Origin of the sequence: Lentzea sp. NPDC005914 (assembly GCF_040629405.1) — a bacterium.
In the GTDB taxonomy this organism is placed as follows: Bacteria; Actinomycetota; Actinomycetes; order Mycobacteriales; family Pseudonocardiaceae; genus Lentzea.
In genome coordinates this window covers 1-94,690 of the sequence record NZ_JBEXVQ010000037.1, presented here as the reverse complement: position 1 = coordinate 94,690, position 94,690 = coordinate 1, and the positions used below count along the sequence as shown (strand labels likewise).

72 protein-coding genes and 3 pseudogenes are annotated in these 94,690 nt (G+C 69.2%); 32 read left to right on the top strand and 43 right to left on the bottom strand.

Features of this window, described 5'->3' with window-relative positions; translation table 11 throughout:
• Window positions 1-291 precede the first annotated feature (291 nt).
• Window positions 292-780 carry a hypothetical protein gene (locus tag ABZ345_RS37875; protein ID WP_359859606.1) on the bottom strand — a complete coding sequence of 163 codons (489 nt, stop codon included), beginning with the start codon at window positions 778-780 and terminating at the stop codon, window positions 292-294.
• Between the two features lie 190 nt (window positions 781-970).
• Between ABZ345_RS37875 and add the strand changes: the two genes are divergently transcribed.
• Window positions 971-1,975 (top strand): adenosine deaminase, encoded by a 1,005-nt coding sequence (gene add, locus ABZ345_RS37870; protein WP_359859604.1) that lies wholly within the window; start codon window positions 971-973, stop codon window positions 1,973-1,975.
• A gap of 35 nt (window positions 1,976-2,010) precedes the next feature.
• Here add and ABZ345_RS37865 read toward each other — a convergent pair whose 3' ends face one another.
• Complete coding sequence (locus ABZ345_RS37865; RefSeq protein WP_359859602.1) at window positions 2,011-2,538, bottom strand: isochorismatase family cysteine hydrolase; 528 nt, start codon at window positions 2,536-2,538, stop codon at window positions 2,011-2,013.
• Between the two features lie 92 nt (window positions 2,539-2,630).
• Here ABZ345_RS37865 and ABZ345_RS37860 point away from each other — a divergent pair, with 92 nt between their 5' ends.
• The 8 genes from ABZ345_RS37860 (at window position 2,631) to ABZ345_RS37825 (ending at window position 11,444) form a co-directional block, all read left to right on the top strand.
• Window positions 2,631-3,500: an SGNH/GDSL hydrolase family protein gene (locus ABZ345_RS37860; RefSeq protein WP_359859600.1), complete on the top strand. Its 870-nt coding sequence runs from the start codon at window positions 2,631-2,633 to the stop codon at window positions 3,498-3,500.
• A gap of 169 nt (window positions 3,501-3,669) precedes the next feature.
• Window positions 3,670-4,575: a helix-turn-helix transcriptional regulator gene (locus tag ABZ345_RS37855; RefSeq protein ID WP_359859598.1), complete on the top strand. Its 906-nt coding sequence runs from the start codon at window positions 3,670-3,672 to the stop codon at window positions 4,573-4,575.
• A 97-nt stretch (window positions 4,576-4,672) separates the two neighbouring features.
• On the top strand, window positions 4,673-5,041 hold the full coding sequence (locus ABZ345_RS37850; RefSeq protein ID WP_359859596.1) for an STAS domain-containing protein: 369 nt from the start codon (window positions 4,673-4,675) through the stop codon (window positions 5,039-5,041).
• An 11-nt stretch (window positions 5,042-5,052) separates the two neighbouring features.
• Window positions 5,053-6,321: a tannase/feruloyl esterase family alpha/beta hydrolase gene (locus tag ABZ345_RS37845; RefSeq protein WP_359859594.1), complete on the top strand. Its 1,269-nt coding sequence runs from the start codon at window positions 5,053-5,055 to the stop codon at window positions 6,319-6,321.
• Window positions 6,322-6,325: 4 nt separating this feature from the next.
• Window positions 6,326-6,829, top strand: coding sequence for an O-acetyl-ADP-ribose deacetylase (locus ABZ345_RS37840; protein ID WP_359859612.1), 504 nt, complete (start codon window positions 6,326-6,328; stop codon window positions 6,827-6,829).
• Between the two features lie 140 nt (window positions 6,830-6,969).
• On the top strand, window positions 6,970-7,569 hold the full coding sequence (locus tag ABZ345_RS37835) for a hypothetical protein (RefSeq protein WP_359859592.1): 600 nt from the start codon (window positions 6,970-6,972) through the stop codon (window positions 7,567-7,569).
• 124 nt (window positions 7,570-7,693) lie between these two features.
• Window positions 7,694-9,298, top strand: a complete 1,605-nt coding sequence (locus ABZ345_RS37830) for a hypothetical protein (RefSeq protein WP_359859590.1) — start codon at window positions 7,694-7,696, stop codon at window positions 9,296-9,298.
• Between the two features lie 37 nt (window positions 9,299-9,335).
• Window positions 9,336-11,444: a hypothetical protein gene (locus tag ABZ345_RS37825; protein ID WP_359859588.1), complete on the top strand. Its 2,109-nt coding sequence runs from the start codon at window positions 9,336-9,338 to the stop codon at window positions 11,442-11,444.
• 5 nt (window positions 11,445-11,449) lie between these two features.
• On the opposite strand, the gene ABZ345_RS37820 is transcribed toward ABZ345_RS37825, so the two are convergent.
• Both ABZ345_RS37820 and ABZ345_RS37815 read right to left on the bottom strand, forming a co-directional pair.
• Complete coding sequence (locus tag ABZ345_RS37820; protein ID WP_359859587.1) at window positions 11,450-13,738, bottom strand: tetratricopeptide repeat protein; 2,289 nt, start codon at window positions 13,736-13,738, stop codon at window positions 11,450-11,452.
• A gap of 146 nt (window positions 13,739-13,884) precedes the next feature.
• Window positions 13,885-15,621 (bottom strand): hypothetical protein, encoded by a 1,737-nt coding sequence (locus ABZ345_RS37815; RefSeq protein ID WP_359859585.1) that lies wholly within the window; start codon window positions 15,619-15,621, stop codon window positions 13,885-13,887.
• A gap of 318 nt (window positions 15,622-15,939) precedes the next feature.
• On the opposite strand from ABZ345_RS37815, the gene ABZ345_RS37810 reads away from it, so the two are divergent.
• From ABZ345_RS37810 to ABZ345_RS37795, 4 genes are all read left to right on the top strand, one after another.
• Complete coding sequence (locus ABZ345_RS37810) at window positions 15,940-18,624, top strand: BTAD domain-containing putative transcriptional regulator (protein WP_359859583.1); 2,685 nt, start codon at window positions 15,940-15,942, stop codon at window positions 18,622-18,624.
• Between the two features lie 141 nt (window positions 18,625-18,765).
• Window positions 18,766-27,561, top strand: a complete 8,796-nt coding sequence (locus tag ABZ345_RS37805) for a DNRLRE domain-containing protein (protein ID WP_359859610.1) — start codon at window positions 18,766-18,768, stop codon at window positions 27,559-27,561.
• Complete coding sequence (locus ABZ345_RS37800) at window positions 27,539-28,045, top strand: hypothetical protein (protein ID WP_359859581.1); 507 nt, start codon at window positions 27,539-27,541, stop codon at window positions 28,043-28,045. The genes ABZ345_RS37805 and ABZ345_RS37800 overlap by 23 nt, the downstream gene beginning before the upstream one ends.
• A 15-nt stretch (window positions 28,046-28,060) precedes the next feature.
• Window positions 28,061-32,422, top strand: coding sequence for a ricin-type beta-trefoil lectin domain protein (locus tag ABZ345_RS37795; protein WP_359859579.1), 4,362 nt, complete (start codon window positions 28,061-28,063; stop codon window positions 32,420-32,422).
• A gap of 284 nt (window positions 32,423-32,706) precedes the next feature.
• Here ABZ345_RS37795 and ABZ345_RS37790 read toward each other — a convergent pair whose 3' ends face one another.
• The 4 genes from ABZ345_RS37790 to ABZ345_RS37775 all read right to left on the bottom strand — a co-directional run bounded on the left by ABZ345_RS37790 (window position 32,707) and on the right by ABZ345_RS37775 (window position 38,367).
• Window positions 32,707-33,162, bottom strand: coding sequence for a hypothetical protein (locus tag ABZ345_RS37790; RefSeq protein WP_359859577.1), 456 nt, complete (start codon window positions 33,160-33,162; stop codon window positions 32,707-32,709).
• A gap of 5 nt (window positions 33,163-33,167) precedes the next feature.
• Complete coding sequence (locus tag ABZ345_RS37785; RefSeq protein ID WP_359859575.1) at window positions 33,168-35,516, bottom strand: hypothetical protein; 2,349 nt, start codon at window positions 35,514-35,516, stop codon at window positions 33,168-33,170.
• A gap of 296 nt (window positions 35,517-35,812) precedes the next feature.
• Window positions 35,813-37,033, bottom strand: a complete 1,221-nt coding sequence (locus ABZ345_RS37780; RefSeq protein ID WP_359859573.1) for an NAD(P)/FAD-dependent oxidoreductase — start codon at window positions 37,031-37,033, stop codon at window positions 35,813-35,815.
• Window positions 37,034-37,398: 365 nt separating this feature from the next.
• Window positions 37,399-38,367 carry an SDR family oxidoreductase gene (locus tag ABZ345_RS37775; RefSeq protein WP_359859571.1) on the bottom strand — a complete coding sequence of 323 codons (969 nt, stop codon included), beginning with the start codon at window positions 38,365-38,367 and terminating at the stop codon, window positions 37,399-37,401.
• Between the two features lie 172 nt (window positions 38,368-38,539).
• On the opposite strand from ABZ345_RS37775, the gene ABZ345_RS37770 reads away from it, so the two are divergent.
• Window positions 38,540-39,076, top strand: coding sequence for a TetR family transcriptional regulator (locus tag ABZ345_RS37770; RefSeq protein ID WP_359859569.1), 537 nt, complete (start codon window positions 38,540-38,542; stop codon window positions 39,074-39,076).
• A 154-nt stretch (window positions 39,077-39,230) separates the two neighbouring features.
• On the opposite strand, the gene ABZ345_RS37765 is transcribed toward ABZ345_RS37770, so the two are convergent.
• From ABZ345_RS37765 to ABZ345_RS37755, 3 genes are read right to left on the bottom strand one after another with little or no spacing between them, the layout of a single operon-like run.
• Window positions 39,231-40,007: an ABC transporter permease gene (locus tag ABZ345_RS37765; RefSeq protein ID WP_359859567.1), complete on the bottom strand. Its 777-nt coding sequence runs from the start codon at window positions 40,005-40,007 to the stop codon at window positions 39,231-39,233.
• Entirely contained in the window at window positions 40,004-41,488 is a 1,485-nt protein-coding gene (locus ABZ345_RS37760; protein WP_359859565.1) for a hypothetical protein, read from the bottom strand. The genes ABZ345_RS37765 and ABZ345_RS37760 overlap by 4 nt, the downstream gene beginning before the upstream one ends.
• Complete coding sequence (locus ABZ345_RS37755) at window positions 41,485-42,420, bottom strand: ATP-binding cassette domain-containing protein (RefSeq protein WP_359859563.1); 936 nt, start codon at window positions 42,418-42,420, stop codon at window positions 41,485-41,487. Before ABZ345_RS37755 ends, ABZ345_RS37760 begins: the two co-directional genes overlap by 4 nt.
• Window positions 42,421-42,539: 119 nt before the next feature.
• Between ABZ345_RS37755 and ABZ345_RS37750 the strand changes: the two genes are divergently transcribed.
• The 3 genes from ABZ345_RS37750 (at window position 42,540) to ABZ345_RS37740 (ending at window position 45,399) form a co-directional block, all read left to right on the top strand.
• Window positions 42,540-43,202 (top strand): response regulator transcription factor, encoded by a 663-nt coding sequence (locus ABZ345_RS37750; RefSeq protein WP_359859561.1) that lies wholly within the window; start codon window positions 42,540-42,542, stop codon window positions 43,200-43,202.
• Between the two features lie 83 nt (window positions 43,203-43,285).
• The gene (locus ABZ345_RS37745; RefSeq protein ID WP_359859559.1) at window positions 43,286-44,419 is read left to right on the top strand and encodes a HAMP domain-containing sensor histidine kinase; all 1,134 of its coding nucleotides are present in this window, start codon (window positions 43,286-43,288) and stop codon (window positions 44,417-44,419) included.
• Between the two features lie 233 nt (window positions 44,420-44,652).
• On the top strand, window positions 44,653-45,399 hold the full coding sequence (locus ABZ345_RS37740; RefSeq protein ID WP_359859557.1) for a methyltransferase domain-containing protein: 747 nt from the start codon (window positions 44,653-44,655) through the stop codon (window positions 45,397-45,399).
• Between the two features lie 205 nt (window positions 45,400-45,604).
• Here ABZ345_RS37740 and ABZ345_RS37735 read toward each other — a convergent pair whose 3' ends face one another.
• The 4 genes and pseudogenes from ABZ345_RS37735 to ABZ345_RS37720 all read right to left on the bottom strand — a co-directional run bounded on the left by ABZ345_RS37735 (window position 45,605) and on the right by ABZ345_RS37720 (window position 48,348).
• A complete protein-coding gene (locus ABZ345_RS37735) occupies window positions 45,605-46,390 on the bottom strand; it encodes a spherulation-specific family 4 protein (protein ID WP_359859555.1) in 786 nt (261 codons plus the stop codon).
• Between the two features lie 70 nt (window positions 46,391-46,460).
• A pseudogene (locus ABZ345_RS37730) lies at window positions 46,461-46,559 on the bottom strand (IS5/IS1182 family transposase); the annotation flags it as partial.
• Window positions 46,560-46,771: 212 nt separating this feature from the next.
• Complete coding sequence (locus ABZ345_RS37725; RefSeq protein ID WP_359859553.1) at window positions 46,772-47,752, bottom strand: NADPH:quinone reductase; 981 nt, start codon at window positions 47,750-47,752, stop codon at window positions 46,772-46,774.
• A gap of 23 nt (window positions 47,753-47,775) precedes the next feature.
• Window positions 47,776-48,348 carry a PadR family transcriptional regulator gene (locus ABZ345_RS37720; RefSeq protein WP_359859551.1) on the bottom strand — a complete coding sequence of 191 codons (573 nt, stop codon included), beginning with the start codon at window positions 48,346-48,348 and terminating at the stop codon, window positions 47,776-47,778.
• Between ABZ345_RS37720 and ABZ345_RS37715 the strand changes: the two genes are divergently transcribed.
• The 3 genes and pseudogenes from ABZ345_RS37715 (at window position 48,341) to ABZ345_RS37705 (ending at window position 49,331) form a co-directional block, all read left to right on the top strand.
• Entirely contained in the window at window positions 48,341-48,868 is a 528-nt protein-coding gene (locus tag ABZ345_RS37715; protein ID WP_359859549.1) for an ester cyclase, read from the top strand. The two genes, ABZ345_RS37720 and ABZ345_RS37715, sit on opposite strands and share 8 nt — an antisense overlap.
• 72 nt (window positions 48,869-48,940) lie before the next feature.
• Window positions 48,941-49,105, top strand: a pseudogene (locus ABZ345_RS37710) (cytochrome P450); the annotation flags it as partial.
• Window positions 49,106-49,172: 67 nt separating this feature from the next.
• Entirely contained in the window at window positions 49,173-49,331 is a 159-nt protein-coding gene (locus ABZ345_RS37705) for a cytochrome P450 (RefSeq protein ID WP_359859547.1), read from the top strand.
• Window positions 49,332-49,702: 371 nt separating this feature from the next.
• Here the strand turns inward: ABZ345_RS37705 and ABZ345_RS37700 are convergent, their stop codons facing one another.
• From ABZ345_RS37700 to ABZ345_RS37675, 6 genes are all read right to left on the bottom strand, one after another.
• The gene (locus ABZ345_RS37700; RefSeq protein WP_359859608.1) at window positions 49,703-50,038 is read right to left on the bottom strand and encodes a TetR/AcrR family transcriptional regulator C-terminal domain-containing protein; all 336 of its coding nucleotides are present in this window, start codon (window positions 50,036-50,038) and stop codon (window positions 49,703-49,705) included.
• Window positions 50,039-50,294: 256 nt separating this feature from the next.
• On the bottom strand, window positions 50,295-50,621 hold the full coding sequence (locus ABZ345_RS37695; RefSeq protein WP_359859545.1) for a hypothetical protein: 327 nt from the start codon (window positions 50,619-50,621) through the stop codon (window positions 50,295-50,297).
• Window positions 50,622-50,909: 288 nt separating this feature from the next.
• Window positions 50,910-53,630 (bottom strand): hypothetical protein, encoded by a 2,721-nt coding sequence (locus tag ABZ345_RS37690; protein WP_359859543.1) that lies wholly within the window; start codon window positions 53,628-53,630, stop codon window positions 50,910-50,912.
• Between the two features lie 389 nt (window positions 53,631-54,019).
• Window positions 54,020-54,949 (bottom strand): hypothetical protein, encoded by a 930-nt coding sequence (locus ABZ345_RS37685; RefSeq protein ID WP_359859541.1) that lies wholly within the window; start codon window positions 54,947-54,949, stop codon window positions 54,020-54,022.
• A 23-nt stretch (window positions 54,950-54,972) separates the two neighbouring features.
• Window positions 54,973-55,359, bottom strand: a complete 387-nt coding sequence (locus tag ABZ345_RS37680) for a peptidoglycan-binding domain-containing protein (RefSeq protein ID WP_359859539.1) — start codon at window positions 55,357-55,359, stop codon at window positions 54,973-54,975.
• A 63-nt stretch (window positions 55,360-55,422) separates the two neighbouring features.
• A complete protein-coding gene (locus tag ABZ345_RS37675) occupies window positions 55,423-55,755 on the bottom strand; it encodes a hypothetical protein (protein WP_359859537.1) in 333 nt (110 codons plus the stop codon).
• A 192-nt stretch (window positions 55,756-55,947) separates the two neighbouring features.
• Here ABZ345_RS37675 and ABZ345_RS37670 point away from each other — a divergent pair, with 192 nt between their 5' ends.
• The 3 genes and pseudogenes from ABZ345_RS37670 to ABZ345_RS37660 form a co-directional block, all read left to right on the top strand.
• A complete protein-coding gene (locus ABZ345_RS37670; RefSeq protein WP_359859535.1) occupies window positions 55,948-57,027 on the top strand; it encodes a histidine kinase in 1,080 nt (359 codons plus the stop codon).
• A complete protein-coding gene (locus ABZ345_RS37665; protein WP_359859533.1) occupies window positions 57,024-57,692 on the top strand; it encodes a response regulator transcription factor in 669 nt (222 codons plus the stop codon). The genes ABZ345_RS37670 and ABZ345_RS37665 overlap by 4 nt, the downstream gene beginning before the upstream one ends.
• A 273-nt stretch (window positions 57,693-57,965) precedes the next feature.
• A pseudogene (locus ABZ345_RS37660) lies at window positions 57,966-58,266 on the top strand (DNA-binding response regulator); the annotation flags it as partial.
• Between the two features lie 106 nt (window positions 58,267-58,372).
• On the opposite strand, the gene ABZ345_RS37655 reads toward ABZ345_RS37660, so the two are convergent.
• Genes ABZ345_RS37655 through ABZ345_RS37615 form a run of 9 tightly spaced genes read right to left on the bottom strand, consistent with a single transcriptional unit; the run spans window position 58,373 to window position 67,384 of the window.
• Entirely contained in the window at window positions 58,373-59,557 is a 1,185-nt protein-coding gene (locus ABZ345_RS37655) for a hypothetical protein (protein ID WP_359859531.1), read from the bottom strand.
• Window positions 59,554-60,921, bottom strand: coding sequence for an AMP-binding protein (locus tag ABZ345_RS37650; protein ID WP_359859529.1), 1,368 nt, complete (start codon window positions 60,919-60,921; stop codon window positions 59,554-59,556). Before ABZ345_RS37650 ends, ABZ345_RS37655 begins: the two co-directional genes overlap by 4 nt.
• Window positions 60,918-61,421, bottom strand: coding sequence for a 4'-phosphopantetheinyl transferase superfamily protein (locus ABZ345_RS37645; RefSeq protein WP_359859527.1), 504 nt, complete (start codon window positions 61,419-61,421; stop codon window positions 60,918-60,920). The genes ABZ345_RS37650 and ABZ345_RS37645 overlap by 4 nt, the downstream gene beginning before the upstream one ends.
• On the bottom strand, window positions 61,418-62,440 hold the full coding sequence (locus ABZ345_RS37640; protein ID WP_359859525.1) for an acyl-CoA dehydrogenase family protein: 1,023 nt from the start codon (window positions 62,438-62,440) through the stop codon (window positions 61,418-61,420). The genes ABZ345_RS37645 and ABZ345_RS37640 overlap by 4 nt, the downstream gene beginning before the upstream one ends.
• Window positions 62,433-63,590, bottom strand: a complete 1,158-nt coding sequence (locus tag ABZ345_RS37635) for an acyl-CoA dehydrogenase family protein (RefSeq protein WP_359859523.1) — start codon at window positions 63,588-63,590, stop codon at window positions 62,433-62,435. The genes ABZ345_RS37640 and ABZ345_RS37635 overlap by 8 nt, the downstream gene beginning before the upstream one ends.
• On the bottom strand, window positions 63,587-64,834 hold the full coding sequence (locus ABZ345_RS37630) for a type III PLP-dependent enzyme (RefSeq protein ID WP_359859521.1): 1,248 nt from the start codon (window positions 64,832-64,834) through the stop codon (window positions 63,587-63,589). Before ABZ345_RS37630 ends, ABZ345_RS37635 begins: the two co-directional genes overlap by 4 nt.
• Complete coding sequence (locus tag ABZ345_RS37625) at window positions 64,827-66,296, bottom strand: AMP-binding protein (RefSeq protein WP_359859519.1); 1,470 nt, start codon at window positions 66,294-66,296, stop codon at window positions 64,827-64,829. The genes ABZ345_RS37630 and ABZ345_RS37625 overlap by 8 nt, the downstream gene beginning before the upstream one ends.
• 3 nt (window positions 66,297-66,299) lie before the next feature.
• Complete coding sequence (locus ABZ345_RS37620) at window positions 66,300-66,557, bottom strand: acyl carrier protein (RefSeq protein WP_359859517.1); 258 nt, start codon at window positions 66,555-66,557, stop codon at window positions 66,300-66,302.
• Window positions 66,527-67,384, bottom strand: a complete 858-nt coding sequence (locus ABZ345_RS37615; protein ID WP_359859515.1) for an acyl carrier protein — start codon at window positions 67,382-67,384, stop codon at window positions 66,527-66,529. The genes ABZ345_RS37620 and ABZ345_RS37615 overlap by 31 nt, the downstream gene beginning before the upstream one ends.
• 187 nt (window positions 67,385-67,571) lie before the next feature.
• On the opposite strand from ABZ345_RS37615, the gene ABZ345_RS37610 reads away from it, so the two are divergent.
• From ABZ345_RS37610 to ABZ345_RS37600, 3 genes are all read left to right on the top strand, one after another.
• The gene (locus tag ABZ345_RS37610) at window positions 67,572-68,051 is read left to right on the top strand and encodes a flavin reductase family protein (protein WP_359859513.1); all 480 of its coding nucleotides are present in this window, start codon (window positions 67,572-67,574) and stop codon (window positions 68,049-68,051) included.
• Between the two features lie 73 nt (window positions 68,052-68,124).
• Window positions 68,125-69,078, top strand: a complete 954-nt coding sequence (locus ABZ345_RS37605) for a LuxR C-terminal-related transcriptional regulator (RefSeq protein ID WP_359859511.1) — start codon at window positions 68,125-68,127, stop codon at window positions 69,076-69,078.
• Window positions 69,075-70,424: an MFS transporter gene (locus ABZ345_RS37600; protein ID WP_359859509.1), complete on the top strand. Its 1,350-nt coding sequence runs from the start codon at window positions 69,075-69,077 to the stop codon at window positions 70,422-70,424. Before ABZ345_RS37605 ends, ABZ345_RS37600 begins: the two co-directional genes overlap by 4 nt.
• On the opposite strand, the gene ABZ345_RS37595 is transcribed toward ABZ345_RS37600, so the two are convergent.
• Genes ABZ345_RS37595 through ABZ345_RS37585 form a run of 3 tightly spaced genes read right to left on the bottom strand, consistent with a single transcriptional unit; the run spans window position 70,387 to window position 74,062 of the window.
• On the bottom strand, window positions 70,387-71,763 hold the full coding sequence (locus ABZ345_RS37595; RefSeq protein WP_359859507.1) for a serine hydrolase domain-containing protein: 1,377 nt from the start codon (window positions 71,761-71,763) through the stop codon (window positions 70,387-70,389). The two genes, ABZ345_RS37600 and ABZ345_RS37595, sit on opposite strands and share 38 nt — an antisense overlap.
• Window positions 71,760-73,058 (bottom strand): DegT/DnrJ/EryC1/StrS family aminotransferase, encoded by a 1,299-nt coding sequence (locus tag ABZ345_RS37590; RefSeq protein ID WP_359859505.1) that lies wholly within the window; start codon window positions 73,056-73,058, stop codon window positions 71,760-71,762. The genes ABZ345_RS37595 and ABZ345_RS37590 overlap by 4 nt, the downstream gene beginning before the upstream one ends.
• Entirely contained in the window at window positions 73,052-74,062 is a 1,011-nt protein-coding gene (locus tag ABZ345_RS37585) for an NAD-dependent epimerase/dehydratase family protein (protein WP_359859503.1), read from the bottom strand. Before ABZ345_RS37585 ends, ABZ345_RS37590 begins: the two co-directional genes overlap by 7 nt.
• Window positions 74,063-74,242: 180 nt before the next feature.
• Here ABZ345_RS37585 and ABZ345_RS37580 point away from each other — a divergent pair, with 180 nt between their 5' ends.
• Entirely contained in the window at window positions 74,243-74,503 is a 261-nt protein-coding gene (locus tag ABZ345_RS37580; protein ID WP_359859501.1) for a phosphopantetheine-binding protein, read from the top strand.
• Between the two features lie 47 nt (window positions 74,504-74,550).
• Window positions 74,551-75,729 carry an MFS transporter gene (locus tag ABZ345_RS37575; protein WP_359859499.1) on the top strand — a complete coding sequence of 393 codons (1,179 nt, stop codon included), beginning with the start codon at window positions 74,551-74,553 and terminating at the stop codon, window positions 75,727-75,729.
• Window positions 75,730-75,801: 72 nt separating this feature from the next.
• Here the strand turns inward: ABZ345_RS37575 and ABZ345_RS37570 are convergent, their stop codons facing one another.
• From ABZ345_RS37570 to ABZ345_RS37550, 5 genes are all read right to left on the bottom strand, one after another.
• Window positions 75,802-76,224: a spore-associated protein A gene (locus ABZ345_RS37570; RefSeq protein ID WP_359859497.1), complete on the bottom strand. Its 423-nt coding sequence runs from the start codon at window positions 76,222-76,224 to the stop codon at window positions 75,802-75,804.
• Between the two features lie 36 nt (window positions 76,225-76,260).
• A complete protein-coding gene (locus ABZ345_RS37565; protein ID WP_359859495.1) occupies window positions 76,261-79,686 on the bottom strand; it encodes a S8 family serine peptidase in 3,426 nt (1,141 codons plus the stop codon).
• 159 nt (window positions 79,687-79,845) lie between these two features.
• The gene (locus tag ABZ345_RS37560) at window positions 79,846-80,721 is read right to left on the bottom strand and encodes a hypothetical protein (RefSeq protein ID WP_359859493.1); all 876 of its coding nucleotides are present in this window, start codon (window positions 80,719-80,721) and stop codon (window positions 79,846-79,848) included.
• A 66-nt stretch (window positions 80,722-80,787) separates the two neighbouring features.
• Complete coding sequence (locus ABZ345_RS37555; protein ID WP_359859491.1) at window positions 80,788-81,093, bottom strand: helix-turn-helix transcriptional regulator; 306 nt, start codon at window positions 81,091-81,093, stop codon at window positions 80,788-80,790.
• Window positions 81,094-81,258: 165 nt separating this feature from the next.
• Window positions 81,259-81,930, bottom strand: coding sequence for a TetR/AcrR family transcriptional regulator C-terminal domain-containing protein (locus tag ABZ345_RS37550; RefSeq protein ID WP_359859489.1), 672 nt, complete (start codon window positions 81,928-81,930; stop codon window positions 81,259-81,261).
• Window positions 81,931-81,996: 66 nt separating this feature from the next.
• On the opposite strand from ABZ345_RS37550, the gene ABZ345_RS37545 reads away from it, so the two are divergent.
• Both ABZ345_RS37545 and ABZ345_RS37540 read left to right on the top strand, forming a co-directional pair.
• A complete protein-coding gene (locus tag ABZ345_RS37545; RefSeq protein WP_359859487.1) occupies window positions 81,997-82,812 on the top strand; it encodes an alpha/beta hydrolase in 816 nt (271 codons plus the stop codon).
• A gap of 230 nt (window positions 82,813-83,042) precedes the next feature.
• Complete coding sequence (locus ABZ345_RS37540) at window positions 83,043-83,687, top strand: hypothetical protein (protein WP_359859485.1); 645 nt, start codon at window positions 83,043-83,045, stop codon at window positions 83,685-83,687.
• Between the two features lie 169 nt (window positions 83,688-83,856).
• Here ABZ345_RS37540 and ABZ345_RS37535 read toward each other — a convergent pair whose 3' ends face one another.
• From ABZ345_RS37535 to ABZ345_RS37515, 5 genes are all read right to left on the bottom strand, one after another.
• Entirely contained in the window at window positions 83,857-87,105 is a 3,249-nt protein-coding gene (locus ABZ345_RS37535) for a CHAT domain-containing protein (protein WP_359859483.1), read from the bottom strand.
• Between the two features lie 7 nt (window positions 87,106-87,112).
• The gene (locus tag ABZ345_RS37530) at window positions 87,113-88,882 is read right to left on the bottom strand and encodes a hypothetical protein (protein WP_359859481.1); all 1,770 of its coding nucleotides are present in this window, start codon (window positions 88,880-88,882) and stop codon (window positions 87,113-87,115) included.
• A 4-nt stretch (window positions 88,883-88,886) separates the two neighbouring features.
• The gene (locus tag ABZ345_RS37525) at window positions 88,887-89,414 is read right to left on the bottom strand and encodes a hypothetical protein (protein WP_359859479.1); all 528 of its coding nucleotides are present in this window, start codon (window positions 89,412-89,414) and stop codon (window positions 88,887-88,889) included.
• A complete protein-coding gene (locus tag ABZ345_RS37520; protein WP_359859477.1) occupies window positions 89,414-89,770 on the bottom strand; it encodes a hypothetical protein in 357 nt (118 codons plus the stop codon). The genes ABZ345_RS37525 and ABZ345_RS37520 overlap by 1 nt, the downstream gene beginning before the upstream one ends.
• A 205-nt stretch (window positions 89,771-89,975) precedes the next feature.
• Window positions 89,976-91,742 carry a DUF6880 family protein gene (locus tag ABZ345_RS37515; protein ID WP_359859475.1) on the bottom strand — a complete coding sequence of 589 codons (1,767 nt, stop codon included), beginning with the start codon at window positions 91,740-91,742 and terminating at the stop codon, window positions 89,976-89,978.
• A 27-nt stretch (window positions 91,743-91,769) separates the two neighbouring features.
• Between ABZ345_RS37515 and ABZ345_RS37510 the strand changes: the two genes are divergently transcribed.
• Together ABZ345_RS37510 and ABZ345_RS37505 are read left to right on the top strand one after the other, a co-directional pair.
• The gene (locus tag ABZ345_RS37510) at window positions 91,770-93,335 is read left to right on the top strand and encodes an HD domain-containing phosphohydrolase (protein ID WP_359859473.1); all 1,566 of its coding nucleotides are present in this window, start codon (window positions 91,770-91,772) and stop codon (window positions 93,333-93,335) included.
• A 95-nt stretch (window positions 93,336-93,430) separates the two neighbouring features.
• Window positions 93,431-94,276 carry an alpha/beta hydrolase gene (locus ABZ345_RS37505; RefSeq protein WP_359859471.1) on the top strand — a complete coding sequence of 282 codons (846 nt, stop codon included), beginning with the start codon at window positions 93,431-93,433 and terminating at the stop codon, window positions 94,274-94,276.
• Window positions 94,277-94,690 lie beyond the last annotated feature (414 nt).

Sequence of the window (94,690 nt, the reverse complement as noted above, 5' to 3'; positions counted from 1 at the left end):
GGCAGAACGGCGCTTCGACAACGTCCGATCTACCAGGAGTTCCCCTGTCCGTGCACCAAAGAGCTCTCACCCGCTCAAGCTCGGAAACAAGCACTAAGCCGCCGAGAACTAAGGAAAGAACTGAATCGCGTTCCGTTCCGGAAAGGTCAAAACTGGTTCGCATCCAACCGCTTGCGACGAACTGGCCGCGTGAGCTGGGGAAACTGGCTTGACAAGAGAATGACTTGTTCTGTCATCGAGAATGCTCGACGCAAAATATTGCCCTTTTTGCCGCCTGTCTCCATCGGAATTTCAAATAGGTCTTTGGGGCGAACGGGCTAGCGCCCGCAGTTGCGCCAGGTCGTGCAGGTCGCGCTCGCGTGGGTCGTAACCCTGGTGGAAGTAGATCTGTTGCTCGGCGGACAGGCACGGCACGGTCGTGCCGAGGATCGTGCCGGTGACGAAGCACGACGCCGGGTAGCGGAACGGCTCGTCCGGCGTCAGCGACGACTGCTCGGCGCTGCCGTCCGGAGCGAACCGGAGCGGGTGCAGGTCGATCTCGCGGCCGGTGGGGTCGGTGAGCACGAACCGCACCGGCCGCCACGAGAGCGTCTCGGTGAACCCCAGCACGGCCAGAGCGGCGAGCACCGCGGGCTCCTGTTCCTCGCGGTGCATGAGGTCCAGGTCGTCGTGAGGCCGGGTCTGCCCGCCCACCAACGCGTCGATGCCCCAGCCGCCGCCGATCCAGACGTCGTTGCCGTCCAGCGCGGCCAGGATCTCCAGCACGTCCTCAGCGATCACCGGACCAGACGATCACCGGAACCGGAACGGGTCCAGCACATTCGGGCGCCGCGCGTGCTTCTGCTACGTTCGAGTTCGTGCCGGACTTCAAGCTGCCGCTCTACGGCGCTGACACCGAACGCGGTGACCTCGCTCCCTGAGTCGCCCGCTCTTCCCGACACCCTTCACCTTTCTCCCAGGGAGCTTTGCCATGCGCTCGTTCATCCACGCCCTGCCCAAAGTCGAGCTGCACCTCCACCTCGTCGGCTCAGCCGGCATCGACACCGTGCTGGAACTGGCCCGCCGCCACCCCGAGGCCGGCGTGCCCACCGACCGCGCCGAACTGGAGCGCTTCTACACGTTCCGGGACTTCGACCACTTCCTGAAGGTCTACTGGGCCGTCCAGTCGATGCTGAAGAGCCGCGACGACAGCCACACGCTCGTCACCGGCCTCGCCAGCGATCTGGTGGCGCAGAACGTCCGGTACGCCGAGGTCACGGTGACGCCGTACAACCACGTGCTCGACGGCATGTCCGGCGACGAGGTGCTCGCCGGCCTCGCTTCGGGCCGTGCGGTGGCGGCGGAGATGGGCGTGGAGTTGGCCTGGTGCTTCGACATCCCGGGTGAGAAGGGGCTGGCAGGCGCGCGGGAGACGCTGGCGTTCGCGCTGACCGAACGCCCGGAAGGCCTGGTCTCCTTCGGGCTCGCCGGACCCGAGGCCGGCGTTGGCCGCGCCCAGTTCGCGCCCTTCTTCGACGCGGCAAGGGATGCGGGCCTGCACAGCGTTCCACACGCGGGGGAGACCACCGGCCCGGAGACGATCTGGTCGGCGTTGCGCGATCTGAAAGCCGAGCGGATCGGGCACGGCACGAGCTGCGTTCTCGATCCCGCCCTCGTGGAGCACCTTGCGCTGAAAGGGATTCCGCTGGAGGTGTGCCCGACCTCGAACGTCCGCACCCGGCAGGTGCCTTCGATCGCGGAGCACCCGGTGCGGCAGATGCTGGACGCCGGAATCGTGGTCACGCTGAACACCGACGACCCGCCGTTCTTCGGTGCGACGCTGGAAGGCGAGTACCTGGCGGTGGCCTCAGCGCTGGATCTGAGCCACGCGGAAGTCGCGCGGCTGGCCGAAAACGCGGTGCTCGCCTCGTTCCTGCCCAACGTGCGCAAGGCCTCGCTACTGGAGGAGATCGCTTCGGTTCTGGCCGCGGTGTGAGCGCGGTGGCCCGCCGGTGCTCGCCGGCGGGTCACTCAGATGAAGATCTTGTCGGCTGGGCGTACTTTCACGGTTCCGCCCGGATGGATAGCGTTGCTGAGGATCCGGTTGTGCCGCGCGATGATCTGCCCGGCGGTGAGCCCGGCCTGCGGATCCGCGACGGTGGAGTGGCCGTCCTCGACGAGGATCACGTCGAACCCGCGGCTCACGGCCGACCGCGCGGTCGCGTCGACGCAGTAGTCGGTGCCCACTCCGGTCAGGACGATCGTATCCGCGCCCGTGTCGCGCAGGGCCTCTTCGAGGGTGCTGCCGTAGAAGCCGTCGGTCGCGGTCTTCTGGATCACCGTGTCCGCGGGCCGCAGCCTGAGGCGGTGGGCGAGCGCGGTACCTGGCGCGCCCGGCTCGAACATCGGCCCGCCGACCTGTTGCAACGCGATGACTTTCACGCCTTTCGCGCGCGCCCGGTCAGCGAGGTCCGCGATCCGGCCGGCCAGCTCGGGCCCCTCCCACACGACCGGGATCAGCACCTCCTGCATGTCGACGATCACCAGCGCCGTCTTCATGGACTGCACGCTAGCGCTTTCGCCGTTCCGCGGCGCTCCCGGTTCCGTTTGGTGCAGGATGGCTTCGGAACAACATCGACATTGGGGGTTCGATGAAGAGAACTGTTGTTGTCCTCACGGCTGTTCTGGCCGCTCTGGGCATCGCTCCGGCCGCTCAGGCCGCCCGTCCGGCTTCCCTCGTGCTGCTGGGCGACTCGTACGCGTCCGGCACCGGCGCGGGTGACTACCAGGACGGCACCGCCGGCAACTGCTGGCGCAGCAACAACTCCTACGGCGAACAGGTGGCCGCCCGCCTGCGCGCCCAGGGCAGGCTCGCGTCGTCGGCGAACGTCACCTGCAGCGGCGCCGCCACCGCCGACCTGTCCCGCCCGTTCAAGGACCGCCCGGCCCAGCTGGACGCGCTTCGCCGCGACACCACCCTGGTGCTCCTCACCATCGGCACCAACGACATCGACTACGCGGCCTACGGCGGAACGTGCATCCAGGCCGACTGCACCGGTGCGCCGACCGAGGAGATCCTGGCCAAGCTGCCCGCCATGGGCCGCAACGTCACCGCCACGCTGACCGAGATCCACAAGCGCAGCCCGTACGCCCGCACCATCCTCGTGGGCTACGGCCGTCAGGTGTCCACTTCGGACAATCCTCCCGGCGCCACGCTCGACCCGATCTGCGGCGACGGCATCCTCACCACCGAGGAACGCCGTGACGGCAACAAGGTGGCAGACGGCCTCGACGCCACGCTGAGGTCGGCGGCTCGGACGGCCTCGCTCAAGGGCGCCAACGTGACGTTCGCCAGCCCGTTCGCCCACCCGGAGAGGTTCGACGGCCACGCGCTCTGCGAGGCGGGCACGCCGTTCCTGCGCGGGTTCGACGCGCTGGCGCCCGGCCAGGAGGGGCCGGAAGCGGTGTTCCACCCGAACCAGCAGGGTCAGGCCGCGCTGGCCACGCTCGTGCGGGTCTGAGGTCGCTCGGCGGAACGCTCTACAAAGGATCGAGTAGGGCGTTCCGCCCTGGTGGCGTGCGGTCCAGCGCAACGCGGCCTCGTCGCCGCCGAGCGACGCGGTGGCCACATCGCCGCGGCCCTCGGTCTGGAGATGGACACGGCGGGAAAGGACGAGGATCGTTCAGCAGGTGGAGCAGGTCGTCGAGTTGACCGATCTGGACGCGGCGCAGGAGGTCCTCAGCGCGGCCTACGGCGCGATGCGCATCGACGGCGGCCGCGAACGGTCGTGGATGCGGATGGCGTCGCAGGTGCTGGGCCCGATCCGGTTCGACGAGGTGATCGGCCGCATCGGGCTGGCGGTGACCAGCGAGCCGCAGCTCAGCTACATCTTCGGGCACCTGGACGGCGGCAGAGTCCACTATCGCGCGAACGGCGACGAACACCTGGTTTCGCCAGGAGAGGTCTTCCTCACCGCGAAGCCAGGTCTGCCGTACTCGGCGGCGATCGACGATCCGTGCGCGATGCTCGTCGTGCTGGATCAGCCGGCGATCGACGCGGTGGTGGGCCGCGTGCACTTCTCCGGTTGTGGCGCTGTCTCGCACCTCGCCGCCGCTTCCTGGCGGTCGACGTGCGTCCACCTGCGCGACCACGTCCTTCCCGTGTTCGAGGACGAGCCGTTGGTCGTGGCCAACGCGACGCGTCTGCTCGTGGCCACCACTCTCGCCACTTTCCCGCACAGCGCACCGGAGGAGAAGGCCTCGGACCGGCGTGATGCGCACCCTCTGACCGTGCGGCGCGCAATCGCGTTCATCGAGAACAACGCTGCTGACGACATCACGGCCGCAGACATCGCGCACGCCGCACGCGTGTCCATCCGCGCGATACAGCTGGCGTTCCGCCGCCACCTCGACACGACGCCGATGGCGTACCTCCGACGCGTGCGCCTGTCCTGCGCAGACGCTGATCTACGCGCCGCGAACGGCTCCGTCACGGCGATCGCCGCCCGGTGGGGTTACGCCCGTCCGAGTGTCTTCGCCGCTCACTACCGCGCCGCCTACGGTGTCTCGCCGTCGAAGATCCTGCGGTCAGACTGAGTGCACTTCGCTTTCCGCGCTGTGCCTTCGCTTCCGCTGCTATCGCCCGCTGACGAGGTGCGGTGAGGTGAAGTCCCGTTCTGCGAGGTGAGGTCCGATGACCGTCTGTGAATCCAGCCCGTTCGGCGTGCGGACGCAGCGCACGGGCACCCGGTTCGTGGCGACCTGCCGCGGCGAGATGGACGTGACGACCTGCGACCTGTTCTTCGCCGCCGTCCTGCCCGGCATCACCGACACCGCCACCGACCGGGTGTCGATCGACCTGGCCGAGGTGACCTTCCTGTCCGCGAGCGGCCTGCGCAGCCTCCTGCTCCTGCTGTGCGCCGCGCACTACAACGGCAAGTCGTTCGACCTCCACCGAACCCAGCCGCAGGTCCGTCGCGTGCTGGACCTGTTCGGCTTCACCACCTTCAAAGCGGGCCTTGTGTGGGACGCGACCATGTCGCCGAGAGGCCGCCGTCACTAGCTTGACCAGCTATGTTGCTTCCGCTGGTACTCGTACTCGCGCTGACCCCGCCCACGGCCGCGGTGCACGTTCCGGGCGCCGAACATCAGCAACTGGCCCGCCTCTCCGACCTCACGACGACGGGCCTGGTGGCGACCGGTCACACCGACCCGGCCGACTGGGCGGGCCTCACGAGCGCCGCCCTGCCGGTGCCCGCCGCCGTGCCCGGCATCCAGATCGACGGCTACTTCCCCGACACGTCGTCCACCAACACCAACAACGGCTGGGAACACGACTCGCAGTTCGTCCTGCGGCTGCCCGACCGCTGGAACGGCGGCCTCGTCGTCACCGGCGCACCCGGCGTGCGCGAGCAGTACGCCAACGACCGCGCCATCTCCGACTGGGTCCTCTCCCGCGGCTACGCCTTCGCTTCCACCGACAAGGGCAACACCGGCGCCCAGTTCTACCGCGACGGCCACGCGATGGAGGAGTGGAACCGCCGCTTCACCGAACTGACCATCGCGGCTCGTTCGGCTGTTTCACGTCGCTACGGCCACGCCCCACGCCGGACCATCGCCACCGGCATCTCCAACGGCGGCTACCTCGTGCGCTGGCAACTGGAGAACCGCCCGTACCTGTACGACGGCGGCGTCGACTGGGAAGGGACACTGTGGACGGTCAACGGCCCGAACCCGCTGACGTTCCTGCCTCCCGTGCTGCGTTCGTATCCTGCCTATGCCGCAGGTAGTTCCGAGGCGCATGAGGCGATCGTCGCGGCAGGTTTTCCCGCTGGCACGGAATTCCTGTGGGACTACCACTACCGCTACTACTGGGACCTGACCCAGCGCATCTACCGCGAGGAGTTCGACCCTGGGTTCGACGGCACCTTGGAAGCCGGCGTCCCGTTCTGCTCCTCGGGAACACCATTGTGCGACGCGGACTACTCCTACGCCGCGCGGCGTCGCATCGCCGGCCCCGCTGTTGCGCCGATCGCGTTGACGGGCAAGCTGAAGCGCCCGCTGCTGACCGTGCACGGCACCTACGACGTACTCCTGCCGATCAGCCAGGACTCGGACGTCTACGCGGCCATGACCCCCGACCGTCTGCACCGCTACTACCGCGTCGAGCAGGGCACCCACGTGGACGGCCTGGTGGACGCCTACCCGGACCGCCTGCGCCCACTGGCCCCGTGCCACCGCGAGGCGTTCCTCGCTCTCGAACGCTGGCTCGACGGCGTGCCCCCGCCTCCGTCCGCCACCCTGCCCCGGCCCGACGACGTGGCCACGTGCCCGCTGTCGTGATCCAATCCTGGACGTGGCCACCATCGAGTACGTCCTGGGCGACATCACCGAGCAGCACGTCGACGTGATCGTCAACGCCGCCAACTCCTCACTGCTGGGCGGCGGTGGCGTGGACGGCGCGATCCACCGCAAGGGCGGCCCGGAAATCCTCGCCGAGTGCCGCGAACTCCGCGCGGGCCACTACGGCGGCGGCCTCAAGACGGGCCAGGCCGTCGCCACCACCGCCGGCCGCCTGCCCGCGCGGTGGGTCGTGCACACCGTCGGCCCGGTGTGGTCGGCCTCGGAAGACCGCTCGGCCCTGCTGGCCGACTGCCACCGCAACTCGCTGCGGGTGGCGGCCGAACTGGGGGCCGCCTCGGTGGCGTTTCCGGCTATTTCGACGGGCATCTACCGGTGGCCGGTGGAGTCGGCCGCGCGGATCGCCCGGGCCGCGGTGGCGGACGCGCCGGTCGAGCTCGTCAGGTTCGTGCTCTTCGACCAGGCCACTTACGCGGCATACGTCGGCTAGCTGGGTTGCCCCCGTTCGGGCGATCATTGGGCGTTCGTGCGCCATGTGATCAGTTTTCGTGAAGTAGTGATTCGGTTGAACGCGGTGGATGTCGAGGTGCTGCCGGAAACGCGTGGAACACAACCGTGCTGGGAGGCGCTTTGTCCGACGACCTGGGTGTGCTGACCGCGATCTACCAGTCCGATCGCGCCGACCGTTCGACGACGCTGACCGTCAGCCTTGCCACGATGGGCGTGGCCGTCACGTATGTCGTCGGCACGATCGCCTTTTACGACAAGCTGGATCTTCTCGGCTGGGCGATCTGCCTGCTCCCGTTTCCGCTCATCTGCGTCGCCGCCTACCAAGCCTTGCTCCTGAACCTCGCCGCTGTCCGCGCCCGGTCGATGCTCACACTCGAACGAGCACTCTTCGATCAGCTGTCCGGGCCTGACGCCTCGTCGCTCGACCGCGGTGAGATCGGAGTGACCGCGAGCGAGAGGGCGGCCAACCTGCACACCGCTCACCCGAGCCAGCGGGCGGCGATACTCATCGCCTATGGCGGAGTCGGGGTCATCGACGTCGGGTACATCGGCCTGATGCTCGTCAAGGCGGCAGCGCACCTGTCCGGATGGATCGCGGTTCCGGTCGGCGCCTACGCGGCGCTGTTGGTGCCGGTCGCACTCGCCTGGCGGCACAGCACGGCGAATTTCGACTTCGGGCACCCTCGGCGTCCCGGTGCCGGCGACGCACCGACGCGCTGACCGGCAGATCCACAATTCGCACGAGAACAAGCCGCCTGGAATCTTTCACGCATTCGGGTGGTGCGATAGCGGTTTCGCATCAGCGCTTCGGCTGCGTGCACTTGTATGGTGACGGGGGGTTGCTGTGAACGCACTGAATCGAATCCTCACCACGCGGGAGCCATTCGGGCCGGCGGACAGCGAGAGCGTGTTCGAGGCCGGACTCGCCGGTGTGGACCAGTTGTTCGACCGTTCCAACCTGATCTACGCGCAGGCCATCAGCGCGAGCCGTCCGACCTACATCATCGGTCGCAAGGGCGCGGGCAAGACCGCGTTCCTCTTCGGTTCCACGATGAGCAACAGCGTGCGGGCGTTGCGCACCGCGACCGTCTACCAGTGGATGGCGAGCGTGATCCGCCGCTGGACCGAGGTGCGCGGGCCGCTCTTCGTCGACCAGGCCGCCGACATCTGGGAGGCCGTGTTCGAGCAGGTCGCTCTGTTCCACGTGCACGACACCGCGCAGGAGAACGACCCGGTCAACGAGCTGCAGGACGTCTGGGACCACCTGGACCGCACGGAGCACACCGACGCGACCAAGATCACCGAGCGGTTCCTGGCCGAGTTGCAGCGCCGGATCGCCGACCGCGACCTCATCGGCCTGAACGAGATCATCGGCGACGTCTCGCACGGAGGCGTCACGTTCGATCAGGCGCGCCGTGCGATGCGCGTCATCCTGCGGAAGCGGCAGCAGCCGCTGGTGATCGTGATGGACAACCTCGAGGACCTGCACGCGAGGCTCCCCGAGCTGCGTGACGTGCTGTCCGGCATGTTTCGCTGTGTCGGCAGGGTGATCCTCGGCAACGACGCGTTCGGCGTGCAGATCTGCCTGCCCAGCGAGCTCTTCGACCAGATCCACGAGATCTCCACCGCGCCGGAGAAGGACTTCCGGGGCAGCTATCTCACGATCTACTGGACCGCCAAGGAACTCCTCAGGCTCGCGGACAACCGGTTGGGCCTCTACCTGCGCTCGCACCACCCGGAAGAGTACGAGGGGCTGCTCAAGAAAGCGGCGGCCAGGGAAGAGCCACAACTGCTGCGGGCCGCGCTGCCACCACGCATGATCAGCGGACTCGGAGCCGAGGAGGACCCGCTCGCCTACCTGCTCCGGCACACCCAGCTGCTGCCGCGGCACCTGATCGAGATCCTCAACAGCGTGTTCACGGCGCCGGTGGACGGTTCGGTGCCGTGGGCGGTGACCGAGGAGGCGATCCGCCGCGGTACCCGGCGAGCGGAACGCATGGTGGTCAACGGGATCTTCGCCGCGCACCAGGCGTCGTTCCCGCTGGCGCGCGAGGCGCTGGTCCGGCTGTCGGACCGGCTGGGGATCTGCTTCGCCGCCAAAGACCTGCATCGGGTGTTCAACCGCGAGGGCATCCGCAAGGCCACCGGAATGGAGTTCGGCGAGTTCCTGCCGATGCTGTTCACACTGGGAGCGCTCGGAGTGCGGTTCGACGAGACAGCCCGCTACAACAAGGCGCACTTCCAGTACACGTTCGACTCCAACCTCACGACGGAGGAGGACACCGACTTCCTGTGCTTCCACCCGCTGTTCACCCGCTACCTGCACGAGCGGTCGCTGCCGAGGCTGCGCGGCAAGAACGCGAAAGCCACCTACCCGCACGGCTGCGACCCCGCCGACGAGGACTACCGGGTGTCGCTCGGGTACACGGCGATGGCGATGCGAGGCTGACATGGCGCTGGGGCACAGCGGTCGCAGCCTGCCGAACGTGGGGTCCGAGTACGTCGAGGACCCGCCGGAAGGGATGCGGATCGGGATCGCGCTGTCCGGTGGGGGAATCCGCTCCGCGGCGTTCAACCTCGGTGCGATGCAGGCGTTGCAGCGCCAGCACGTCCTGGAGCGCGCCGACTACCTGACCGGTGTGTCGGGCGGCAACTACATCGCCAGCGCGCTGACGATCACCGGCGCCTACAGCGACCCGGACACGGACAACGGGAAACCGCACTGGAGCAACGGTTCCGTCGAGGAACGTTACCTGCGCCAGCACACGAACTACCTGGCGCCCGGGCGGATCGGCAGGCTGTGGCTCGCGCTGAGCATGGTCTACGGCTTCATCCTCAACTACCTGCCGTTCGTGCTCTGCGCGTTCATCGGCGGGCGGCTCACGGGGTGGGCGCTGCACCTGCTCGGTCAGCCGCTGGAACGGTTGCGGCTCAACGGTCTCGAGCTGCCCACGTCGCCGACGCTGACGGTGCTGCTGATCGCCGCCGCCGTGCTCCTGACCACGGCTGTGCTGCTGGTGGCCTACCGCAGGTTCAACGACATCCGCCGGTCTCCCCGCAACTACGGGGAGACGCGTTCCGAGGGCGTGGCCGCGAACCTGGTGACGCTGGTCGGTGTGATCTCGGTGCTGCTGGTGCTGCCGCCGCTCGCCTCGTTGTACGGCACCGTCTCCACGGCGATGATCTCGTGGCTCTTCCGCGAGTCGCCGGAGGCCTTCGACACCACGCAGGGCCGGTTCGCGATCGACGCGGTGTGGCTGCTGCTGTCGCTGGTGCTGGCCGTCGCCGCGCTCGCGCTGAGCCGCCGGTTCCGGGCTCTGCGGCTCATGCTGGTGCTTTCCGGGCTCGGCAGCGCCGGGCTGCTGCTCGTGCCCCTGTTGTCGTCGCTGGAGTTCGCCGCGCGGATCGGCATCCGGGGTGCCGGCGACCTGCTCGGTGTGCTTGTCGCGATCGCCGTGGTCGGCCTGATGGCGATCAAGGTGCACAACCGCCGCTACTCGATGCACCTGTTCTACCGCGAGCGGCTCAACAGCGTGTTCGCGTTGCGGCGCAAGGTGGACGAGGACGGCAACGTCGTGTGCGAGCCGATCGGGTACGACGAGCGGCTCTACTTCTCCAAGGTCGGCTGCAAGCTCGGCGCGAGCGGACGCAAGATGCCCAAGCTGATCGTGTGTTGCGCGGTCAACCTCACCAGCGACGAGGTGCCGGTCGGCCGGTTCGCGGAGTCGTTCACCTTCGAGCACGACCAGAGCGGCGGTGGTCTGTTCGGCCGCCGCGGCACCGACTGGTACGAGGAGCAGACCGGCCTGCCGGGCACGCAGCTCACCCTGCCGTCGATCATGGCCGTGTCCGGCGCCGCCCTGTCGCCGCTGATGGGCAGGTTCACCTACCCGCCGCTGCGCTTCCTGATGGCCCTGACGAACGTGCGCCTCGGCGTCTGGATCAAGAACCCGCTGCACCCGCGCTGGGAGCGCAAGCCCGAGCCGCCTCGTGGCTGGGCCGGTCGGCTGCGAGCCTCCGTGCGAGACGGCTGGCACGAGCCGGGAGCCCTGTACGTGCTGCGCGAGGCGTTGGGCGCCACCAAGTCCACCCACCGCTTCATCTACCTGACCGACGGCGGGCACTGGGAGAACATGGGTCTGGTGGAGCTGCTGCGCAGGCGGTGCACCCACGTCCTGTGCTTCGACGCGAGCAACGATCCCACCGGCGCCGGCCTGGACATCGGCCGCGCCATCGCGTTGGCGCGCAGCGAGCTCGGCGCGGACGTCGAGCTCGACCCGCGTCCGACGATGCCGGGACCCGACGGCATGAGCGAGGCCATGGCCGTGCGGGGCCAGGTGAGGTACCCGGACCAGGACGGCGAGGCCAAGCTGATCTACGGCAAGGCGGTGCTCACCCGGTCGGCCAGCTGGGACCTGCACGCGTTCAAGGCGCGTGAAGGCCGGTTTCCCCATCACTCGACCAGTCGGCAGATGTTCACCGACGAACAGTTCGAAGCCTATCGGCGTCTCGGCTACGAGGCGGGGACGGAAGCACTGGCGCTGCTGAACATCCCGGAAGCGCTCCTGCGTCCGGTGCACATCGTGCTCAGCTGAGGGATTCATCCGCCTTGGCGGTGAGCAGCGGCGTCGATGCCCTCGCGGGCACGGGCGATCTCGAACGGGTTGGCCATGTTCTCGGCGAGCGTCAGCGCTTGCCGATGCGCCGTGACCGCATCCGGATCACCCATGTGGCGCAACGTTTCGCCGAGTTCGTTCAACGTCTCGCACTCGCCCATGCGGTCGTTCACGCTGCGCAGCAACGTGAGCGCCCGCTGGTGCCGGGCCAGCGCCTCGCTGAACCGGCCGGCGGCCCGCAGCGCGATCGCCAGGCTGCCCACGATGTGGCCCTCGATGTCGTCCGAGCCCCACTCCCGGTTCAGTTCCAGCGCATGCAGGCAGTTCGCCTCCGCCTCGGCGATCCGGCCCTGGCGCACGAGCACCTGCGCCATGTTCGCGAGCGCTCCGGCCCGTGCCTCCGGCAGGTAGTCCGCGCAGTGAAGTGCCCGCTCGTAGTAAGCGATCGACTCGGTGTCCTTGCCGAGCCGGGCGTGCGCGGCGCCGAGGTTGTTCAGCGTTCCGCTCATCGACCGCTCGTCGCCCAGCGCGGCGTACAGGTCCAGCGCTTCCTCGAAGCACCGCACGGCCTCTTCGATCCGCATGTTCCAGTACAGCGCCACACCGAGGTTCTTCACCGTGGTGGCCACGCCCCGCACGTCCCCGGTCTGCCGCGCGGCGGCCAGCGCGCGTTCCATGTTCGGCACCCAGTTCGTGCTGTAGCCGCGGACGTACCGGAAGTACCAGATCACGTTCGCGAGCCGCCACGCGTGCTCGTGCCAGCCGTGCGTGGCGGCGAAGTCCCCGGCGGCCACGATGTTGTCGACCTCGTCGTCGAGCTGGTCTGACCGCAGGTAGAAGTCGAGCAGCCGCCTGGTCCCCGCTGGATCGGGCCGGGCGTCGCGCGCGTACTTCAGAACGAGGTCGTGCATGCGGTAGCGGCCCGGCTGGTGCTGCTCCACCAGATGAGCGCTCTCCAGTTCGGTGAGCGCGCCGGGGTCCTCGCAGAGAGCAGCCGCCGCCGCGTGGCTGATGTCCGGTCCGATCATCTGGCCGAGCAACCGGAACGCCTTGGCCGCGCGCGGCGAAAGAGCCCGGCAGGACGACGCGAGCACAGCGCTCAGGCTGGCGCTGGGATCATCGCCGTCGAGCACCTCGAGACCGTCCGTGAGCTCCGAGGACAACGCCGCCAGCGGGAACTCCGGGTGGTGCGCCGCGCGCGTGGCGACGATGCTGAGTGCCAGCGGCAGTCCGGCGCAGTACCGCAGGAGCTTCGAGGCCTCCTCGGGCTCGTCCTCAAGCCGTTGTGCGCCAACGTGGTGAGCCAGCAGCCGGCGGGACTCGTCCTCGCTGAGGCAGTCGACGAACAGGCGCTCGCCGGTCACGTCGCCGAGATCGTTGCGGCTCGTGATCAGGACACCGCAGCCGCCGCCGGGCAGCAGGTCCGCGACCTGCGCCGCGTCCCGCGCGTTGTCCAGGACCACGAGGATCTTCCGGCTGGCCACCAGCGTCCGGAACAACGCCGCGCGTGCGTCCTCGTCTCGTGGAATGTCCTGCGGTGGCACACCAAGTGCGTGCAGGAACGACCGCAGCACAGCCTCTGCCGCCACCGGTTCGCCGGTCGGGTCGAAGCCGCGCAGGTTCGCGTAGAGCTGGCCGTCCGGAAAGCTCGCCACGTTGTCGTGCGCCCACCGCAACGCGAGCCAGGTCTTGCCGACCCCGCCGGTCCCCGCGATCGCCGAGATCGCCATCGTGCCGCCGCCCAGGACCGCGTCCAGCCGCTTCAGGTCGTCACGTCGCCCGACGAACGACAGCGGGGCAGCGGGAAGCTGCCGCGGTACGACCAGATCCTGCTGCGTGGCAAGGCGTTCCGCGTTCAGTTGCGCCCTCAGCGCATTCGCCCACGGCGTGTGCACGCCGGTCAGCGCCTCACCCGACCACAGCGCGAGCGCCTCGGACCCGCGTCCCGCGCCCCGCAACCGCCGGAATCGGTGCAGGTCCACGGACTCGGGATCAGCCCGGAGCAGATAGCCGCCGGACAGCCAGACGATCGTGCGTTCACCGTCGCCGAGCAGCGCCCGCAGCCGGGCGACGTGGTTGCGCAACGACGCGCGAGGATTGTGCGGAAGGTCGTCGCCCCACACCCGATCTACCAGCGTGTCGCAGGAGAGCACGGTGTTCACGTCGACCAGCAGCGCGGCCAGCAGCCCACGCAGGCGGGGCTGCGTGATGGCGGCGACGCCGTCCCCCGCGTGGATCGCGACCTCGCCGAGCAGCACGAATTCTCTGGCCATCACCCACTGTGTACCACGGTTCTCGGCAGAGGGGCCGGAGGAGTCCTTTGTGGATGGAACCTGAGGTCGAAACCAAGATTCTCGCTCGACCAGGTTCTCGTGTCGCTGCTTCCGGATCCGTGGACCCGGAAGCAGGTGCTCCACGTCTACCGGCGGGCCGGACGTGTGCGCAGCACCATGCCGGCGCCCGTGATCAGGCTCAGCAGGCCACCGAGGGCCAGCCATGTCACGTTGGCCCCGGTCGCCGCGAGTTCCGGCTCCTCGGCGACCGGCGGTGGGGGAGCCGAGCCGCCGCCCGGTGGAGGCGAGGGGGGATCCGGATCAGGCTGGTACGGGCCGGGCACGACGAAGACTTCGTGGTGGGAGGAGCCGTTTTCGCCGGCCGACACGAGGAGCGGTGCGCCGTAGCCGACCTGCCACGGACCGACCACACCGACGTGGTAGAGGCCCGGCCGCACGTTGTAGAACGTGAATTCGCCGTTGGCGTTCGTGATGTCACGAGCGACGATCGTGCCGTCGAACTGGTCGCGCAGGTAGATCTTGACGCCCGGCAACCGGACACCGGAGGGCGGTCCTAGGGGTGGCTGGTACTTCTGGACCGAGAGCGCGCCGGCCACTCGGGGCGCGACAGGAGCGAGAACGCGGGCCAGAGCGTCGCCCTGCCAGCCACCGTTGGAGTAGATCGGCGCGCCGACCAGGCAATACAGGCGCACGTAGCCGTACCACCATTCCCATCTGCTGATCGGTGCCTTCGTGATGGTGAAGGCGCGGGTTTCACCAGGGCGCAATGCGACACCCGTGCCGTTGGGCGTCAGTTCTCCCACGTCCGCGTCGCCGCAGTCGGCGGTCAGATCGGTGAGCAGCACGGTGCCCGTGTTGTGCAGCGTGAGAACCGCGCGGGGGACGTCGCCGCTCTGATACTCGGTCTGGGTGAGCGTCACGGACGCCGTGAGCCTGTCCGTGAGCTCCGGTATCGCCCGCAGGACGACGTCGGGGTCGTCCACGCCGTCCACCACTCCGTGCCAGGTGGGCACGTACCAGCCGGAGCGGAACCAGATCACGATGTTGATGTAGGGGCCGGCGGGCAGGTTGCGGAACTCGGCCACGCCGTCCTCGCCGGTCGTCGTGGTGCGATAGGTCTGCGGGAAACCGCCCTGGAAGTGGAGGGTGACACCGGAGAGCGCCTCGCCGGGATCCATCACGTGATCGCCGTCGCGGTCCCCGTAGATGGTGGCGCGGAAGCTGCCACGCGGAATGACGACCGGTACCGACACGGTCACCGTGTTGTCTTCGGGATGGGCATCGGCTTCGCCGTCGTACTGGCGGACGGTCACGACCAGCCGCACTGCCTCCTCGTCCTTCGACAGTCTGCCGTCGGACGTGGTTCCTTCGACGGTGTGCCCCGGCTCGATGGGCACTCCGTAGAGGTGAAATGGACGCCACCAGCTGATGTCGAGGTTTCCGGTCCAGCTCAGCACGACCTTGTTCGCGGTCGTGGTGCCCGTGTTCGTGACTGCGGCGTGGACGAGGATGTCCTCGTCGGCTCGGTAGGAAGGCTTCTCGAACCAGACCCGGAGTCGCAGATCCGCCAGTTCCTGCACGACCATTTCGGACGACGGGGCCGGCGTGGTCGTGGCGGGTTCGGAGGAACTGGGCGCGGCGGGCTCTGGCTCAACGGGCGCTGGCGCGGCGGGTTCGGTGACGACCGGCGTCGGCGCCGGCGGCGTGTCCGGAACCGGGGAGGTCTCCGGCAGTGCGGGCGCCACCGTGGACGTGGGATCGGCCGGTTGCTGGTCATCGGCCAGAGCCGGGCCCGCTGACACGCCGAGACACAGCACGATCGTCAGGAATCCTGCCGCTGCCGATCTGGATAATCGTCTCATCGCCATCCCTACACCGTTGGGCAAGGCTCGTCGCGCTCGATCGAACGCGTGATCCGCGAATTCTTCGCCTGATCGCGGCGCTGCACCAGTTCCCGCACGGGTGCTCCTGGGGTTCCTCGGCCCGGTGTCCGGCCAGAACCGTCATGGCGATCACGTGGGTCACGGCCGGCCGGAGAAGCACGATTCCGCGTGGTCACGATCTTCTGCAGCCGGTCAGGCAGAGCCCGCGCCGTGCTCGACGTCGGCTGACCTCTACGTCCTGTTCGTCTCGGTTTGACCGTCCACAATGGAACTCGCCGAACATGCCATGATGCCTTCGTGGGGGTTGAGTTCGAGGTCCTGGGCGAGATCAGGGCGCGCGTCGACGGTGTGGTGGCGGATCTGGGAGCGGCGCGGCAACGTGCGGTGCTGGCGGCGCTGGTGCTGGAGCCCGGACGGCCGGTGACGGTGGACCAGCTGGTCGACCGGGTCTGGGGTGACCACGCGCCGGGGACCGTGCTGACGAGCGTGCGCAGTTACGTGTCGAAACTCCGGACGATCCTGCGCGGCGTGGACATCGTCGGGCGGGCCGGCGCGTACGTGGTGGACTGCGAGCCGCAGGCCCTGGACGCGCACCGCTTCACCGCGCTGCTGGCACAGGCGAGGCAGGCGGCGGACGACGTGGCGGCGGCGCAGGCGTACCGGGCGGCTCTGGAGCTGTGGCGCGGTGAGCCGTTCGCGGGGCTGGAGACGCCGTGGTTCGCCGGGCGGCGGGACTCGCTGGTCGTCGCGCGGTACACGGCGGTGCTCGACCACATCGACATCCAGCTGAGGCGGGGTGCGCACGCCGACGTGCTGCCCGAACTGGTCGAGCTCGCGCGTCAGCACCCGCACGACGAACGGGTCGCCGCGCAGCTGATGCTCGCGCTCTACCACAGCGGACGGCAGGCCGAGGCGCTCGACCAGTTCGACCGCACCCGCCGGCGTCTCGCCGACGAGCTGGGCACCGACCCCGGTCCGGAGCTCGCGAGGCTGCACGAACGGATTCTGCGGGCCGAGCTGCCCATGGCGGTGTCGTCCGTACCGCGGCAGCTGCCCGCACGGCCGCAGGTGTTCGCGGGACGGTTGCGCGAGCTGGACGCGCTGGCCGCCCACCTCGACGGCCGCTCGACGGTGGTCATCTCCGCGATCGGCGGGGTCGGTGGCGTCGGCAAGACGTGGCTCGCGCTGCACTGGGCCCACCAGCGGCTCGACGCGTTCCCCGACGGCCAGCTCTACGCGAACCTGCGCGGGTTCGACCCGCGCACCGAGCCGGTGCGGCCGGAGGTGGTGCTGCGGGCGTTCCTCGAGGCGCTCGGCCTCGAGCCGGACGCGATCCCGGTGGACGCCGACGCACAGGCCTCGTTGTTCCGCAGCGAGCTCGCGCGCCGCCGGATGCTGATCGTGCTCGACAACGCCCGTGACGCCGGGCAGATCGTGCCGCTGCTGCCCGGTGCGGGCCCCAGCCGGGTCGTGGTGACGAGCCGCAACCGCTTGGCAGCGCTGGTGTCCGGGCACGGCGCCTACCCGCTGACGCTGGACGTGCTCGACCGGGCGGACGCGCGCGCCGTGCTCGTCGGGCACCTCGGTGAACGCCGGGTCGCCGCCGAACCGGACGCCGTCGCCGCCGTGCTCGACTACTGCGCCGGTCTGCCTCTGGCGCTCGGAGTGGTGGCCGCACGGGCGCTGGTGCAGTCCGAACTCTCGCTGAGCGCGCTGGCCGACGAGCTGCGCGACGAGCAGGCCAGGCTGGACGCGGTCGACACCGGCGACACCGACGTGAACCTGCGTGCGGTGCTGTCGTGGTCGGTGCGCGCGTTGTCGCCCAACGCCCAGAAGCTGTTCGCACTGCTCGGTCAGGTGCCGGGGGCGGACATCGCCAAGCCTGCCGCGGACTCGTTGTTCGGCGCACCCGCCCAGGAGATGCTCGACGAGCTGGAACAAACCCATCTGGTCACGCAGCACCTGCCCGGTCGCTACCGGATGCACGACCTGGTGAAGCTCTACGCCGCCGAGCACCCTGTCGCGGCGGAGCAGGCGTTGGACCGGCTCGTCGACCACTACGTGCACACGGCTTATGCGGGCGAACGCGCGTTGTTCCCGGAACGCAGGGACATCGAGCTGACGGCAGCCGCACCGGGCACCGTCGTCGAGCACCTCCCGGACACCGCGACGATCATGGCGTGGTTCGGCGCCGAGGAGGCGAACCTGCTGGCGATCGCCCCGGTGGCGGGCAGCCGCGTGTGGCCGCTCGCCTTCTGCACCACGACGTACCACACGCGCACCAGCAAGTACGGGGACCGTCTGGAACTCTGGCTGGCCGCCCTCCCGTACGCCGAGGACATGGACCTGCGCACCCTCACCCTCTCGCACCGCTCGGTCGCCGACGCCTACGCCCACCTCGGCCGGCACGACGAGGCGATGCACCACCTCCACCGCGCACTGGCCGCCGCCGAGACGTCCGACGAGCCCGTCCTGGAGGGCCACGTCCACTACGGCATCGCCGCCGCCTATGAACAACGCGGCAACTACGAGTCCGCGGTCAAGCACTCGACCGAGGCGCTCCGGCTGTACCTCAAGAGCGCCAACCAGCTGGGGATCGGGCAGGCGCACGCGGCGGTCGGCTGGCACAGCGCGTTGGCGGAGCGCTACGACGACGCCCGTGAGCACACCGAGCGGGCCATCGAGATGTTCACCGAGCTCAACGCGATGCAGAGCCTGGGGTGCGCGGTCGACACGCTCGGACTGGTGGCCAACAAGACCGGTGACCACGCCAGGGCGGTGGAGCTCGGCCGGGCGGCCCTGCGGATCCTCGCCGAAGCGGGTGACACCGCACGGGTCGCCGACGTGACGCTGAACCTCGGTGAGGCGCTCATCGCCTCGGGCGACGTCGAAGCCGGTCGTGCCGCACTCGTGCAAGCACACGACATGCTGGTCAACCAGGGTCGCAAGACCGAGGCGGAGCGCGTGGCCAAGCTGCTCTGACCTGCGAACCAATCTTTCGCCAATCTCCTGAGCCCAAGATCTCCCCGGACCCACCGTCTGGGGCGGTGGGTCGCGTGACGCGACCTTCCGTCTGGGGGACAAGGGATGAGAACGCGTGGGCTTTGCGCTGCCTTCTTGGCGGTGCTGCTGGTGCTCGGCCTGGCCTCGTCCGCGGTGCCCGTGCTGCCGCCGCTGCCGCTCGGCGCCACCGCGTCGGCGCCGCGGCAGAGCAGCGGGTCGGCCGACGGACTCGATCCGCGGAGCAGGACCGGTGACACGGCGACGGCGCTGCAGGCGCCGGCGCACGACCAGGCGCGGCCGCCCGGCGCGGTGCCCGACACCGCGGAGAGACCTCCCGCCGGGCCGCAGCCGGACGTCACCGCGCAGCAACACGAGAAGCCCGTCGTGGCTCAGAAGTCGGACAAGCCTTCGATCGACGACAAGGCGAAGGAACGGCCGCAGGACCGCACCGAGAACACCGAGACGTTCGACAACCGCGACGGCTCACGGACGTTGCGCGTCCACTCAGGACAGTCGAACGTCCGGCAGCCGGACGGTTCGTGGGCGCCGATCGACCTCGCGCTCGGCGAGCGGAACAACCGGTGGCAGCCGAAGAACTCCCCGCGTGCCACCAGTTTCGGCCGCACCGCCCGTGACGCCGAGCTCGCCACCGTCGCGTTCGAGAAGGGCGCGATCTCCTACCGCCTCGACGACGCCGCCGACTCCCGCGGCACCGCCGACCAGCACACGATCACCTATCCCGCCGTGTTCCCCGGCGTCGACCTCAAGCTCACCGCGACCGACGGCGGGGCCAAGGAGGACCTGGTCCTCGCCTCGGCCCAGGCCAGGTCCACCTTCGGCTTCACCGTGCAGGCGCGTGACCTCACCCCGCGCCTGGCGGGCGGCGCCGTCGAGCTCGTCAACGGCGACAAGGTGATCGCCGTCATCCCGCGCGGGTTCGCGCTGGACGCCAAGCAGCAGCGCGTCGACACGAACTACGAGCTCGCCAAGAACGCCGACGGCACCTGGGCGCTGAAGATCGTGCTCGACCCGCAGTGGCTGGGCGATCCCGCCCGCTCGTTCCCCGTCGTGATCGACCCGACCGTCACCCAGCACAACGCCGACGACAGCGTCTACGTCACGCCGAGCAGCAGCGTCGACAATGCGCGCGAACTGCGCACCGGTTACGTCGACGGCCAGCTCTCCCGTTCGTACCTGCACTTCGGCACCAACGCTCTCAACGCCGTGCGCAACCAGTTCGTGCTCAGCGCCGCGCTGGTGGTAGAGGCCGCGTACACCACCACCTGCGCGCCCAGGTCCGTCTCCGTGTACGAGGTCACGCAGCCGTGGGACGCCACGACCACGCGGTGGCCCGGCGCGGCGGTCGGGAAGTCGTTGTCCAGCAAGGCCTTCGCTCACGGCGCCCCGTCGTGCCCCGCCGGGGCGTGGGAGACGTTGCCGCTCGACTACGACACGATGACCCGCTGGACGCACGGTCAGGCCCTCCAGCACGGCCTCGCGTTGCGCGCCTCGGACGAGACCGACCGCAACGGCATGCGGTTCGGGTCGGCCGGCTCGGCGGCCAAGCCGTACCTGGAGATCAGCTACGTCCCCGAGGGCGTCTCGTTCGAGCTGACCGACGTGACGCTCCCGTCGGCCAGCCGCGCCGGGAACATGAAGGTCAAGGTCACGAACTTCGGCTCCACCACGTGGACCAGCGGAGGTGGCTGGAAGTTCAGCTACATCATCAACCAGGGCAGCACCAGGATCCGCACCGCCTGCTGCTGGACGCAGAACGTGGCACCGGGCGCCACGGCGACGTTCGACGTGCCGATCGACCCGATCAACCCCGGTGACTACTCGGTCTTCCTGACCATGTTCAACCCGCAGAACAACGACTTCTTCGTCGCCTACGGGGTTCCCTACGGCCGCTTCGAGATCACCGTCCGCAACACCCCGCCGACGTCGAACCTGCAGCAACCCGGCGGAGGCGCGATCGTCCCGACGACCACCCCGACGCTCTACGCGGAAGGCGTGGACGACGACAGGTACCCCGGGAAGGGCCTGACCTACAAGTTCATCGTCTGCACCAACGCCGACCTCAGCGAGGGCTGCCAGGAATCCGCGTGGGGCGGGCAGTCGTGGGCGCCGTCCGGACTGTTCTGGAACCGCACGTACTTCTGGGGTGTCAAGGTCTACGACACCGTCGACGCCACGCCGTTCTGGGTCAGCGCCAAGGACAACGCGCGGTTGATGTTCACGCCGCGCATCCAGCAGCCGGAGATCACCTCGCACCTCGCGGGCAGCCCCAGCACGACGATCGGGCCCGGCCTCGACCCGCAGATCGGCAACTACTCCGCCGTCATGACCGACGCCGACGTCGACACCGTCGGCCCGGACCTCACCATCGGCCGCACCTACAACAGCCTGGACTCCCGCCGCGACACCGCGTTCGGCGTCGGCTGGTCGTCCAGAGTGGACATGCGGCTCGCGAAGGACCAGGACGGCAGCGAGAACGTCGTCATCACCTATCCGACCGGGCGGCAGGGGCGGTTCGGGCGCAACCCCGACGGCAGCTTCGCGCCACCGTCCGGCCAGAACTCCGACCTGGTCCTCAACACGGCCACCGGGCAGTACGTGCTGCGCGACGCCACCGGGAGCAGGTGGACGTTCGACATCCTCGGCAGGCTCGTCACGATCACGGACCCCGCCGGGCTCAGCGAGACGCTGACCTACGACACCAACGACCACGTCACCACGATCGCCAACGACACCAGCGGCCGCAGCCTCGCGCTGACCTGGCAGGGCAAGCACGTCTCGTCGGTGTCGGCCGCGGCACCCGAGACCGGCGGCCAGCCGCTGACCTGGACCTACACCTACGACGGCGACAAGCTCACGCAGTCCTGCGCTCCCGGCCAGGCGTGCACGACGCTGAAGTACCGCGCCGGATCGCACTACCGCAGCTCCGTGCTCGACGACAGCCCGTACGGCTACTGGCGGCTCGGCGAGACCAGCGGTGACACGTTCGCGAACGCGGCGGCCCGCCGGCCCGGTTCGGACGCGGGCCAGCAGCACGGCGTGCTGTTCGGAGGCGACGGCGCACTGGCGGGAAGCACCGACAGGTCCGGCACGTTCGACGGCACCGTCAGCTACGTGACGCTGCCGGACAACATCACCAACCAGACGATGTCGCTCGCAGCCGAGCTGTGGTTCAAGACCACCGCCCAGGGCACGTTGCTGAGCTACGCGGACCAGAGCTTCCCCACGGCGGCGGGCAACTCGACGCCGATCCTCTACGTCGGCACGGACGGCCTGCTCTACGGCGGGTTCGCGCGCCAGAACGCCTCCGGGCCGAGGCAGATCGTCACGACCGCGAAGGTCGACGACGGTCAGTGGCACCACGTCGTGCTGTCGGCGGCGATCGACACCCAGACGCTGTACCTCGACGGCACGGCGGCGGGCACCCTCTCCGGGTTCATCGACCACGGCAAGCAGGGCAGGCTGACGCTCGGCGGCGGCAGCGGCAAGGACTGGCCGGCCAGCAACAACGCGGACTTCTACTTCAGCGGTGCCGTCGACGAGGTCGCCGTATACCAGCACACGCTGGGCCCTCTCGCCGTCAGCCAGCACTTCCAGGCGGCGAAGTCGGCCGACGAGCTGACCGAACACCTGCTGCCACAGGACAACCGCAAGTACGTCACCCTCACCTACGACGACGTCAACGACCGCGTTCGCACCCTCACCGACCACGAGGGCCGCGCCTGGCGGCTGGACACGCCCGCACGGCAGGACGGCGTTCGCACAGCGGTGTTGCACGGACCGACGGGTTACGGCGACTGGACGTACACGTTCGACGCCGACAACGGTGGCCGGCTCGTCAACCGCACGCACGACAACGTCACGGCGAAGATCGAGTACAACACCGCGGGCTTCCCGTCCGCGACCGTCGACGAGAACAACCACCGCACCGAGCTCACGACCGACGAGCGCGGCAACGTCCTGAGCACCAAGAGGTGCCGCACCGCCGGATCGTGCAACACCAGCTACGCCACCTACCTCAAGCCCGCCGGCCCGCTCGACCCGCGTGCCGACCGGCTCGAGTCCACTTCGGACGCTCGCTCGTCCGGGCCGGCCGACACGCGCTTCCGCACCACCTACAGCTACGACGCGCTCGGCCGACCGGCCGGCGTGACGTACCCGACGCCGGACGGGCTCACGGCGGCGCCGACCGAGAGCACGGTCTACTCGACCGGCGCGGAAGACGCCGTGGGCGGCGGAAAGGTGCCCGCGGGCCTGCTGATCCGCAACACCGGCAAGCGCAACCAGGTCACCTCGCGGCGCTACACCGCCAAGGGCGACCTCGTCGAGCTCACCGACCCGGCCGGCCTGACGCTGCGCTACACCTACGACCTGCTGGGCAGGCAGAAGACCATCAGCCAGGTCAACTCCGGCGGTGCGACGCTGGGCACGACGACCTACGAGTACACGCCTCGCGGCCTGGTCTCGAAGGTCACCTCACCGAAGGTCGTCAACGCGGTCACCGGCGCGAGCCACACGTTGGTCGCCACCCACCAGTACGACGCCAACGGCAACACGACCGAGACGACTCTCGCGGACACCACACCCGGTGAGACCGCCCGCACCACGAAGTTCGGCTACGACGCCGGCGACCGGCTGGTGCGCACCGAGTACGCGGACCAGGGCGTGGAAACCCGTTCCTACACCGACAACGGGCTCACCGAGTCGGTCACCGACGTCCGCGGCACCACGTGGACCACGCGGTTCAACGAGTTCAGCAAGCCGCTCAACCGCGTCGCGAGCGGTGCGGGGGTGAACCCGGAGAACCCGGCCGCCACCTCGATGACGCTGGAGTCGCGGTCCTACGACCCGGCCGGGCGGCTCGCGTTCGTCACCGACGCCATGGGCAGGCTGACGAAGTACGGCTACTACGACGACGATCTGCCGGCGACGACCCAGGTCGCGAACGTGGTGGTGGACCAGCGTTCGTACGACCCGGCCGGCAACCTGACCGAGCAGATCGCGGCGGGTGGCGCGAAGACGACCTCCGCCTACGACCCGGCGGGCAACGTCGTCACGACCACGTTCGACCCGTCCGGGCTGAAGCGGTCGGTGTCGGCGAGCTACGACGCCGACGGCAACGCGCTGACGGTCGAACGCCGTGGTGCCGCCGACCCGAACCGCGTCGAGAAGACCGCCTACACCTACGACCTCTCGAACCGCCAGACGCGGGTGGACACCTACGTCGATGCCACCACCGTGCTGTCGACGTCGGCCACCTACGACGAACGCGGGCTTCTGGTCGAGAGCAACGACCGTCGCGGACTCAAGTCCACCTTCGAGTACGACCCGTCGGGCGCGCTGTACCGCTCCACCTCGCCGGGCACGGACGCGTGGGTCGGCGGAGTGCGCACGGCAGGGTTCAAGCGCACGGAAACCATGGGCTACAACGCGTTCGGCGAGGTCACGCACTCCCGTGACGCGACGGGCAACGTCACCACCACCGAACACGACGTCCTCGGGCGTGCCACGGCGGGCGTGCTGCCCGACTACACGCCGCCCGGTGGCACGACGATCAAGGGCGCCGCGACCCGCACCGAGTACGACCGCGCGGGCAACCCGGTGAAGTCGACCGACCCGTTGCAGCGCGTCCTGCAACGAACGTACGACCCGTACGGACGCGTGCTGACCGTGACGCTGCCGCAGGTCGGCGACAGCCCGAGCGTCGTCACGATGCACTACGACAAGGCCGGCGAGCTCGTCGCGCAGACGCGCCCAGGTGGTCCGGAGACCAGGTACACCTACGACGACCTCGGCCGCCAGGTGACCAGCACGCAGATCGACCGTTCATCGGGCAGGACCGCGTTCTTCACCACGACGACCGGGTACGACGACGCGAGCAACCCGCTCACCGTCACCAGCCCGCTCGACCACGTCACGTCGTCGACGTTCAACGCGGCGGGCGAGGTACTGTCCACAAAGGACGCAACCAACCGCGAGACCAAGTACGGGTACGACATCGCGGGACGCCAGGCTTCGGTGACCGACCCGTCGGGCATCACCGCGGCCACGACCTACGACCTCGCCGGACGTCCCGTGCGCGCGGCGACGGTGGTCGGCGGGCAGGAGAAGCGCGCGTCGAGCACGGTGTTCGACCCGGCGGGCAACGTCGTGCAGACGACCAGTGCGCAGGGCCGGGTCGTGACCTACGGCTACGACGAGCTGAGCCGGGTGGTGCAGCAGATCGAGAAGGTCGACGCGAACCACTCGATCACCACCTCGACCGGCTACGACAAGCTCGGCAACCGCAGCCGGTTCGTCGACGGCAACGGCCACGTCACGACGTTCACCTACACGCCGTGGGGACTGCCGGAGTCGGTGATCGACCCGCTCGACACGACGTTCACCACCTCCTACGACGCGGCCGGTCAGGCGGTCGCGACCAGCAAACCCGGCGGCGTCACGACCGCGAACACCTTCGACGCGCAGGGAAGGCTGACCCTCCAGACCGGTGCGGGCGCGACGGCGGCCACCTACGACCGCACCTTCGGCTACGACGCGGCAGGACGGCTGAACAAGGCCGGCGGCCCGAACGGTGACAGCACCTACCGCTACGACGACCGCGGCAACCTGCTGGAGACCCACGGCGCGGGCGGCGAGGCGGCGTTCTCCTACGACGCCGACGGCATGATGATCGGCCGCGTCGACGTCACCGGCACCGCGACGTTCGCCTACGACGCCGCCGGCCGGCTCGCCATGGTGCAGGACCCGCTGACCGGCCGGACCGCCGACTACGGCTACGACCTCGGCGGCAGGCTGTCCTCCGTCGCCGACCGCGTGGTGGCGGCCAAGACGTCCCGCGTCATCACCTACGACGAGCTGGGCCGCACGGCGAAGGACCGGGTCGTGCAGTCGATCGACGTCGGTGTGCCGCCACGCACGCTGATCGGCACCGACTACGGCTACGACCTCGACAACAAGATCACGTCCAAGAACGGCAACACCTACTCCTACGACGGTGCCGGCCGGCTCACGTCGTGGAGCAACGGAACCGCCACGACCGCCTACGGCTGGGACGACGCCGGCAACCGCACTTCGGCGGGGGACAAGACGTTCGTCTACGACGAGCGCAACCGCCTGAAGTCCGGTGACGGCGCGACCTACGGCTACTCGGCCCGCGGCACGCTGCAGACGACGACCCGTGGCGGCACCACGACGACGACGCAGCACGACGCGTTCGACCGGATGACCGCTGTGGGCGGGGTTTCCTACACCTACGACAGCCTCGACCGGGTCAGCGACCGCAACGGCACGAAGTTCCAGTACGCGGGCACGTCGAACGAGGCGGTGACCGACGGCAGCCGTTCCATCAGCCGGCTACCGGACGGAAGTGTGTTCTCGGACAAGGGTTCCGGCGTCGCGCGGATGCTCTACGCCGACCAGCACGGTGACGTGACGGGCCGGTACCTGAGCAACACCGTCGACGGGACGCGCACTTTCGACCCGTTCGGCACGGTGACGGCGTCGTCGGGTGACACGGCTTCCGTTGGCTACCAAGGGGACTGGACCGACTCGGAGTCGGGCGCGGTCAACATGTCCGCGCGCTGGTACCAGCCGGGGACGGGCGGGTTCGCCAGCCGTGACGACCTGACCGCGGACCCGTCGCCGTCCGGCGCCGCGAACCGGTACGCCTACGGCGCGGGCGATCCCGTGGCCAACAGCGACCCCGACGGGCACGACTGGATCAACGACGTCTGCGACCTCGGCATGAAGCGCACGGGGAAGGCCGTCGGGAAGTGGGCGAAGAGGGCCGTCAAGGCCGGTGGTGTCATCTCCACCTTCCTCGACCAGATGATCTGCAACGCCCCGTCGGTCGCCGGGGAGTGCAGCTCCACCATCTACGACTCGCGGCACCGCGTCTGTCCCGGCAAGGAGTGGATGGTCCCGCACTACTGGAAGGGCGGCAACGAGGAGCCCATCCGGGTCGGTGACTGCCGGTACTTCGTGCACGGCTGCCAGTCCAGCACCCCGACGCCGAAGACCGGTCCCAGCGGTCCGAGTGGTCCCGGCAACCGCAGCAAGGGCCACAAGGTCGTTCCGCCACGCGCCAAGCCGAAGCCCCCGCCGCCACCGCCGTGGGTCGTCATCATCGACCACCCGCTGCCGCGCCCACCGGTCGGCGTAGGTCTGGTGCCGGTACCCACGACCTTCGACCCGACTGGTCCGCTGACCAGGATCATCGACCTGACTGGGAAGTTCCTCCAGGACGCCACCCAGGTCACCGGGGTACTCGTGGGGATCGCCCACGAGATCATCTCGACGATCCAGGACTTCTCGGACCTGCTGCCCGATCCCGGCGACGCGAAGGGCGTGGTCGCCGAAGACCTGACCGAGGACGAGCAGGACTGCTTCGGGTCCACACAGGACACCGTCGAGAACGACGCAGCCCAGCAGATCGACTTCCAGGGGCCCGGCGCGTACCCCGGCAAGCGGCGTGGCTGGCCAGCGATGAGGGCTACCGGCGGAACCGCGTGCATCGGTTCTCTCAACGGTGTCAAGCGGAAGAAGCAGCAGACCCCGGTCGGCTACATCTCAGGACAGCACGACCGCAGTCACCTGATCGGGCACCAGTTCGGCGGCAGCAACAAGCGGATCAACATGGTGCCGCTCGACAAGGAGGTGAACGAGGTGGACATGCTCGGCGTCGAGAACGAGGTCGCGAAGGCGATCCAGGACGGCAACCGCGTGTACTACCGGGTGGTCGCGAACTACGCCAAACCGAACGACGCGGTGCCCATATCGATCACCATCCACGCCCGCGGCAGCAGGAACTTCCGGTGCGACGTGACGATCGAGAACCCGTATCCGTCGAACGGCTATCCAGGAGGAAAGCTCAATGGCACCCGCCCGGCCTGTTGACGAGCTCGCGGAACTGACGGGGTGGACCGGTCGTGCCGAGGCCGGATCTGCCTGGGACGTGGTGGAATCCGCACTGGGGCTGAGGCTCCCGGCGGACGTGAAGGAGCTTTCGGAGCGGTTTCCCACCGGCTCGTTCTGCTCCTTCGTGGAGATCTACGCACCGCCGGAAGCGTTCCTCGCGGAGCTGCGGGACGCCCTGGAGTTGCTGGAGGAGCAGGACGACCTGCCGTATCCGGTGCATCCCGCGCCCGGCGGGTTGCTGCCGTGGGCCGGGACGACGGAGGGCCACACGCTGTGCTGGCTCACCGCGCATCCCGACCCCGATCGCTGGCCGATCGTCTTCTGCGACGACGGGTTCGAGCACTGGGGTGAGTACTCCGGTGGTGCGGTCGCCTTCCTGCGCGACCTGATGTCGGGGCGGTTCCGCCACGACCTGTTCGACGAGCACCTCGAGGGGTGCGAACCCGTGTTCGATCCGATCTAGGAAATGGACCCGATGATGAGAACACTGCGACGTGCGGTCGTTGTGACCGTTGGGGTCGCGCTTGCGGTGTCCGGTGCTGTCGCGCCGGTGAACGCGGCGCCCAGACCTGTGCTGCCCGTGCACCAGGGGGAGAAGGTCGCGAAGGACAAGCGCGGCCGCGTTCTGCTGGAGGTGCGGGGAAGCCGGCTCAAGGAGGCGGCGGCCGTGCTCGGCGGCGAGGTGACCGTGCAGCACGACGACCGCGCGCAGATCGCCGTTCCCGAGAACCGCGTGGCCGATCTGGTGAAGAACAAGTCCGTTGTGGACGTTCGCAGGCCGCAACGCGCGGTGCCCATGGCGTTGTCCGAGGGCTTCGACGTCTCCGGTGCCCGGCAGTGGGTCACGGCGGGCAAGACCGGTCAGAACGTGAAGGTCGGCGTCATCGACGTCGGGTTCTCGAGCCTGGACGAGGCCAAGGGCGAGGGTGACGTCCCGGCCGACGTGCAGGTGAACAACAGCGGTTGCCGTGACGCCACGAAGAACGAGGAGCACGGCACGGCGGTCGCCGAGGTCGTGCACGACATGGCGCCCGGCGCGAAGCTGTTCCTCGCGTGCGTCGACGGCCCGCTGGACTTCGGGCCTGCCACGGACTGGTTGCGGCAGCAGGGCGTTCAGGTGATCACCGCCGCGATCGGGTTCCTGACCTCCGGCCGCGGCGACGGCACCGGTGAGCCCGGCAGCCCCGCCGACGTCGTGCGGCAGGCGCGTCAGGCCGGTGTGCTGTGGTCGGTCGCGGCGGGCAACCTCGGCCTGAACCACTTCAGCGGCAACGCCACCGACGCCAACGGTGACGGGTTCGTCGAGTTCAGCGGCACCGGGCAGAACAACGGGTTCACCCTCGGCTCTGGCAGGACCACCACGGTCGGCCTGCGCTGGGACGCGTGGCCGAAGACCGCGGAGGACCTCGACCTCTACGTCATGAAGGGTTCCCAGGCGCCGACCGGGCCTTCCGATCCGCAGATCATCGCCTCGTCGCTGAACAACCAGCGCGACGTCGTGGGCGGTGCCCGGCCGACCGAGGAGGTGACCTTCAAGAACCCGACGGGCAGCACCCAGCCGTACTGGATCTACGTCAAGAACAACACGGCGAAGTTCACCACCCGCTTCGACCTCTTCGCCGCCGTCCCCGACGAGAACCCCTTGCAGTTCAACACCCCCGCCGGCAGCGTCACCGAGCCCGCGACCTCGCCGTACGTGATCGCGGTCGGCGGCACCAATCCCGGCAGCGGCGTCGTGCCGTCCTACTCGGGCCGCGGCCCGACGATCGACGGCAGGACGAAGCCGGACATCACCGGGTTCGACAAGGTCACCACCACGACGTACGGCCAGGAGAACTTCGGCGGCACGTCCGCGGCGGCGGCCCACGTGGCCGGTGCGGCGGCGTTGTTCAAGGGCGCCTTCCCGGCGCTCGACGCCTCGCAGATCCAGACCGAGCTGCAGGCGCGGACCAGCCCGCACAAGAACGACAACACCTGGGGCAGCGGTGTGCTGGCGATGGGGTCGCCGAACAACGCCCCGGTCATCACCGGCTCCGCCTACAACCCGTTGCCGACGCCGGTGCAGATCCAGGGCAGGACGTACGCGGCCAACGAGGTCTTCACGCTCCCGGTGCCGAACATCACCAGCGACGCCACCGCCGTGGTGTTCAACCTCGCGGCGAAGACCGACGGGTTGTCCGAGATCGAGAGCGGCGTCGACGTCTTCCCCACGGACCCGGCGTCCTCCACGTCGAAGGCGACGACGGTCCGCGTGCGGCCCGATGACGACTACGTGTCCACCCTGGTCGTGGCGAAGATCGGCCCCGACCGCGCCATCCGGTTGCGTGCCGGAGCGGGACCGGTGGACGTCCAGCTCGACATGCTCGGCTACTTCAGCCCCACGGCGGCCTCGACGTACGTGGCGAGCCCGCAGCCGGTCCGCGTGCTCGACACCCGCGGCTACAACGGCAGCCCGCGCAACACCCCGCTCGCTTCCGGCGAGGTCCAGCTCATCAAGGCCCGCGGTGCCAACGGCATCCCGGACAACGCCACCGCGGTCGTGGTCAACCTGACCGGCACCGAGTCGACGACCGGCACAGGGTTCGGGCTCTACGCCCAGGACAGCGCGGGCACGTCGCTGAACGTCGGCCGCAACGAACGCCGCTCGAACACCTCGATCGTCACGATCGGCGCGGACGGCAACTTCCGGCTGCGCAACGGCAGCGGCCAGGTGCACGCGATGGTCGACGTCCTCGGCTGGTTCGTCGCCGGCGGTGGGGGAGCGCGGTACGTGCCGCTGACCGAGGCGACCCGGATCGCCGACACCACAACGGGAACCGGCGGCCGGACCACCCCGCTGGGCCAGGGCGAGACCACGACGTTCCAGGTGACCGGAGCCGCGGGTGTCCCGGTGAACGCCACCTCGGCCGTGCTCATGCCGTCGGTGCAGGACGACCTTCGCGGCACCGAACTGTCGCTGGCACCGGCGGAGATCGGCAGCTCGCCGGCCACCGCGATCACGACCACGCAGCGCCAACGCCTGTCCACCACCACGTTCACGCCACTGGGCGCGAGCGGCAAGGTGGCCGTGCGCAACGAGCGGGGCAACTCGTTCTTGGCGCTCGACGCCCAGGGCTACTTCGTCGGTGGTGCGCAGGTCGGCAACGGCGACTGCGCCGCACCGGTCAACGAGCAGGGCTTCACCAGCGCGTTCGACGGCAGGCTCGAGTCGAACCTGTCGGCGTGGCGGACGGCCGGCACCACCCCGGTGCAGGCGAGCGGGTGTGAGATCACCACGACCTCGACCCGTGATGTCACGTGGTACGCCGCCCGCACGATGGGCATGGACTACACGGTGAAGCTGGACTGGCTGGCCACCGGTGCGTCGTCGGACTCCGGTGTGTTCGTGCTGTTCGACGATCCGGGCTCGGTGGCGACCGCGCCGGCGGACCGGGGCGTGAAGGTGCCGATCTCGCCGTTGTCGACGGGCGCGGTCGAACCAGGCAAGAAGCAGGACATCGATGCCGCCAAGCCGGTCGGGCAGTGGAACACCTACGAGATCACCGTTGCGTTCAACATGGTAACCGTGGTGCTCAACGGCCAGCAGGTCAACCGTTACGTCGTCACCGACCCGAACCGCGTGCACAACGACGGCTACATCGGACTTCAGAACAGCGGCACCTCCGCGCCGGTGAAGTTCCGCAACGTCAGGGTCAAACGCAACACCGCCGTGCGCAACGGTGCGATGGTCGGCGTCAACAACCGATGCCTGGACCTTCCGAGCTACGACCCGGCCGCCGTGCGGATGCATATGTGGGACTGCAACAACTTGCCGAACCAGCGCTGGACGTTCCTCGGCGACGGCCGTATCGACAACCTGGGTCAGTGCCTGGGCCTGGAGAACGGCGGCACGGCGGCGGGCACCCTGGTGACGTTGCAGAGTTGCACCACGGAGAACCCGCAGCAGTGGGTCGTCCGCCCGGACGGCGCGATCATCAGCGTCCGCTCCGGCAGGTGCCTCGCGCCCGCGAGCACGGACCTCGGCGCGCTGCTGACGATCCAGGACTGCACCGGTGCCGCGACCCAGGTGTGGCGGATTCCCGACCAGCACGGCCAATGGGGCGCGTTCTCCAACCCTTCCGGCAAGTGCCTGGACGTCCACAACAACGACGCGAACAACAAGAAGGTCCAGCCGTGGGGCTGCCACGGCGGGGCCGCGCAGTGGTGGAGCATCGTGGGCGACGGCCGGATCGCGTCGTCGGGCCGGTGCCTGGACGCCACGAACGGCAGCGTGACCCTGCAGGACTGCAACGGCACCCGCAACCAGAACTGGACCGCTCAGGCCGACGGCACCGTGCTGAACGAGGCGACAAACCGCTGTCTCACCGCCGCCTCCGCCACCAACGGCGCCGCGTACACCGTGCAGGACTGCACGCGCGCTCCGTTGCAGCTGTGGAGGTTCGGCGCGACGACCCTGTGGAGCGGATTCCTGGTGGGGATCGGGGGCAAGTGCGCCGACGTCGCGGGCGAGGATCCGGCCAACGTCACCGTCTGGCTCTGGGAGTGTTACGGCCCGGTCGGTGAGACCTACGTGGGTCTGGACGACGGCACCGTCCGCGCCATCGGCGTGTGCACCGACGTCGGTGCCCTCGGCAACGGCACCGGGGTCGGCGTCGTCAACTGCCACGGCGGCCTGAGCCAGCAGTGGTCGATCCGCCCGGACGGCACATTGGTCAACATCGAGTCCAACCGGTGCATGGACGTGGAGGCGGGCAACACGGCCAACGGCACCAAGATCCAGCTGTGGGACTGCGTCGGCACCCCGCAGCAACGGTGGTCGGTTCCGCTGAGCGCGAGCTGACCACCGGCGTGGGAGGCGGGGCCCAACCCCAAGCCCGCCTCCCACGTGGGATCGTCGTTGCCGCCAGGCGATCCCGGCACGCTGTCGCGGTGCGCGGTCACCATGACAACGCCGTTGTCCCGCCACGGAAAGGTGCCCGATCGTTCCGCGCGCATGCGGTAACTCGATCAGCGGCATGAGCGGATGTTCGTGGAATCAGAGCAGGTGGCTGATCCAGGTTGCGAGATGTAGTTGGTGTTGCCTGGTCAGAGCACATGGTGGTCTGTGGGTGGGCGTTGTGTTCGTCACCGTTCAGACAAGGCGGACCGTACCCGGTCACGGAGGTCGAGCCAGGCGCTGATGAACCGGTTGGCGTCGACCTCGACGGTGCGCCCGGCCAGGGGTGCGAACTGTGCGGGGGCCGTGTGGCCAGGCTGGAAGCTGACCGTCACGGCCTCGCCGGTGCGCGACAGCGCGAGTCGCAGGCTCGTGCCCTGGGCGGCGAAGATCAGTTCGCTTGCCCCGCCCTGGGTCTCCAATGTGCTCACCAGTTCGTCGACGTCGTCATAGACATGACGAAGGTCGTCGAGGTCCAACTCGATCGCGAGGTCGCCGAAGTGGAGGGTCAGTGGGCCATCGAACTCGGCCACGAACCGGAAAAGTGCCCGCATCTCCGCGCTCCACAGTGCGACGCCGGCCTCGTCGAAATGGCGTGGCGGCCGTCGCGGCTCCCAGCTGGTGGTGATCGAGAAGGGCACCATCCGGGTCACTGTATCGGGTAACTGGTAGCGAGAGTGCCGTCGGCGCGGCGCCACACGAACACGCGCTGCACATCGCTGATGACGCTTCCGTCGGGTTGGAAGACCCGGCCCACGGGACGGCCCATGTGGACGACGTGCTCGCCCGGTATCGCCGGCGCCCGTCGTTCCGCCTCGACGATCAGCGCGTTGTCATAGAACTGGCTGTCGGGCTCGTGCCGGCCGCCCCTGCGGGTGCTCATCGCCCGTTCCCGGAAGTCGTTGCTGTTGAGATGGGCGCCGTGCTCGCTGTGGGAGTGCCCGTAGGACGGTGACGCCGGGTCCCCCCAGCGGCCGGGCAGGCCGTGCCCCGGCTGATCGGCCGGCGTGACCAGTTCCCGCGGCGCCGCCGACCGCCCGGCCGCGGCGTCGCGAATCAGCTTGCGCAGGTGGTTGGCGCTCGCCGCACCCTCCACCTGAGCAATCGCCGCGTCAAGGTTGGCCCGGCCGGCGTGGAAATGCTCCTTCAACAACAACTCGTCGGTGTAGTTGAGGTTGCGCAACCGTCCGAGCACGCCGTGGATCCGCGCTACCTCGGTCGCCGTGGCGGTTTCGGGGATACAGGGGCTGGCGCACCGGGTGAGCAGGTTGCGCACCCTGGGATCCATCTCCCGGTAGAAGCGGCGCAGGTTCGGCCTTTCCCGGAGCAGCGCCTGGGTCTCCTCGTTGAGGGACCGTTCCCACGGGCTCAGCGTCGCCTCGAGCGCGGCCCGCTCGGCGGCCGGTGCCTCGCGCATGGCCCGCCGCATCGCCTGTTCCTCGCTCAGCGCCGGGTTCGCGGCCCGGATGCGCTGGCTGCGGGCATGCAACACGGAGACCCCGCGCGCCACGCCGGCCGTAACGAGCGTGGTGAGGATCTGGATGCCGCCGCCGGTGAGCACCCTGGCCATCCGACCGGCAGCGTGCTGCATGGCGACGGCGGACCGGGCGGCGACCGCATCCCGGAACGCCAGACCCAGCTCGGCGATCTGACTCAGCACGTCCGCGCCGAGCTTGGCGATCAGGTAGATGTCGACCGCCACGTCAACGAACGGGATCAGCTGCAGCATCAGGATGACGCCGAGCTCGGCGAGGATTGCCGGGCCATTGGCGATCAACCCGTCGAGTACCTCCCCAGCCGCGGAACTAACGTAGCCGGCGGCCGACATCCAGCGGAACGCCATCGCGATCCGATCGCCGTCGCTCGCCGCGCCGATCTGACCGTCGGCGGCGCGCAGCGCGCCGTCGAACAGCTCCGATCCCTGGGACCAGCCGCTGAGGATGCCGAGCAGGCCGATCAGCGCGCCGCCCATGCCGGCCACGAGCGCGGTGTCGGCGAGCCCGACCGAATCCGCCTGAATGGACTGCAGCTCCGCGTCCGACTTCGCCATGCGCTCCCTGGCCCTGGCCGGCAGCTCACGCAGAATTCGCTGTTTGTTCTGGATGAAGTCCTGGTAGTCGTGAAACCTTGGGACATGGGTGCCGTCCGCGACCGCCTCGGCCACCTGGTTCGCGATCCTCTCCCAGGTGAGCGCGAAGTTCCCGTAGAACCGCAGCTGAGCCCAGCGGGCCGTGGCGCGGGCGAAGTCACCAACGGCGTCCCCGGCCGGCAGGTCCGTATGGGCAAGGCGCAGCGTGACGCGGCTGAGCTCAGGCAGCTCCGCCAAGGGCACCGGGAGTCCCTTGTCCACCAGGCGCGGCGGCAGCCCTTTCGCCTGCGTGTTCAGCGCCTCGAACGCCGGGCGCAGTTCCCCCATGACCGCGACGGGATCGATGCCCAGAGTCAGCGCCGCGTGAACGCGACCGGACCAGGTGAGCGGGAAACCTTTGGGGGTCGTTGCCAACGCCAACTCCGCGCCGGCCGGGCTGAACTCGGAGAGGGTGCCCAATTCTGTTCTGGCCTGCTGCCGCATGCGTGCGATGAACTCGTTGACCTGAGCTTGTGTTTCGAATCGCGGGTGCGGACGAGTTCGCAGCAGCAGGTCGACCCGACTGGCATAGGCGCGCAGACCCAGGTCGCCATCCTGCGCAGCGTCCTGCTGCACTGATTCGATCTCGCGGTCGAACCGCGCGACAAGCTCCGGATCCCCCTCCTCGTTTCGCTGGACCTGTGGTGCGGCGCCGTCCTGCTCCTGATCGTCCGCCTGGCAGGCCGAACAATCGGTGCACCCCGGCCCGCAGGTCCGCTGCACGAGCAATCGAGTCACGGCCGCATTCCCCGCGGCCCGCTGCAGCCCGATCAACGCGGCCGGGCCCCTTGCCGCCTGGGCTGGCTTGCCCGCCGGACCCTTCCGGTCAGACCCGACCGTCAATGCGGGCGAGTGCAGCCGGCCGTACACCGGCACTCACCTTCGTCGACCATCACACCAGCCTCGCACGCCGTCATAGCCCGCGATACTCCCTTGCGGGCAAGCCGGAAGACACAAACGGATGCCCACACGGGCACCCAGTGGCCCCTGCGTCCGGAGTCGGTCACGCGAGTGCCATGGATCAATGACGGATCCGGTAGGCACGCGCTCATCGGCAGAAGTGGATGTCCGGCGTCGTACCCGATCAGCGGCATGTGCGGATGTTTGGCGGCTGTCGGCAGTTGGTGCTGTGGCGCCAATTGCCGACAGCACGGCGTCAGCACCCGTTAGTCAGGCAGGGCGTTCTGGGCCATGCGCTGCTGGCCGATCCGGGCTGCCTGCCGCACGACGGAGAACCCGTAGGCGGTCATCTCACGCTCGTAGCCCGCCAAAGCCTCGGCCAAGGGCAGATGGCCATGAACGACGTCCTTGAGCGCGCGACCGAGTAGGGCGCCATCCCGCATCGCGACGTTGGCCCCTCGCCCCAAAGTGGGGGTCATCGCGTGGATCGCGTCACCGAGCAGGGTGACGCGGGCAGGCGCGTCCAGCGTGGCCGGCACACAGGTGTACATCTCGACGAGGAAGAACGAGGCCGCGTCCGCGTTACCGACGACCTCAGCGGCACCGCCGGGCCAGTCCTGCAGGAGCCCAGCGGCGATCCCGCGCAGTTGCTCCGCCGGAAGCGCGCGCATCGCCGCGGCGGTGGCCGGAAAGAACTCGTGGCGGCCGCCGACGATGCTCACCACGTAGTCGTCCTGATCGGACATGCTCGTCCCCAGGGCGAACTGCTGTGCGGCCTGGGCGGGAGAGGTCGGGAAGCGCACCGAACCGAGCCCGAGGAAGACCTTCCGTTCGTCCGAGGCGATCGTGAAGATGTCAGTGAGGGTCTCGACCGGTACCAGTGGTTCGGCGACGGCCATCGGCAGGCGTCCGTAGATCGCGGTGATGCCCGCGTCGACGGTCTCGCATCGCGGGGCCCTGTGCCGGCGGACGGTCGAACGGACACCGTCCGCGCCGACCAGGACGTCACCGTGCGCCGTGGAGCCGTCGGTGAAGTACGCGGTCACCCCGTAGGCGGTGTTCTCGTAGCGCTGCACCGTTTTGCCGAAGTGCACCGCGTCCTCCAGGCCGGCGAGCAGGATCTGGCGCAGCGTCGCCCGGTCGACGTTCGCGTGGATGGCGGGGCCGTCGTGTGCGGGCCAGACCTGGCCGTGGTCATCCCGCGCCGGCAGGCGTTTGAGGACCGACAGGTCGGTGCCCAGGATCGTGGTGAACGGCTCGGTGTACTGGGCCGTCGCCTCGAACACGGCGTACAGCTGGGCTGGGAGCACCTCTCGCGCGGCGTTGATCGCGTCGGCGTCCAGGTGCAGGCGGTAGCCCTGCGGCCGGTCCCACGGGCCCGCGTCGCGTTCGAAGACCGCGACGTCGATTCCGTGTCCCCGCAGCGACTGGGCAAGGGTGAGGCCGCCGAGACCGGCGCCAACGACAAGAACCTTCAGCTCAGGCATGATCCGTCCCTTGTGCGTGATCGACAAAGGACGCACAGGTGGCCCATGACCAGGCACGTGCACGAACACCGGAGCGTCACCCGGACTACCTACCGGGCAGTGGCTTTCGTACGTCGTGACGGACCGTAACGCCCGGTGGCGCGCTCGACAAGCCGGGGCCGACCGTGGCGTGTCGGTGCCACCAACCCGCCCGAACTGGGTGAGATTGCTGGAAACGAGTCTCCGCTGACGACGACCGCACGAGCGAGCATCACTGAGAACCACCGCTCGTTGGCATGAGCGCATCCGAGCAACGCGATCAGCGGCATGAAAGGACGTTGCACGACTCGATGGCAGTGGATCTTCACAGGCCGGAGCTTTGCGGGTCAGTTCTGGTTGTGCTCGTGCGGGTCGTGACGGGGCAGCCAGATCTCCTCGGCGCGGATGCTGGCTTGCGGGGTGAAGTAGTCGCCGGTCTTGAGGTCCTCCAGCAACGTCGCGTGCTGCGGCGCCCAGCCCAGCAGCGCCTGGGTGTGCTCGCTGGAGACGGGCACGTCGAGGGAGAAGAACCTGGCCAGGAAAGGGTTTCCGAGATGTTCGGCGGCCCGTTCGAGGGTCAGCGAGGCGGTGGGGATGTCGAGCATCTCTGCGACCTGCTCCGCGATGCTCTTGATCGTGACGGCGCTTTCGCCGACGCCGTGCAGCACGCTGCCGGCGGGAGCTTTCTCCAATGCCAATCGGAAGAGGCGTGCGGCGTCGGCGCGGTGGATGGCGGGCCAACGATTGACGCCGTCACCGATGTAAGCCGAGACGCCTGACCTGCGCGCGGCCGCGATGAGCGCTGGAATGAACCCGTAGTCGCCCAGGCCGTGCACGGTCGGCGCGAGGCGCACGACGCTGGCTCGGACCCCTAGATCGGCGAAGCCCAGACAAGCCTGCTCGCCCGGGATGCGAAAGGCGGCGACCGAATCGGGATCCGGCGCGTCCTGCTCGGTGCTGATCCGGCCGGCCTTCGTCACCAACGTGCCCGAGGTGCTGACGAAGGGCCTGCCGGATCCGGCCAGTGCCTGCCCGAGCGCCTCGATCGCGGCGCGGTCGCGGCGGATGAGGTCGTCCGGATCGGCGTAGTCGCCGCCGTATGCCATGTGCAGGACGCCGTCGGCGGCGTCGGCGCCGCGGCGCAGGCTGTCGAGGTCTTCCAGGCTGCCGCGGTGGGGTGTGGCGCCCAGCGACTCCAGTCGAGCGGTGGCGGCGTCCGAGCGGGCTAGACCGGTGACGGTGTGACCGGCCGCGACGAGCTCGGCGACGACGGTGGGGCCGGTCTGGCCGGTTCCACCGGTGACGAAGACACGCATGAAGACCCTCCCATGTAGCGCCAGCGACTGGCGATAAGTAGTGTCAGTGACTGACTCTACGGGTTGCGCCAGTCACTGGCGCAACGTGGTGTCAGTCACTGACGCAACGCGGTAGGCTCGGTTGGTGCCACGAAGCGGAGCAGAAGCACGTCGCCGCCTTCAGCAGGCGGCCTTGGAGCTGTATCAGGAACGGGGGTTCGACCAGACCACCGCGGCGGAGATCGCCGCGCGGGCCGGGGTCAACGAGCGCACGTTCTTCCGGCACTTCCCGGACAAGCGCGAGGTGCTCTTCGACGGCGAAGCCGACCTGCGCGCCGCGCTGATGCAGTCGGTGGCCGAAGCGCCCGATGGGCTGGAGCCGTTCGAGGCACTGCTGTACGCCTTCCGGAAATCCGCGCGGAATCTGGAGAACAACCGCCCGTTCTCCGAACCACGGTGGAAAGTCGTCGCGGTCACCCCGGCGCTCCGCGAGCGCGAGCTGGCCAAGCATGCGTGGCTCACGGACGCCGCAGCGGAGGCGCTGCGGCAGCGCGGTGTCGGTGACGGGCTGGCCGCCCTGGCTGCCCGGACTGGCTGGGCCGCCTTCCAGCACGCGGTCCAAGCCTGGATCGACAACCCCGCGCAGAGTTTGGACACACATCTGCTGCGAGCCTTCGACGACCTGCACGCCCTCTCCACGACCATCCGATCAGGACAGACACAGGCCTAGAACCGATACCGCCCACCCGCGGCCACCGAACATCGCGACCGGACCCCGTCACGAGTGCAAGGCCGCCGGAGCCTGAGTACGAACATCCGCTCGTCGGCATGAGTGCGCTTGACCAACGCTCTCGCAAACCGTGACACGACAGTGCGGTCGTGCATCAGGCGTCACGCAGGCGCAGCAGCAATGTGCCGGCCAGAAGTGCGGCGGTGGCCCAGGCGGTGAGGACGCCGAGGCCTGCCCATGGAGTGATGGGCAGGTTGTGGAGATCGGTGGTGGCTTGGATGGTGAGTCCGGCGCTCATCGGTCCGATCTGCTGGAGCAGGCGTTGCCAGTGCGGATCGCCGATCACCGGGGCGAGGACGGGGACGAGGTAGAGCAGGCCGAGGATGACCCCGATGCTGGTTGCCGAATCGCGCACGATGGTGGCGACACCGAGGCTGAGCAGGGCGATCAGGGCCAGGTAGAGGATCGACCCGACGGTCGCGCGCAGTGTCGGCCCGTCGGCCAGGGACAGGGGCGGATAGCCGTGGGCGGGTGTGAAGCCGTGGCTGGGCAGGATGAGCCGCCCGGCCAGGAGCGACCCGAGAACCGCGATGGTTCCGGCCCCGGCCACGACGCCGGTGATGGTGATGGCTTTGGCCGTGAGGACGATGGCCCGGCGCGGCACTGCCGTCAGGCTGATGCCGATCATGCCTGTGCTGTACTCGCCGCTGATGACCAGTACGGCAAGGATGACGACCAGCGCCTGCCCCAGCTGAACGCCGGTGAGGCTGAGCTTGGTCGTGTCGTGGCCGCAACCGGCGGCGGCGCAGGTCATGACCGAGGTGACCGCGACGCTCAGTGCCACGGTCGCGGCGATGGCGGCGAGCAGCAGCCACCGCGGGCCGGTGAGGGTGCGGATCTTCGTCCACTCCGAGCGCAGGGCCAGTCTCATGCGTCCCTCCTGTGGAGCACGACGGCTGCCGCGGCCAGGCTCACCAGCGCGTAGCCGGCCAGTACGGCGAGTCCGGCCCACGGTGCGAGCGGGTAGTAGCCGTTGTACGGCGTGTAGACGCTGGCTACCTGGTGATACGGCACGACTGTCTGCTGGACGGCGAAGGCCGCGGCTGGTGTCAGCCGGGTCAGCCAGTCCGTCACGCCGGCGGGGATGAACGGGATCTGGGCCACCATGAGGTAGGGCAGCACGATGACCGTCGTGACGGCGGTGACCGCCCCGGCACTGCGCCGGAACAGGGTGCCGGCGGCAAGCGCCAGGATTGAGGCGGTCGCGAGCAGGGCGGCGGTCCCGAGCACGATCCGGAGCTGGGTCGAGGACGTTGCCGGGAACAGGTACACGCCGTTGACCCGAGCGAGGTGTCCGCCCAAGGGAATCGCGATGGCGGCGCCGGCCAGCCCTGCGGTGAAGGTGACGGTGCCCAGGACGGTCGCCTTGGCCGCCAGCACCCGGCTCCGTCTCGGGCCGGCGGCCAGGGTCACGTGGATCAGATCCCGGTATTCCGTGGTGATGAACAGCGTCCCGACGACGATGACCGCGATCAGCGCGGGGAACGTACCGGTGAGAATGTCCGCGATGGTGCCGGCGGTTCCCAGCGACGCGCGGACGGCGGGCGCGATGTCGCCGGTTCCGGTCACGGTGATGCTGCCGCCGGACTCCGTGACCGAACCCGACGGGTTCGGCGGGGAGCCGGCGAAGCTGGGGGATTCGGGTCCGACCTGGTCACCAGTCCAGTGGTCACCGAGCCGGCCACCCTGGACACGGAGGTCCGCGAAGACGGCCGTGGCCACGGTGGGGACGGTGCCTGGTCCCTGCACGGCATCCGGGGAGGCGACGAACAGCCCGGCTTGCACGGTTGATCCGAGCTCTTCCAGACGAACGGCGCCGACTGTTGTCCAGTGCGTGCCGTCGGTGGAGTTGTAGCCGGTGATCGCGTCGCCGGAGCGGTCCAGCCGCAGCCAGCGAACAGATGTGGCGGAGACGGGGCCGGGGAGACCGGGCGTGTCGTTGACGTAGTTGTCCTGCATCCGCACGCCCTGGCTGCCGGTGACCATGATCGCGGCGTAGGGCGATCCCTGGCGGGTGCCGTCCTTGATGATGAGCCCTGCCTTGGCCCACGGCACGGTGCCGGGCCGCAGGTCCGCGGGACCTGAGGCGATGCTGCTCGTGAGCGAGGACACGGAGATCGTGATGCTGCCGTTTCCGGTCAGCGGCTGGTGCACGAAGTAGAAGCTGTCGTTGACCGGCTCGCCGCCGGGGCCGATCGGAACAGGCGGTGCGCCGTGCTGATCGCTGCTGACTCCGGCGAGCAGAGCGACCAGCACCACCATCAGCGCCGTGGCGATCATGCCGGCGACCCAGCCCCGGATGGTGCGGAATTTGGTCCACTCCGCGTGCAGCAACTGGGGAAAGGGAGTCATCGCGACACCTCCGCGGGCGTCGCCGCGCGGAACTCGGCCGCGTCGTGCGTGAGTTCCAGGTAGGCGTCCTCGAGCGTGGCGCGGTGCGCTGATATCTCGGAGAACGGAACCCTGTTCTCGTTGAGCAGCCTCACGACGCGGTCTGGCGACAGGCCGGCGACGGTGGCGGTGTCCTGGCCTGTTGCCGTCACGGTGGCGCCGGCATGCGCGAGCAGCCGCGTCGCGTCGGGCAGGGTCGTGGTGCGCAGGGCCACCCGGTTCCTGGACGCGGCCGCGATCAGGTCGGCCACGCTGGCGTCGGCGATGGCCTTGCCGCGCCCGGCCACGACCAGATGATCAGCCGCGCCCTGCAGTTCGCTCATGAGATGGCTGGACACCAGGACGGCGCGACCCTGGCCGGCCAGCGACCGCAGGAAGCCACGCATCCAGATGATGCCTTCCGGGTCCATGCCGTTGAACGGCTCGTCGAGCATGATGATCGGCGGGTCACCCAGCAGGGCCGCTGCGATCCCGAGCCGCTGCAGCATGCCCAGCGAGTAGCCGCCGGCCTTGCGCCGGGCCGCCGGGGTCAGGCCGACCTGCTCGATCACCTGGTCCACCCGGTGCGCGGCCAGGCCCTGGGAATGAGCCAGCCAGAGCAGGTGGTTGCGCCCGCTGCGGGATGGGTGCGGCGCCGCCGCGTCCAGCAATGAGCCGACGTGGCGCAGTGGATGCCGGAGACGGTGGTACGGCTCACCTTCGACCAGGGCGGTGCCCTCCTCGACCGCGGCCAGGCCGAGGACCACCCGCATCGTGGTGGACTTCCCTGCCCCGTTCGGCCCCACGAAGCCGGTCACCAGTCCCGGACGGACGGTGAAGGACATGCCGTCGAGAGCCTGGGTCGCCCCGTATCGCTTGCGCAGTCCCGCGACGACAATTCCGGCGGCGCTCATCGCCGTGCCCAGGTGGTTCGAAATGGACTCATGCCGCAGGTTGTACGCAGCATCCGGTCGCAGCCCGGTCTCAGCCGCTGCGACCTGGCTGGAACCTCGCCTCTGGCATCGTTGGGCACATGAGAGTCCTGGTGGTCGAGGATTTCGAGGTGTTGGCCCGTTCCATCGGCACCGGGCTGCGCCGCGAAGGCATGGCCGTCGACGTAGCCCTGGACGGAACCGCCGCCTACGACCGCCTGGCCGTCACCCGCTACGACGTGGTGATCCTCGACCGGGACCTGCCCGGTGTCCACGGGGACGAGATCTGCCGGCAGCTCGCCGACAACCGCTGTGCGAGCCGCGTGCTGATGCTCACTGCTTCGGACACGATCGAGGATCGCGTGCACGGGCTCGGCCTCGGCGCCGACGACTACCTGCCGAAGCCGTTCGCCTTCGCCGAGTTGGTCGCTCGCGTCCGTGCCCTCGCTCGCCGCGCCGTGCCGCCACTGCCGCCCACTCTCGTGTGCGGGGACATCACCCTCGACCCGGCCCGCCGCCTGGTGTTCCGCGCCGGTCGGCGCCTGGAGCTCAGTCCCAAGGAGTTCGCCCTCCTCGAATGCCTTCTGGCCGCGCCCGGCCTGGTCATCTCCGCCGAGGAACTGCTCGAACGAGTCTGGGACGAAGCAGCCGACCCCTTCACGTCCGCGGTCAAGCACACCGTGCACCGGCTGCGCGCGAAGCTCGGCGACCCGTCCGTGATCGAGACCGTCCGCGAAGGCGGCTATCGGATCGGCTCACCATGACGGGCCCCAGGCCGTTGCCCGGGCGGTCCTTGCAAGCCAGGCTCACGGTCTTCTACGCCACCGGCATCTTCCTCGCCGGGATCGTGGTCCTCGCCATCGTCACCATCCCCCTCGCCGGCATCCAGTCGACCATTCCCGCCCACAGCCCGGCCCCGGCCGCGATCACCGGAACCGGGGACGGGATCGGCCCGCACCAGCTCCTCGTCGGCTCCGCGGTAGCGCTCGTGGTCCTCATCCCCATCGCTGTCGGCGGCGGCTGGTTCGTCGCAGGGCGTTTCCTCAGGCCCCTGCGGGCCATCACCGCCACCGCCAAGGCCATCTCCGCGGGCAACCTCGACCAGCGCCTCGACCTCGGCGAGCCCGTGGACGAGCTGACCGAGCTGGGTCACATCCTCGACGATCTCTTCGCCCGCCTCGAAGCCTCCTTCAACGCTCAACGACACTTCGTCGCCAACGCCTCCCACGAATTACGCACCCCCCTGGCCGGACTGCGGACCCTTCTCGAAGTCACCCTCGCCGATCCCGACGCCGACACCGGCACTCTCCGCTCAGCCTGCGAGGAAGCCCTCACCCTGGGAGAACACCAGGAACGGCTCGTCCAAGCACTGCTCGCCCTGGCCACCAGCGAGCGTGGCGTCACCCGCTGGGACACCCTCGACCTCGCCCAGGTCGTCACCGGGGTACTCGTCTCCCGTCGCGACCCAGCCACGCAGAAAGGCATCAACCTCGCCGAGCACCTCACACCTGCGGTGACAGCGGGGGACCCGAGACTGATCGAAAGCCTTGTCGCCAACCTCATCGACAACGCCATCCGCCACAACCATCCGGACGGGCACATCCACGTCACCACGCAGACCTCCGGCGCGCACGTCGTCCTGACGGTCACCAACAGCGGACCTGTTGTCCCGGAAGACCAGCTCCAGCGACTTTTCCAGCCCTTCCAGCGACTCTCGCCCGGCCGCAACAACCACGCCGGTCACGGTCTCGGCCTCGCCATCGTCAACGCTGTGACCCAAGCTCACCACGCCACCCTCACCACCACCGCACGCTCCCAAGGCGGCCTGACGGTCACCGTTCGGTTCGCGCCCAGGCTTCCCCCGTACCGTAGAGACGTCACGCAAGGGATGCGGCGATCCATTGCGCCGCACCAGAACCAACAGGTGAAGACGCACGCCGACGGCCATCGACCAACGCCCCATCAGGCGCAAACGGAGTAACGCCGACAGCTGATCCAACGGCTCGATGCAACGGCTCTGCGGCTACGAGAGCGCGTCGGGGTCGGCGCGATAACCGGTGGACCGGCACGTGCGAGCCACCTAGCCTTCCGCTGATCCGCATGACCTTCCGTCCGAAGAGGTGCATTTGATGACTGTCCGGGTAGCCCGGCCGTTCACGGCCGACACCGCGCTGACCGCAGTGAACTACCCTTTGGACGTGAGGATTCCTCGAAGTGGATCTACCCCGTAGCTTCACCATCCGCGAGAGCGGCCACCGCATCCACAACCCGCTCACCAGCCAGAAACTGGCAACCCTGGGCGAGGCGCTGAACCCGTCACCCGGCACTCGGATGCTCGACCTGGCCTGCGGCTCGGGCGAGCTGCTGTGCACCTGGGCCCGCGATCACGGCATCACCGGAACCGGCGTCGACATCAGCACCGTGTTCCTGGCCGAGGCCCAGGCACGAGCGCTTGAACTGGACGTCGCCGACCAGGTCACTTTCATCCACGGTGACGCGTCGAACCACGTTGCCGACGACCCGGTCGACATCGGGTCGTGTGTCGGTGCGACTTGGATCGGAGGCGGTGTCGCCGGCACTGTGGACCTGCTCCGACGCAGCCTGCGCCCCGGCGGCACGATGCTGATCGGCGAACCGTACTGGCGCGGGCAACCCCCGGACCAGGCCACCGTCGAAGGCTGTCACGCCACCAGCGAGGACGACTTCCTCGCCCTCCCGGAACTGCTGGAACAGTTCGGGGAGCTGGATTGTGACGTGGTGGAGATGGTCCTGGCCGACCAGGACAGCTGGGACCGCTACGTCGCGGCTCAGTGGCTCAACATCCGCCGCTGGCTGGACGCGCATCCCGACGACGAGCTGGCCGAGCAGATGCGCGCGGAACTCACCACCGCTCCGGCACGCCACGCCCGCTACCAACGCGAGTACCTCGGCTGGGGCGTCTTCGCTCTGATGAACCGCTGACACCAGCGGCCGAGTGAGTCCCGGTGACCCGTCACCGGGACTCACTCACATCGGCAGAAGCGGATGTTCGCCGTCGCACCCGATCATCGGCAGGACGGTGCGTCAGGTGTCAGGTTGCGGATGGCCATGTACGCCGCCAAGACGTAGTTCGGGTGTCGATCAAGGTTCTTGCGGGCGCGGTCGTAGGGTCCCGCTGCCGGGCCGGTCATCGACCGACCGCCACCGCCCCTCGTTCCGCGCGCCAGTAGGTGGGCAGGGCTTCCCATGGGTTGGGCATGCCGTGATCGGTCACGTAAACCTGGCCGGCGTGCCGCCGCCTGGACTTGGTGACCGCGTCCCGCATCTGCTTCGCGTCGGACGCGTCGAACACCAGGTGCCAGAACCGCTTCGCCGGGTAGCCGTATTCCCAACCAGTGGGCGACCATCGCACGTAGTCCTGGTACCTGCCCTCGAAGGTGAGCAGGATGTCGGCGGCTCGCACGTAGCACTCGTCCGTGTTGGTTCCCGGGTTGAGCACCACGAGCGCGTTGGGGTTCAGGTTCTTCACGTAGTCGTGCAGCGCCTGGTAGTAGCCGAGTTCGTCGCAGGTGTTCGACACCTGGTCGAGGAAGATCCCGTCGGTTCCGTACCACCTGAACGCGTTCGATATGTCGGCCATGACCTCGGCCGGATCGCGACCGGTATATCCCGTGTCCACATAGGACAGCAGGGTTACTCCTGCTGACCTGGCGCGGCGGACGACCCGCCTGACCTCCGGCAGCGGGACCGGGCCAGGGCCGGACGCCGTTATGCCCACTATCGCCGTTCCCACCGTCGGCGTCGCGTTCCCCAGCCGCGACCACAGTGTCGTTCCGGCGGCGTCCGTTCCCCAGTAGGCGGGAACCGCGAGACGCTGCGCCGGACACGCCGACGCTTCGGCGGTGTCCGTGACGATCGTCAGAGAGACCGCGATCCACGCGCCGACGACCCGCACCCACAACGGATATCTCATCACCCGCGTCGCCCTTTTCCGGTGGAGCAACGGTTTACGATCATCCAACGTTGACGAAGCCAGTCTATGGGTGGAATCTCCACGTCTGCCAGGGCTCGCATTCCTCGGGCAGGTCGCGCCACGGCGTCCCGGCGCGAAAGCGTCACGCGATCCCTCCCAGGATCAGGCGGTCCGCGTCGGATCCACCGTCTTGACGACTTCATCGGCCCAGACCACGGCCGTCACGCCGAGATCGCGCCACGCGACCTGAAATACGGCGTTCACCCTTCCGGCCTTCCCCACACGGACCTCCATTCGACGTACTCCGTCTCCTGCCGGGGGCGCCAAGAACATGGGCAACATCATCGCGGCAATTGCGGGCGTTTCTGGTGACAGCTGTGGTCATTGGGGGAGGGTGACCAGGGCGCGGCCGCGGCTGCCGGTGTCGACGTGGTCGTGGGCCTTGGCGATGTCCGCCAGTTCGTAGCGGTCGCCGATCTCGACGGTCAGGGCGCCGGCGGAGGCGGCGGCGGTGAGATCGCGTGCTGCCTGGCGTTTCGCCTCTTCGGGGAAGTCGTCGCTGCCGATCAGGCGCAGGACGACGTTGTTGAACAGCAGGTTCCAGAAGGGGATCTCGGTCTGGTCCGCCCTCGTGGCATAGGCGGCGATGACCGCGCCGTTCGCCACGACGGCGTTGTCCAGGTCAGCGTTGTCGGACAGGGAGACCTCGACGATCCGGTGCACGCCCTCGGGCGCGTACGCGCGGATGGCCGCCGCCGGGTCCTGCTGGTCCAGCGCCACGGCGTGGGACACGACGGCCGGGTCGACCTGTGCGAGGTCCGCGCCGCGCCGGACCGTGCCGAGCACCCTCGCCCCGCCCCAGCGAGCGAGCTGGGCGGCCAGGGAGCCGACCCCGCCCAGGACGCCGTGCACCAGCACGAGTGTGCCGTCCACCGGGCCGTCGGCGAACACGGCGCGGTGGGCGGTGATGCCGGGGATGCCCAGTGCTGCGCCGAGCTCGTCGCTGAGGTGGTCGGGCAGCGGGACGGCCAGGCCCGCGGGTACGACGGTGTACTGGGCGGCCGTGCCGAAGGGCCGGTACGACTGGGCGCCGTAGGTCCACACCCGCTGTCCGATCCGGCGCTCGTCCACCCCCTCGCCCACGGCGTCGACGACCCCGGCGGCGTCGCTGTGCGGAATCACCCGCGGGAAGGGCATCGACGAGTTGAGCCAACCGCGCCGCTTCTTGGTGTCACCGGGATTGACCCCGGAAACGGTGACGCGAACGCGGACCTCGCCCGGGCCGGGGGTGGGGTCGGGCAGTTCGCCGACACGCAGCACGTCGGCGGCGGGGCCTTGGCGGTCGTACCAGGACGCAAGCACGGGGCGGCTACCTTCGGGGTTGATCAGCCTGACGGGTTGTCGAGCGCAGGAGGATCGGTCTCGGCGCGCGCGGTGACCGGCTCGTCCAGAACCTGGTGCAGCCAGGCGCGTTCGGCGCTGCTGATGGCACGGGCGGTCAGCAGCATGCCGCGCCGGTAGGGGTCGGCCATCTCCTCGGCGCGCAACGGCCGGTCGCCGTCGTAGAAGAAGCTCGCCGGTGTCTCCAGGAACTCCAGTCGCCGCCGCAGCACCGCATGCTGCTCGTCAACGTCCGGCAGGAGGGACAGGAACGCCAATACCGTGAAGAACCGCGTGAAGTCGCTGATCTCGTGGTCAGCCGGCGTGCGAAGCCGCCTGAGCAGTTCGGCGTGGCCGGCGGCGGTGATGTTCAGCATGTAGCGGGCCGCGCCTGCCGCGGGGTCCGCGCGCCGGTTCAACAGGCCCGCCGCGGCAAGACGTTTGATCGCCGGATACAGGCTGCCGTCGCTCGTCGGCCGGGTGTAGCCCATCAGCTCCGAGACGCGGCGGCGTAGTTCGTGTCCGGGCAACGGCCGCTGGGTCAGGAAGCCCAGTATTGCCAGGTCGAGCATGGCCATGGTCCAACCCTACATCGATTCGATGCAGACATCGAATCGATGTACGGTCGGGCTTCCGCTCGCTCGTGGCGAGCACGTGCAAGAAGAGAGGCGGACGGACATGTCGCCGCAGTCCACCGAATCCGTGATGAGTCGCTTCGTCGAGTTCATCAACACGGCCGATGAGGACCTTGCCCGCGAGGTCATCGCCCCGGAGGCCGAGTTCCACGCGCCAAGCCACCCGGAACCGCTGCGGGGGCCCGAGGGCTACCTGGAGCTGATCGCGATGATGCGCGCCGGCTTCCCGGATGTCCGGTGGACCCTGGAAGAGACCGTCACCGAAGGCGACACGGTGGCCGCCCGGTTCACCATGCGCGGAACGCACCAAGGCGAGTTCTTCGGAGTCCCTGCCAGCGGGAAGACGATCTCGGTCCAGGCCATGAACTTCTACTACCTGGCAGACGGAAAGATCATCAAGGAGCGGGGTCAGCCCAATCTCCTCGGCGTGCTGCAGCAGATCGGTGCCGTGCCCGCGCCCTGAGAGCGCAGTTCATCGGCGACCACGCCGGACGCCGACCGGATTCCGGCGGTGCGAGAGTGACGCGCCAGGACCATGGCCCCGAGTCGAATCCCTTCACTCGAGGTGATCTCGGGCGCGGTCGAGGAACTGTTGCGGTACATGACGATCGTGCACAGCCTCGTCGCCAGGGTGGCCAAAGACGACATCGAGATCGGCGTCACCCTCGTCGAAGCCGGTGAAATGCTGATCATGAATTTGTCCGCCGCCAACCGGGACCCGGCGTTCCTGGACGCCCCCGACATCCTCGACATCGACCGCAAAAGTATTGGGGCACACGGCCTTTGGTCACGGCGTCCATCAGTGCCTCGGCCAGACCCTCGCCCGCGCCGAACTGGAGATCGCGCTGCCCACGCTGTTGCGCCGCCTGCCGGGCCTGCGGCTCGCCATGCCGATCGAGGAGATCCGGTTCCGGGGCGTGGCGTGAGCTTGTCCGCCGGGCCGCCACCCATGCGAGTACACCTGATCGAACTGACTCCGGCGCGCGACGCGGCGGCCGGTCGACATCACCCGGCAGCTGCCGCGGTAGCGCACTCATCGGCATGAGAGTGCGTTCGGCGGACGGGCCGTGCACAGCGACGTTCCACCTGCACTGGCTGGTTGGTCTGTGCGGGGTGCCGACGACCACACCGGCAGGCTTGCTGCGGAGTCGGGCGGATGATCAGGTCCGCCGCCTGGAAGCACGCTGGTCCGGGGTTGTCTCGCCGATCCTTCGTTTTTCGCGCTGGTTCAATGGTCTCGTCGCGTGGTTGGGCTGTCGCCGGTTCGTGGTATCGCCGTCTGGCTTGATTGGACCGGTCAGGCCGGGTGGTTGGACGGTCGTGGGTTGAGCGTGTCGGTTGTGCCCGCGATGAGCGTTCGCAGGCCGTGTTCGAAGGTGTCGTCGCCGGTGGTGGTGCCGCCTTCGCGGATCGCTACCAGCAGGGGTGCCGACGTGCCTGCGTCGACCAGGGCGGCCAGCTCGTCGTTGAACATCTGGATGGTTGCCGGGCTGAGCCAGGCGGCACTGGCGACGATGCGTGCGCCGTCGCGGTGGGCGAGCAGGGACTGGCGGTAGGTGCGGGCCCGGCGGGTGAGCCAGTCCTGCCACGGTTCGCCGCCGCCGCGTCGACCTCGTCGACTGTGATGGTGCAGTAGCTGGTGCCGGGAGCCAGTTTGGTGGCCAGGTGTTGCTCGTGGACCGGTCGGTGCTCGATGAAGTCCGCCAGGGGCCGGTAGTCCAGCGTTGGCGCGGAGACCGCGCGGTCGCGGAAGGCGGTGCAGGGCGCCGCGACAGCAGCTACCACCACATCTGGTGGGAGGTTGTCGGCCTGGTCGAGCACGAGGTCGAGCCGGCCGAGCCTGGACAGCGCCATCGCGACCCAGTACTGGTCGGCAGCACCTCTTCGCGTCAACGCGTTGCGCAACGCCGAGTGACGCCGCTGTCGGGACGGCCGATCTCCGCCAGCAGCTTGGCGGCTCGCCAGCCGTGGTCAGGGGAGTCGAGCAGGTCGATCAGAGGCAGGAAGGCCGCTGGTCCGAGATCACGCAGAGCTGACTCGGCGTCCTCGGCAGTGACGGGGCCGTCGAAGGTGCCCAACAGACGAACCAGTTGCTCGGCGCGCTCTGCAGGTGGCAGTGACTCGATGCGGGACAGCGCGACGGTCTGCTCGTCCAACTCCGGAAAGTGGCGGCGCACCTCACCGGCGGTCAGCACGCGCTTGATGTCTGCTGCCACTGGCGAGTCGTGCCGGAACAAGCCTCCGCGGTCAGCGCCGTCTCCCACGGTCCAGCCAGGTCGGCTGGGAGCCAGTCCACGCGAAAGCCGTTCCAGTCCGGGACGTTCCAGCGCAGCTGCGCCTGAAGGCCGGCCGGCTCGCGCGCCAACGCTTCGACGCTGTTGATCCCGAGTCACGGAAGTCCGATCAGGCCGTCCTGCTCTCGATAGATGTGATTCAGCGCCGCCGCGTAGAACCGCTCGCCATGGCGACTACGCACCGCTTCCACGACAGACCGCACCACACTGTCATGGGCAGGGTGCGCTGTCCTGGAAGCGAAACGTGCACAGCGGATTCACGTCGGTGGCGTTGAGGTCTTTGATGGTCAGGATGGCGAGTGGCCGGTGCCGCCCGTCGCGGCCGCTGCGGAAGTCGATCCAGCCGGACACACCCTTGAAGCAGTTGGTGTTCGCCTCGCCGGTGCAGTCGAACTCGCGGAATTCTTGCGCGACGGTCGCGCGGTGCGGATTGCGTATGTCGGGGTTGTAGAAGACCCGCAGCTTGGTGCGAGTCGCGGCGTAGACGTACAGTCCGGCCGCGTCGTAGGCCATGCCCACCCGTTCCCCTGTCCAGCGGCGGTTGCCATCGTGCCTCGTGAGCTCCGCTCCGAACGCCAGCCACGCCGGCGGCCTGTCGCCTCTGGGGGAGTAGAGGCCGTTCAGCCCCTTGCAGAACCTCACCATGGGTCGTTCGTTGTCCGGCCGGGCGGCCGGGTCGGGATCACCAGTGGCGACACATGAGTTTCCGGCGAGCACCACCCGGTTGGCGAGGGACACGTAGCCGAGCGAGGCGCCCGCGAACTTCGTGGAACGACGGCTCTCCCCTTCGGCGATGAACCTCGTGATCGCGTCATCGCCGATGACCATCGGCCGGGTCGAGAGCGGACATGTGTCCAGCACCTTGTTCAGAAAGTCGGTGAATCCGGTCTCACGCCCCGCGTAGAACACGATGTCATCGGTGCCGCACTTGACATCGGCGGTCGATGGCGTGCGCCACTGGGTGAACTGGATCCGGGTCCGCTCCGAACGCAATGCGGCAAGTTGGTCGTGCAGCGACTGCAGGTACTCGTCTGGTTCCTGTGCCAGATCTGGGTGGAAGACGGTGAGCGACTTGCCAAGAGAGGCCGCGTACTCGGCGATCATCTTCGCTTGCGGGCCGTTGCCTGCCGAGAGCTGGAAGTACAACGACGACAGTGTGTGCAGCGATTCGCCGGTCAAAGTCGTCGCCAGCAGAGGAATCCCGTGCGCGCCCAGCACCCCGATCGCGTTTTCGGTCTCGGCCACGGTACGTCCTCCGCCGACGACGCCCATCACCGTGTCGTCGCGTTCGGCGAGCGGCACGACGAACTGGTCGACCGTGCGTCTGGCGTGCTTCATCTGGTAGCCGCCGTTGGCGATCACGATGCGCAGCAACGGGTTCAGCGCGTCATCGGTCGAGTTGCCGATCGTGTTGGCCTCCGCCTGCTGGATCAGCAGCCCGGTCAACTCCTCAGCCTCCGCGTCGTCGGTACCCTCTCTGATCGTCGGATGGGTCAGCTCGGCGATGTAGACCAACGTGAGCACCGGTCGGCCTGGGTTCTCCTTGTGCAACCGTTGGGCCACGGCGTTCTGTTCGAACACCGCCTCCTGTGCCCTGCGGAGCTTGTCCGTGCTGCCGAAGATGAAGCCCGCCGCGCTGAATCCGATGCACTCGGACGTCTCCGGCATCCACACGGTGGCCGCTGACGGCATCTCCGCGCCCTCACACGGTTCCGTTCGCAGCCACGCTGGGACGACTGCCGCCGCGGTGCCGACCAGCAGTGCCAGCACGGCGGCGACGATCACCGGCTTTCTCGCGAACCACGGCATCCGGCGCGGCTCCCAGCACTCGCCGACCATGTCGGGGACGACAGGCGGCCGCTCCAGCCGGAGAGCGACGAACCGTGCCGTCGGCTCGAATTGCTGCCGCTTCCACGGCAGTTGCCGCTTCCACGAAGCGACGGTGGACTTGATCGCGCTGACTGGCTCGACCCGCAGGCTCAGCCCTTCCGGCTCACCGGTCGCGGTGGCGACGACCAGCAGTGGGTCGTGCGCGCCTGTCTGGTTGCGCACGTCGTTGATCAGACGCAGTAGCTCCCACCCGCCGTTGAGCTCGGTGATCCCGCGCAGCACCACCGTCACATACCCGGTGCGCCGCCACCGGCGCAGCCACCACGTGCGGGTGCCGTAGAAGAGCCGAAGGTCACGCAGGAAAGCGTGCACCAGCAACAGTTTCACCTGCCGCAGGTTCTCGTGTTCGCGGTTGTCCACGGTCAGCCGCCGCGCGAACCGCAGGAACCCCGCCGAGTGCGCGGGCACCATGTACGGCTGGCGCATCATCCACCTCGGTTCGCCGCCGCGCAGCCCATGCACCCACAACCACCGCCCGAGCATGCGCGCCGTCCCCGGCACCAACCTGGTCAGCGCCAGCGTCTTGTCCGTGGTGACCGCCGCCAGTGCGGGCCCGACCACGTCCTCGCCCTCGTTCGCGGGCGGCGAGTACCACTCGAGAAGCTTGCCGCGGAACGGCATCTGCTGGTCACGGTCCAATGTGGACGCCTGGTGCCTGGTCAGCCAATCCACCAGGCGGAAGGTGTGAAAGGGGATCTCGCGGCCCGCGCCGTATCGGTCTGTGCCGAGCCGCGTGACCAGCAGATTGAGCAGGGGCAGCAGCGGACGGCCCTGCGCGGGATCGACGACGCCGTCGTCAGCGTCCACCGCCGCCGAGGGGACGAGCCTGCGCGGTGTGTGCCGAACCTTGGCGGGGTCGGGCCGGAGTCTTGCCTGCAGCGCGTCCGCCACCGCCTCGGTGGCATCCGACGACCCGATCAGGCAGAGCAACGGCAGCGCCTGCTCGCCACGCAGGTCATCGCGATCCTCCTTGCGCCACCTCCACCTCGGCCGTTCGCTCAGCTCGCGGACTACCTGCAGTAAGTCATCCAGATCATCCATGCACTATTCCCGGAGCGGCGCGACAAGGATCATCGAACGTATCTGACGCCTATCTTCGGGTAAACATGCGGGGCCAAATGAGATAGAGTTTTCAGTCGTTCGGGTGGTGTCAGGCAGTCAGCCTCTGCCGAAATGAACTCGCGAGTAGTGGCGGCGCTGTTCTACGGGGCCTGAGACGGTGCGCCTCAGTCTCATTCGCGCGATGTCTCGGTGATCGGTCGCGAGGCCAGGCCCCCGGTGGCTGAAGGGCGATGGCTGCAGGTGAGCGGCCGTTGCAGAGTCCTAGCACCCCACAGGCCGCCGATGGCGGTCTGTCAACCGGCACGCGAGGCGAACACGGATGCGAGGCGGAGTGGGCTCCACCTCGCATCCCGGCGACGAGCATGTGCTCACGGCTTGGTCAGGCGGACCAGGAACCCGTCGTGATCGGTGTAGGTCAGTCCGTACTTCGTGGTGCTGACGAAGGCGATGTCGTTGGAGAACACCACGTGCTGCACGTCGCCGTCCCCCTTGCGGACGTGGCCGGACGGCACGCAGTTCTGGACGTTCTCCGGATCGGAGGTGTCGTACTGCAGGTTGAAGTCGCCACCGACGACCGTCTTCCCGCTCACCCCCTCGACGGACCGGATGTGCGGAACCGCGTCGAACAACAGCGCCCGGCACTGGGCGAGCGCGACCGGCTCGCTTTTCGCCGACAGGTGCGTCGCACATCCCAGGTGGTCGCCGATGGCGTACGCGCACGCGAACGTGCGTTGCTCGTTGCTGCTGTCCTGCGTCGTGTACCTGCCGCCCCACCCGTTCACACCCCGGTAGCCGGCGGCGGGCACGCGGCCGAGCACCGCGCTGCCGTAGTCCTGCTGGTTGCTGCACTTGATCGGTTGGCCGCTGTCCCGTGCGATCGCCGGCATGAACACGTAGTACACCCAGTCTTCCGGCCACGCCTCGGCCAGCGACGGCATCAGGTACTCGGGCAGGTCGTCGGCGCAGATCTCGTTGAGCGTCACGAGGTTCGGACGTAGCGCGTAGATCAGATCGCCACCCTCGATGATCGAGAGGCCGTGCGAGTAGCAGCCGACCCCAGGCAATCCGCTGTTGCACAGGTTCAGTTGGAGCTCCCAGAACCTCTCGCTGGTCGTCGCGGGTGGCGGGCCGGTGCGTGTTGCACCGCCCCGCACGGCGGCCGTGCGCGCGGCCGCGACCTCTCCCATCGGAGGCGCCGTCACCGGCGCCGTGTCCACGTACGCGACCGGAGCGCTCACAGCGGCTGTACCCGACGTGGGGGTATCGACGCTCGCCAGCACCGTTAGTCCCACTGTCATCAACATCAGTGTCGGTTTCATGATCAGTCCGTGCACTCGTCGGTGGTCGTGTCGAGGTGCAGGTGCCGCCAGGTCTCCGGCCCCACGACACCGTCCCGCTGGATCTTGCAGTCCCGCTGGTGCGCCTCCACCGCGGACTCGGTGATCGGGCCGAAATGCCCGTCCACGGCCACCGCGGTGTATCCCCAGAGCCGCAGGAGGCACTGCAGGTGCTTGACGGCGCCCCCGTCACTGCCGTTCTGCAGCACCGGGTGGATGCCGGAGTAAGGGCACGGTGCGGCGGCTGACACCTCCGTCGTCGGTGTCGCCGCGGCTTGCGTGACTGTTGCGGCGGACATGGGCGTCATGACCATTCCCAGCGTCGCCGCGATCGCGAGCGCCGAGCGGATCAATGCATTGTTTCGAGGCATTGTTTCTCTCTCTCACACAAGGGACTCACCTTTGCCAGAGCACGCTGACCGCGTGTTGGGCCATCAACCGCAGATGACCGTCCGGCTGTACTGGATCAAGGGGAAGCGCCTGTCGCCGTCGACTCGCCGCGAGTCCCCGGACGCCAGCCAGAAGCAGTTGCTGTCGGGGGCGTTGTCGAAGATGACCTTCAAGTAGTACCCGGCTCCCTGCGGGCAGTTGTTGGTGAGGATCACGGAGTACCACTGGATGACCTGCCGGTTGATGCAGGACGGGGCGGTCGGTGCGGCGGAGGCCGGCGCGATGCCGGCCGCCACACCGCCAAGGGCCAGCAGGGAGGTGATGACGACAGCCCCGAGGCTGCGGCGCGTTGCGGTGGAGAATTGTGAAAGCTTCATGATTTTCTCCTATTCGGCTGAGGAACGGTGTTTGCCGGACGGCCTTTTGCCGCGGCAGCGCTAATCGTGCTGGCTGGTGATCGGCCGGTCATGGCCCCAGGAGTGGAAATGGCGTTCTCCACCCGTGGGTGGAGGGGCGACTGCTACGTCTGGTGGTCGCTGGATCCTTTGACGCACAGGTAAACTGGCAAGATGGATCGCCGGGCCCGCCTGTGGCGCAGCGTGCGGGAAGGCCTGCTCCTCGCCTACCTGATCTGGGGATTGACTCAATCACTGGTGGCTTCGAGCAGTAAGTTGGGATCTTTGGCGCTCGCGAGCGCGTTCCTGATCGCGTTCGGATGCTTCTTCCTGTTGCTGCAGGGTGTTGCAGGACCGTCATTCCTGCTCGGTTGTGCGCTGATCGCCGGTTTGACAACGGAATCAGGCAATGCCGCCCTCGGGACCTCGATCCTGTTCCTGATCGTGCTGGTCGCGCCATTCCGGGTGCCGTGGAAACGTGCGGCGCTGGTGATGGGGCCGATGATCGTCTACTCGGTGGCGGTCCCCGGCCTGGAACCGCTCCTGGCGATCTTCCTGGCGTGGCTGTTCCTCATGTCCGCATTGGTGCGTCGGCGGGTGACCCTGGCACACGACAAGGTGGCCGAGAAGGAACGATCCGATCAGGCGGTGATCGACGAGCGGCGGCGTTTGGCTCGCGAGATCCACGATGTGCTGGCGAATTCCTTGTCAGGGCAGATCGCGCACCTGGAGGCGACGCGCCTGCTGCTGGAGCAACAGGGCGACACGGAGTTGGTGCTGGATCGCGTGGCGATGGCCGGTGATCTGGCACGGCGTGGTCTGGAAGAAGCACGGCAGGCAGTCGAGGCGCTACGCGGCACGCAGGAACCGCTGACCGTGCAATTGGGGAAGCTGGCCACAGAGTTCCACGAGGCAACGGGAAAGCGGTGTTACCTGGCACTTCCGGACACCGGTGAAGAGCCCTCCCTCGCACCGGAGGTCGCGCTGACCCTGGTGCGCACCGCGCAGGAAGCGCTGAGCAACGTGCGCAAGCACGCACCGGATGCCGCGGTGTCCATGACGTTCACCCGCAACGAGGGCTGGGTCGAGTTGGAGGTCCGCAACACCGGCTCGTTCGAGTGCCGTGGTGATGGGAGAACGGGGCAGGGATACGGACTGGTGGGCATGCGTGAGCGCGCCGAACTGCTAGGGGGTGAACTGGTGGCCGCTCCGGACGCAACCGGGTTCCGCGTACGACTGCGAGTGCCGGCGTGAGCGAGGTTTCGGCCAGTGCGCTCGTGGTCGACGATCAGACGATCGTGCGTGAAGGCTTGGCGCTCATCCTCGACCTGTTGCCAGGCATCAGCGTCGCGGGCACGGCAGCCGACGGCGAGCAGGCGCTGGACCTGGTGGCTGAGATGAGCCCGGATCTGGTGCTCATGGATCTGCGGATGCCGAGGATGAGCGGTGTCGAGGCCACGCGGCGCATCCTGACGAGCAGGCCGAGCACCAAGATCCTCGTGCTGACAACCTATTGCGATGACGAATCGGTGACCGAGGCTCTACGCGCGGGGGCGCACGGCTATCTCACGAAGGACGTTGGCGCGGACCAGATCGCGCAGGCGATCGCTGATGTCTTGAAGGGGGATTCGCACTTCGACGCGATCGTCCAGCAACGGCTGGTGGCGATGGCAGTCGCAGGCGAAACCCGGCGCCGCACAGCAAACGGGCTGACGCCAAGAGAGATCGATGTGCTCCGGTTGATCGCGAAGGGGCGGTGCAACAACGAGATCGCGCAGCTGCTCTGCGTCACAGAAGCAACGGTGAAGACGCACATCAACAACCTGTTCGCGAAGATCGGCGCTCGCACTCGTGCCCAAGCGGTCACCTACGCCTTCCAGCACGGCCTGACCACTGCACTGCCTCCGCATGCGGGCTGAAGGCTGCTGATCACACATCGCGTCGCCGAGCAGGGCTTCGACGCGGCTGCTTGTGCGGGTACGGCTAGTTTGCCCTACGGGGGTGCAAAGGTCGGCCTGGATGCATGGGACCGTTACCGCGGCAGGGATGTCGGTGTTGAGCGCGTGCAGTGCTGCTCCGAAGATCGTTCACGGAGGTTCGCCCGTTCGCGAGGCTTGTCGCGCATTGCTGGGCGCGTACGCGGTTGAAGTGGCCAGCGACACGAGGACGACATCGGGACTGTCATGCCGATCGTCGAGGCGACCCGCCTGCTCGCGGGACCCGATGTCGAGGATCCGCTGGCCGTGGTCGTCATCACCACCTCCGACACCGACGACCACGTCAGCGGCGCCCTGAAAGCGGGCGCCAGGGGCTTCCTGCTCAAGGACGCAGGACCCGACCTTGTTGGTCCAGGCCGTCCACGCGACCGCCGAAGGCGACGCCCTCATCGCCCCCAGCGTCACCGCCCGCCTGCTCGCCCGCTTCGCCGACTCCGCGTCCTCCTCGAAGCGAGCTCAACCACTCGTCGCACGGACCGAGCGGGAGGAAGAGGTCGCACTGACCCGTTGCCCGCCATCTGGGCATACGAAACCAAGCGAGTACGGCCGTGATCAGGTGTTCCAACACACCATCCAGGCGCATCTGGCCGAGGTGGCGCAGCTCATTGATCCCTCGACGACAGCCCTGCCACTGATTCCTCGAGCGCACGCACGGCCTCTACCGCGCCGCCGTGCCTGCGCAACGCGTCACCAAGTCGTGCCGCGCGGTGGGCGGCACCGCCGTTCAGCAGTTCATCGGCCGCATCGGCGAGGTCGGTCGCGGTCGGGGTGCCCAGGATCGTGCGGCCGACGCCGTGCCCTTCGAGCACGCCCATGTTGAACAACGGCTCGGAGTCCCTGGTTCCGGGCGTGCCGATGACCGGCACGCCGGCCAGCAGGCAGGCCGCGACGGCGTTCTGGGATCCGCGTGCCACCACGATGTCGCTGTCCCGCAGGGCGCGGGTAAGACCTGGTTCGTGGGCGACGGTGATGTTCTCGTGCTGGAACGGGGTGTCCAGACCATCCACTGAGGACTCCCGTGCGGCGACGAGGACGCTGTGCCGCGGTGCCGGGAACGCCTTGGCCAGCACCGGCAGCAGCTCACGCACCTTGACCGCGCCGGCTCCCACGTAGACCAGTACGCGCACCTCGCTCTGGGGCAGTTCGGGTGCGGGTGTCAGTTCCAGCGGTGCGAACAACAGCGGGCCCACGTAGCGGGTGCGCGGCACCGAGGCCAGCATCGGCTCGAGAAGCTCGGTGGTGGGGGCGAGATTGACCACCGACGTGCAGTGCAGAAGCTCCTCGAGACTGCCTGGTTCCGGGACACCGTGGTCGCGGCACGCGGACGCGATGGTGGCGTCGACGTCGCGGAACGCGGGGTCTGGTGGGTCTCCGACCAGCACCGCCAGTTCGGTGGTGGCCAGCGTGGCGGCGAACGGCACACCGGCGATGTGCGCGGAGATCGGCACGGTGGGCTGCCATTCGGTGACGACGACGTCAGGGCGGAACCGGTCGATGGTGTCCAGTTCGGCGGCGATCGCGGTCTCGAGGTAGCCCGGTTCGGCCAGACCGCGGAGGTGGATCGCCTCGGCGAAGCTCGTCGACTGCGGGTCGCGGACGCCCGGCGGGCGCGTCGGCACGGGAGCGTCGAACCTGGGGCCGTGGGAATGCCGTTCGACGAGCGGGTAGGGCTGGGCGTGGAAAGCGACGGTGTGGCCGCGCAGCACGGCCTGCTCGGACAGTGCGAGACAGCGGGTGATGGCGCCGAGTCCGATCGCGCCCGCCAGTGGTTCGAACAGAATCCTCACGAGATCACCGCCTGTACGCGTGCGCGATCGACTTTGCCGTTGGGGTTCAAGGGAAGTTCGCTCATCCAGTCGTAGCCGTCCGGCACCATGTAGCGCGGCAGACGCTGGCCCAGCATCTCGGTGAACGTCGCGGGTGCGGTCCGCGTACCGGTGTAGGCGACGCGCAGGTCGTCATCGTCGAGGTACGCGACGGCGTCCTGCACGGCGGGGTGGTCGCGCAGCGCGGCCTCGATCTCGCCGAGCTCCACGCGGTAACCGTGGATCTTCACCTGGTGGTCGAGCCTGCCGAGGTGGACGAGGCCGCACCCCGGTTCGGCCCTGACGCGGTCGCCCGTGCGGTACCAGTGTTGCGGCGTCACCCGGTCGTCGGGCACGAACCGGCCCTCGTTGTCCGCGTCGTCGAGGTAACCGCGGAAGCGCTGGGAGCCGCGCACGCACAGCTCTCCGTCCAGCACCTGATGTTCCAGGTGCGGATAGACATCGCCGATGGGCACGGTCTGGTTGGGCGTGCTCGGCCAGTCGTCCTCGTTCGCGGGCAGCCGGTAGCCGGTGCAGGTGATCGTGAGCTCGGTCGGGCCGTAGAGGTTCTCGATCACACTGCCGGGTGCGGCCTGATGCCACGCGCGCGCCTGCTGCACGGTGAGTTGTTCCCCGGCGAAAAGGCTGAGTCGCAGGTCTGGCATGGAGCCGGGAGGCAACTTGCGCATCCGCCGGGCCAGCGACACCACTGACGGAACCGAGAACCAGTGCGTGATCCGCCGGCCTGTCACGAAGCCCACCGGATCGGCGAGCTCCTCACGCGACGGCACCACCAGCGTCGCACCGGAGGTCCACGCCATGAACATGTCGAACACCGACGGGTCGAAGGTCAGGTCGAACGTCTGGGAGAAGCGGCAGCCCGGTCCCGGGTCGTACCGCGCGAGGTTGTGGTCCAGGTACGCCTTCAGGTTCGCGTGCGTGATCGGCACGCCCTTCGGGGTGCCGGTGGTGCCGGAGGTGAACAGGACGTACGCCGTCTCGGGCTCCGCCGGCGCGCCACCCGGACCGGGCACGACGTCGGCCCCGGCACCGATGATCAGGTCGACACCCGCGAGCCGGCAGATCTTCTCGTTGCGCGCCCGCGGAAACGCCGGGTTGAGCGGTACGACCGCCGCACCGGCCCGCAGTGCGGCGAGGTAGCCGACGTAGGTCGGCACGTCGCGCCGCGCGAGCAACCCGACCCGGTTGGCTCCCCGGAGCCTGCCCGCGAGGTTCTCCACCGCGGTCCGCAGTTCCGCGTAGGTCAGCGTGCTGCCACCGGCCTCCAGGGCGACCGCGGCCGGGTGTCGCCGAGCCGCGGCGTCGAACATCTCGAACGCTGTCATGTCTCCTCACCTTCCATCGGGCCGAACGCGCACGACACCGTGAACTCCCGGCCAGGTCTGCTGATCCACCTCAGCCCGCGCCAACTGCCGTGCAGTGCGCGACCGACCGGCACGGTCCACGGGCTGCCGCGCAGTCCTAGTCCGGCCGCCTTCACACAGGCCTCCTGCACCGTCCAGATCCGGGTGAGCTCCCGCGCCCGCCGGTCCGGGGGCATCGTCACCAGCTCCGGCGCGCCACACCGCCGCGCCATACCGGGGTCGAACTCGACGGTCTCCTCGACGTCGACACCGACCACGCGGCCGGGTCCGACGGCCACGGCCACGAGCGTGTCCGAGTACGACAGGGAAACGCCGATCCGCGGCCACTGCGGCAGATACGGCCGCCCGCTCCGTTCCGAGGCGATCACGCAGTCGGCGCCGACCAGGTCGCGCAGCAACGCGCGTGCGGCGGCACGTCGATCCGTTGTAGCCGTGCGAGCGACCGCCACGCGCACGGTCATGGCAGCGGCTCCAGCAACTCGCGGGCGTGGTCGGCGATCGAGGCCAGCATGGTGTCCGTCGTTCCTCCGGCCACGCCCCACATCGACGAGGCGGCACGCAGTTCGTGCAGTCCACCCTCGTCGAACGCGTCGGCGCCGCCGAACGAGGCGCACGCTCCCAGCACCTCGTCCACCGCCTCGGCGGCCGCCGCCTTGACGACCAGCGCGTGCGCCGCCGAAGAGTCGTTGCGCCACAACGCGTCCAGCCTCCGCTGCACAAGCACGCAGCGAGCGAACCGGTGCCGCACAACCTCGCTCTCCCACAACGGCACGGCGCCCCTGCGCGATGTCAGCAGGTCGCGCTGGACGTCGTTGAGAACCCTCCGCAGCAACGCGGCCGCCCAGGCGCCACCCGCGACCCGTTCGCCGACCATGCCTCGGACGAAGCACCTCATGCCTTGGCCAGGTCGTCCCACCAGATGGCCGCGGTCCACCCGGACCCGGTCGAACTCGACGTGCCCGACGCCCGATCCGTCGAACAGCCGGGTGCCGGCCGGGCGCGCACGCACACCGGGCGCGTCCGCCGGAACCAGCACCGTCGTGAAGTCCGTGAAGTGATGTCCTTCCCGGTGCCTGCCGAGCACGAGGAAGTGATCGGCGCCGACCGCGTTGACGATCCACCGCTTGCCGCCGGTGACCTCGACCGCGTCGCCGTCGAACGAGATCGACGTGGTCAGCGAGGACAGGTCGGAGCCCGGAGCGCCCTCGTCGGTGGCGGCCAGTCCGATCACCACCTCGCCGCGCAGCGCCGCCTCGGCGGCCTTGCGCACCGCGTCCGCCTTCTCCGGCACGACCGCGGGCAGCACCGACGAGACCTGGACGCAGACGCTCAACGTCACGCCGAGCGGACACCGGCCGTCCACCTGCGCGAGCAGAGCACGGGTGCGGCCGAGGTCCGGCCGTCCGTTGGTGTCGAACAGGTCTCGCAACGCGCCCTGCTGCCCGAGGTCGCGCCACACCTCACGGGTCAGGTCAGGCAAAGCGCACCTCCGGATCCATCAGGACCAGAGCGCCGTCGGCCGCGCGGAGCCGGTCGTTGGCGTAGTTGAGCGACGCGGACCGCAGATCCCGCAGCGCACGTTCCAGCGCGAGCGGCGAGTTCCGCAGGTAGCCGTGTCGCAGTCCCATCAGCTCGACCAGGTCGTCCACCGCGGCCACGCACTGTTCGGACGCCGTCAGCTTGACCGCGTTCAGCAACAGCTGCACCGAGTTCGACCGCGGATCGGCACCACCTTCGAGTGCACGAACACCGTGCTGGATCAGCGCGTGCACACCGTCGAGCCGCTCGCGCACACGGGAAAGCCGGTGCAGCAACAGATCGGAACTCAGATCACGTCGCTTGCGGTCGGCGCGCAACTCCCGCACGACGCGGGACAGCGCCCCGGAAGCCGTACCCAGCCAGCACGCCGCCCATCCCAGGTGCGCGTAGGGCGCGAACACCGACACCGCCATGTCCGGGAACTTCCCGTGCTCGCCCACCACCTGCGATCCAGGCACCTCACCGGTGATCCGCATGGGGATGCTGTGCGTGGCCCGCATGCCGAGCGGGTCCCAGTCCCCGGCCGCGGTGAGGTCGAGCTGGTCGCGCTCGGCGTAGACCAGCGAGACCTGCCCCGGGGTGGTCGCGTCGGGGCTCTGCATGGTGATCAGGAATCCGTCGGCGTGCGCCCCGCCGGTGACGACCGGAGCGAACCTCTCGATTCGGAGCACGCCGTCGGCGGACCCCAGAGCCGACTCCGATGACATCAGGTGGCCGCCCTTGCCCGCCTCGGTGGTCACCGACGCCAGGTAGACCTCGCCGCGCGCGATCCGCGCCAGCAACCCGTCCGCGAAGCCGTCCCGTGTGTGACGAACCAGTGTGGCCACCTGCTGGCAATGCATCGCGAACACCATTCCGGCCGACATGCACTCGCGGGCCAGGGCTTCGCTGACGCGCACGGTTTCCGCGAACCCGCCACCCAGCCCGTCCGGTGCGGGCACCACCAGGCCGAGCAACCCGCTGTCGCGCATGGCCTGCAAGGCCTCGGTGGGGAACCGCGCCTCGCGATCGGTGTCGGCGCAGTGCTCGGCTATCACCGCACGCACCTCGGCCACGCGCTGGTCGAGCGTCCTGGTCAGCTGCGCGGTCATCGGTGATCACCTGCCGTCATCGGCACGCCGAGATGTTCGCGGGTGACGCTCAGCCTGCTGCTCTCCAACATCCGTCCGCCGTCGGTGATCACCTCAGCCGGCATCGGATGGCTCAGGAACAGCGCCAGGCTCGCCGAAAGCCCGTATGCGCCGACGTTCGGCACCACGGCCACGTCACCCGGCTGGAAGTCGGGCAATGCGGCGGCACGGGTCCAGCTGTCGAGCGGAGTGCACAGCGGCCCGACGGCTGCCGCGTCCTCGTGTGCGGCGTCGTCGACCGAGTCGCCCGCGACCAGGTCCGGCGCGATCGCCGGCACCCGCCGCAGGCCGGACATGCCACCGAGGTGGTTGATGCCCGACTCGAACACCACGACCCGTTTGCCCTGCGACCACTTCACCTCGAGCGCCCTGGTCACGAGCCGGCCGCAGGTGGCGGTCAGGTAGCGGCCGGACTCGAAGGCGATCCGCGGAGTGCCCCGCCTCCACCGCGGGAAGTGCTCGTCGAGCAACGCCTCCACGCGCGAGGCCATGGCCGGGAACCGCGGCAACTCCCCGACGTGCGCATAGGGTGCGCCGAAACCGCCGCCGAGGTCGAGCACGCGCAACGGGAAGCCGAGCCGTTCCTGCGCCCGCACGGCGGCCCGGATCGCGATCTCGAACTGCTCGACGAGGTTGTCCTCGTGACCGACGTTCGTGGCGAGGTAGAGGTGCAGTCCGGTCAGTTCGATGTGGTCGCGCCCGATGAACTCCTCGGGACTGCCGTCGATCCAGTCGGCGTCGGCGCCGAACGGCGACGGCACACCGGTCATCGGGAGACCGACGCCCGGAACCGGACTTTTCGCGTTGACCCGCAACAACACCCGCAACCGCGCGCCGTGCTCACGGGCGATCACGTCGAGCTGGTCCAGCGCGCGCGGCGAGTCCGCCGAGAACTCCCGGATTCCGCTCGCGACAGCGAATCGCACGTCCTCGTCGCGCTTGGCCGGTGCCGTGTAGAGGATCTCCGCGGCCGGGAAGCCGGCGGACAGCGCGGACCGCAGTTCGCCCACGGAGCTGACCTCACAGCGGCATCCCTGCTGCCGCAGGCACGTCAGCACCGCGGGGTGCGGGTTCGCCTTGACGGAGTAGTACAGCGTGCTCGGCTCGGGCAGGAACGACCTGAGCAGGGCGTGCGACTCCCGCACGGCGGACAGGTCGTAAACGTAGGCCGGCGTGTCGAGTTCGGCCAGGTCGAGCTCAGGCATCGACACCCTCCTTCAGCGCGGCGCTCAGCGCCTTCTTGTCGGTTTTCCCGTTGGCGTTGACCGGAAGCCGCTCCACGAGCACGCACTTGGCCGGCACCTTGAACTTCTCCACCTCGTGTGCGAGCAGCCGCAGGACTTGACCGGCGTCGGCGACCGTTCCGGTCACGAACAGCACCGCGTGCTCCCGATCCGGCGACGGTGGGAGCACCGCCGCCGCGTCCACACCGCCGATCCGGCGCGCGGCGGCCTCGACCTCGATCGCGCTCACCCGGAAGCCCTGCTGCTTGTAGATGTCGTCGCGCCTGCCGAGGAAGTGCAGGTAGCCGTCGGCGTCGACCCAGCCGTGATCACCACTGCGCAGTGCGGGGAAGAGCCCCTCCGAGCGCGGGAACCGCTGGGCGTTGAGCTCCGGCCGCCGCCAGTATCCGGCCATGACGTGCGGGCCGCGCACGACCAGTTCACCCACCTCGCCGTCCGGCAGTCGCTCGCCCTCCTCGTCGACGGCGAAGACCTCGGTACCGGGCAACGGTGTGCCGACCGCGTCGGGACGCCGCAAGTCCTCGTCCGGAGCCATGATCGACACTCGCTTGCACTCGGTGAGGCCGAACATCAGCTGCACGCGCAGGTCCGGCAGCAGGTCGCGCAGCCCTGCCAGCACCTCGCGCGACATCGCGGCACCGGTGTTGGTCATCAGCCGCAACGGCGGGGTGTCGAGCGGATCACGGCGCAGCAGCCGCAACAACGCCGCGGCGACCGGTGGCACCGCGGGCAGCACGGTCGCCCCGGCCCGGCGGAGGTTCGGCAGCAGGCCGGGACCGGCTTCCGCCGCGGCACCGAGCACCACGCTCGCGCCGCTCAACGCGCCGAGGAACAACTGGTAGAGCCCGTAGTCGAAGGACAGGGGAAGCGGGCAGTACACGACGTCGTCCGCGCGGTAGTTCAGCCTGGACTGGATCGCCTTCGCGGCGAACACGACCTGCGCGTGCGTCGACACCACGGCTTTCGGCATCGCCGTCGTGCCCGACGTGTAGATCAGCAGCGCCGGGTCGATCTCCAGCGGCGCGGTGAGCTCAACGTCCACATCGGACTCTTCGACGAGCTCTTCCAGCGGCACCACCGGCACGTCCGTTCCGAGAGTCGCCGGAGACACGAGCAGCCCGGGTTCGCAGTCACCAAGGATGTGGTCCAGGGTGCGTGCACCGGTCTCCTCGTGCACCACCGAAACCGGTGTGCCCGCACGGGATGCGCCGAACACGAGTGCGGCCAGCCGCGGATCGTTCGGTGTCACGGCGACCACCCGATCGCCTCTGCGCAGGCCTCGGCGGATCAGCGCGGCCGCGACAGCGAAGCTGCGCGACCGCAATTGCCCGTAGGTGTAGGAGACGCCGTTCCCGCTCACGGCGGGCGCGTCCGGATCACGTGCGGCGGCCTGGTCGAGCAGGTCGTGCAGAACTGTGGTCATCGTTCACGCCACCTTCGTCTTGGCGCGCAGGAAAAGCGCGCACAGCGTGTCGAGCCGGTGCAGGTTGTCCGGGGTGAGTTCGTCGGCGTCGACCTCGACGCCGAGCGCGTCCTCGACCCGTTCGAGGATCGTGACGATCCGGAACGAGCTGAAAGTGGGCAGCGCGGCCAGGTCCAGGTCCGGCGTGAGCGTCGCGGGGTCGACGGACAGCACCGCGGTGACCGTGTCCCTCACGAGTGCTTCGATTCGATGAGCGTCCACGCTTCCTCCTCCTTGGTCGCACTTGTGTCGGCGTGCAGCAACGCCGCGAGCCGGTCGTGGAGTCCGCTCGGCTGGGCGCGACCGCGTTCGACGCGGCGCAGCGCGATGTAGACCTCTTCGGCGAACCGCCGCCAACGCGCGGCGTGCTCGGCGAACCGCTCCGCCGCGGGTAGTTCGTGATGTGCCAGCCATCGGGCGTGCAACGACCGCGACCGCGTCAGCAGCCAGGTCTCCAGGGTGAGCCTCGTGACGGCGAGTCGCTGGTCCTCGTGTTCTCGGTAGGCGTTCACGTACTCGTCGGCGTCGCCGGTCTCCTGGCGGGCGTCCGGCGCCGCGGGAGTGCGAGGCCGGGTCCGGAAAGCGTTGAACCGCACGTTCTCCAGCGCCGGCAGCGGCCACTCGCCCGGCCGGGCGGGTCCCCACGGGGTGTCGTTGTGGTAGGCGTCCACCACCCGCGCGCCGTCGGGTCCGGTCACCACGAGGAAGCTGTGCTCCATGTGCTGCCTGCGGTGGTACGGCGTCCACGGCAGGTCGTGAGCGTCGGCGAGCACGAACACAGGCGACGTCGAATCGACGAGATCGCCGGTCGGCTCCAGCGTGATGCCCAGCAACGATCGTGCGTCCGCGAACCGGGTCCGCGTCGTCGGCTCCACCGTGGGCAGGCCGGTTTCTTCGTCGTGTCTCGGTTCGAACCGCAGCCGCTCACCGAGCGCGAGATGGCTGTCCCGGCCGTGGTGCAGGTCGGCGAGCACCGCCAGGTTGACCAGGACGCAGTCCAGCTCGGTCACCGCGACACCGGCGACGGCGTCCCGCACAGATCGCTCCATCTCGGCCGGTCTCCTTTCAGGCCAACACTTCTTCCGCTGGTTTCGACGGAACCGCATTCAGCCGGTCGCGCTCAACGTGCCGACACGTTGCTGCCAGCGGCACGGCTGGCAGGAACCGGCGGGTGAATGGCACGCCCGTGATCGCGCGCCGCACCGTGGAGACGGACCAGCAGGATCGGAGGGGACGATGGACGCGACCCGACAGGACATTGATTCCACGCGGCTGCGCGATGTGCTGGGGCACTTCGCAACCGGCGTCGCCGTGGTGACCTCCGCCGGGAAGGCGGGGCACGTCGGCATGACGGTCAACTCGTTCACGAGCGTCTCGCTGTCGCCGCCGCTGGTGCTCGTGTGCGCCAAGCACGGATCGGCGACCGGCGAGGACATCGAGCGCACCGGGACGTTCGCCGTCAACGTGCTGCGCCGGGAGCAGGAAGCGCTTTCCAGGCAGTTCTGCGGGCCGTCCGACCGGCGGTTCGACGGCCTGCCGGTGCGCTGCGGCGTGTCCGGGGCACCGATCCTGAGCTCCGCGCTCGCCTACCTCGACTGCGGCCTGGAGCAGACGATCGACGTCGGCGACCACCGGGTGCTCGTCGGGCGCGTGCTGGACGCCGGTGCCTCGGCGGGCGAGGAGCCTCTGGTTTTCTTCCGCGGCGAATACAGGTGACGGTTTGTCACCGACAGCCCTCGGGTAGCCGTCCCTGGTAAGGGGGAACGGGTGCAAGGCTGGGGGAGTTCTTGTGTTCGACACTATCGGCCTGAGTGAGAACGATTTGGCCGTCTACCGATACGTCGCTCGTCATCTGCGCTGCACGACCGCCGAGGTCGCGGACGCTCTCGGGGTGCCACTCGCCAACGTGATCCGGTCGCGCGAGCTGTTGTGCGCCAAGGGACTGCTCGTCGTGGGCGAGGACGACACCATGCTGGCCAACCCGGCCGGACCGGAGATCGTCCTGGAGCAGCTGCGGGCCGGCATCGACGCCGAGTACAGCGAGAAGCGCAAGAAGGCCGCGACCCTGCACGGCCAGCTCACCCAGGTCGTCGGCGAGGGCCTGCTCGGCGGCTCCGACGGCGCAGTCCCGCCGGTCGAGGTTCTGGTCAGCAGACCCGCGATCCACAACCGGATGCTCGCACTGGCCGGACACACGCGGCGTGAGTTGCTGCGGATGTACGCCGGTCCCGCGCAGGGCGAGCCGGTCGCGGACATCGGGGGCGAGTTCAGGACCGTCCGGCCCGAGGTCGACGTCCGGGTCATCTTCCCCTCGTCCACCCTCCTCGGCGCGGGCGCACCGCCGACCGGGACCAGGGCCGGCCTGGCACTGCGGGTGGTCAGCAGTCCGCCCGCCGGACTGCACGTCTTCGATCGCAGGGTGGCGGTGGTCGAAAGCACCGCCGGGGACACGTCGTTCGTCGTGCACGGCAACGATCTGGTGCGGGTGCTGCACGCGTTCTTCGAGACCTGGTGGGCGCTGGGCAGGGCCGCTCGGTCCACATCGGACGGTGCAGGGCCGAACGAGGAGGAACTCGTGCTGCTGCAGTTCCTGAGCGAGGGCGCCAAGGACGAGCACGTGGCACGCAGACTCGGGCTGTCGGTGCGCACGGTGCGGCGCAAGATCTCGTACCTGCTGGAGCAGCTCGACGCGTCCAGCCGCTTCCAGGCCGGGGTGCTGGCCGCCCGGCGCGGGTGGATATGAACCGCGCGACATCGGTGCGGCACGCGTGGCCGCTGCTGGCACTCGTGTGCGTCGCACAGTTCACCGTCGTCGCGAACATAACGCTCGTCACGATCGTTCTTCCTGCTGTACAGCAAGAACTTCACGTGTCGCCCACGGACCTGGGCTGGGTGGTGTCCGCCTACACGCTGGTGTTCGCGGGCAGCCTGCTCGTCGCGGGCCGGTTGGCCGACCTGCGCGGGCACCGCCTGGTGTTCGTCGGTGGTCTCGCCGTCTTCGCGGCCGGCTCGCTCGGGTGCGGTGCCGCGGGCCGGATGTGGGAACTGCTGGTGGCGCGTGCCCTGCAGGGACTCGGCGCCGCGGCGGTCGCGGCGTCGGCGCTCGCGGTGCTGATCGCCGCGTTCCCGTCAGGATCGGCCAGGGGCAGGGCGCTGGGCTGGTGGTCAGCCGCGCAGGCCGGTGGTGGCGCGGCCGGCTGGCTGCTCGGCGGGCTGGGCGGTCAGACCGTCGGCTGGCGGTGGGTGTTCCTGGCCAACGTGCCGGTGGCGGTGATCGCCGCTGTCGTGGCGGCACGGGTGGTGCGCTCGCACGGCGCGAAGCGGACCGGGCGGGTGGATCTGCTCGGCGGGGCGCTCGCCACCGCGAGCCTGTTCCTGCTGGTGCTCGGACTGACCAGGATCGGGGAGGCCGGCCAGCGCGGGTCCGGGCTGATCGTCACGGTGCTGGGCGCCGTGGTGCTGCTCGTCTTCGTGCTGGTGGAGAAGCGGGTGGCCGATCCGGTCCTGCCGTTCGCGGCGGTCCGCGGGCGGAGCGTGGTCACCGGCATCGTGGTCGCGGGGGTGATCACAGCCCTCACCACGCCGGTGCTGACCTTGTGCGCGTTGTTCCTGCAGGGCGAGGCCGGGCTGGGGCCCGCCACGAGCGGGCTGTTGTTCGTGCCGTTCAACGTCGCTGTCGTGGCCGGCGCGCTGATCGCGCCACGAGCCCGGCTCAGCGGTGCCGCGCTCATGGCGGTGGGCCTGGCGTGCATCGCCGCGGGTGCGCTGACCCTGATCACGGTGCGGCCGGACGCGTGGCTGCCGGTGGTCGCGGGATTCGCGTTGATGGGCGCGGGCACCGGGCTGGCCTCCGTCGGGTCGACGTCAGAGGGCACGGCCGCCACGAGCGAGGAGCACGGCGGCGCGGCGGGCGGCCTGCTGAACACCTCCAGCGAGATCGGTGTCGCGGTCGGGCTCGCCGTCCTGCTCACCGCGGCGGCCGAGGCCGGCCAGCGCACGGCGTTCGTCGCCGCCGCGGTGCTGGCCGGCGCCACGGCCGTGGTGGTGCTGGTCATTCGACCCGCCGGTAGGGCTGACCGTTCACGGTGATCGTGTGCACCGGACCGTTCTCCGGAGCCCCGACCGACACGTGGTCGTCGATCACGTACGGCGTGCGCGGCCACGGCAGCTCCGCCAGATCCCGATCCGTCCTGGGCCCGACGAACACCCCGCGCCCCGTCGCCGAGAGCGGCAGCTCGACGCCCTCCAGCAGCAACGTGAGACCGTCGCGGCCAGGCCGCACCTCGACCACCGATGGGCTGAGGACCTTGGCGTACCTGCCGGTCAACCGCTCCGCCACCGGGCCTGGCACGGATGTCGCGGGAGGCGGCACCGGCCCCGGCGGCAGGCCGAGCACCTCGTCGAACACGCGGTCCACGATCCGGTCGCGCGAGGCGAAGAACCGGGGATGCTCGTTGTACTCGTGGTTGTAGACGACCGCCACGCCGACGCGGTCGGTCCAGGCGATCTTCGCGCAGTACCCGCGCAGCACGCCCTCGTGGCCGATCCTGGTGACGCCCTTGTAGTCCGGTTCCACCATGCACGCCAGCCCGGAGCTCAGCCCGCGGGCCAGCCCGACGTCCGCGTGCGGACGCCGCATCTCCGCGGTCATCCGAGGGCTCAGCAGATCGCCCATGAGACCCTGCAGCAAGGTCCCGAGATCCTCCGCCGTCGAGAACAGCTGTCCGGAGGGGTAGAACGCGGTGTTGTCGCCGCCGTCGTGCCGCACGCGGAGCCGGCCATCCGTGATGATGTGCCGCTGCGCCAGTGGAAAGGTCATCGCGACCGTCGGATCAGCGGTCGTGCGCTCCACTCCCAGCGGAGTCAGCGCGAGCTCGTCGAGCAGCTGGGGGAACGGGGTACCGGTGGCGCGCTGGGCCACGTGTCCGGCGAGGTTCACCGCGAGGTTGCTGTAGAAGTACAGCTCGCCCGGTTCACCCACGGCGGGGAAACGCGGCAGGTCCTCGCGCACGAACGCGTCCAGTCCGTCCTCGCCCCTGCGTTCCACGCGCCACGGCCGTTCGATCGACCCTTCCGGCAGCCCGGACGTGTGACTGAGCAGCATGCGCAACGTGATCCGCTCCGCCGTTCCCCTGGTGCGCAGCCGAAGCTCCGGCACGTGGTCGAGCACCGTCGTGTCGAGATCGAGCACGCCCTGCTCGACCAGCCGCAGCACGGCGACTCCGGTGAACACCTTGGTGACGGACGCGATCCGGAACAACGTGCGGCCGGTGACCGGTGCCCCGTCGTCCACCGCCGTGACGCCGAATCCCGCTGTCCACATCGGACGGTCCGGGGTGACGACGGCGAGTGCGAGTCCGGGCACCATCCGTTCGGTCATCTCCTGGCGGACGTACCGGCTCAGGGCATCGGTGTCCAGTTCGGTCATGTCTCCTCCGCGAAACGTGCGGCCAGCTCACACAGGTCCGTCCGGTGCTCGACCAGGACCTTGTGGAACGCCTCGGCGAACCGGTCGACGAGGCCGGTGTTGCCCGGCCCGAACGCGCTGGTGCTGGAGCCGAGCACGAGCCTGCGACGGCAGACGTCCTGCGCGACCGGGAAGTGCTCGGGGTGATAGCTGATCCCCGGCCTGCCCGGTCCGCACGACCACGGGCACCCGCGCCCGTAGCCGCGCTGTTCCTGGAAGAGGGTCTGGCCGGGCACCGGGACCTGCTGCCATTCGTCGACCGGGACGCCCTCGGCGCGCAACGCCGTTTTGAGCGCGCGGCGCAACGCCACCACGTCGACGTCCAGGCCCATCGACTCAGGCTCCACCATGATCGGGAAGAAGAAGTACACGTGCGTGCGGTCGTCCGGAACGAACGGCGGACGCACGCCGGGCAGGTCCAGCAACGCTTTCGTGAGGCGGGCGCCGTTCGCCTCACGGGCCGCCGTCATCTCCGGCAGCCTGGCCAGCTGGGAGCGTGCGAACGCGGCGCCGAGGGAGTGCATGCGGTAGTTCCAGCCCATGATCCGCGCGTTGTACTCGCGGGTCATGCCGCGGATCTCGTCGCCGAACATCAGCACGCGCAAGGCGTTCTCGTGCCATTTCGGATTGTCGGTGGTGAACAGGCCACCTTCCGACAGAGCGGACAGCGTCTTCGATCCGTTGAGGCTGCACCCCGCCATGTCGGCGAGGCCGCCGACCGGTGTTCCGCGATAGGTCGCGCCATGAGCCTGCGCGCCGTCCTCGATGAGCACCAGGTCGTGCTCGCGCGCGACCGCCCGCAACGCCGCGTAGTCGGCCGGCAGGCCGTGCAGGTCGACGGCGACGATCGCTCGCGTGCGATCGGTGATGTGCCGGGAGATCTGGGCGACGTCGATGCAGTACGTCGTGGGATCGGTGTCCACGAACACCGGCACGGCGTTCGCCTGCAGCACGCAGGTGGCCGAAGCGAGGAACGTGTCGGCGGGAACGAGCACCTCGTCGCCGGGCCCGATGTCCGCGGCCGCGATCGCCATGTGCAGGGCGCCGGTGCCGGAGTTGGCCGCCACCGCGAACTTCATCCCGGTGTGCCGCTGCCACGCCTCCTCGAGCTCCTGCACGTCCGGCAGCGGCCAGCGCCACGGGGTGGACCGGTCGAGCGCGCGCATCACCGCGTCGCGGTCGTCGTCGGTCACCTCCGGCCAGCCGCTGATCTCGCCGTCCGCCACGACCGGCGTGCCTCCGTTGATCGCTAGCACGGCACCTCCTCTGCCCGCTGACCGCTGCGAAAAATGGTGTCCACCTGGGGAAGTTCCGGGTTGGGACCGAGGTGTGCGGCGAGTGCCCGCACGCCTTCGGGCAGCTCCACCGCGGGCCGGTAACCGAGCGCGCGCAACCGGCCGGTGTCGGCCACCATCCGGTAGCTGTCCTCACCGATCTGGTCCTGCACGTCGACGACCGGTGCGCGCCCGGACTCGCGGCCGATGACGTCGATCAACGTCCGCAGCGAGTACTCACGACCGGAGCCGAGGTTGTACACCTCGCCCGCCTCGCCGCGGGCCGCCGCTACCAGCAGGCCCCGCACCAGGTCGCGCACGTGCACGAAGTCCCTGGTCTTGCGGTCGAGATCACCGGTCACGCGGATCGGGAGTCCGTTGAGGTGCCAGCGCAGGTACTGCGACACCTCACCACCCGCCCGGCGCGGGTCCTCGCCGGGTCCGTACACGGTGAAGGCCCGGCCGATCACCGCGGACAGGCCGTGCGTCTCGGTCAGTGCGCGGATGACCAGCTCACCGGAGAGTTTGGACGCCCCGTAGGGCAGGAACGGCGCGAGCGCGTGGGTTTCGGGCACCGGGCAACTGCGCGGCTGTCCGTAGACCATCGCGGTCGACAGGTACACGAGCCTGGTTCGCTGGCCGGCCAGCGCTTCGGCGACGTTGAACGTCGTGAGCGCGTTCGACTCGAAATCGAACCGCGGCCGGTCGACCGACACCGTGCCACTCGCATTCCCGGCGAGGTGGAACACCAGGTCCACGTCCCGCAACGCCTCTCGCGCGGCTTTCCCGTCCCTCAGGTCGGCGCATCTCACCTCGGTCCCGTTCATCGGCTCCCGCCGAGCGGCGAGGTCGAGGACGACCACGTCCTTGCCCATGCCGGTCAACACTTCGGTGAGATGACCGCCGACGAAGCCGAGCCCACCGGTCACAGCGACCCGCCGGTACCCGGCCAAGTGGTCTTGGACTGACTGCCCGTTGCCGCTCATCCAGCTCCCCCTTCAGGTTTCTCGTCCACGACATCCACCGTCGGGCTCCCGGGGCGCTGCGGCAACGCGCGGCCCACTTCGTGCCAGAAACGGCACTGGCAGGTAGCTGCCGCCTGGTTGTCGCGTGCACGTGATGGCGACTTCTCTTGCAGTAGAACGGAAAACCGAGAAGGGATGACCATGCCGACACTGCGGTTCAACTCGATCCTGTTGCGCCACCTCAGGTTTGCCGAGGACGGGCAACAGCTGGCTCCGGACGCGTCACTGCGTGAGCTCGGCCTGGACTCCATGCAGTCCGTGGAGCTGCTCTTCGACCTCGAGGACGCTTACGGAGTCATGCTGACCGACGAGGCGCTCACCGCGGAGGCGTTCGCGACCCCGCGGTCGCTGTTCGAGGCGGTGCGTGCGGCCGGAGCCGAACCGGACGCCCTGGCTTCGTGACCTCTCCGGGTTGCGCGGACCTCGCTCCATCGCCAAGGTGGTAGACGGTGGAACGATCAACCTCGGGAACAACGCTCGGCACAGCACTTCCGCGTTATCTCGCGGCAGCTGTGCTGGTCAGACTCGCCGACGAGGGCGCACGGGTCGCGCTGGTGCTGCTGGCACTGGAAAAGGTCTCCAGCCCCGCGCTGGGCGGTCAGCTCGTCGCGGCCCTGATGGTGCCGCACGTCGTGGCGGCGCCGCTGGTGGGCGCGCTGGCGGACCGGGTACGGCGCCGGCGGCTGTTCCACGCGATCGCGCTCGTCCTGTACGGCGTCGCGCTCGCGGGGTGCGCGCTGCTGGTCGGCCGGACGCCGGCCGCGGTGCCGTTGCTGGTCGCGGTGCTCGGAGGGTGCGTCGCACCGCTCGTCACCGGCGGCCTGACCTCGCTGCTGGGCGACCTGGTCGACGCACGCCGACTGCAACGCGCGTTCGCGCTCGACTCGACCAGCTACAACCTCGCGGGCATTTGCGGGCCCGCGCTCGTCGCCGCGCTCGCGGTGGTGTCAGGTGCTGTCATCGCCACGTTGTCGCTGGCCGTGGCGGCAGTGGCCGCAGGTGTGCTGCTCGCGGGGCTGCCGCTGGCCGACCGGCAGGACACGCCGACCGGACGACCAGATCTCACCGGTGGTGTCAGGGTGTTGTGGCGCAGCAGGCCGTTGCGCGCGGTCACGCTCGCCAGCAGCGTGGGCCAGATCGGCATCGGCGCGCTGCCTCTCGCCGCGACCGCGCTGGCGGTGCACAACCAGGGCGACGCCGCCGTGGGTGGCGTACTCGTGTCGGCCTTCGCGGTCGGCGCACTGGCCGGATCACTCTCGTACGCCAAGAAGCCCTTGGGCGCCTCGCGTCCGACGCTGGTCATCCTCATCGGACTCTTCGCCACCGCCGTCCCGTTCGCCGTGGTGTCGTTGGTGTCGAACACCATGTCGGCGGCCGTGTTGTTCGCAGCCGCCGGCTTCTTCACCGGGCCGACGTTCAGCGCGCTCCTCGCCATCCGCGACCGGGAGGCACCAGCCGAAGTACGCGTCCAGGTCTTCACACTCGGCGCCGGCCTGAAGAGCGCGGCCGCCGCAGTCGGCGCCGTGGTGGCAGGCGCTCTGTCGAACAGTGCGCCCCTCGTCCTCGGCGTCGCGATCTGTCACGCGCTGGCCGCGCTGTGCGGAGCCGTGGTGCTGCGGCGTCGTTAGCAGGACTCGCTCGGGGCGTCCTGATCACGGAAGGGGCCCGCACAGCGCATGTGCGGGCCCCTTCCTGGCCTGTCAGCCGCAGTGCGAGGGACCGGAGTACCAGACAGTCCACACACCACTGATCGTCACTCCACCGCCCCAGTCGATGCACCTGCCCGCGGCGGACACCGTCACCGGACCGGCATAGGTGGTGAAGCGGTCGTCGTCGTTCTTGTAGTCGCGGAAGCTCCCGTCCGACTCCTGCCGGGCGATGGCGGCCAGCACACGAGTGGCGGTGCCGGGGTTCGTCCGCCACGTGACCACGCAGTTGGTGCTGCCGTTGTACAGCAGGTGGATGGTGGCGACGTTGCCCAGCTTGTGGCTGTCGATCTCGTGGTAGCTGCCACCGCCGCAGGCCGCGATAGGTGACGACGCCGCTTCCGCAGTGCCGCCCGTCAAAGCCGCCGCGGCGAGCACGACCGCGGTGATCGTCAACGCGTTCCTGAGTTTGTTCACAGAACTCGCTTTCTCATCCGAATGTGGGGGGCGCGGCTACGCCCTCAGGCGATAGGCGCGCAGAACCGTTTGGTCGACGGTGTTTCCGTCGCTGTCGCGGGCGGTCACGCGCAACGACACGAACCCGCCCGCTTTGCCCCCAACAGGAACCATGCCGCTGACAGGTGTCCAGGTTGCCCCGTCGTCAAAAGACGCATAGGCGCGAAGTTCACGCACGACGGCCCGGCCCGCACCCGCTTGCCGCGCCGCGGTGAACTTCGCGGGCATCGGGACGCCCGCCTTCCAGCTGTTGCGGAGGTCGAGCGGGAGCGCGTAGTCGATCTCCATCAGGGGCAGCCTGCCGTCGGACGGTGACGAGAACTCCCACGTTGTGCGCACGTCGGTCGACAGCGCCACGAAGTTGCGCGTCGCGTGCAGGTCCAGCGTGAAGCGGCCGTCCTTCGCAGGTGCGTAGAACTTGCTGTTGTAGAGGAAATCCGTGCCGAGCGAGACGCCGTCGCGCTTGAGTTCCACGGTGAGGTCACCGTTGATCACCCGGCCCTCCACGGACTTGGAGGTGCCGAACGGCGAGACGTTCGCGTGCAGGTCGGGGTACTGGCGGTACACGCCGCCGCCCTTCGGCCACGGCGCCTCGGCCTGCCCGAGCCTCGGGGCGGCCACCCCGCGCAGGATCGAGCGCTCGTACTTGCGGCCAGCCTCGAACTTCTCCACGCGCAGGTTCGCCCAGGAGTGCGACGACACGTCGTCACCATCGGCGAACCGGCCGACGGACCCCTCGTTGTACCAACCACCCGGCGAGAAGTACTCGACGCGGGTGGCGGGTGAGCCGAGAGGTTCGTCGATGAAGAGGTCGGGGTTCACCACACCGCCGACGACCGGGTAGTTCCGCGTGGTCACGGTGCCGTCCTCGCCGGCCGTGTGATAGCGCGGCTTGACCTCGGCGAGCGCGGAACGCCTGACGGGGTAGGTCTTTCCGGCCGGCAGTGCGCCCTTCTCGGCCTGGTGCAGGGTGTACGACACGGGGGAGGTCGTCACGGCGCGGAACGTCAGCCTTGTCGGCGTTTGCGGGGCGAGGTGCGGGCCCACCGTGATGACGGGCAGTTCGATCCGATCGCCCCACGCGACCTCGGGCGGGCCCGCCCACAGCACCGCGACGGCACCCGCCTGCTTGAGTTCCCTGGCGACGAAGAAAGAGAACTCGTCGTGCGGGCGCACCAGCACCATCTTTCCGCGCACGTCACCTCCGCGCTCCACGACGTCGTAGGTGTGCTCGCCCTGCGGCAGGTAGGGGCTGTCCCCGTCGTAGGACACCGGGAACCCGCCGACGACCGCGATCTTCGGCTGGGCGGCGACGAGCAGCGTGTCGTAGGCGAGGTCCGGCAGCGGCTCGCCGAACGACATGCCGTACACCGGCACCCGCCCATCGATCCGCGACCAGATCGAGTCGCGGAAGGCAGGGTTCACCGGCACCTTCATGGTGGTCACCCGGTACAGCGGGGCCACCCGGTCGTCGTCGAGCGCGAACGAGATCGGCTTCGCCTGCCGAAGGTCGAGGTGCACCGAGACGTCCGCCGCCGTCGAGAACCGGCCGGACACGTCCGTCACCGACGCGGGTGCGTACCACGTGCGGGTGTCCGCGCCCTCCGCGAACCGCGCCAGCACGGTGTATTCGCCGCCGACCGGCAGGCGTGCGTCGAGCGAACCGTCCTTGCGGAGTTCGAGCACGGACGAGTTCTTGGTGGCCATGTCGATCAGCACCACCCAGCCGTTGCCGACGGGTTTGCCGTCGCGGCCGGTGACCTGCAACGACAACCCGTGGCGCTCCGGCTCGACGGTGCCGCCGACGGAGGTGGTCAGCTCGATTCCGGCCGCGGTGGCCCGCACACGTCCGGAGAACGCGCCGAGGCCCTTGCTCGGATCGAGCACGACGTCGACGGAAGCCGATCCGTGCGCGGGCACGACGACTGACGGCGCCACGGTGAACCGGGCACCCAGATCCTGGTGCAGGGCAAGGGAAACCGGCTGGTCACCGGTGTTGGTGTAGGTGACCTTCTTCGTGACCGGCTCGGCGTGCGGCCAGGTCACGAGGCCGAACGACAGGCTGCCCGTGTCCGCGCGCACCTGCTGCGTCACCGCGCGACCGACGTTCAGCAACCCCGTGCCGCCGTCGTCGGGCGAGAACGCGAGCGTCTTGACCGTCGTCATCAGCCGCGCCTTCAGTTCTGCCGCGGTGATGGACGGGTCGCGTTGCAACACGATCGCCGCCGCGCCCGCCACGTGCGGGGCGGCCATGGAGGTGCCGGAGAGCCGTGCGTGCAGGTCGTCGACGGCGGCGTCCGGGAGCGTGCCCGCCGCCCGTGCCGCCACGATCTCCTCGCCCGGTGCCGCGATGTCCGGCTTCATCGCCAGGTCACCGGCACGCGGACCGCGCGACGACGACTCGGAGACCTCTCCGAACTTGGTCAGGTTCGCCACCGCGAGCGCCGCGTCGGCCGCCGCCGGGCTGCTGACCTTCTGCCAGCCGCCGTAGTTGCCCGCCGAGATCACGAACAGCGCGCCCGTCTCGGCGGTGAGATCGTTGACCTTGAGCGACAGCGGGTCCGTGCCGTCGCTCTCGTACCCGCCGAGGCTCATGTTGACGACCTTGGCCCGGACTTCGCGGGTCGCCCATTCCATGCCCGCGACGATCGCGCTCTCGTAGCACCCGTCGACCTCGCAGACGCGGCCGACCGCGAGCTTCGCGCTCTTGGCCACACCCCGGTACTTCTCGCCGCGCCCGGCGATGATGGACGAGACGTGGGTGCCGTGGCCGACGTTGTCCTGGATGCCCTGCCCCGTGAAGTCCTTGGCGGCCGTCACGACGTCCTTGAGCTCGGGATGCTGCTGGTCGTAGCCGGTGTCGAGGACCGCGACCGTGACCCCGGCGCCGTCGAACCCCGCCTCCCAGGCGGCGGGTGCGCCCACCATCGGCACGCTCTGGTCCAACGTGACGCGGGCCTTGCCGTCGAGCCACAGCTTCTCCGCGCTCAGCGTGTTCGCCCGGCGCTGGGCCCACTGCTGAGCCGCTTCCTTCTTCGGCACCACACCGGCAGTGCGGAAACCGTTGTTCAGCAACGGGATCCGGTCGATCTTCTTGTCGGTGTAGCCGTACGAGTACAACGCCGTGACGTCGAAGAACCGCTTGTCGATGCGGTTCTGCGCGACCGCACCGACGGCGTCCGCGGGCACCACGTACTGGTGTCCGTTCTGGACATATTGGGCGAACGTCATGCCCGGCCGGCCCTCGACCCGGACCAGCTCGCCCTTCTCGTTCACCACGACCTCGTCACCGCTGATCAGCGTGATGACGTCAGCCGGTGCCGCCCCTGGCCCGGCGGTCGCCGACGCGGCCTGCGTGCTCGCCGCCGGGCCGAGCAGCCCCGCGCTGAGCACGGCAATCGTGAAACAGCGTGCTATGCGCACGTGTCCTCCCCACAGTGGATGAGACGGCGTCAACCGCTCACTTCCACCAAACTGAGAAAGCGCTTGCCAGGTTGCACGAAACCCACGTCGACGACGGCTCCCGGTTGTGGATCGACGACGTCCTGGTCATCGACAACGGGCGAGGCTCGACGAGTGGCGTCAGCGGACGTGGTGGCGGAACACGCCGTCGTTGAAGGTCAGCCACGCGCCGCCGCCGGCCGGAATCACGCCGTACGCGTTCTCGGTGTGCGCGTCGAAGGTGCCGAGGTGTGCGCCCGTGCGCACGTCGATCAGGTGATGCCGGAACCACTGCTCGTCATCGTCCTCACCGCCGGCGACCACGAACGCGGTATCGGCGTCGAGGTAGCCGCCCGTCCACTCCAACCAAGCGTCCTCGTCGTACCCGAGGTCCGTCACAGATACCCGGATGACCACTTCGCCGTCCGGATAGGTGTGGAACGCGACGTCGTTCTGTTCGTGGTGGACGGTCATGAAGTGGTGGCCGTCCGCCGCGAACGCCACCAGCACGCGGTCGTCCCACGGGTACGCGAGCACCTCGAGCGTGTTGTCGTTGAGCCTGCCGCGGAACAGGAACGACCCGTCCTGCCCCTCGCCGACGTCGACCAGCACGTCGGTGCCGCCTGGATGGACGTGCTGGTTCCCGCCGTGGCCGACGGTGCCCAGGTCGGCGCTGGCGAGCACCGCCCCGGTGGCCGCGTCCAGGACGTGCCAGGTGTCGTTGCCGTCGTTCCAGTGCCCCATCGCGTCCGGCCGGAAGAGCCACACAGCCTTCCCGTCGAGCGAGAAAGCGCATCCCGCCCGGACGTTGCGCACCTTCTCCTGGAACGCGCCGAACGCGTGCCGCCACCGCACCACCCCGGCGCGGTCCACGCACACCAGTTCGTTGTCCGTCGTGTACACCGCGCTCGTGAGGCCCGGCGCGACGGCCTGCTCCCTGGGCACAACCGCTACGGGGAAGGTGACGTCGCCTGGAGCGTGGATGGCGCCGTCGCTGTACCTGGCCGGGGCGATCATGCCCGCACGGTAGTCAACAGATGACGAGAAGTCCTGCTGTTGCAAGGCCATGACGGTTCGCGAAGCTCATGTTCGGCCCAGAGTTCTGTTGCCCCACAAGGGCGACGCCGGGGGAGTGGTTGGTCGCGTGCGATGTGCTCGGCGGCAGCTCGTGGGCGCGAGGTTGTCGTCGTCCCCGTCTCCGTCCTGGCCGACCACCGACGCCAGCATTCGCAACGACGCGGCGTGTGGGCGGCTGACCTGGCCACGCTCGATGGCACGGATCGCGCGGACACTGACCCCGGCCTGGTCAGCGAGCTGCCGCTGAGTCATCCCGACACGCTCGCGGTATGCGCGCAAGGCAGCGCGCAACGACGCGAGCTCGTGATTCACGCTCACATTTCCCCCGAACACTGAACCGCAGCGGCAGCCCTGCCTCTGCGTCAGCCCCCCAAAGCCAACGTACCCGGTGAGCTCGTCGGGGATGTGATGCTTCGCTGCGTTGCGCCTGCACTGGCTGGTGGTTCGCGGTATCGCCGTCTGGCTTGATCGGATCGGTCAGGCCGGGTCGTTGGACCGTCGTGGGTTGAGCGTGTCTGTTGTGCCCGCGATGAGCGTTCGCAGGCCGTGTTCGAAGGCGTCATCGCCGGTAGTGGTGCCGCCTTCGCGGATCGCTATCAGCAAGGGCGCCGACGTGCCGGCGTCGAGCAGGTCGGCCAGTGCGGCAAGGTGCTTCTCCCGGTTCTCGGTGGGCTCGCGGGGCGTGGCCTGTTCGAGCAGGACGAATCCGTTGACGTACTGGGAGATGGTGGCGATGGTGCGCAACGCGAGGACCGGGGTGAAGCCGCGGTCGACCAGGGCGGCCAGCTCGTCGTTGAACATCTGGATGGTTGCCGGGCTGAGCCAGGCGGCACTGGCGACGATGCGTGCGCCGTCGCGGTGGGCGAGCAGGGACTGGCGGTAGGTGCGGGCCCGGCGGGTGAGCCAGTCCTGCCACGGTTCGCCGCCGCGGGGTGGACCCATCCCGGCGGCCACGATGATCGCGTCGGCCATGCCGTCGAGCAGTTCCTGCTTGCTGCGGACGTGCCAGTACAGCGCGGGTGACTGGACACCGAGCTCGGTGGCGAGCTTGCGCACGGTCAACCCGTCCAGCCCGACCTCGTCCAGCAGCCGCAACGCCGTTTCGATCATCGTGTGCCGGGTGACGCCGGGCCGCTTGGTCGCGCACATCGGGTGCACCTTAGCAGTGCTAAGGTTGTCCTTAGCACTGCTAAGGCGGCGCTTGACGGGAGGCTCGTGGACACCATCACCTCGGCCGACGGAACCGATGTTCGCGTGTACGACGAGGGGCGCGGACCGGCCTTGCTGATCATTGGTCCGGGGCTCGACGACGGGACCCGGACCAAGAAGCTCGCCGGCGCTCTCGCCACCCGGTTTCGTGTCCTGCGCCTGCATCGCCGCCAGTACCGGATGGATCTCAAGACCCGCGGGTCGTGCTCGATCGCCGACGAGGTCGACGACGTCCTGGCCGTCGCCGCCGTGATCGACGAGCCGCTGATCGTCTACGGCCACTCCTCCGGCGGCGTCGTCGCGCTCGAAGCTCTCGCGGCCTCCCCGCACGCGTTCGCCGGCGCGGTGGTCTTCGAGCCCGCCGCTGTGACCAGACGACCGCTGGCCGGCGAGAGCGGTGAGGTCATCACCCGAGCACGAGCCGCGATCGCCGCCGGCAAACCCGGCACCGCGCTGACGATCTTCATGCACGACACCGTCGGCCTGCCGCGGTGGCAGGCGCGGCTGGCCGGCATGCTCACCGCACTCGTTCCGCACTACCGCCGGCTCGTGCCCGCCCAGATCGACGACCTCGAAGCACTGGACCGGCTCGGCGTCCGCCTCGACACCTACAACCAGATCACCACACCTGCCCTGCTGCTCGGTGGTGACCGCAGCCCAGCTCATCTCGCCGAACGACTCGACGCCATCGAGCACGTGATGCCCCAGGCCGAAAGGGTCGTGATGCACAAACGCGATCACGGCGCGGATCTGAAAGCGCCGAAACAGCTCGCCCGCATCATCGAGACATTCGCCGACAAGGTGCTGAACCGCCCCGAATAATGGGGCGCTCAGAGGCGGACGCTCGTCGATCAGGTTGGAGTGGCGCGGGCTTGCCGCCCACACCGGTTTCACGCGTAGTGATGCCGATGCGTTCGCGCAAGGTGGACCATGCCAGGGCCGGCGTGGGGGCGCTGCTTCAGCAGTTCGGCCGCGGTCGCTGTTGAGCTCACTGGACGGCGCTCACGGGAAAGTCGGGTGCGCCGAGCGCGAGCCCCTGTAACCCTGGCGAGGTGTTGTTGAAATTGACGGGGTCGAGTTGTTCGGGCAAGTCCACGCTCGCCTTTGCCGTGGCCGACCGGCTCCGCGACGTCGTCGTCCACGATTTCGACGAGGTCGGTGTGCCGCGGGACCCCGACCCCCACTGGCGCCACCGCAACACCGAGCTGTGGGTACGCCGCGCACTCGAGTACCAGGAACGCGGACTGGACCTGCTGTTGACCGGACAATCCCCACTGGGCGAGGTCCTGGCGGCCCCCTCCGCACCGGAGGTGGACGGGATCGCGCTCTGTCTGGTCGATGTGGACGACGAGATCCGCCGCGCCCGGCTCGCCCACCGCGACTCCGGCCGGTGGGACACCTCGGCGGTCGACGCCTTCATGGGCTGGGCCGCCTGGCATCGCGGACACGCCCGGGATCCTCGTCACCTCCCCGAGGCCATCACCAACGGCAGCGCCCAGGACATGGTCTGGCACCGCTGGACCGACTGGTCCGTCGGCGATCCACGGTGGAACACCCACGTCCTCGACACCACCGACGAGCCCGTCTCCCGGTCCGTCGACAAGATCGAACAGTGGGTGGTCGAACAGCGTGCCGCACACCGATCCGGCCGGCTTCCCCTGGCGCTCGGCTGGGTCGATCGAACACACTCCGGATGACGTGGGCTTCAGCAGCGTGGACTGTCCTGTCGGGAGAGTCCACGCGCCGAGGATCAGGACCTCGTGATCCTCGCTCCCACCGCGGGCTGGCCCATGCGAGTTCTTGGCCGGACCGGGCCATGGCCCGGTCCGGGTTTGTCCACGATGCGTTCCGAGTCGTGCAAGGGGGCTATGGGCCGCTGTGGATGAGGGCTGCCCAGCGGTCCGGGCGTTGGGGGTCGGTGTCGCGTAGTTCGCGGGTGACGTGGTGCAGAGTGGTTGCGGCGTCGATGGCGGTGGGGCTGTCGGAGAGCCGGTCGTAGAAGGCGCGGGCGGCTGTGGAGCCGGTTGTGTCGTGCAGGGGCCAGAGGGTGGCGATGACGTGGCGGAAACCCGCCAAGTGGAAGGCTGACGCGAGGTGGAGCACCTCGTCGGCGTGGCGGGTGCCGTGGTCGGCCGTCGAGCAGGCGGACAGGTAGGCGAGTTCGGCGTCCGGTAGTTGCAGCCCGCCGATCTCGGGCAGGAGCACGGTGCGGTCGTGCAGGACCAGTCCGCCCGCCGCAGGCGAGACCGGGTCGGTGATGGCGTGGCAGGCGAAGTGCACCCAGGTCGCCTCGTCCATGGCCGCCACGACCGCGTCCCCGGTCGCGGCAGCGTTCACCAGGGTGGTTCCCCGCAGCGATTCGGCTTCCCGCGCTGCGGTGATCAGGTCGTGGCCGCCCTCGGTGTGGAGCATGGCGACCACGAGCTGACGCCGTTCCCGGACCGGTGGCCGGGACCGCGCGGCGCGGAGTACGCGCAAGGACGGGGCGTACGACGAGACAACCAGGTCCAACGCACCTGGCTGCCCCTGGTGTCCCGCCGCGTGCAGAGGGAGCAGTCCCAGGACACCAGTGGGCACCCACCAGACGCGTGCGGACGGCAGTTCGCTGACGACCGGCCCGACAACGGCATCCCAGAGCCAGGCAAGTGTGTCGAACAGGACGGGACGCCGCCGCATCTGCTTGGCCAGCGAGTTGTCCTGGACGACGTTGAGCAACGCCGCGACGCGCGTCTCCACGCCCACCAGGTCGGGCAGGTCAACCACCACGGGCTCGGCGTCGGGATGGACCAGGACGGCGTGCCCACCGCGGCGGTGGGCGCTGACCAGCACGGCCGTGCCCGCCTCGGGGCGCAGCGACCGCTCCGACGGCTCGGCGAGGAAATCGCTGAAGCCGGGCAGGTCGCGTATCTCGGCCAGCAGCTCGTCGTAGTTCCGCCACCACCGCTTGCGCTCCGAGGCCGGGAAATCGGGGGTGTTGAGCCGTTCGCACACCCACTCGAACCGGTCGGCCAACTGACTCCGGGCTGACCGGAGCTGGGCCAGGTCGACCCGAATACCCGCCTCGGCCGCAAGCAGCACGCCACGTCCGAGTTCGGCGACGGTCACCGCCCCCGCCGGGTCCGCAGCCGCACAATGCGCCGTGACCACGGCTTGGACCAAGCCCGACTGGGTGCCCAATCGATGCTGGCGGTCCACCCAGTCCGCCTCTCGCGGGGGCAGCGACGGCAACAACCTGATCGCCGCGTCCAACACGGGCACGGCGAGGTCCGGCTCGCCGATCGCCAGCAGCAATTCGCCCACCGCGTGCTGGGCGGCGACCTGGTCGTGCGGGGATGCCGGCGGCGCTACGAACACCTCGTCCGCGAGGGCGCGCACGGTGTCCGCCGGGACGGGAGCGCCGCTGTCCGCGGCGGCGAGCAGGCAGCGGGCCAGTTCCCCGGCCCGGCGGATCCGCCGCGGGTGCTGCGGATCATCCCGCACCAGCTCCCACGCGCGCCTGCTCGCCGCGACCGCTGTGCTCAGGAGCGCGTCGACCGGACCGGTGCGGAACTGGGCCAGGTACGCGTCGGCGAGCACGGCGAGGCGGTCCGGGAGATCGACGTGCTCGACTCCTGTGGCGGCCACGGCGTCGGCGGCCAACGCCGTGGCTTTGTCCAAGTCGCCGTCGGCCTCGCGGATTCGGTAGTGGAGGGCGAGTTTTGCTTGACGGTCGGGCAGCGACGCGTGGCCCGCGCGGGTCGTGCGGACGGCCTGGCCGCCGAGTTCCACCGCCCGGTCGATCTCGGCCCGGTCCTGGGTGGCGAGGTAGCGGGCGTGGTGGACGCCGGCGGAGACCGCCGCCCATTCCGGTGGGCAACGCTCGCCCGCCTCCGTCGTCAGCCGTGCCGCCAAGTCGAGGTCATCGCCCACCCCGTTGCGGGCATAGCGGGTCAGATGGATTTCGGCCAGGATCACCCCCGAGTCGGGATCGGTGCTGTTCGCCGGACGCGCCCGGTGCGCCCACGTCCCGTTCTTGGTGGCCTGGTTCAAGTCGTCCTCCGCACCCATGCCCAGGTAGCGGAGGTGCAGCGCGGCGGCCAGTGCCAGGTGGAGGCCGTGTCTGCGCGGGTGGTGATCGGGCAGCCGTGCCAAGGTGTCCTTGGCCAAGGTGACCGCGTGATCGAGACTCGAACGGTCGCCGCGGTGCCGGTACCGCAGCAACAACAGGCCGACGACGTCGGCCGCGGACTCAGCGTCCACGGGTGTGCCAGGTCTGACCAGTGCCCACGCGCGGTCGAGGTCGACCAGGTCGGAGTCGCGCTCGAATCGGCGTGCCAAGGCGATCGCGAGGTGCGTGGACGCGTCACCCTCAGCGCAGAACTCGACCGCGCGGTCGAGGTGGCTGTCGGCGCCTGTGCGGTCGTACAGCAGCCGGTAGGCCACGCCCAGTGCGCTGAGGGCGGACTTGTCGGCAGGGGCGAGGCCGTGCAGGAGTCCGCGTGCGTGCTCCAGGTCCTCCAGCCGCGCGTGGAGGCTGTATCTGTCGAGGTAGGCACGGGCGAGGGCCACGGCCATCTCCGCGTTGTCCGTCTCGGCGACCACCCTGTCACCGAGTCCGATGGCGTGGTCAAGATCAGCAGGGGAGCGAGAGCCCTGGTAGCGGCACAGGTGGCCGAGGAACAGCAGGCGCGTCAGCTCCGGCTCTCCCGCCGCGTGCGGGGCGACCAGCACGATGCCCGCCTCCACGAGCACCGGCTCGGAGCCGTCCAGACCGGCGTCGAGCAGCCGTCGGCCGACCTCGACCTGGTTCCGCGGATCGGCGAAACGGCCGACGAACGGAGCCAGGTCCGGGGGCACCCGCTGGTGGTCGTCGGCGACCTGGGACAGGCAGATGACCGCCTTGGCCAGGTCGATCGGTCGTCGTTGGAACCGGTACCGGCGGTGGTGGAATTGACCGAGCACGGTCTTGGCCCTGACCAGCTGTGCCGCGAGGACCTGTGACTCGCTGGTGTCGGTCGCCGCTCGCACGGTCCGCCACAGCTTGGCGGACTCCTCCTCGGCATCAGGGGAGAACGCCGCCGGAGGTGCGTAGCGGAGCCAGTCCTCCACCCGGTTGATCTGCTCGTCGATCCGCATCGCTCGTTCACTCCGCCAAGCGGAGGAGACGGGCCGGGGCGTGGTCCGCGCTGGCCACGGCGAGCACCAGGCCACCGTCCATCGTGGTCGTCATGGCCAGGGCGGTCGGGTACGTCTCGGGGCTCGCCACCGAGGCCAGTTCCTCCCCGGATTCGCTGTCCCACAGCGTGGTCTGCTCGCCGTCGGTCACCGCGACCGCCACCCGCAGGTCCTCGAGGACCACCATGGCGAGTTGGCCGTGCCTGCCGGGGACGGTGAAGGCACGGATCTCCTCGCCGGTGATCCCGTCCCAGACCCGCACCGCCGAGCCGCTGGCGACCGCCACCCGGAACGACCCGTCCACCAACCCCACGGCCGCCACACTCGGCGACTCGATCCCCAGCCTCGCCCGCTCCATGGAGAACGTGTGCAGCGTCGTCCGCGCGGTCGCGTCCCACACGTGGACGATCGAGCAGGAGCCGTCATCCGATCCCGCCACCACGCAGACGTGCTCGTTCGCGAGCACGAGCGCGTCGAGCGACCACACGACGTGCACGCCCGGCTCGCCGATCTTCCAGTCCACGATCTGGCGAGCCGTCTCCGGGTCCCACACCACGACGGTCGCGTCGTCCCCGCCGGTGATCAACCACGGTACGTCCCCCGGAGGGCACACCCAGGCGACGGCGTTGACCGGGTGGCGGTGCGCTCCGAAGCTCAACAGCGGTCGGCCGTCGCGAACCGACCAGAGCTTGACGAGGCCGTCCTGCCCGCCGGTCGCCAGCACCGCCTCCTCCTCGGGTAACGGCAACAGCGCGGTGGCGAGCACCCGATCACCGTGACCGACGAACTCCTGGCGGGGCAGACCGTCCCGGGGGCTCCACACGGTGGCGCCGCCGTCGTCGCCGGAGGCCATCAGCAGCCGGCCATCGGGGAGGTCGAGGAGCGCCAGCGCGTGCGGATGCCGTGCGATGCCCAACCGCAGCCAGGACTCGGGCGTCGCGTCGACGACCTCCATGCGACCCGGTCCCCAATCCCGTGGGCGACTGGTCATGCCCCGTACCCGGCCGGGCTTCGCCGAGGAGGCGGTGGTGGGGAAGTCGATCTCCGCGCGGTGGCCGTACATCTCCTCGTGGTCGTCGCGGTCCATGACAGTGCCGTCGGAGAGTTGGATGAGGTTGTCCGGCATCTCCGACGCGGAGTCGACGACGATCGTGGCGATGTCGCAGGACCGGTACGGGAACTCGTCACTGCGGTGGGCGTGAACGGCCGACTCGTACTGGGCTTCCGCGGTGGACCTGTCCGGGTAGTCGACTACGAGGTAGTCGGAGCCCGGGTCGACTGCGGTCACGACGGCGTATCGACCTTCACCAGTGACGGGGTCGTGGTAGGAGATCGCTTCGATGTAGCCGCCGAACAGTTCGTGCGCGACGGTCTGCCGGAAGGTCTCACCCGCCGCCATGGCCTGCTCGTAGCGTTTCCACCAACTGCTCGCGCGCTCGCCCCAGTGCCCGTACAGGCACGCGTCCGCAGTGTCGTAGAGCACTCGCGAACCGTCCGCCGGGCGCATCGCGGTGAACGGGCTGTCATCGCACGCCACCTGAACCCATGCACCGTCGTGCCCCGCTTGCAGCGCTTGTACGGCGTCCCAGGCGCTTTGCTTGTCCGGGTAGTGCCGGTGGCCGAATCCGGTGTGGTCGACCCTGTATTCCCCGGCGCGGACGCTGACCCGGATGTGCACTTCCTCGTCCAATGGCTTCCGCTTCCGCAGCGCCCACTGCATGATCGGCTGGTGGTCCATGCGCTCACCGTCCCTTTCGGACCAATGCGGTGATCGCCCGCCCCTGCTCGATGGTGAGGACCCCCGTCTCCTCCTGGTCGCCGACACCGAGGGCGCGGGCCAGGGTGCGCCCGTGCAGGTCGACGGCGGCTTCCGACAACGCCGTCAGTTCGGCGATGGCGTGGCGCCCCTTGGCCCACCCGGTGACGCCGAACGCCGCCTCCGCGGCAGTGATCTCCGCGCGGACCGTGTCGGGCAGCACCAACCACAACCGCGACCAACCGAACGCCAAGTCGATGGCCATCGCGATCCGGTTGGCCCGCTCGGCGAACCGGTCGACTTTCGCCTGCCGGTCGGGGTCGTCCCGGTCGACCTCCACGCGTTTGCCGACCTGGGACAGCCACCGCCGTCGGCGTGCCGCAGCCCGCCAACGCCGCACGGGATCCGGCCATGCCAGCGCGGTGACCAGGATGAACAGTGCGCCTGGCAGGACCAGCAGTGCTACCCACCGCTCGGCCAGCTTCTTGGCCAGTTCCTCGAAGAACTTGCCCATCACAGACGCCTCATGCGCTGTCCGAGCACCGCGCACCAAGGCGGTTCGCCCGCCGGCACCGTTCTCGCGCGGTGGTTGCAGCTGTCGTCAGGGCAACCGAAGACCTCATCGTCCGCCCGGCCCCCACCCGCACCGGGTAGGCCGGTAGCGGGGCCCCGGCGCGCTTCGACGATGTCCGCGGGGCTGTATCCGACCAGTTGCGCGACGAGCCCGGCCACCGGGCGGCGGGAGGCGGCCTCGGCCTCGATGTGGTCCAGCAGCGCTTTGTGGTCCGTCGGCAGACCCGCGCACTCCCTGCGCAACTCGGGCAATCCCTCGCAGAGCATGGTCAGCACTTCCCGCTCGACCCCGTCCACTGCACCCTCCTGTCTCGTGGCTCGCCCAGTTCTACTACTGGGTCGTGGCATCCCGGCGGGGTTTCTCCAGTCCGCCCGACCTGTGTTGCCTGATTCGTGGACGTGACTGCCTGCATGGGCCTGACATGCCGATGCAGGACACCCTGGCCGAAGCGCGACGGTCGGGCATCTCGGTACCGCGGCTGGAAGCGGCGGGACAGTTCGTTCACAGCCCGGCTTCTGCGAGAATCTCCATGAATGCGGATTTGCGGCGGTGAGTGACCTTGACGCCGGCGAGATACGTGCCGAATTCCGTGCCGGCGCAGTGATGCAGATACTTCAGGACGTTGAACAGCCTGGCCGCCGAGCTGTACCCGCCTCGATGCTTGCGGTCGATCTTTTCCTCGACTTTGCGCTCGTACAACGGGATGGCATCCTCAGGGTGTCTGGAGGCGCGTCTCGTGGCGACGAGGAACTTGACGTCGCCGCCGCACTGGAATTCGTGCGCCGCGGCCCACGCCTTGTCGACGTCGCCGATGGCGGTCAGGATCCTGACGAGCGGATCGGCATTCCTGCCCCGGGCGGTCGCGCGGGTGCGCAGGAAGGTCATCGCGCGGTCCTTCGCGTAGTCCACCGCGTCGAGTGTCTCGGCGGCTTGCAGGAGCGCGAAGTACGTCTGGTCAGTGGGTTCTTGTTCGAAGGCCGTCCAGCGGGCTCTGGCGGCTTCCTTGTGCCGGCCGGTCTGGGTGTAGATGTCGGCGAGCAGGTCGGACAGACCGAACGGTTCGGTCGGGTCGAGCCGATGGAGCCGTCTGCGGGCCGAGTCGGTCCGGCTGAAGATGAGCCACCGGATGGCGTCGTCGAGCCGTCCCGCCGCCTGCAGGTCTTTGCCGATCCCGACGTACCGCCGGTAGTTGGTCGATGTGTCCTGTGCGTAGAGCGCGATCAGGTCGTCGACATCCCCGGTGACCCGCGCGAGGAACGTCTCGCGCAACTCGAAGATCTTCTCCCGGCGATCGAGTGCGCGCTCTGCGGCCTCGTAGTCCCCGGGGTCCGGGTCCTCGACGAGCTGCTGCTCGAGCAGCGCTCGATAACGCGCGTGTCCGGTGTCGCCGAGGGCGTCGGCGAAATCCGTGACCGCCGGCTTGCCCGCAGCGCCGTCGAGCTGGAGGTCGACCAGCCATTGGGCAAGTTCTGCCGGGTCCGGCGGCGCGGCGCGGCACACCGCCACGAAGGCCTCGGTCACGCGTGCCATTGCGGCGTCCACGACAGCGCAGCGGCGGCCGTCGTCCGGGTCGTAACTGGCTGCCAAGGAACGGAGCGCCTGCTGACAGAACGGGCGCACCAGCTGCGGGTGGTCGATCGCGACCACCCGCAGAGTGTGCAGAGTCTGGTCCACGGAGCGGGTCAGCATGGACATGTCGTCAACATCCGCCCAGCCCGCGCGTTCCAGCGCGTCCACCAGTTCCTGAAGGTCATCCGCGGTCGGCGCGGCGCTTCCGGCGGCGCGTGATGACAACAACTGATGCACAGCGGGATCGGTGTCCGCCAATCCCATCAGCAGGTCCACCAGCGTCGCTCGGCCGACGCTCTCCAGGTAGGCAGGCAGGTCTGCCGGCTTCGGTGCGGGGAGCTCCACTGCCGGGTGTTCTTCCGCTGGTTCGCGGGCCAGTGCCGCAAGCCCGACCGCGACGCAGTGTTCGCAGAAATTCGTCAGCTGCTCCCAGCCGCAGGAACAATCCCCGGTCAGGCAATCGTCCCGGAGGGTCAACCGGGCCACGAAGGATTCGACCGTGCCGATCACCCGCCGCGGCGAACATTCCAGATCGCGCACTTCCCCGACCCGGTCCCTGCCCCAGGCGTACCACTCGTCGGTCGCGCGTCGCCGCAGATCCCGGTGGTCGAACCAGAGCACCCGGACATCAAACCGTTCCAGTCCGAAGCTGCGCAAGGAAACCGAGCGGTCGACGTCCTGAGTTCTGCTGCGGGTCATTCTTGCCGGAGATAGAGTTGCGGCGAGATGCACGAGAAGGCTGACGAGGAATCCGTTCGCCTGGCCGAGCTGATCGCCGCGCTGTCCCTCGGCATCGACCTCGGGTTCGGCCAGCCGATGGAGCACGTCCTTCGCCAGTGCTGGATCGCCGTTCGGGTCGCGGACCACCTCGGGCTCGATGAGCGGGAACGTTCGACGGTCTACTACACGGCGCTGCTGATCAACGTGGGCTGTCACACCGACGCACATGAGCAGGCCAAGTGGTTCGGCGACGACATCGCTTTCAAGAGTGAGAAGTACCTGTACCCGTTGCACGGCGTTCGTTCCGCTGTGGCCGGGCTGCGCAAGCTCGGGTCGGGGCGGCCGCTGTTGCAGCGGTTTCGCATCGGGTTGAGCTTCGCGTTGTCAGGGCGCAAGGAGTTCGACGGCATGATCGCGCGGCATGCGGCGATGGCTCGGCTGCTGGCTCGTGAGGTCGGCCTGTCGGAGGCTGTTCAGGATGCGGTCGGCGCGTCGTACGAGCAGTGGGATGGGCGGGGCTGGCCTGGGGCGCTGTCCGGGGAGGCGGTGCCGTTGGCCGCCCGGATCTCGCAACTGGCCGAGTTCGTCGAGGTGGCCAACCGGTCCGGTGGGGTCGGGGCGGCGGTGGAGCTGGCGCGCGGGCTGGCGGGGAGTCAGTTCGATCCGGGGGTTGCGGCGTCGTTCTGCGAGGCGGCCGGGGACATCCTCGACGGTGTGGACGGCGCTCGGACCTGGGACCAGGTCATCGCTGCCGAGCCGGTGCTCGATCGGCCGCTCACCGACGCCGAGTTGGACGGGGCGCTGGGAGCTGTCGCTGACTTCGTCGACTTGAAGAGTCCGTGCACGCTGGGGCATGCGCGCAACGTTGCGCAGCTGGCCGGGGAAGCCGGCGATCGGCTGGGGCTTGATGACGTGGCACTGCGGACGTTGCGCCGGGCTGGGCTTGCTCACGGTTTGGGCAGACTCGGGGTGTCGAACGCGATCTGGGACAAGCCGGGGCCGTTGGGGCTCGGTGAATGGGAACGGGTGCGGTTGCAGCCTCATCTCACCGAACGGATGCTCTGCCAGTCTCCCGCGCTCGCGACGATCGGTGCGCTCGCGGCGCAGGTGCGGGAACGGCTGGACGGGTCCGGGTATCCGCGCGGGCTGGCAGGGCACGCGATCTCGCTGTCCGCACGGATTCTGGCCGCCGCCGACGTCTACCAGGCGATGGTGGAGCCGCGGCCGTATCGGCCCGCGCGTGATCTGGCGGACGCGGCGGCTGAGCTGCGCGCGGAGGTGCGGGCGGGGCGGCTCGACGGGGACGCCGCGGAAGAGGTGCTGGCCGCGGCCGGCCATCGGGCCCGGACGCGCAGGGCCCGGCCGGCGGGACTGACCGAGCGGGAGATCGACGTGCTGCGGCTGGTGGCGCGCGGCATGTCGAGCAAGGACGTCGCGGCCACGCTGGTGATATCGCCGAAGACGGCCCGTAACCACATCGAGCACATCTATGCCAAGGCCGGGGTGACCAGCCGGGTCGAGGCGAGCCTGTTCGCGATCAGGTACGGCCTGCACGACGCCCTGTCCGCTTGAGCGGTCCGCGAAGCAAAGATGAGGCACGTGCCCCATGAGAAGGGTCAGCGGGAAGGCGTCCAATCGATCCAACAGCGATCACCTGGAGGTCTGACATGTCCGACATCGCGGCTCAGCGGGGCGCCCGGCTCGTTCACGCCAACGGCATCGACATCGCCTGCACAGATGCGGGTGACGGACCGCCGCTCGTGCTGCTGCACGGTGCGCTCGCCTCGACCGGACCGGTGTGGGCGGGTTCTCGGGTGGCCTATGTGGACCACCTGCAAACGCTGGCCAAGCACTTCCGGGTCATCGCGCCGGACACGCGCGGTTCGGGTGCGACCGTCCACGATGGAGGGCCGGTGACGTTCGACGTGCTGGCGGACGACGTGGTCGCGCTGATCGAGGCACTCGACCTCGGACCGGTCCTGCTCGCCGGGTTCAGCGAGGGCGCGGCCACCGCCACCGTCACGGCGCTGCGGCGGCCCGGCCTCGTCCGCGCGCTGGTGAACCACGCGGGCTTCGACTACTTCGACGCAGCCTTCGCCGAGCATCTGGACCAGGTGTTCCGGCCCACGTTCGGCGGGCGCCCGGCTGCCACGCAGGCAGACCCGGACGCGGCCGAACAGGCTTTCGGCGCGGTGCCACCGATGGCGGAGACCTTCTCGCGGATGCGGGTCGACTACGACCAGGCGCAAGGTGAGGGCTACTGGCGGACCTACCTGGGGCAGTTCTTCGAACGGACCACCACGCCGGTCGGGTACTCGACCGCTGATCTCGCCGCCATCTCGGCGCCGACGTTGATCCTGGCCGGCGACCGCGACTTCTTCTGCACGGTCGAAGCGGCGTGTGCGGCCTACCGGTCGCTCACCGCGGGCGAGCTCGCGATCGTGCCGGACACCGGGCACGACATCACCGCCGCCGTCATCGACACCATGACCGGCTTCCTGACCAAGGTGTGAGTGCGCCTTCCGGGTGAGGCGGTAACGCCGTGCAGGAGTCGGTGCGACGCCACTGGCCCGTGACCGCGTGCGGTCCGGACACGATCGACGTGGGGTCTTTTGAGCGAAGACATCGTGAACCCGGAGGTCGGTGAGCGAGTACGCCGAAGCGCAAGCTCGGTGTCGTCCGCTCATCGGCATGAGCGTGCGTACGGAGCTACCAGGTCCGGTCGTCTCGCCTGCTGCCGGGAGTACTAAGTGCTCACCTGTGCCGTGGTCGCCGCACGCGTCCGTTCAGGGCCGTTGAGCTGCGGTTAAGGGCAGTTGAGTGCAGTTGAGGTCTGGGCTTGACCCGTTTTGACGGACACCTGAGATCAGGGGTTTTGCCCCTGGAAGGATGTCCTTATGAAGACCACGGGCTCGAACAAGCCCCGG

What these genes read in the sequence shown, in the direction of transcription:
- add (WP_359859604.1), top strand. Translation starts at nt 971, where the DNA reads ATGCGCTCGTTCATCCACGCCCTGCCCAAAGTCGAGCTGCACCTCCAC.
- ABZ345_RS37865 (WP_359859602.1), bottom strand. Translation starts at nt 2,538, where the DNA reads ATGAAGACGGCGCTGGTGATCGTCGACATGCAGGAGGTGCTGATCCCG.
- ABZ345_RS37860 (WP_359859600.1), top strand. Translation starts at nt 2,631, where the DNA reads ATGAAGAGAACTGTTGTTGTCCTCACGGCTGTTCTGGCCGCTCTGGGC.
- ABZ345_RS37850 (WP_359859596.1), top strand. Translation starts at nt 4,673, where the DNA reads ATGACCGTCTGTGAATCCAGCCCGTTCGGCGTGCGGACGCAGCGCACG.
- ABZ345_RS37845 (WP_359859594.1), top strand. Translation starts at nt 5,053, where the DNA reads ATGTTGCTTCCGCTGGTACTCGTACTCGCGCTGACCCCGCCCACGGCC.
- ABZ345_RS37820 (WP_359859587.1), bottom strand. Translation starts at nt 13,738, where the DNA reads ATGGCCAGAGAATTCGTGCTGCTCGGCGAGGTCGCGATCCACGCGGGG.
- ABZ345_RS37815 (WP_359859585.1), bottom strand. Translation starts at nt 15,621, where the DNA reads ATGAGACGATTATCCAGATCGGCAGCGGCAGGATTCCTGACGATCGTG.
- ABZ345_RS37800 (WP_359859581.1), top strand. Translation starts at nt 27,539, where the DNA reads ATGGCACCCGCCCGGCCTGTTGACGAGCTCGCGGAACTGACGGGGTGG.
- ABZ345_RS37795 (WP_359859579.1), top strand. Translation starts at nt 28,061, where the DNA reads ATGAGAACACTGCGACGTGCGGTCGTTGTGACCGTTGGGGTCGCGCTT.
- ABZ345_RS37790 (WP_359859577.1), bottom strand. Translation starts at nt 33,162, where the DNA reads ATGGTGCCCTTCTCGATCACCACCAGCTGGGAGCCGCGACGGCCGCCA.
- ABZ345_RS37780 (WP_359859573.1), bottom strand. Translation starts at nt 37,033, where the DNA reads ATGCCTGAGCTGAAGGTTCTTGTCGTTGGCGCCGGTCTCGGCGGCCTC.
- ABZ345_RS37775 (WP_359859571.1), bottom strand. Translation starts at nt 38,367, where the DNA reads ATGCGTGTCTTCGTCACCGGTGGAACCGGCCAGACCGGCCCCACCGTC.
- ABZ345_RS37765 (WP_359859567.1), bottom strand. Translation starts at nt 40,007, where the DNA reads ATGAGACTGGCCCTGCGCTCGGAGTGGACGAAGATCCGCACCCTCACC.
- ABZ345_RS37760 (WP_359859565.1), bottom strand. Translation starts at nt 41,488, where the DNA reads ATGACTCCCTTTCCCCAGTTGCTGCACGCGGAGTGGACCAAATTCCGC.
- ABZ345_RS37755 (WP_359859563.1), bottom strand. Translation starts at nt 42,420, where the DNA reads ATGAGCGCCGCCGGAATTGTCGTCGCGGGACTGCGCAAGCGATACGGG.
- ABZ345_RS37750 (WP_359859561.1), top strand. Translation starts at nt 42,540, where the DNA reads ATGAGAGTCCTGGTGGTCGAGGATTTCGAGGTGTTGGCCCGTTCCATC.
- ABZ345_RS37735 (WP_359859555.1), bottom strand. Translation starts at nt 46,390, where the DNA reads ATGAGATATCCGTTGTGGGTGCGGGTCGTCGGCGCGTGGATCGCGGTC.
- ABZ345_RS37715 (WP_359859549.1), top strand. Translation starts at nt 48,341, where the DNA reads ATGGCCATGGTCCAACCCTACATCGATTCGATGCAGACATCGAATCGA.
- ABZ345_RS37720 (WP_359859551.1), bottom strand. Translation starts at nt 48,348, where the DNA reads ATGGCCATGCTCGACCTGGCAATACTGGGCTTCCTGACCCAGCGGCCG.
- ABZ345_RS37690 (WP_359859543.1), bottom strand. Translation starts at nt 53,630, where the DNA reads ATGGATGATCTGGATGACTTACTGCAGGTAGTCCGCGAGCTGAGCGAA.
- ABZ345_RS37685 (WP_359859541.1), bottom strand. Translation starts at nt 54,949, where the DNA reads ATGACAGTGGGACTAACGGTGCTGGCGAGCGTCGATACCCCCACGTCG.
- ABZ345_RS37680 (WP_359859539.1), bottom strand. Translation starts at nt 55,359, where the DNA reads ATGCCTCGAAACAATGCATTGATCCGCTCGGCGCTCGCGATCGCGGCG.
- ABZ345_RS37675 (WP_359859537.1), bottom strand. Translation starts at nt 55,755, where the DNA reads ATGAAGCTTTCACAATTCTCCACCGCAACGCGCCGCAGCCTCGGGGCT.
- ABZ345_RS37670 (WP_359859535.1), top strand. Translation starts at nt 55,948, where the DNA reads ATGGATCGCCGGGCCCGCCTGTGGCGCAGCGTGCGGGAAGGCCTGCTC.
- ABZ345_RS37650 (WP_359859529.1), bottom strand. Translation starts at nt 60,921, where the DNA reads ATGACAGCGTTCGAGATGTTCGACGCCGCGGCTCGGCGACACCCGGCC.
- ABZ345_RS37645 (WP_359859527.1), bottom strand. Translation starts at nt 61,421, where the DNA reads ATGACCGTGCGCGTGGCGGTCGCTCGCACGGCTACAACGGATCGACGT.
- ABZ345_RS37635 (WP_359859523.1), bottom strand. Translation starts at nt 63,590, where the DNA reads ATGACCGCGCAGCTGACCAGGACGCTCGACCAGCGCGTGGCCGAGGTG.
- ABZ345_RS37630 (WP_359859521.1), bottom strand. Translation starts at nt 64,834, where the DNA reads ATGCCTGAGCTCGACCTGGCCGAACTCGACACGCCGGCCTACGTTTAC.
- ABZ345_RS37625 (WP_359859519.1), bottom strand. Translation starts at nt 66,296, where the DNA reads ATGACCACAGTTCTGCACGACCTGCTCGACCAGGCCGCCGCACGTGAT.
- ABZ345_RS37615 (WP_359859515.1), bottom strand. Translation starts at nt 67,384, where the DNA reads ATGGAGCGATCTGTGCGGGACGCCGTCGCCGGTGTCGCGGTGACCGAG.
- ABZ345_RS37610 (WP_359859513.1), top strand. Translation starts at nt 67,572, where the DNA reads ATGGACGCGACCCGACAGGACATTGATTCCACGCGGCTGCGCGATGTG.
- ABZ345_RS37600 (WP_359859509.1), top strand. Translation starts at nt 69,075, where the DNA reads ATGAACCGCGCGACATCGGTGCGGCACGCGTGGCCGCTGCTGGCACTC.
- ABZ345_RS37595 (WP_359859507.1), bottom strand. Translation starts at nt 71,763, where the DNA reads ATGACCGAACTGGACACCGATGCCCTGAGCCGGTACGTCCGCCAGGAG.
- ABZ345_RS37585 (WP_359859503.1), bottom strand. Translation starts at nt 74,062, where the DNA reads ATGAGCGGCAACGGGCAGTCAGTCCAAGACCACTTGGCCGGGTACCGG.
- ABZ345_RS37580 (WP_359859501.1), top strand. Translation starts at nt 74,243, where the DNA reads ATGCCGACACTGCGGTTCAACTCGATCCTGTTGCGCCACCTCAGGTTT.
- ABZ345_RS37560 (WP_359859493.1), bottom strand. Translation starts at nt 80,721, where the DNA reads ATGATCGCCCCGGCCAGGTACAGCGACGGCGCCATCCACGCTCCAGGC.
- ABZ345_RS37550 (WP_359859489.1), bottom strand. Translation starts at nt 81,930, where the DNA reads ATGTGCGCGACCAAGCGGCCCGGCGTCACCCGGCACACGATGATCGAA.
- ABZ345_RS37535 (WP_359859483.1), bottom strand. Translation starts at nt 87,105, where the DNA reads ATGCGGATCGACGAGCAGATCAACCGGGTGGAGGACTGGCTCCGCTAC.
- ABZ345_RS37530 (WP_359859481.1), bottom strand. Translation starts at nt 88,882, where the DNA reads ATGGACCACCAGCCGATCATGCAGTGGGCGCTGCGGAAGCGGAAGCCA.
- ABZ345_RS37525 (WP_359859479.1), bottom strand. Translation starts at nt 89,414, where the DNA reads ATGGGCAAGTTCTTCGAGGAACTGGCCAAGAAGCTGGCCGAGCGGTGG.
- ABZ345_RS37515 (WP_359859475.1), bottom strand. Translation starts at nt 91,742, where the DNA reads ATGACCCGCAGCAGAACTCAGGACGTCGACCGCTCGGTTTCCTTGCGC.
- ABZ345_RS37510 (WP_359859473.1), top strand. Translation starts at nt 91,770, where the DNA reads ATGCACGAGAAGGCTGACGAGGAATCCGTTCGCCTGGCCGAGCTGATC.
- ABZ345_RS37505 (WP_359859471.1), top strand. Translation starts at nt 93,431, where the DNA reads ATGTCCGACATCGCGGCTCAGCGGGGCGCCCGGCTCGTTCACGCCAAC.